The sequence below is a fragment of the Streptomyces sp. NPDC037401 genome, from assembly GCF_055602345.1.
On record NZ_JBVJWO010000020.1, the window covers coordinates 55919 to 141937 of the forward strand.

The window sequence follows — 86019 nt, forward strand, 5'->3', positions numbered from 1 at the left end:
GGCTGGAGGCGGCCGTCGCCGGGATGAAGAGCTGGACCGCGCAGACGGACAACACGCTCTACACGGAGTGGTTCGGAGAGTACGACGCCGCCCGCTACAAGAAGGTGCTGGACCGCTTCACCGGGACGCTGGCCTATATGCGGGGGCAGACCACCTACGACCTGAGCCCGTCGTCGAAGTGCGGGGTCAACACCAACGCGTACACGCACCTCGGATCGGACACCGTCCACATCTGCCCGAACTTCTTCATGCTTTCGGTGACCGGAACCGACGCGCGGTTCGGCACCATCGTCCACGAGTGGAGCCACGCCGCACCGACAGTCGACACCGACGACATCGTGTACGGCCTGCCCGCATCGCGCGAACTCGCGGTCAGCAACCCGGACGCGGCGGCGAAGAACGCCGACAACTACAGCTCCTTCGTGGAGACGCTCAGCCTGCGCATGCTGACCGCGCCCCTCTGTCTGCCCAACGGCAAGGCGTACTTCTTCGCGGGCGGCGAGTACTACCGCATGGACATCGGCACCCGGCGGGTGGATCCCGGCTTTCCCCAGCCCATCGGCCCGCACTGGACCGGCCTGTGGAGCGACCGGATCGACGCGGCCGTGATGTGGAACAACGGCAAGGCCTACTTCTTCCGCGACGGCCAGTACATGCGGTACGACATCGACTCCGCCAGGGTGGACGACGGTTACCCGCTGCCCATCAGCGCGCACTGGCGCGGTCTGTGGGGCGACCGGATCGACGCGGCCGCCCTGTGGGACAACGGCAAGGCGTACTTCTTCCGCGACGAGGAGTACGTGCAGTACGACGTCGCTTCCGACAAGGTGGACCCCGGCTACCCGAAGCCCATCGTCCCGAACTGGCCCGGCGTGGGCAACGGCGCGATCCAGGGCGCTGCGATGTGGAGCGACGGCAAGGCGTACCTGCTGCGCGGCTGGCAGTACATCGGCTACGACGTTGAGACGCACCGGGCCGACCCCGCCTTCCCGCGGCCGGTCGGGGCGAACTGGCCCGGCCTGTGGAGCGACGGCGGCATCGACGTGGCGCTCATGTACAACAACGGCAACGCCTACTTCATGCGCGGGACGCAGTACAGGGCGTACGACATCGCGCAGAGACGGGTGATCCACCCCGACTACGAGCTGACCATCGCCGGCAACTGGCCCGGCCTGTGGGGGGACGAGATCGACGCGGCCCTGCCGCTGCCGGGCGGGAAGGTGTACTTCTTCCGCGGCAACGAGTACATGCGCTGGGACATCGCGGCCTACCGGGTGGATCCCGGTTTCCCGAGGCCGATCGCCGACGACTGGCCGGGGCTGTGGGCCGACGGGATCGACGCGGCCGTCCTGTGGCCCACCGGGAAGGCCTACTTCCTCCGCGGCGGCGAGTACATGCGGTACGACATCACCGAGGGTCGCGTGGACCCCGGGTACCCGCTGCCCATCGAGCCGTTCTGGCCCGGCCTGTGGCGCGACGGGGTCGACGCCGGCGTCGTGTGGAACAACGGCGAGGCGTACTTCTTCAAGGGCGACCGGTACATGCGGTACGACATCACCGCCGACCGCGTCGAGGACGGCTACCCGCTGCCCATCGGCCCGAACTGGCCCGGCCTGCCGGGCCGCACCGGCTAGCGCTGCGCTCGTGCTGGTTTGCCGCTCCGGCGAACGGAAAATGCAGCCGCGGCCAGGTCACGGGGACTACCGGCGGTCGTGTTCGGCGCCGACGTGGGTGCCGATCATCTCGGCGATGCGGTCCGGGGCCACCGCGCGCGAGTACAGCCAGCCCTGGCCGGTGTCGCAGCCCACCCGCCGCAGCCGGGCCGCCTGCCCGGCCGTCTCCACGCACTCCGCGGTGACGGTCAGCCCCAGCCGGTGGGCGAGCTGGACGAGGGCCTCGACGATGGTCTCGTCGGCGGGATTGGGGTGCGTCCCCTCCTCGTAGCGGAACCCGCGCACGAAGGAGCCGTCCAGTTTGAGGACGGAGACCGGCAGCCGGCTCAGGTAGGCGAGGTTCGAGTAGCCGGTGCCGAAGTCGTCGATGGCGATGCGCACGCCCATGTCGCTCAGCTCCTGCAGGGCCTGGAGCGGCCGTCCGGCCGAGCCCATCACCGCCGACTCCGTCAGCTCCAGCTGGAGCAGCTGCGGATCGAGACCGGTCTCGGCCAGGATCTCCGCGACGTCGCCCACCAGGTCGGAGTCCCAGACCTGCCGCACGGCGACGTTGACGCTCACGAACACCGGGGTGTCCGTGGACTGGGCGAGGTCGAGCTGCCAGCGGCGGGCCTGCCGGCAGGCGGTCCGCAGCACCCACTGGCCCAGCTGGACGATGGATCCGTCCTCTTCCGCAATTCCGATGAACCGATTCGGCGCCAGGGTGCCGAACTGCGGGTGGTTCCACCGTACGAGCGCCTCGACGCCCCGTACCGCCCCGCTCTCCAGGTCCACCAGCGGCTGGTACTCCAGCGCGAACTCGCCCCGCTCCACGGCCGGCCGCAGCGTCGAAGAGAGCGCCTGGCGGGTCATCCGGTGGGCGTTGCGCTCCGGGTCGAAGAGGGTCCAGCGGGCCTTCCCGTCGGCCTTCGCCCAGTACAGCGTGGTGTCCGCCATCTGCATCAGGCCGGTGGCCGAGGTGCCGTCCGTCGCCCGCTCGACCACGCCGATCGACGCCGAGACCGACAGTCGCTGACCCGCCAGCTCGAACGGCTCCTGCACCGCGCTCAGCACGGACCGGGCCAGGTCGGCGAGCTGCTCGGTGCCGGTGGAGTCCTCGACCAGCAGGGCGAACTCGTCGCCGCCGAGCCGGGCCACCAGATGTCCGCCGCCGCGCCGGTAGCCCGACTGGTCGGCCTCCTCCGCGCAGTGGGTCAGCCGTGCGGCCACGGCCGTCAGGAGCCGGTCCCCGACCCGGTGCCCCAGGGTGTCGTTGACCGCCTTGAAGCCGTCGAGGTCGAGGTAGCACAGGCCGATCCGCCCGGTGCCGCCGTGCTCGTACGACGACGCCTCCAGGGCGGCCGAGAGCCGCTCGAAGAACAGCGCGCGGTTCGGCAGCCGGGTCACCGGGTCGTGCATCTGGAGGTGCCGCAGCCGGGCCTGGAGGTCGCGGCGGTCGCTGATGTCGGCCACCGACAGCAGCACGTCCCGGGTGCCCGGGACCGGGCCCACGGTCACCTCGGTCCACAGCGAGTGCCCGTCGGGGTGCTTGAGCCGCCGGGTGCAGCGCAGCCGGGCCTGCCGCCCGCGCAGCACCTCGAGGTACGCCTGCCAGGTACGGGCCTCCGCCGCGAGGTCGACGAGGTCGGCGGCGGACTGCTCGACCAGGGAGTGCGGCTCGGCGCCCAGCAGCTGGGCCAGGGCGTGGTTGGCGGAGACCACGAGCCCGTCGCGGTCGACGACGGCCATGGCGAGGTGCGCCGCGTTGAAGGCGGCCCGGTAGTCACGCAGTTCGGCGGCTGACCGGCCGGTGAAATAACGCTCCGTAGTCGCCGGTCGGATGCTGTCAGCCGCTGAACCGGGTCCTTCCGTTGTTCCGCTCACCGCTCGCTCCCGGTGTCCGCGCAGGAAAGTGTGCCGATCATAGAGGCTGCCGGGAGCGGCTATCCAGCCGCGTCGCCGCAGCCTTCGGCAACAGTCCGACCATGGTTGATCGTTTCTGCGCGGCCCTGTGCAGCGATGAACGTGCAGGTCCACCCCTGATCGGATGTGACGTTCCGTGATGCCTGGGTGGTCAGCGGCGCGTACGGCGGCTCACTCGTGTGGGGCACCGGAACAGGACAATCTAGTACGTATCGGCACAAGGTGGGTGGGATGTTCCGAACCCCCACCGGAGGTCCACGTGCCGCGACAGCTGACACCCGGGGGAGTGGAGCGCTACCGCATCCGCAGCACGGCAGCGGCGCTCACCTCCCTGACGGCGCTTGCTGCCATGTCCCTCGTCGCGGGGCCGGCGGTGGCCGAGCCGGGTGCCGGACCCTGCGAGCTGACCCGGACCGCGGCGCACCACTCCCTCGGCCTCGACACCTGGAACGCCGCCTACCCCAAGCCGGCCCGCCGCCTCGACGCCGTGATGGTCTTCCTGTCCTTCCCCGACGCCCGCCCGCAGTACGGCCCCGAGGAACTGGCCGCCGACTACTTCCCGGCGACCAGCCGCTTCTTCGAGCAGGCTTCGTACGGCAGGTTCCGGCTCGTCCCGCATCCCGGCCGGGAGTGGATCGCGATGCCCAAGGCGTCCACCGCCTACGGGATAAGGCGGGACTGGGCGCCCGATGACCGGGCGTCCTATCTGCGGGACGCGGTGGCCGCCGCCGATCGGAAGGTGGACTTCAGCCGGTACGACGTCGTCTACTTCGTCGCCGACCCGGACGCCCCGGGCGTGGACTCCGACGCCACCAAGGTCGTCAACTTCGACCGTCCGATCCGCGCCGACGGCGCCGAGCTGCGCCGGATCGTCACCGTCTTCGAGAGCCGCCCGCCGGACCGCAACGTCCTCGCGCACGAGACCGGCCACGTCTTCGACCTCCCGGACCTGTACCACCGCCCCACGGACGGCAAGGGCGACTGGGACACCTACGTCGGCGACTGGGACGTCATGGGCAGCCAGTTCGGGATGGCGCCGGACCTGTTCGCCTGGCACAAGTGGAAGCTCGGCTGGCTGGCCCCCGGCCAGGTGGACTGCGTACAGGGCGGGTCCTCGCTGCACACGCTCCAGTCGCTGGGCGCCCCGGGCGTGACCGGCGGCCGCGGCGGCACCCGGCTCGCGGTGGTCCGTACCGGGGAGAACAGCGTCATCGCCGTGGAGGCGCGCGGCGCGGTCGGCAACGACTCCGGGACGTGCACCGAGGGCGTGCTGATCTACCGGGTGCGCAACGAGGCCGCGTCCGGCGGCGGGCCCGTCGAGGTGCTGGACACCCACCCGGACACCGAGGCCTGCTGGGACCAGTCGGTCTACCCGGCGCTCGCGGACGCGCCGCTGGCGGTCGGGGAGTCGTACAAGGTGCCCGGCGAGAGCATCCGGATCGAGGTGGCCGACCGTACCCGGTCGGGAGACTGGACCGTGAAGATCACCACCTGAGCCGGGCCGCCGGACCCGTCCGGAACACGAAGAAGCCCCTCGCATCGCTGCGAGGGGCTTCTTCCGTCTGTGCGCCGCCAGGGACTCGAACCCCGGACCCGCTGATTAAGAGTCAGCTGCTCTAACCAACTGAGCTAGCGGCGCCTGCTGACGTCGTAGACATTAGCATCCGGATCCGCCGAAGGAAAAATCGATACCCGCACCGTCGCAGCTGAGGCGGTACGCGCGGCCCGGACGCAGGCCCACAGGAAGACCTCGGGGCCCGGCAGCCAGGGCTGGCGGCTGTCGGGGGCGACGAGCCAGCGCGACGGCTGCGGCGCGCCGTCCGGCGGCGCTGCGAGGGCCGGTACGGCGATGGCGTCCCCGCGGCCGTGGCAGAGCAGGGCCGGGATCGCCGAACCCCACTCCTCCCAGTCCAGCAGTGCAGGCAGCCGGTGGGCCGTGCCCGGCGCGGCGAACAGCAGCATCCGTCCGCGGTGCACGGCCACCGGGCCCGAGCCCGGCCCGTCCTCCCAGAGCCTGTCCAGCATCCGCCGCCCGAACGTCGCGGGTACGTTCACGACGTCGAAGGCCGAACCGCAGGGCAGCACCGCGGGCGCGGTGGGGCGCGCTTCCCAGAGGGAGAGGGTGCTGCGGGGGTGGGGGGAGGCCGAGGCGAGCCACGCGGCGCCCGGCGGGGTCACATGGGCGGCCGGATGCCGGCCGAGCCCCTCCGCCTCGAGCAGCCCGAACAGGCCGGCCTCGTCGGCGTCGCCCACGGCGGCCTGACACCCGCCGGCCGGCTTGTCTCGCGTCTCGTCCCGCAGCCAAGAGCTCATGCGCCCTACATTTACCGGGCGTGTCTGTTCCGTTTCAAAGAGTTGCGGGAAACCGGGACAGGGAGGGGCGGGGTGGGGTATCTTCCGCCCCGGCATATGCCAGTGGCTCTTGGTCGGTCATCAGTTCTACGCCCGGACCGCCCCGGAGCGCCCTGGTCGGGCGGCTGTTCGCCGCCCGTTCAGGAGGCCGGGTCGGAGTCGCCGTTCAGGAGTCCGCGGCCGAACTCGATCATCTTCTCGGCGTAGTCCTCGGTCCACTCCGCCTGCTCCGCAATGGCCGCGGCGGGCAGCCGGTCGAACCGGCGCGGGTCCGCGAGCTGCGCCGCGGCCACCGCCTGGAACTCCATCGCGCGGTCCTGTGCGGCCCGGAAGGCGAGCGTCAGCTCGGTGGCGCGGGCGAGCAGCTCGCGGGGGTCCTCGATGGACTCCAGGTCGAAGAAGTGCTCGGGGTCCGCGACGGCCTCCGAGGGCTCGAAGAGCAGCGGTGCGGGCCGCAGCCTCCGCTCGGTCCGCTCGGGCTCTGCCATGCGTGTCCTCCGGCTGTGATCGTGGGCGTACGGCCGTCCGTGCGGGCCGCGTACGGACGTGCGCGCGGCGCGGCGAGGGCCGCCGCGCCGGTCTGACCCCCACCTGGTGCTTCCGCGCGGGCCACCCTCCATTGTCCAACCCCGCGCAAGACCGCCGCCCGGGGCCGCGGACGGGGCGGGGGAGGCCTCAGCGCTCCAGGTGGCCCGTGTCGTTCCAGCGCTCCAGCGCCGGCGCCCCGTACGCCCAGCCCAGTACCGACAGGGAGGTCGGGTCGAGCTTGATCCGGGCGCCGAAGGACGCGTCCATGCCGAGCCAGCGCGCGGCCAGCGTGCGCAGGATGTGGCCGTGCGCGAAGACCAGGACGTCGCGCTCCGACGAGCGGGCCCAGGCGACCACCTCGTCCGCGCGCGCCGAGACGTCGGCGACCGATTCACCGCCCGCGGCGCCGTTGCGCCAGATCAGCCAGCCCGGCCGGATCGCGTGGATCTCGGCCGGAGTCAGGCCCTCGTAGTCGCCGTAGTCCCACTCCATCAGCATGTCCCACGGCTCCGCCCGCGCCCCGAAGCCCGCCAGGTCGCAGGTCTCGCTCGCCCGGACCAGCGGGCTCGTGCGCACCTCCAGCCCCGGCAGCCCCGCCCACGGCTCCTGGGCCAGCCGGTCCCCGAGCAGCTTCGCCCCGCGGCGGCCCTCCTCCAGGAGCGGGACGTCCGTACGTCCGGTGTGCTGGCCGGACAGCGACCACTCGGTCTGGCCGTGGCGTGCCAGCAGGATGCGGGGTGCCATGCGTTCTCTCCCGGTACGAGGCGATTCACGAGGTAATACGGCAACCCGACCATCATCCCGCACGTGAACAACATGCGGCTTCCGAAGCAACCTCCGGCTTTCCGCAAGCGTCTTACGCCGTATGTCAGAACGCGTACACCGCCCGCGCTGGTGGGTCGAACTCCTGCTCATCGGCGTCGTGTACGCCGCATACTCCGGCGGGCGCCTCCTCGCCCGCGGCGACGTGACGACCGCCGTCGACCACGGCCTCGCGATACTCCACTACGAAAAGCTCCTGTACCTCAACGCCGAACACCCGCTCAACCGGCTGTTCACGGAGGAACCCTGGCTCGGCATACCCGCCGACTTCGTCTACGCCTCGCTGCACTACCTCGTCACGCCGGCCGTCCTCATATGGCTGTACCTGCGCCGCCCCGCCGCCTACGTCACGGCCCGCACGTGGCTGATGCTCTCCACCCTCCTCGGCCTCGTCGGCTTCACGCTGATGCCCACCTGCCCGCCCCGGCTGCTCGACGCCGTGCACGGCTTCACCGACACCATGGCCCAGTACAGCTCGTACGGCTGGTGGGGCGCCGAGGCCAGCGCCCCGCGCGGGCTCGGATCGTTCACGAACCAGTACGCCGCCATGCCGAGCCTGCACGTCGGCTGGGCCCTGTGGTGCGGGATCCTGCTCTGGCAGTACGGCCGCACCCCGCTGATGCGCGTCGCGGGCGTCGTCTACCCCGCCCTCACCGTGATCGTCGTGCTCGGCACCGCGAACCACTACCTGCTGGACGCCGTCGCCGGCGCCGCGGTCATGGGCGTGGGCTTCCTGCTGACCCCGTACGCCCGGCGGACCGCGGAACGCCTCGCCCCGCGATTTCGGCGGAAGTCCGCGATTGTCAGTGCCGGATGGGACACTTCCGCGGGTGAGCGCCTACCCGCCCAGCGGACCCCCGCAGACGACGACACTCCGGCAGCGGCTCGCTGAGCTGCGCGGCCCCGCCGTGCCCCCGCGTCCCCTGGACGCGCGGGCCCTCGCGGCGCTGGCAGCCAACCCCGGATGCCGCAGACGCGCGCTGCTGGACGGCGCCGGCGTGGACAAGACCGCCCTCGCCTCGGCGCTCGGCTCGCCCGCTTCGTACGGCCAGTCGCAGTTCGCGATGGTCCGCGGCAACTCCTTCGAGGCCAAGGTCAAGGGCGACGGCGGCACGGAGCTCCTCCGCCTGGTGCACGAGCGGCTCGGCGGCGGCGCCGAGCCGCCCCGCGCGGCCCACGTCCCTGACCTCACCGCCGCCGGGCCCGAGGGCCGCGCCGCCCGCACCTCCCTCGCGCTGCGGGAGGCCACCTCCTCCGGGACCTGGACCCTCCTCGACCACCCGATGCTCGCGCTGGAGGTGGCGGGCTCCCCGGCCTACCTGGAACCGGACGCCGTCGTGGTCCACCCCGACGGCCGGTGGACGGTCGTCGAGATCAAGTCCTTCCCGATGGTCGACGGGAGCGCCGACCCGGCCAAGGTCGGGGCCGCCGCCCGCCAGGCCGCCGTCTACGTCCTCGCCCTCGAGCGGATCGCAGCCGTGCTCGACGGCGCCCGGGTCGGCCACGCGGTCCTGCTGGTGTGCCCCAAGGACTTCTCGAACCTCCCGACGGCCGCAGCCGTCGACGTCCGCAAGCAGCGCGCGGTCACCAGCCGCCAGCTCGACCGGCTCACCCGCGTCGAGGACCTCGCGGCCGCGCTGCCCGCCGGGACCACGTTCGACCTCGCCCTGCCGCGCGCCGAGCTGACCGAGGCCGTCGAATCCGTCTCCGCCGCCTACGCCCCCGACTGCCTGGCCGCCTGCGAACTGGCCTTCCACTGCCGCGACCGGGCCCGCTCCGCCGGATCCGTCACCACCCTCGGCCGCGGCCTCCGCGGCGAACTGGGCACGCTGACGACGGTCGAGGCGGCCCTCGCCGCCGCCGGCGGCTGCCCGGCCGGCCCGGCAGCGGGCGCGGGAGCCGCCGCGGGCGACCCCGTCGCGGAGGCCCTCCACCGCGCCGCCCGGCTGCGCGCCGAGGCCCTGGAGGCGGCCGGATGTCCCTCCTGACCACCCTCGCCCGGCTCGAAGCCGTCCGTGCCGGCCGCGCCCGGCCCCTCGCGACCGTCCGCCACCGCCACCTCGGCGAGCGCCCCCTCGTCTTCGTACCGCTGACCACCGCCGGTGAGGCGGGCGCCCCGCTCGGCGCGCTCGTCGGCACCGACCGGGACGCCCCGCGGCTCCTCGTCGTCCCGCAGCCCCGCGACCGCGACCTGCGCTGGGCCTTCCTCGCGGACCTCGCCGAGGAGGTGCTGCCGTACCTCGACTCGTACGCCGACACCGTCGAGCCCGCCGAGCGCACCGAGACCGACCCGGAGACCGGCAAGCGGGTCAAGGTCCCCACCGAACTCTGCCTGGACGCCCCCCAGCTGGTCGTGCCGAGCGCCGCCGGCATCGAGTACGTACGCCTCCTCGGCCGGTCCATGCGCTTCCGGCGCACTGCCGAGCAGGACCCCGACACCCCGTACCCGGCACCCGCCCGCGTCCCCCTCCTCGGGCGGTGGCTCACCCACCTCGCCGAGCGCTCCCGGATGCCCGGCTCCGCGCTGCTGCTCTCCGCGACCGGCCTGCTCTCCCGCCACTGGGCCACCGGCCAGAGCAGCCTGGAGGACCAGCACCTCGGCGCGCTCCTGGCCTGGATAGCGCCCGACCCCGACGCCGCGGGCACCGGAGCGGATCAGGCCCTGCGCGCCGAGCTGGACCGCACCGCCGACGGGCAGCTCGTGGTGCCCCCCGCGGGCCCCGCCACCGACCCGGCGTTCGACAACCGGCTCCTCGCCCCCGCCATGGCCCGCTACGACGCCGCCCGGTCGGCCCACCCCGCCGACCCGGCAGCCGTCGCCGCGGCCGCCCGGGCCGTGCGCGACCTGGTCGAGGCCCAGCTGATGCCCACCTGGCGGGCGGTCTGGCAGGCCCTGGACCTCGTACGCACCCTGCCCCCGGGCCACCACACCGAGCAGCGCTGGACCGGCGACCGCTGGTCGTACACCGGCCACCGCGACCGGGTCCGGGCCGGGGAGCCGCCGCAGCCGCGCCAGGACGACGCCGTCACCGCCGCGCAGAAACTCGGCCGGCGCGAGACCGAACAGGCCCGGCTGGACGCCCAGGAGGCCCTGGACGACCCGCTGGCCATGGCCGCGCGGCGACTGGCCGGCGAGGCCTTCGCGGGCGAGGTCACCGAGGTCGTCATGGAGTGGACGGAGTCGAAGCGGCCCAGCCCGCGGCCGCTGGTCACCGTCCGCACCGACGACCGGCCGCCGCTCGACGGGCCGGTCAAGGTCTACCGCTCGCTCGACGGCCGCACCCAGACCGCGGAGTTCGTCCGGCAGGAGGAGGGCGCCGCGCTGGTGCTGCGCCTGCTCGACAAGATGGGCCGCGGCCGGGACCCGGAGCCGGGCTCCGTGCCGGAGAAGGGCGACCGGGTCTGCTGGACCCTCTTCGAGCACGAGCCGCGCACCGGACCGAAGCTGCCCGACCCGGAGGACACCCCCTGGACGCACGGCGGCCCGCCCGGAGCCGCGGTTGCCGAACGCACCGACCCCGTGACCGACGAGGACCTCCTGTGACGCTGCGCGCTCCCGAAGCCGCCGGCACCTTCGACCCGGGCGCGGCCGCGGCCAGGGCCACGGCCGCCATCCTGCACGACACGCTGCACGGCACCGCCCGCGGCGTGGTCGTGGACTCCCCGCCCGGCGCGGGGAAGTCCACGCTCGTCGTGCGCGCGGCCCGCGAACTGGCCGGGGCCGGCCGCCGCCTCATGATCGTCGCGCAGACCAACGCCCAGGTGGACGACCTGGTGCTGCGGCTCGCGGACAAGGACCCCGAGCTGCGGGTCGGCCGCCTGCACAGCAGCGACGCCGACGCCTACGACAAGGCGCTGCTGGGCCGGCCCTCGGTCGTGCTCTCCGCGAAGCCGGCGGACCTGGCCGAACTGCCCGTGGTCGTCTCCACGGCTGCGAAATGGGGCCACACCCAGGGCGTCGGGCCGTGGGAACACGCCATCGTCGACGAGGCGTACCAGATGCGCTCGGACGCGCTCCTCGCCGTGGCCGGGCTCTTCGAACGGGCCCTGTTCGTGGGCGACCCCGGGCAGCTCGACCCGTTCAGCGTCGTCGGCGCGGACCAGTGGGCGGGACTGTCGTACGACCCCTCCGCCTCCGCTGTCTCCACCCTGCTCGCGCACAATCCGGACCTGCCCCAGCACCGGCTGCCCGTGTCCTGGCGGCTGCCGGCCTCGGCCGCGCCGCTGGTCTCGGGCGCGTTCTACCCGTACACGCCCTTCCGCAGCGGTACGCGCCACGGCGACCGGCGGCTGTCGTACGGCGTGGCCGGCGACGGGTCGGGCCCGGACCGTGTCCTCGACGAGGCCGCGGAGTCCGGCTGGGGCCTGCTCGAACTCCCCGCCCGCCACACGCCGCGCACCGACCCGGAGGCGGTCCGGGCGGTGGCGCTGGTGGTACGCCGCGCCCTGGACCGGGGCGCGGTCGCGGTCTCCGAGCAGTCCCCCGACGCGGTACCGCTGACCGCGGACCGGATCGCGGTGGGCACCGCCCACCGCGACCAGGCGGCGGCGGTCCGCGCGGCCCTCGCCGAGCTGGGCGTCACGGGCGTCACGGTCGACACCGCGAACCGCCTCCAGGGCCGCGAGTACGACCTGACGGTCGTCCTGCACCCGCTGTCCGGCCGCCCGGACGCCACGGCCTTCCACCTGGAGACGGGCCGGCTGTGCGTGCTGACTTCCCGTCACCGCCACGCCTGCGTGGTCGTGGCCCGCGCGGGCATAGCGGACCTGCTGGACGAGCACCCCTCGACGGACCCGGTCCAGCTCGGCGTGACGGTGAAGTTCCCGGACGGCTGGGAGGCCAACCACTCGGTGCTGTCGCACCTGGCGGAGCACCGGGTGGCCTGGCGGCCGTAGCGGTGGCGCCACCGGGACGGTCGTACGGGAGCGGCTCAGGTCGCCCGCAGCGCCGGCAGCTGCTCGCGGCGGGAGAGGAACTCCGCCACGTGCGCCGTGCGCTGGTGGGGGATCAGGGCCCGCGCGGTCGAGGTGAGCATGGCCTCGACACGGGACGACTGGACCTGGGGGAGCAGGTCCAGGACCCGCCCGCCGGCCGCAGCGGCCTCCTCGGGGGCGCCCGCCCTCGCCAGGTCGTCCGCGAGCTGGGCGGTGTAGAGCGCGACGTTCCGCGCGAAGTGCGCGTCCTGGAGGTGCGAGGCCCGGGCGGCGTGGCGGGCGGCCCGGGTGTACTCCCCGAGGGCCGACCAGCACTGCGCCTCCAGGGCCTCCAGCTCGGCTTCGCCGAAGAAGCTCATCCACTCGGGGTCGGCCGCCGAGGGCCCGCGCCCGAAGAGCGTGTGGGCCCGTCCGAGGGCCTCCTCGCAGCCTGACCGGTCACCCAGGCCCGCCCAGCCGCCCGCCTCCCGCAGGGTCAGCAGGCAGGAAAGCCGCGCCGAGCCCACCGAGCGGGCCGCCCGCCCGCCCGCCTGGGCGGCCCGTACGGCCTCGCGCGGGCGGCCCGAGTCGCGGGCCAGGAAGGCGGTGTTGCAGAAGGCGTGCGCCTCCAGGGCCGGATCCCCGGAGACGCGGGCCGTGGCCAGGGCCTCGGCGTAGTGGGACCGGGCGTCGGAGAAGCGGCCGGAGTCGTGGGCCAGCCAGCCGACCGAGAGGGCCAGTTCGCCGGCTCCCGCGTGCAGCCGGTCGGCCGTCGACTGCCGGGTCGCCCCGGCGTCGAGCAGGGCGTACGCCGTCCGCAGCGGCTCGGCGGCCCGCCGGTACAGGCCGTCCGCGCCGTGCCGGTCGTCCAGCAGCCGGATCCGGCGCACGGCGGCCTCCACGGCGTCGGCCTCGGCCTCGCCCGCCCGGTGTGGCAGTTCGGACCAGCGGGGCAGCGTGAAGCCCAGGGTGGCGGCCGCCACGGTGGCGGATCCGCCGGAAATGAATGCGCGACGCAGCACGTCGCTCTCCTCAGACGAAGGGGAAGAGGGAGGGAAACGGTTCGGCCCGCGCCCGCGCACGGATTCGCGCGCTGAGAACCCCAGGTCCGCGAGTGTGCGTCCGGGGAACATGTGCAGGAACACCCGTTCGTACGCGTAGTTGGGGCAGCGGATCTCGCCCGCCTCCACCCGCCCGATGTACCGGGCGTCGCACGCGACCGTCTCCCCGATCTCCCGGGCTGCCCGCCGCACCATCGCCGCGAACTCGCCGGGTGAACGCTGCCCGCGCAGCTGCCGGAAGGTTTCGTTAGGTGACGCCGCCATCGGACGTGCCCTCTCTGGCCAAGGTGCCGCCGGTGCCTGGGAAACCGGCGCGCAAGAACGTACCTCCAGTGAAGGACCTCCCGACCAACGTTTGGCTACAAAACGGATATCTCACCCGCGATCCGCCATGAACTGCCATCCTTTGCGGCGGCCGGTCGCCGCACCTGTTGACGTCCCCGCGCGTTGAACCATGCGGAGTGGGAGGCGGTTCCCAGATCGTATGAGGAGGCCGGCATGGAGATGAGTACGGAGACCAGCGGCGCGAGCGCGGAGCAGAGTGCGGCCCCCGACCTGGTGACCGTCCCCACCCGGCAGGGGCTGGAGGCGGTGGACATCATCCGCCGGACCGCGGACGCGACCGCCGGCGGGGTGGGGCCGGTCCTCCACGACTGCTCCGGGGACACCCTCGGCTTCCTGGTCCCGCCCGGCACCGCCGACGCCTGGGACCTGCCGGGGAGCGCGTGTACGCACACGTCGGGGCGCGGGATGCGCTTCGACGTGACCCCCGCGAGCGACGGCACGGGCTGGCTGCTGCCGCCCGAGGCGGCGGACCCGGTCACCGACCCCGAGGTGCTGCGCGCGGCCCTCGGGGAGGCCGCCCGCCTGATCGAGGCGGCCGACAACTGCACCTGAGCGGTCTGCGGCGATAATGGAGCCGTGGCGAAGGGCAAGCGGCGCGGACGCGGTACCCCCGAGGCCGTCGTCGCGCAGGTGGACGGCGGTCTGGCAGAGCTGGACCCGGACCGGGAGCGGGCGAACGCCTGGACCCTGCTGATCGACGGTGCCCCGCAGTCGCACGTGGACCTGGACGACCCCTCCCACCTCGGATTCGCCTACCAGCGGCGGATCGGGCACCTGATCGACCTGGCCGCGCCCGCCCGGCAGCCCCTGAACGTCGTCCACCTCGGCGGCGGGGCCTTCACCCTGGCCCGCTACACCGCGTCCACCCGCCCGCGCTCGTCCCAGCAGATCGTGGAGATCGACGCCGGCCTGGTGGCGTTCGTACGGGAGCACCTGCCGCTGGATCCGCAGGCGCGGGTCCGGGTGCGGGCCGTGGACGCGCGGGCCGGGCTCGGCAAGGTCCCGGACGGCTGGGCGGACCTCGTGATCGCGGACGTGTTCAGCGGCGCCCGCACCCCGGCCCACCTGACGAGTGCGGAGTTCCTGGACGACGTACGCCGGGCGATGTCGCCCACCGGGTGGTACGTGGCCAACCTGGCCGACGGGCCGCCGCTCGCCCACCTGCGGGGGCAGGTCGCGACGGCCGCCTCGCGGTTCGCGGAGCTCGCGCTGGCCGCCGATCCCGTGGTCTTCCGGGGGAAACGATTCGGCAATGCGGTGCTGGTGGCCTCCGACCGGGAGCTGCCGGTCGCGGAGTTCACCCGGCGGGTGGCGAGCGACCCGCACCCCGGCCGCGTCGAACACGGCCGGTCCCTGGCCGACTTCACCGGCGGCGCGGCCGCGGTCACGGACGCCTCGGCCGCCGCCTCCCCGGCGCCGCCGCCCTCCGTCTTCCGCTAGGCGGGGCGCTCCGCCGTCTCGACCATCGGCGGGTGGTCGTGCCAGGTGCAGAAGACGTCGATCTCGCGGCCGTCGCCCGTGAACGTCACCCGGATCCACTTCGGTTGCTTCCACACCTGCATCCGCCAGCCCGCGGCCGGAGTCGCGGAGACCAGCTCGGCCGAGGACGCACCGAGGTCGAAGACCACCCGGCCGCCGTCGACCGGATAGCTGCGGACGCTCCCGCCGCCGGCCTCCCCCTGCTTCAACGGGCGCTGCCGGCCCGCCGGTTCCTCGCCGGAGGACGGCGGGCGCGGGGAGGGCTGCCCGGAAGCGGGCGGTGCGGTCGGCGAGGCGGGCGCAGAGAGGGACGGCGTGGCTGAGGGGGACGACCCGGACGGCGGGGGCGGGGGCGGCGGCACGGACCCGTGCGTCGAGGAGGACAGCGGCTGACCGGACAGCGGCAGCGCCTGCGGCGGGTCGTAGGCGGTACCGGACATCACCGTGTGCACACCCCACCAGGACAGCGTCACCGCGGCGCCCGTCGCCAGGGTCCAGGCCGCCGCGTGTACAAGTCCTCGTCTCATCGGGGGACATACTGCACCACGCCCCCCAGAGGTGTCCCGGCGCCTCCACCGCTCCCCCGGATGGCGTACGGTGCCGCCCATGGCAAGTGTGCTCGTGGTCGAGGACGACCAGTTCGTACGATCCGCCCTCATCCGGCACCTGACCGAGGCCGCCCACACGGTCCGCAGCGTCGGTACGGCCCTGGAAGCCCTGCGCGAAGTCGCCCACCACCGCTTCGACCTGGTCATACTCGACCTCGGGCTGCCCGACCTGGACGGGGCGGAGGCGCTGAAGATGCTCCGCGGCATCACCGACGTACCCGTCATCATCGCGACGGCCAGGGACGACGAGGCCGAGATCGTCCGGCTGCTCAACGACGGCGCGGACGACTACCTGACCAAGCCGTTCTCCGTGGAGCACCTCGCGGCCAGGATGGCCGCGGTGCTGCGCCGGGCGCGCTCCGCCGCCGGGGCCGAACCGCCCTCGCGGGTCCTGCGCGTGGGCGGGCTGTCCATCGATCCGCTGCGCCGGTCCGCGGAGCTGGACGGGACCGTACTGGACCTGACCCGGCGCGAGTTCGACCTGCTGACCTTCCTCGCCGGCCGGCCCGGTGTGGTCGTGGCCCGCAAGGAACTGCTCGCGGAGGTCTGGCAGCAGTCCTACGGCGACGACCAGACCATCGACGTGCACCTGTCCTGGCTCCGCCGCAAGCTCGGCGAGACGGCCGCCCGGCCGCGCTACCTGCACACCCTGCGGGGTGTGGGGGTGAAGCTGGAGCCCCCGCTGTGAGCCGCAGGAGCCGGAGCGTGAGCCGCCCGTGAGGTGGGCCCTGGTCAAGGTGTGCCTCGCCGTCACCGTGATGGTGGTGGTGGCCTTCGCCGTGCCGCTGGGACTGGTGGTCCAGGAGATGGCCCGCGACCGGGCGATCTCCAACGCCGAACGGCAGGCCGCGGCGATCGGGCCCACCCTGTCCATCACCACCGACCGCCGGCAGCTGGCACGGGCCGTGGCCTCCACGCAGATGGGCGCGGCCGGACGGATGGCCGTCCACGTCCCGGCGGTCAAGGCCGACCCGGACGCCGGGGTGCCCGGCAGCGGGCCCGTCGACATCGGCGAGGGCTGGGCGGGCGAGCGGGCCGTCGCCGACACCCGGCGGCTGGGCCGCGCCACCAGCATGCGGGTGTCCGGCGGCGGATCGGTACTGCTCCAGCCCACCGCGATCGGGTCCGGCGGAATCGCCGTCGTGGAGATCCACATCCCCGAGGGCGAGGTCAGCAACGGCGTCGCCACCGCCTGGCTGGTCCTCGCCGGAGTCGGTATCGCCCTGGTCATCGGCTCGGTTGCGGTCGCCGACCGGCTCGGCGTACGGCTCATCCAGCCCGCGCGCCGGCTCGCGCACGCGGCGCAGGAACTCGGCCAGGGGCGCCTCGGCACGCGGGTGCCGGAAGAGGGCCCCAAGGAACTGCGGTCGGCAGCGGTCGCCTTCAACTCGATGGCCGACCAGGTCGTCGAACTGCTCGCGAACGAACGCGAGCTGGCCGCCGACCTCTCCCACCGACTGCGCACGCCGCTCACCGTGCTGCGGCTCAACGCCGCCTCCCTCGGCGACGGCCCGGCGGCCGAGCAGACCCGCACGGCGGTCGAGCAGCTGGAGCGCGAGGTCGACACCATCATCCGCACGGCGCGCGAACAGCGCGCCCAGAACCCCGGCCAGCCCGGCCCCGGCGCGGGCTGCGACGCCTCGGAGGTCATCCGGGAGCGGATGGACTTCTGGTCCGCGCTGGCGGAGGACGAGGGCCGCGAGGTGCGGCTCGCGGGGGTCGACCGTACGGTACGCATCCCCGTGGCCCGGCCCGAACTGGCCGCCGCGCTCGACGCGATGCTCGGCAACGTCTTCCGGCACACGCCCGAGGGCACGCCCTTCGCCGTCGACGTGCACGACGCGGGGGACGCGGTGATCGTCCTGGTCTCCGACGCGGGACCGGGCATCGCGGACCCCGACGCGGCCATGCGGCGCGGCAACGACGGCGGCCGGGACGGCTCCACGGGCCTGGGCCTGGACATCGTCCGCCGGGTGGCGGAGTCCACGGGCGGCGACGTGCGGATCGGGCGCTCGGTGCTGGGCGGTACCGAGGTGCGGGTCTGGATCGGGCTGGACGGGCGGGAGCGCCCGCCGGTGCAGGGGAGGCGCGGCCACCGCGGCACGGTACGCCGCCGCAGGCGGTCCCCGGCGTAACGCGGGCCGCGTTCCCGCCGGCGCACCGACCGGGCGCGCCTCGTGCGGCCTTTGTCCGTGCATGGGTACCGTCCGGGCTCATGGACACCCTTATCTTCGGCGGCATCCTCGCCACGCTGCTGGCCATGTACCGGCAGTCGTCCAGGATGATCGTGCTGGGAGCCTGGTTCGTCATGCTGATCGCCGTGATCCTGCTGATGGCGCATCACATCACGAGCAGCCTCGCCCTGAACCTGAGCTACTGACCCATGGCCGCGATGAACAGCATCCTCCCGTCCGCCGCGCCCCTGGAGGGCGGCCCGCTGGGACGGGTCCAGTACTGGTTCGCGTGCTTCTTCGCCGTCGGCTGGACGGGTGTCGTCTGCGGAGGTCTGTACTACCAGTTCGTGGAGTGGGAGTACCCCTGCCCGCTGTGCATCGTGCAGCGGATGTTCATGCTGCTGGCCGCCATCGGGGCGGCGTACATCGTCCGCAGGGGCATGAGCGGCAGCCTCTCGGGGCGCGACTACATGATGGGCTGGGGGCTGGCCCTGGTGGCCGTGATGTGCGGGGGCTTCGCCTCCTGGCGCCAGACCATGCTGCACATCCTCCCCGGTGACAGGGGGTACGGCAGCGAGGTCTTCGGACTGCACCTCTACGTATGGGCCTGGATCCTCTTCATGGCCTCGGTGGTCGCCGTCGGGACCGTGCTGGCCTTCGCCCACGCGACCGCGGACCGCACCGTCCCGACGACGTCCTCCTACCGGCTGCTCGGCCACGCCGTGCTCGGCTTCCTGGCGCTCGTCATCGCCGTGAACGTCGTCGCCGTCTTCTTCGAGGAGGGCTTCCACTGGTTCCTGCCGGACGACCCGAACCGCTACGAGCTCCCGCACGACCTGGGCATCCTCGACTGAGCCGGATGGCCGCCGACGGGTTGCCGCACCCCGCGGCTCCCTTGACCGTGAGCTGTGACGAGAGGAGTCACACATGCGAGTCATGATCCGTGCCCACCTGGACACGCAGGCGGGCAACGAAGCCCTCAAGAGCGGCCGGCTTCCCCAGGTGATGGAAGAGCTGATGGGCAGGCTCAAGCCCGAGGCGGCCTACTTCGGGCTGCACGAAGGGGTGCGGTCCTGCTGGATCGTCTGCGACGTGCAGGACAGCTTCAGTCTCCCGGCCCTGCTCGAGCCCCTCTTCTTCGAGTTCAACGCGGAGATCGAGGTCCAGCCGGTGATGGACAAGGCGGATCTGGCGAAGGGGCTCGCGGGGATGCAGCACTCGAAGAGCGGCTGAACCCGCGGCCGGGGCCGTCCTACGCGCCCCGCACCGCGCCCCAGGCCCCGGCCAGCTTCAGCCCGTCGACCGCGGCCGGAGTCAGGGGCACGCCGTCCGACAGGTCGGGCAGCGGGACCCAGGCCGCCGCGTCGGCGGAGCCGTCCTCCTCCGTCACCGCGGGCAGGCCCTCGCCCAGCTCCACGGCGTAGAACAGCGCCACCAGGTGCCAGTCGACCCCGAGCCGGCGGGTCCGGTACGAGCGGGCGTCGAGGAGCCGGGCCCCGCGCACGGCGAGCCCGGTCTCCTCCCGCACCTCCCGGACCAGCGCCTCGGCGGGCTGTTCGCCCGGGTCGATCCCGCCGCCCGGCAGGTGCCACGACCCGGGCCGGAAGACGGGTGAGGCGTCGGTGAGCCGGGTGAGCAGCACCCGGCCCTCCCGTACGGCCACGGCGTATGCCGATACACGTGATCGTGTCTCCACGCTCGGGTCACCTCGGTGGGAGTACCCCCGAACGGGCCAGCTGGGCGTACCAGCGGGCGCTGGAGCGGGGGGTGCGGGTCTGGGTCTCGTAGTCGATGTGGACGATACCGAAGCGCTTGCCGTAGCCGTACGACCATTCGAAGTTGTCCATCAAGGACCACAGGAAGTACCCCCCGACCGGGGCTCCGTCGCTGCGGGCCCGGTGCACGGCCGACAAGTGGCCGTGCAGATAGGCGATCCGGGCCGGGTCGTGCAGTTCGGGTCCGTACGCGGCGCCGTTCTCCGTGACCAGCAGCGGCAGGCCCGGGGCCTCGCGGGTGAAGCGCATCAGCAGGTCGTACAGGCCGGTCGGGTCGATCGGCCAGTTCATGTCGGTGACCTCGCCCGGAGGCTGGTGGAAGGACACGGAGTCCGCGCCCGGCCAGGGGGAGTGCGGCGAACTGCCGTGGCCGTCGGCGCGGGACGCGCGGCCGCCGGACGCGGCGGAGACCAGCGCCGGGGTGTAGTAGTTCACCCCCAGGAACGACAGCGGACGGTGGATCAGCGCCTCGTCGCCCGGCCGGACGAAGGACCAGTCCGTCACCGCGGCGGTGTCGGACAGCAGGTCCTGCGGGTACGCCCCGTGCAGCAGCGGACCGGTGAAGATCCGGTTGGCCAGGGCGTCGATGCGGCGCTGCGCGTCCGCGTCGGCCTCGGACCCGGACAGCGGCCGGACCGCGCTCGTGTTGAGCGCGATCCCGACCGAGGCCGCCGCGGGCAGGGCGGCGGCCGCCAGCCCGTGCGCCAGGTTGAGGTGGTGGGCCGCCCGCAGCGAGTCGGCGGGGGAGGTGCGGCCCGGGGCGTGCACCCCGGAGGCGTACCCCAGGAAGGCGCTGCACCAGGGCTCGTTGAGGGTGGTCCACCGGCTCACCCGGTCGCCGAGCGCCTCGCCCACCTGCGCGGCGTACTCGGCGAAGGCGTACGCCGTCTCCCGCTGCGGCCAGCCGCCGGCGTCCTCGAGCTCCTGCGGCAGGTCCCAGTGGTACAGCGTCGGACAGGGCTCGATGCCCTGTCCGAGCAGCTCGTCCACCAGCCGGTCGTAGAAGCCGATCCCGCCGGAGCGCACCCGCGGCCAGGAGACCGAGAAGCGGTACGCGTTGAGGGCGAGCCCGGACATCAGCCGGACGTCCTCGCGCCAGCGGCGGACGTGGTCCGCGGCCACGTCGCCGGTGTCGCCGGCGGCCACCTTGCCGGGGGTGCGGCAGAACGTGTCCCAGATGGAGGGGCCGCGGGAGTCGGCCGCGCCCTCGATCTGGAAGGCCGCGGTCGCCGCACCCCACAGGAAGTCCGCGGGGAACCGTGTCCCGGTCTCGCGTGCCGTCGTCGTGTTCAGCGTCATCCCTTGATGGCTCCCTGCATGATGCCGCCGACGATCCGACGGCCGAAGAGGACGAAGACGAGGAGGAGCGGCAGGGTGCCCAGCAGGGCGCCCGCCATGATGACCGACTGGTCGGGGATGTAGCCGCGGCCCAGGCCCGTGAGCGCCACCTGCACCGTCGGACTGCCGTTCTGGGTCAGCGCGATCACCGGCCAGAAGAAGTCGTTCCAGGCCATGACGAACGTCAGCATCCCCAGCACCGCCATCGCCGGCCGGGCCGCCGGGAAGACCACGTGCCAGACCAGCCGCAGCGAGTTCGCGCCGTCCACGCGGGCGGCCTCGACCAGCTCCGCGGGCAGCGCCTGGACCAGGTACTGCCGCATGAAGAAGACGCCGAACGCCGAGACCAGGGCGGGCAGGACCACCGCATGGAGCCGGTCGGTCCACGACAGCTCGGCGATCAGCATGTACAGGGGCACCACGCTCAGCTGCGGCGGGATCAGCATCGTGCCGACCACCAGCATCAGCAGCGGGCCGCTGCCGCGGAAGCGCAGCCGGGCGAAGGCGAAGCCCGCCAGGGTGGAGAAGACGACGGTCCCGGCCGCGACGGTGCCCGCGACCAGCGTCGTGTTGACCAGCGCGGTGCCCATGTTCGCGTCCGTCCAGGCGACGGACAGGTTGCGCCACAGGTTGCCGCCGAACCAGAACGGCGGCGGGGTCTGCGCGAGCCGCGTGCTGGTGCGCGAGGCCGCGATCGCCGTCCACACCAGGGGGAAGAGCGAGCCCAGGGTGAAGAGCCCCAGGACCAGGTACGTGAGCCGGCCGGCCCGGAAGGTCCTCATCGGGCCTCACCCCTCCCGCGCAGCAGCCGGGCCGCCCCGCCGATCAGCAGCAGGATCAGGAACATCGCCCACGCGATCGCCGACGCCCGGCCGAGGTGCAGGTTCACCCAGCCCTGCTCGTACAGGTAGAGCCCGAGGGTCTGGAACTGGTGGTCCGCGCCGCCCGTGGCCCCCGCGCCGCCGTTGAACAGCAGCGGCTCGCCGAACAGCTGCGTCGCCCCGATCGTCGAGACCACGATCGTGAACAGGATCGTCGGGCGCAGCGAAGGCACGGTGACGTGCAGGAACTGCCGCCAGCGCGAGGCCCCGTCCAGCTCCGCCGACTCGTACAGCTCGTGCGGCACGGCCTGCATCGCGGCCAGGTAGATCAGCGCGTTGTAGCCCGTCCACCGCCAGATCACGATCGTGGAGACCGCCAGCTGGCCGGCGAAGGTGTCGTTCTGCCAGTCCACCGGTCCGGCGCCGATCAGCCCCAGCGCCCAGTTGACCATTCCGTAGTCGCGCCCGAAGAGCAGCACGAAGACCAGGGTGGCGGCGGCCACCGAGGTGGCGTACGGCGTGAGCACCGCGACCCGGAAGAACGTGGAGCCGCGGAGCCGGTAGTTGAGCAGATGGGCCAGCCCGAGGGCGATGAGCAGCTGCGGGACGGTCGACAGCAGCCCGATGGTGAACGTGTTCCGCAGCGCGTTCCAGAAGAACTCGTCGCTCAGGAGCCGGGTGAAGTTCCGCGCGCCCACCCAGGTCATGGCGTCCGGGTCGGTCAGCTCCACCTGATGCAGGGCCGCCCAGCCCGTGTACAGCAGCGGGAAGAGCCCGAAGGCGGCGAAGAAGAGGAAGAAGGGGGCCACGAAGGCGTACGGACTCCAGCGCAGGTCCCAGCGGTACAGGCGGGAGCGCCGCCGCTGGGCCCTGCTCCCCTCCCGTACCGCGGGGGAGGGGAGGACGGCCGTACCGGCGCCGTCACCGGCCGCGGGAGCCCCGGCGGGGGCCGTCCCGGCCGGGGACGCCCCGCTCGCGGGCGCCTCGGCCGCGGTCGCCTTGGCGAGGGATGCATCGGTCATCGGGTGCTCACTGGTCCAGTGCGTTGTCGATCGCCTTGACCGCCGCCTGCCAGCCCTGCTCGGGCGTACGGCCCTTCTGGTCCACCTGGAGCATGCCGATGTCGGCGAGGTTCTGCGCGATCACCAGGTCCTTCGGGCCGACGGTCTGGACGGGCACGCCCGCCGCGGCCTTCGCGAAGATCTCCCCGATCGGCGCGTTGCCGAAGTACGCGTGCTTCGCCCCGGACACCGTCGGCAGGCCGTACGCCGCCTGGGCGCTCGGGAAGCTGCCGCGCTCCTCGAACAGCTTGGCCTGCTGCGCGGGCGCGGTCAGCCACGCGGCCAGCTTCGCCGCCTCCGCGCTGTGCTTGCCGGCCTTCGGCACGACCAGGAAGGAGCCGCCCCAGTTGCTGGGCCGCGGGGCCTGCGCGACGTCCCACTTGTCCTTCCCGGCCGGGCCCGCCTTGTCCTGGATGTAGCCGAGCATCCAGGCGGGGCAGGAGACCGTGGCGAACGATCCGTTGGAGAAGCCCTGGTCCCAGCCCGGCGTGAACTGCTGGAGCTTGGCGCTCAGCCCCTCGGTCGCGAAGGACGCGGCCAGGTCGAAGGCCCCGCGGACGGCCGGGTTGGTCTTGTAGACGACCTTGCCGCCCGCGTCGTAGAAGCGCTCGGCGCTGCTGCCGGTGACCGCGGCCATCACGCCGGAGGCCGAGTCGACGAATGCCTTCCCCTGGCCGGCCTTGGCCTTGTACTGCTTGCCCGCCGCCAGGTACTTGCTCCAGTCGCCCGCCCACAGCGCGCCCACCGCGGCCCGGTCCGTGGGCAGCCCGGCCGCCGCGAACAGGTCCTTGCGGTAGCAGATGCCCTGCGGGCCGATGTCGGTGCCGAGGCCGACCGTGCGGCCGTCCTTCGTGCTGCCCTGGGCCCACTTCCACGGCAGGAAGGCCGACCGGTCCACGCCGGCGGCCGTGCCGAGGTCGACCAGCTTGTCGGCCTGGGTGGCGGTGATCTCCGCGATGTTGTTGACCTCGACGGCCTGGATGTCGGCGAGCCCGCTGCCGGTGCCGAGGTGGGTGAGCAGCTGCGGGTAGTAGTTCTCGTTCCGCTCGATCGAGGTCTGCTTGATCACGACACCGGGGTTCGCGGCCATGTACGCGTCGTACAGGCCGGCCTCCTTCAGGCCGAAGGCCCCGAAGACCCCGACCGTGAGCGTGGTCTTCCCCTTTCCGCCGGCCGCGCTGCGGTCCTGCGGCCCGGCCGGATCCGAGGCGCATCCGGAGAGGAGCAGTGCGGTTCCCGTGACGGCTGCGAGAGCTGTTCTGACGCGCATGGGCATCTCCCTGAAGGGCTGACGTGCCGGGTGTCGTGTGACACAGTGTGGGAGCGCTCCCACGCGCGTCAAGAGGTAGATTCCCTGGGGGAGGAAGCCATGAATGGTCGTGGGCGCAGCGGGGGACGGCCGACCCTCGAGGAAGTGGCGGTGCGGGCCGGCGTGGGACGCGGCACCGTGTCCCGGGTGATCAACGGCTCGGCGAAGGTCAGCGACGGCACCCGGGCGGCCGTCGAGGCCGCCGTCGCCGAGCTCGGCTACGTCCCCAACCGCGCGGCGCGGGCGCTCGCAGCCAACCGCACCGACGCCATCGCCCTCGTCGTCCCCGAGCCCGAGGCGCGGTTCTTCGCCGAGCCGTACTTCTCGGACGTGCTGCGGGGTGTCGGGGCCGCGCTCGCCGACACCGACATGCAGCTGCTGCTCACCCTGGCCGGCAGCGACCGCGAGCGCCGCCGGCTGGCCCAGTACCTGGCCGCGCACCGGGTGGACGGGGTGCTGCTGGTCTCCGTACACGCCGACGACCCGCTCCCCGACCTGCTGGAGGAGCTCGGCATCCCGGCCGTGATCAGCGGCCGCCGGTCCGCGGACGAGCCGCTCGCCTGTGTGGACTCCGACAACCTGGAAGGCGCGCGCGCCGCCGTGCGGCACCTGCTGGGCCGCGGGCGGCGGGCCATAGCGACGATCACCGGCCCCCTGGACGTCTACGGCTCGCAGTGCCGCCTCGACGGCTACCGGCAGGCTCTGGCGGCGGCCGGAGGCACCCCCGACGAGGACCTGATAGCGGTCGGGGACTTCACCGAGGAGGGCGGCAGCCGCGCCATGGCGGAGCTGCTGGAGCGCCGGCCCGGACTCGACGCGGTCTTCGCGGCCTCCGACGTGATGGCCGCGGGCGCCCGGCAGGTGCTGCGGGCGGCGGGCCGCCGGATACCGCAGGACGTGGCGCTGGTCGGCTTCGACGACTCGGCGGTGGCCCGGCACCTGGACCCGCCGCTCACCAGCGTCCGCCAGCCGATCGAGGAGATGGGCAAGACCATGGCCCGGGTGCTGCTGGAGCAGATCGCGCGGGGCCCGCGGGTGTCGGCCGAGCGGCCGCGGATCGTGCTCCCCACGGAGCTGGTCGTACGGGCGTCGAGCTGAAGGAACGCAGAAGGCCCCGGTCCGCTTCCGCGAACCGGGGCCCTCGTACAGGGTGAGTGACGGGACTTGAACCCGCGGCCACCTGGACCACAACCAGGTGCTCTACCAGCTGAGCTACACCCACCATGTCCGGTCGGAATTCCGACCGGCCGAGGAAAAGAGTACAGGGTCCGAGCGGGTGCTCGCTCCCCCGTCAACGCTCCCCTTGCTCCCCGGGCCTGCCGAAAGGGTCACCCGCAGGCTATTCGGCGGGCAGGACGTACTTCGCGGCGATGGCCTTGGCCGTCTCCGAGTCGGGTCCCGGCTGCGGCACGAAAACCGCCTCGCGGTAGTAGCGGAGTTCTGCGATGGACTCCCTGATGTCCGCCAGGGCGCGGTGGTTGCCGTTCTTCGGCGGGCTGTTGAAGTAGGCGCGCGGGAACCACCGGCGGGCCAGCTCCTTGACCGAGGACACGTCCACGATCCGGTAGTGGAGGTGGCTCTCCAGCGTGGGCATGTCGCGCAGCAGGAATCCGCGGTCGGTACCGACCGAGTTTCCGCACAGCGGTGCCTTGCCCGAGTCCTTGACGTGCTGGCGTACGTACGCCAGGACCTGTGCTTCGGCGTCCTCCAGGGTGGTGCCGCCGGCCAGCTCGTCCAGCAGCCCGGAGGCCGTGTGCATCTGGCGGACCACGTCGGGCATCTGCTCCAGTGCGCCGTCCGGCGGGCGGATCACGATGTCCACGCCGTCGCCGAGCACGTTGAGCTCCGAGTCGGTGACCAGTGCGGCCACCTCGATAAGTGCGTCGTCCGTCAACGAGAGCCCGGTCATCTCGCAGTCGATCCACACCATGCGATCGTTCATGCGTCCCACCCTATGGGAGGTCCCGCGGATCGTACGTCGACAGATCCGCGGGACCTCGGCTCACCCGGGCGGCGGGCAGACCGCTACGCGTGCTCCCGCTGACCCTGCAGCAGCGCCCGGCCGGGCGCGTACAGCTCGGTCACCGAGGGGCCGCTCGCGGCCAGGGCCGCTGCCGCCCGCTGGGGCTGCGGCGTGCGCTGGTGCGGCACCGGGCCCTCGGCGAGCGTGGTCACCGGGGCTTCGGCCTGCGGCCGGCGGGCCCGGTAGGCGGACCGGTACGCGGCCGGGGAGGACCCCAGCTGCCGCCGGAAGTGCCCGCGCAGTGCCACCGGAGAACGGAACCCGCAGCGTCCGGCGACCTCGTCGACCGAGTAGTCGGAGGTCTCCAGCAGCCGCTGTGCCTGGAGCACCCGCTGGGTGATCAGCCACTGGAGCGGCGCGCTGCCGGTCAGGGACCGGAACCGCCGGTCGAACGTGCGCCTGCTCATGTAGGCGCGTGCCGCCAGCGTCTCCACGTCGAACTGCTCGTGGAGGTGTTCCAGGGCCCAGGCGACGACCTCGGCCAGCGGGTCGGCGCCGATCTCCTCCGGCAGCGACCGGTCGAGGTAGCGCTCCTGGCCGCCGGTGCGGCGGGGCGGTACGACGAGCCTGCGGGCCAGTGCCCCGGCCGCCTCGCTGCCGTGATCCGTGCGCACGATGTGGAGGCACAGATCGATTCCGGCCGCGGTGCCCGCCGACGTCAGGACGTCGCCGTCGTCCACGAACAGCTCGCGCGGATCGACATGGACGGACGGATACCGCTTGGCCAGCGTCGGCGCGTACATCCAGTGCGTCGTCGCGGGCCGGCCGTCGAGCAGGCCGGCGGCCGCGAGCACGAAGGCACCCGTGCACAGTCCGACGATCCGGGCCCCCTCCTCGTGCGCCAGACGCAGTGCGTCCAGGGCCTCCGGAGGTGGTGGTGATGTGATCGACCGCCAGGCCGGAACGACGACCGTGCCTGCCCGGGCGATCGCCTCCAGCCCGTACGGCGCGGTGAGTTCGAGACCGCCGGTGGTCCGCAGCGGTCCTTCCTCGCCTGCGCATACGAGCAGTCGATAGCGTGGAACTCCCGCGTCCTGCCGGTCAATGCCGAACACGGAGAGTGGAATGGAACTCTCGAAAATAGGACCGCCGCTGAACAGCAGCACCGCGACGATTTCCCGGCGGCGGCGCCCCGCGAGCTTCCGCCCCGCGTCAGCGATGACGGCGGTGGAGTCCTGGCTCATGGCGCTAAGCCCCCCTTGGGTGTCGCGACTCCTTGGTCTGGTCGCACCTGCACGTTTCCCCTCGGCCTTGCACGTGATCCCCCGCCGTAAAAACATGATCGAATCTACTGCGTCGCGTGGTGTCGGCGTGACAAGTTCAGCACGCAGCGCTATGTCGACTTGGCAACTTGGCGTAAAGCATTCGATCAGGAAGCGTTCCACTCCGCGACCTTGGTGGGAAGCGCGCCGATGGCCGGTGGCCTGTACGCATAGGGTCCGATGGCCCCTGTTGCGCTGTCGTCCCTGGTGGTAGGGGGGTTGGGTGGGCATTCCGCCAAGGGTTGTACGCCGATGTGAAGTTGGCTGAAAACGTACGGAGTGCGGGTGTGCGAACCAGTCAGCCCTGAGGGGGCCGGGAATGGCGCCCCCGGTGAGCGGCCGGCGGCGGGGCCGCGAGCGCCCGCGCGGCGGTGCGCTCCGTCCTCTCGGCCTTCTGGGAGTGCTGCAGCATCACCCGGCAGGCCGCGGTGACGGCGACCAGCCCCAGTGCGGCCACTGCGGCCCCGCCGAAGGAGGTGCCGTAGACCATCAGCACCACGGGTACGAGTACACAGCTGAACGCAGCCCACCGTACGACGTCACCGGCCGGATCCCCGGAAGGGTGAACGGGCTGTGCCGGAGGCGGGGGCTGGACGGGGTGAACCGGATGACCGGGCACGGAGTGCTCCCTGCGGGCTCTTCCTGGACGGTCTGACGCATGTCCAACGCACCTCGGGGGCCTCGGTCACTGTCCGCACGGGTGGCTCGTCACTGGCTGTAGGCGTGAGACGGCATTGCCAAGGAGCCCCGGCTCCGGCATGCTCCGGGGGACGCTCTCCCAAGGGCGGCGGGCCCTGTGCAGGATAGGAGTGTCGCCGTACCCTTGTGGGTATGGGCTTGGGAAGATGATTCCCGGGCATAGCCCACACAGTGCCGTCACCCTCTGTTGCCTCCCAAGGACCTTCTTCGCCGAGACACCCATGGCCGGTCACGAATATCCCGAACCCGCGGACCGCAAGCGCAAGCAGGTCGCCGACTCCGCGTCGGACCTCCGAGCGGTCGAAGAGGCACGCCAGCCGTGCGACCCCGCCTTCCGGCACGGAGTCGTCGTCGGATTCGACGGTTCCACTTCCAGTGAGCGGGCGCTCGCGTACGCGATCGGCATGGCCCGCCGCTCCGGATCCGGTCTGATCATCGTCCATGTGGCGAACCGGCTTCCGACGACCGTCTGGGCCGGCTGCGAGCCGCCCGTCTTCGTCGACGTACCGGACCACCGCACCGAGGTGCTGGGGCTGGAACTGGCCTGTGCGGACTACCTGGCCGAGGTTCCGTGGATCCTCGTCGAGCGCGGCGGGGACATCTGCCACGAGCTCGAGGAGGTCGGCCGCGAGTACTCCGCCGACGCCATCGTGGTCGGCTCCACGCACGGCATCGTCGGCCGGATCTTCGGCTCCGTGGCGGGCCGTCTGGCCAAACGCGCACAGCGACCGGTCGTTGTCATCCCGTGACCGAATCACTGCCAGTTGGCCGGTTGTGGCGTGTTGTGAAGGGTACATAAAGCTCGCTGGGTAGCAGCACGACAACTGCAGATCGAAGGGAGCCCGCCGTGGACAACGAAGTCTCCGCGGGAAGCACTGCCTCCTCCTCGACCCTGGGCCACATCGCCCTCGGTCTCACCCTCCTCGCCATCGGTCTCGGCCAGACCGGGGTCGTCGACGGCGTGGGCGCCGCGGACGCGGCCTCTCTCGCGACGTACGTGGGCGGCATAGCCCTGTTCGTCCTCGGCCTCCTCGAATTCCGGGGCGGCAACGGCTTCAACGGCACGGCCTTCGCCGGCACCGGCGCGTTCCTGTTCACCTGGGCGGCAGGCGACGGAAACGCTTCTGCACACGCCGCAGGCCTGTTCTACATCCTGTTCGCGCTCCTGGCGCTGACCCTCACGATGGCGGCGTCGAGCGGACTGTTCGGACAGGGCGTGTACGCCCTGCTCTTCCTGTCCCTCCTGCTCACGGGCATCGGGGCCTTCGCGGACATGAGCGGTCTCGGGAAGGCGGGCGGCTGGGTCGCCGCGGTCGCCGGTCTCCTCGCCTGGTACGGCGCCACGGCGGCGCTGGCCCACTGGCCCACGGCGCTCGGCAAGGCTTCCGGCCGCGGGGCGGTGGCCGCCGGCTGAGCGCAGTGACGCGAACGGCCCCCCGTGCAGGACGCACGGGGGGCCGTTCGCGTGGCTCGACGGGTCGGCGAGTGACTACTCGACGGTGACGGACTTGGCCAGGTTGCGCGGCTTGTCGATGTCCCGGCCGAGGGCCAGGGCGGTGTGGTACGCGAGCAGCTGGAGCGGGATGCCCATGAGGATGGGGTCGAGCTCGTCCTCGTTCTTCGGGACCAGGATGGTGTGGTCCGCCTTCTCCTGCTCGCGGTGCGCGACGGCAAGGATCCGGCCACTGCGGGCCTTGATCTCCTCCAGCGCGGCGCGGTTCTTCTCCAGCAGGGAGTCGTCCGGCACGATCGCGACGGTCGGCATGGCGGGCTCGATGAGGGCGAGCGGGCCGTGCTTGAGCTCGGAGGCCGGGTAGGCCTCGGCGTGGATGTAGGAGATCTCCTTGAGCTTCAGGGAGGCCTCCAGCGCGACCGGGTAGCCGCGGACGCGGCCGATGAACATCATCGACTTGGCCTCGGCGTACTCGGCGGCCAGCTTCTTGATCTCCTCTTCGCCCTCGAGGATCTCCTGGATCTGCGCGGGCAGCTTGCGCAGGCCCTCGATGATCCGCTTGCCGTCGGCGACCGAGAGGTCGCGGATGCGGCCGAGGTGCAGGGCCAGCAGGGCGAAGGCGGTCACGGTGTTCGTGAAGCACTTCGTGGACACGACGCAGACCTCGGGGCCGGCGTGCACGTACACGCCGCCGTCCGCCTCGCGGGCGATCGCGGAGCCGACGACGTTGACCACGCCGAGGACGCGGGCGCCCTTGCGCTTGAGCTCCTGCACCGCGGCGAGCACGTCGTACGTCTCACCGGACTGGGAGACGGCGATGTACAGGGTGTCGGGGTCCACGACCGGGTTGCGGTAGCGGAACTCCGAGGCCGGCTCGGCGTCGGCGGGGATGCGGGCCAGGCCCTCGATGAGGGAGGCGCCGATCATGCCCGCGTGGTACGAGGTGCCGCAGCCGAGGATCTTCACGCGGCGGATGCCGCGGGCCTCGCGGGCGTCGAGGTTCAGGCCGCCCAGGTGCACGGTGGAGAACTTCTCGTCGATGCGGCCGCGCAGGACGCGGTCGACCGCGTCGGGCTGCTCGGAGATCTCCTTGTGCATGTACGTGTCGTGGCCGCCCATGTCGTAGGAGGCGGCCTCCCACTCCACGGTCTCCGGGGTGGCGGTGGTCGAGGTCCCGCTGGTGGTGAAGGTGCGGAAGTCGTCGGCCTTCAGGGTGGCCATCTCGCCGTCGTTCAGGGTGACGACCTGGCGGGTGTGGGCGATCAGCGCGGCGACGTCGGAGGCGACGAGCATCTCCTTCTCGCCGATGCCGAGGATCACCGGGGAGCCGTTGCGGGCGACGACGATGCGGTCGGCGAAGTCGGCGTGCATGACGGCGATGCCGTAGGTGCCCTCGATGACCTTGACGGCCTCGCGGACCTTCTCCTCCAGGGAGTCGGCCGCGGAACGGGCGATCAGGTGGGTGATCACCTCGGTGTCCGTCTCGGAGACGAAGACGACGCCGTCGGCCTCGAGCTTGGCGCGCAGCTCGGACGCGTTGTCCACGATGCCGTTGTGGACGACCGCGACCTTGTTCTCGGGGTCCAGGTGCGGGTGCGAGTTGATGTCGCTCGGGGCGCCGTGGGTGGCCCAGCGGGTGTGCGCGATGCCGGTGGTGCCGGCGAAGCGCTTGGGGACGCGGGACTCCAGCTCGCGGACGCGGCCCTTGGCCTTGACGACCTTCAGCGCCGGGGACTTGGGGGTGTTGACGACGATGCCTGCGGAGTCGTAGCCCCGGTACTCGAGACGCTGCAGGCCTTCCAGCAGCAGCGGTGCCACGTCACGCTTACCGATGTAGCCAACGATTCCGCACATAAGGTCTTACCCCTCCTGAGGTTACGTGTGAGTGCTCGGCGGCCCACCGGGCCGGGCCCGGTCAGCCGTAGACGATCCTGCGCAGCTGCCGGAGTGACAGCTCCGGCGGTGCGACGGCGCGGTGCGGCAGTTCCGCAGCGATCCGTTCGAAGATCTCGGCGTTCACCGCTCCGCCGGACTGAAGCTCGCGGTGGCGGCGGCGGACGAACTCCTCGGTCGTCTCGTCGAAGTACGCCAGCACGTCGAGCACCACCCGGGCGGCTTCCCCGCGCTGGAGCGCGGTGCTGCGCACCAGGTGGTCGACGAGGTCGTCATGCGACGGGCGGCGTTCGAGCACCCGTAGATACTGTGCGTTCATCGGGATGGATTGCAAGAATCCTGCCCGATTTCGGGCAGGATCTCAATGGTACGGACCAGCGGAACCGAAGAATCCGGTCAGATCGCCCGCCGAACGGCTCAGAACCGGCGCAGAACAGCCTGCTTCGCCGCGCCGAACTCGGTACTCCGCGCCCCCGCCCCCCTGCGGCCGGGCTCGTACGGGATCCCCGCCGGCGCTTCGACGGTCACCGCCGGCTCGCCGAGGGTCCGCCGCAGCAGCGACACGCTCCTGTCCCGCCCCGGGACGATCCTCACCAGGTCCCCGTCGAAGGCCCAAGTGCCGTCCTTCTGGATGATTTCCGCCATCTTCGGATTCCTGCATCGCCCGCGACCCGCGGACTGGCCTATACCTGAGGACATGAGACTCCTGCGTACCCTCGGCACCCTGATGGTCTGCGGAGCCCTCGCGGTCTCCTGCAGCGAGGCACAGAGCGCGAACAAGGTGGTGGAGCCGGAGGCGGCCCTGTCGCCGTACGAGAAGATCATCCCCGCGCCGGCGAGCACCGCGCCCGGCGGCCCCGGGTACACCCTCGGTCCGCAGACGGCGATCCGCACCACGGTGGGGTCCGCCGCCGCCCAGGCCGTCGGGGAACAGCTCGCCACGGCCTGGCGCTCCGCCACCGGCTTCCGGCTGGCCGTGACCGCGACCGACACCGGCGAGGGCACCAGCGGGATCAGGCTGCGGCTGGACCCCGACGCCGGAGCCTTCGGCCGGGAGGGCTACCGGCTGTCGACCGACGAATCCGGGGCGGTGCTCACCGCCCATCAGCCCGCCGGGCTGTTCCGCGGGATCCAGACGCTGCGCCAGCTGCTCCCCGTGCACGTCCCGACGGGCGCGCCGTGGACCCTCGCGGGCGGCACCGTCACCGACACCCCCCGCTTCGCCTACCGCGGCGCGATGCTCGACATCGCCCGGCACTTCTTCACCGTGGACCAGGTCAAGCGGTACGTCGACCAGCTCGCCCTCTACAAGATCAACACCCTGCACCTGCACCTCACCGACGACCAGGGCTGGCGGATCGCCGTGGACTCCTGGCCGCGGCTGGCCACTTACGGCGGCGGCACGCAGGTCGGCGGCGGCCCCGGCGGCTACTGGACCAAGGCGCAGTACAAGGACCTGATCCGCTACGCCGCCGCGCGCTACATCGACGTGGTCCCCGAGATCGACATGCCCGGCCACACGAACGCCGCCCTGGCTTCGTACGCCGAACTGAACTGCAACGGCCGGGCGCCCGCCCGCTACACCGGCACCAAGGTCGGCTTCAGCTCGCTGTGCGTGCCCAAGGCCGTCACGTACGAGTTCATCGACGACGTCCTGCGCGAGGTGGCCGGGATGACGCCCGGCCGCCTGCTCCACATCGGCGGGGACGAAGCCCACTCGACGCCCCACGCCGACTACGTCTCCTTCATGGACCGGGCCCAGAAGACGGTCGCCGACCACGGCAAGACGGTCATGGCCTGGCACCAGCTCACCGGGGCCACGCCGGCGCCCGGAGCCGTGGTGCAGTACTGGGGCCACGACAAGACGAGCGCCGCGGAGAAGGCGAAGGTCGCCGCCGCGGTGCGGGCCGGCACGAAGGTGGTCCTGTCACCCGCGGACCGGATCTACCTGGACATGAAGTACGACCCGCTGAGCCCGATCGGCCTGAGCTGGGCCGGGTACGTGCCGGTCAAGCGGTCGTACGAGTGGAATCCGGGCACGTACCTGCCGGGCGTGCCGGAGTCCTCGGTGCTCGGCGTCGAGGCCCCGCTGTGGACCGAGACGGTCGTGACCCGCCGGAACCTGGAGTACCTGGCCTTCCCGCGGGTGATCGGGGCCGCGGAGCTGGGCTGGTCGAAGGCCTCGGCCCTGAACTGGACGGCGTACCGGCTGCGGCTCGCCGCGCAGGGGCCGCGGCTGGCCGCCATGGGCGTCGGCTTCCACCGTGCTCCGGACGTGCCCTGGGAGCAGTGAGGACGGGCACGAAAAGGAGGGCGGGCGCGCGCATCCGAGGGACCGTATTCGGATGCGCGCGCCCGCCCCGGCTCAGCGCCGCGCGAAGGGCGCGACGGGGTTGTCGAGGTTGCCGATCAGCTGGAGCGCGGCCGACGGGTCGGACAGGTCGACCATCTGCTTGTTGTTGCGCAGCTGGAGCCGGTTCAGGCAGGACAGCTGGAACTCCGCGGCGAAGAGGTCGTACCGCTCGAAGCGCTCGGCGAGCTGCGGCATCGAGTCCTGGTAGTCGTGCCCGCAGTCGGCGACCGCGCGCCAGAAGACCTGCTCCTCGCAGATGCCCTCCGACGCCAGCAGGGAGCCGAGGAAGCGGAAGAAGCAGTCGAAGACGTCGGTGAAGATCGACAGGAGCTTCATGTCCTCCGGGATGTCCGCCCGGATCCGCTCGACCGCGGGCGGCAGGACCGCGTCCGGGTCCATGACCACGATCTCCTCGGCGATGTCCTTGAAGATCGCCCGCTTCACCACGCCGCCCTCGATGACGAGGATGGTGTTCTCGCCGTGCGGCATGTACGCGAGGTCGTACTGGTAGAAGCAGTGCAGCAGCGGCACGAGGTAGGCGCGCAGGTAGTGGCGCAGCCACTCCTGCGGGCTCAGGCCCGACTCCTCGATCAGCGCGCCGACGAACGACCGGCCGTCCGCGTCCACGTGCAGCAGCGAGGCCATCGTGGCCAGCCGCTCGTCGCCCTGGAGCGAGGACACCGGCGACTCGCGCCACAGTGCGGCCAGCATCTTGCGGTAGGGCGAGTAGCGGTCGGTGGCCCGCTCGTACTGGCGGTGGTGGTAGCCGATCGCCGCGCGCTCGCGGATGATCGAGAAATCCACGCCCCGGAGGACCTCGTCGTTCTCGATGAGCTGGTGCAGCCAGTCGTTGATGGCCGGGGTGGCCTCCATGTACGCGGCCGACAGGCCCCGCATGAAGCCCATGTTGAGCACCGAGATCGCCGTTTTGACGTAGTGCTTCTGCGGCGCACTGGTGTTGAAGAAGGTACGGATCGACTGCTGCGCCAGGTAGTCGTCCTCGCCCTCGCCCAGCAGGACCAGGCGACGGTTGGCGATCTCCGCGGCGAAGGTGACCGAGGTCTTGTTCCACCACTGCCAGGGGTGCACGGGCAGCAGGTGGTAGTCCGCGAGGTCCAGGCCCAGCGCGGCCAGCTGCGCGGAGAACCGGTCGACGGTCGCCCCGCCCAGCTCCTCGCGCAGGAAGGAGTCGTGGTCCAGGCCCGCACCGGCGGTGAAGGTGGACACGTCGCGGCGGGCGGCCACCCAGACCAGGCGGACGGGGCTCGCGGCCTCGGGGGCGTAAGAGAGGTACTCGTGGACGCCGAAGCCGAGGCGGCCGTTGTTGGCCACGAAGCAGGGGTGGCCCTCGGTCATCCCCGTCTCGACGTCCTGGAAGGAGCCCTTGGCCAGGACCGCGGCCGGGACCTGGTCCTTCGTGTACTTGAAGGCGGTGCCGGCCAGCGTGGAGGAGATCTCCTCCAGGTAGACGGGCAGCACCTCGGCGCTCAGCCCCAGGGCCTCGCGCAGCTCGATGTGGAAGTCGAGGGCGTCGAGGGGGAGCTCGGCGCCGTCGCGGTGCCGGGTGATCGAGGACTCCTCGACCGCCCAGTGGTCCAGGGCGTGCCGGGCGGCGGTGAAGCGGTACTCCACGGTGCCGTCATCGCTGCGGACGGCGTACCGGCCCTCGCCCAGCTCGGCCGGGTTCAGCAGCCGCTCGTGGGAGAACTCGGCGAGGCCCTTGCGGACCAGGGCGCGGTTGGCGCGGGCCCACAGCTCGGGGGAGAGGTGTGCGACGGCGTCGGTGAGGCTCATATGGAAACTCCGGTGGTGCGCAGCCCGGTGGCCGCTTCGAACTGCTCACGGGTGCAGAAGCTGAGGAGCGCGGGCTTCTCGGGCTTGACGATCTCCCGCTCGGGGACGAAGCCGACGGCCTCGTTGAGGGCGTGGACGGCCTTGTTCGACACGTCGGGCTCCACGACGACCCGGCGGGCCGCAGGGTCGGCGAACAGCGCGGCCATGACGGTCGTGATCACGGCGCGGGTGAAGCCGTGCAGGGGGGTGTCGGTCGGCGCGACGAGGAAGTGCATGCCGACGTCGCCGGGCTCGGGGTCGTACAGGCCGACGAGCTCCAGGTGACGCGGGTCGTAGCTCTCCATCAGGAACGCCGGGCGGCCGTCGTGCAGGCCGATGAACGCGTCGTGGTGCTCGTGCGCCGTGATGCGCATGTACTCGCGCTCCACGTCCGGCAGGGAGGCGTCCTGCATCATCCAGAACGCGGCCTTCGGGTCGGTCACCCAGCCGTGCAGCAGCTCCGCGTCGGAGAACGGGTCGAGCGGGCGGACGGCGAACTCGCCGAGCTCCGCGTCGGTGCGGGAGAACAGGACGTCGGTGGTGCCGGTCATGCGAGGTGGCCTTCCGGGGCTGCGAACTGCTGGAACGCGATGGACTTCTCGACCTTGTAGTACTCGCGGCCGAGGAGCTCACCCACGATGTACGCGTTGCGGTACGCGGCCATGCCCAGGTCGGGCGAGGTGATGGAGTGGTTGTGCACCGTGCCGTTCTGCAGGAAGACGCCGCGGCCGGTCTTGTCGATGCTGTAGTTGCGGGCCGCGTCGGGGCGGCCGTGGCCGTCGAAGTTGAGGCGGTCGCGGACCGGGTTCAGGAACTCCGGGACGGTGTACTTGTACCCGGTGGCGAGGACCAGGCCCTCGGTGGAGACGGAGAAGTCGCGGCCCTGCTCCTCCTGGCGCAGCCCGAGCGTGTACGTGCCCGTGGTGGTGTCGTACGCGGCGCTGTTCAGGGAGGTGTTGGTCAGCAGCGTCGTGGGGACGGGGACGCCCTTGGCCTCGACGTTCTTCTGGTACAGCAGGTCGAAGATCGCGTCGATCAGCTCGCCGTCGATGCCCTTGAAGAGGTTCTTCTGCTGGACCTCGAGGCGGTAGCGGGTCTCCTCGGGGAGCGCGTGGAAGTAGTCCACGTACTCGGGGGAGGTCATCTCCAGCGTGAGCTTGGTGTACTCCAGCGGGAAGAACCGCGGGGAGCGGGTGATCCAGTTGAGCTTGTAGCCGTGGACGTCGATCTCCGAGAGGAGGTCGTAGTAGATCTCGGCCGCGCTCTGGCCGGAGCCGACGAGGGTGATCGACTTCTTCTTCTGGAGCTCGGCCTTGTTCGGCAGGTAGGCGGAGTTGTGGGTGAAGTCGCCGCCCAGGTCCGCGCAGGCCTCGGGGACGAACGGCGGGGTGCCGGTGCCGAGGACCAGGCGGCGGGCGCGGTGGGTGACGCCCTTGTCGGTGTGGACCTCGTACAGGCCGGCCTGCTCGTCGTACGTGACCTCGGTGACCGTGGTCGAGTACAGGACGTTGTCGAGGCGGTCGGCGGCCCAGCGGCAGTAGTCGTTGTACTCGGCCCGCAGCGGGTAGAAGTTCTCCCGGATGTAGAAGGAGTACAGCCGGTCCCGGTCCTTGAGGTAGTTCAGGAAGGAGAAGGGCGACGTCGGGTCGGCCAGCGTGACCAGGTCCGACATGAACGGCGTCTGCAGGTGCGCGCCCTCCAGGAACATCCCGGCGTGCCACTCGAAGTGCGGCTTCGACTCGATGAAGAGGCCGTCGAGCTCGTCGATCGGCGCGGTCAGGCAGGCGAGCCCCAGGTTGAAGGGGCCGAGGCCGATGGCGATGAAGTCACGGGGCTCACGAGTGGACTGCAAGGGATTCTCCCAGGAACTGCTCGGCGTGTGCGGCGAGAAGGTCGAGGACGGCGGTGATGTCGGCCGTCGTGGTCTGCGGGTTGAGGAGGGTGAACTTCAGGTACTGGGCTCCGTCGACCTTGGTGCCCGCGACCACGGCCTCGCCCGAGGCGAACAGGGCCTTGCGGGCGTGCAGGTTGGCCTCGTCGACCAGGTCGGCGCGCACGTCGGCCCCGGGGAGGTAGCGGAAGACCAGGGTGGACAGCTGCGGCCGTACCACGACCTCGAAGCGCGGGTCGGCGTCGATGAGCTTCCAGCCCTCGGAGGCCAGCGTGACGACCTCGTCGAAGAGTCCGCCGACGCCGTCGGCACCCATGACGCGCAGGGTCATCCAGAGCTTGAGCGCGTCGAAGCGGCGCGTGGTCTGGATGGACTTGTCGACCTGGTTGGGGATCCGCTCTTCCGCCATCCGGCGCGGGTTGAGGTAGTCCGCGTAGTACGTGGCGTGCTTGAGGGTGTCCCGGTCGCGGACCAGCATGGCGCTGGAGCTGACCGGCTGGAAGAACGACTTGTGGTAGTCGACCGTGACCGAGTCGGCCAGCTCGATGCCGTCGAGGAGGTGCCGGCGGGTGGGGGAGACCAGCAGTCCGCAGCCGTACGCGGCGTCCACGTGCATCCACGCGGAGTGCTCGTCGGCCAGGCGGGCGATCTCGGGGAGCGGGTCGATGGACCCGAAGTCGGTGGTTCCGGCGGTGGCGACGACGGCCATCGGGAAGAGGCCCTCGCGCTCGCACTCCTCCAGCTCCAGGGCGAGCGCGGCGGTGTTCATGCGCCGGTTCGCGTCGCAGGGGACGGAGACGACGGCCTCGTAGCCGAGTCCGAGCATGGCGGCCGACTTCTTGACGCTGAAGTGGCTGCACTCGGAGGTGAAGATGCGCAGGAGGGGCAGGATCTCCGACGTGGGGCGCGTCTCCCCCCGGTCCGCGAGGCGCTTGGCGACCAGGCGGCAGGCCTCGTCGCGGGCGAGCAGCAGCGCGTGGAAGTTGGACTGGCTGCCCCCGGAGGTGAACACGCCGTCGGCGCCGGGGCCGAAGCCTATGCGGCCGGCGGTCCAGTCGATCAGGCGCCGCTCGATCAGCGTGCCGCCGATCGACTGGTCCCAGGTGTCCAGGGAGGAGTTGACGGCGGAGAGGACGGCCTCGCCGAGCACGGCCGGGATGACGACCGGGCAGTTGAGGTGGCCGAGGTAGCGCGGGTGGTGGAAGTACACCGCGTCGCGCAGGTACACGTCCTCCAGCTCGTCGAGCGCGGCGGAGGCGTCCGCCAGGGGGCGGTCGAGGTCGATGTCCGCGATGACCGGGGACAGTTCGTCGACCGCGATGCCGGTGTGGGGCTTGCGGGTGGTGGCGAGTTTCGCGGCCACGCGCTCCACGCCCTCGATGACGGAACGCCGGTACGTCTCCGCGGTCGTGTCATTGAGCAGATGCGAACGCATCAGGGATCCTCCGGGCAGGGAAGCGGTGGGTGCGAGGCTTAGGTTAGCCTAACCTAAACTTTCAGCCAAACGAAGAAGGGCCCCGGCTGAAAACCGGAGCCCTTCTCGTGAACTGCGTTACTAGAGCGCGGAGTCGGGGTCCTCGCTGGGAGCCTTGCCCGAGTGCGCCTCGGCGAGGAGCTCCTCCTCGCTGGCGCCGAGCCGCCAGTAGCCGGTGAACTTCACGGCGCGGCGGTCGATGTGACGTTCCTGCACGAAGTGCCTGCGGACCGCGCGCACGGTGCCCGCCTCACCTGCGATCCAGCCGTACGCCGTCCCCTCGGGGGCGGGTGCGCAGGCCTCGGCGCGCATCGCGGCCAGTGCCTGCTCGGCGCGGCCGGCGGTGCTGCCCTCGCGGACGATCCACACCACCTCGGCCCCCGCGGGGACGTCGACGGCACTCCGGTCGTCCTCGTGCGGGACCTGGAACCAGGCCTTGGCCTTCCGGCCTTCGGGCAGCCGGTCCAGGATGGCCGCGGCGGCCGGAAGGGCCGTCTCGTCCGCGTACATGAAGAGGGTGTCGGTCTCCGCGGGTGGCTGGAAACGAACGGATTTGTTCTCGGCCACCGCGGGGCCGATCGCCATGATCCGGCTGCCGGGCCGCGCGCGCCCCGCCCAGCGGGAGGCCGGGGACGCGTCGCCGTGGAGCACGAAGTCGATGTCCACCTCGTCCGCGCCGTCCGCCGTGCGGCGCTGCTCGCGCACGGTGTACGAGCGCATCACCGGCCGCTCCTCCTCGGGCACGGCACGCCACGCGCCGAACCAGGTGTCCTCGTCCGTGGACGGGAGCACGGTGTGCTCCTGGTGGGCGAGCGGGAGGAAGAGGGACAGGCTCTGGTCGTACCCGCCGGAGCGGAACTCCCGGAGGGACTCCCCGCCGAACGTGACGCGCAGGAAGGAGTGCCCCAGGCGCTGGGTGCGCAGCACTTCGAACTCGAAGAAGCGGAAGTGCGCGGCGGCCGGGGCGTCGTTCGTGCCGGCAGGATCGGCCGTGCCGGTCGAGTCGTTCGTGTCGGTCATGCGGAGAATCCCCCCTCAGGGAACGGCGGTCAGCCGACCTTCTTGGCGTTCTCGACGGCCTTGGCCAGCTCCTCGAGGACCGGCGCGCACTTGTCGTACGAGAAGATCGGCTCGGTCACGCGCGGGATGACCTGGCCGGCCTTGACCGCCGGCAGCTGGGCCCAGGTGGGCTTGGCCGCGAGGTCCTTCGGCTGGAGGGTGCCGGTGCGGTTGTCGAGCATGATGATGTCGGCCTTGTAGGTGCCGGCGTTCTCCCAGGAGAGCGACTCGAAGAAGCCCTCCTTGTCGGGCTTGGGCTCGACGAAGCTCAGGCCCAGCTCCTGGAAGTAGCGGGTGTCCGCGGAGGTCTTGGCGACCGAGACGTAGAAGAGGTCGGCGCTGCCGGAGCCGATGAGGATCTTCAGGCCGGGCTTGGCCTTGGCGGCCTTGCGCAGGCGCTCGGCGGCGGCCTCGAAGCGGGCCTTGGCGTCGGTGACCTTCTTGGCGTTCAGGTCGGCGCCCAGGGACTTGGCCAGCTCGGCGTGGCGGGCGATGGCGTTCGGGATGGTGGTGTCGCCGCCGGCCCACAGGGCGACGCTCGGCGCGCCGACCTTCATGATCTTGTCCTTGGACTCGGCCGGGACGTACCACAGGTCGTCCTTGACCCACATGTTGGTGACGAGGAGTTCGGGGCGCAGGGCCGCGTACTTCTCGACGTTGAACTCGCCCCACACGTTGCCGAGGATCTCCAGCTTGGAGATGTCCATCGAGCCGGCCTGGACGTCGGGCTTGCCGTTGGCGAGCTTGGTCGGGCCGAAGACGCCCTTGACCTCGACGCCGAAGTCGTGGAGGGCGGCGGCGGTGCCGACGAAGGCCACGATGTTCTTCGGGGTGGACTTGGCGGTCGCGGCGGTGCCGCGGTCGTCCTTGAACGTCCAGGGGCCCTTGTTCGCGCCGGCGGCGTCCGTGGCCTTGCCGCTCTTGTCGCCCTTGTCCGTCTTGCTGGAGTCACCGCAGGCGGCGAGCACCGCGCCGAGGCCGAGGGCGCCGCCCGCGGCCAGCAGGCCGCGACGGGACAGGGTGGAAGTGCGGGCGTTGGCCATGTCGGTGTCTGCTTTCGGGTGCGTGCGGTTTCAGCCGCCAGGGCGAGAGTGCGATGGATAGGTTAGCCTAACCTCACGCCCTGTCCAGTGGTGGGTGGCCGATGCCACACGCACCCGCGCGGAGTGCCTCAGATATCAGGCGCCGAAGCCCAGTTCACGGGCGATCAGCATGCGCTGGACCTCGCTCGTGCCCTCGCCGATCTCGAGGATCTTCGAATCGCGCCACATGCGGGCGACCGGGTACTCGTTCATGAAGCCGTAGCCGCCGTGGATCTGGGTGGCCTCGCGGGCGTTGTCGACGGCGACCGTGGAGGAGTACAGCTTCGCGATCGCCGCCTCCTTCTTGAAGGGCTCGCCGGCGACCAGGCGGGAGGCCGCGTCGCGCCAGCCGATGCGGGCCATGTGGGCGCGCATCTCCATGTCGGCCAGCTTGAACTGGATGGCCTGGTTGTCGCCGATGGCCTTGCCGAAGGCGTGCCGTTCCTTCGCGTACTTCACCGACTCGTCCACGCAGCCCTGCGCCAGACCGGTGGCGAGCGCCGAGATCGCGATCCGGCCCTCGTCGAGGATCCGCAGGAACTGGGCGTAGCCGCGGCCCTCCTGGCCGACCAGGTTGGCGACCGGCACGCGGACGTCGTCGAACGACAGCTCGCGGGTGTCGGAGGAGTTCCAGCCGACCTTGGAGTACGGCGCGGCCACGGTGAAGCCGGGGGTACCGGACGGCACGATGATGGAGGAGATCTCCGGGCGCCCGTCGGCCTTGCGGCCCGTGACGGCCGTGACGGTGACCAGGCCGGTGATGTCCGTGCCGGAGTTGGTGATGAAGCACTTGGAGCCGTTGATCACCCACTCGTCGCCCTCGCGCACGGCGGTGGTGCGGGTGCCGCCGGCGTCACTGCCCGCGCCGGGCTCGGTCAGGCCGAAGGCGCCCAGGATCTCGCCGGAGCACATCTTCGGCAGCCACTGCTGCTTCTGCTCCTCGGTGCCGAAGAGGTAGAGGGGCATGGCGCCGAGGGAGACGCCCGCCTCCAGGGTGATGGCGACGGAGGAGTCGACCCGGGCCAGCTCCTCGAGGGCGATGCCGAGGGCGAGGTAGTCGCCGCCCATGCCGCCGTATTCCTCGGGGAAGGGCAGGCCGAACAGGCCCATGCGGCCCATCTCGGCGACGATCTCGTAGGGGAACTCGTGCCGCTCGTACAGGTCGCCGATCTTCGGTGCGATGACGTCGTGCGCGAACGCCTCGACTGTACGGCGGAGTTCCTCGTGCTCGGGGGTGAGCCGGTGGTCGAGGGACATGAGTCTCTTACTCCTTGTGGGAGAGGGCGCGGACGGTACGGGAGGGGCTGGGACGGCCCAGCCGTTCGGCCATCCACACGCTCGTGGCGGTGAGGGCGGCCAGGTCGACCCCGGTTTCGATGCCGAGGCCGTCGAGCATCCACACCAGGTCCTCGGTGGCGAGGTTGCCGGTGGCGCTCTTGGCGTAGGGGCAGCCGCCGAGGCCGCCCGCGGAGGCGTCGACGGTGGTCACCCCGTGCTGCAGTGCGGCCAGGGTGTTGGACAGGGCCTGGCCGTACGTGTCGTGGAAGTGCACCCCGATGCGGTCGGTGCCCACCCCCGCCTCGCCGAGACCGGCGAGCAGGGCCTGTACGTGACCCGGGGTGGCGACGCCGATGGTGTCGCCGAGGCTCAGCTCGTCGCAGCCGAGGTCGAGCAGCGCCCTGGCGACGCGGACCACCTGGGCCACCGGGACGGGGCCTTCCCAGGGGTCGCCGAAGCACATGGACAGGTAGCCGCGGACGTGCATCCCGGCGTCCTTGCCGCGGGCGACGACCGGCTCGAACATGGCCAGCGACTCGTCGACCGTACGGTTCAGGTTGCGGGCCGCGAACGTCTCCGAGGCGGAGCCGAACACGGCGATCCGGCTCGCGCCCAGGGCGAGGGCGCGCTCCAGGCCGCGTTCGTTGGGGACGAGCACGGGCAGGTCCGCCGCGACGCCGCCGAGGAGCGGGAAGAGCTCCTCGGCGTCCGCGAGCTGCGGGACCCACTTGGGGTGGACGAAGCTGGTGGCCTCGATGGTGGTGAGCCCGGCGCCGGCCAGCCGGCGGATGAACTCGGCCTTGACCTCGGTGGGCACGGCCGTCTGCTCGTTCTGCAGCCCGTCGCGGGCGCCGACCTCGTGGATGCGGACCCGGGCCGGAAGTCCGGCCGCGGGTACGGTCATGGGCAGTCCGGGGGCGCTCACTTGCCGGCCTCCCCGGCGTCGGCCCCGGCCTCGGCGTCGTCGGGCTCGTCGGGGGTCACCACGGCGAGCACCTGGTCCATGGCGACGGTGGTGCCGGGGGCGACGTCGAGCTCGGTGACCGTGCCGGCGTGCGGGGCGGAGATGACGTGCTCCATCTTCATGGCCTCGACGACCAGCAGGCTCTGACCGGCCGTGACCCTGTCCCCGACGGCCACCTTCACGACGGTGACGGTGCCGGGCATGGGCGCGGCCAGGGTGTCGGCTCCGCCGTGGCGGGCGCCGCCGAGGCTCGCCGCGACCGGGTCGTGGTCGAGCACGTGCCAGGTGTCCCCGTCGCGGCCGAGCCAGACGCCCTCCGGGGAGGGGACGTACGAGAAGGTGTGCACGATGCCGTCGACCGTGACCGACACCCGTCCGCCGCCGACCCGGTGGCGGGCCCGGTCCACGGGCTCGTGCCGGACCGGCTCGTGGCCGGGCACCCGGAACCAGTGGGCGAGCGGCGCCGGGGTGCCGCCGAGCCGCCAGCCGCTGGGCACGGAGAAAGGATCCGTCCAGCCGCCGTCCCGTACCGCAGGGGTCAGCGCTGCTTCCCGTACGGCCGCGGCGGCCTCGAGGACCTCCGCCGGAAGCCCTTCCGGGAGCAGCCCGTCGAGCTCGCGCTCGACCAGCCCGGTGTCGAGGTCGCCGGTGACCACGTCGGGGTGCGCGAGCAGGCGGCGCAGGAAGCCGGTGTTGGTCGGCACGCCCAGGATGACGTTCTCCGCGAGGGCCGCGCGCAGCGTCCGCAGGGCGGAGGCGCGGTCGGGGCCCCAGGCGATGACCTTGGAGAGCATCGGGTCGTACGTGCTCCCGACCTCGGCGCCCTCGGTCAGGCCCGAGTCCGTGCGGACCGCCGCGCCGGCGGGCTCCGAGAGGGAGAGGACCGTACCGCCGGAGGGGAGGAAGCCGCGGGAGGGGTCCTCGGCGCAGATCCGGGCCTCCACCGCGTGCCCGTTGAGGACCACCTCGGACTGGGTCACCGGCAGCCGCTCCCCGGCGGCCACCCGCAGCTGGAGCTCGACCAGGTCCAGCCCGGTCACGAGCTCGGTGACGGGGTGCTCGACCTGGAGGCGGGTGTTCATCTCCATGAAGTAGTACGAGGACGGGTCGCCGCCGGGGACGATGAACTCCACCGTGCCCGCGCCGACGTAGCCGCAGGCGCGGGCCGCCTGGACGGCCGCCTCGCCCATCGACTCCCGGATCTCCGGGGTCAGCAGGACGCTGGGCGCCTCTTCGATGATCTTCTGGTGGCGGCGCTGGAGCGAGCACTCGCGCTCGCCCAGGTGCAGGACGTTGCCGTGGCCGTCCGCCAGCACCTGGATCTCGATGTGCCGCGGCCGGTCGATCCAGCGCTCGACGAGCAGGGTGTCGTCGCCGAAGGAGGACCGGGCCTCGCGGCGGGCCGCCGCGATCTCCTCGGCCAGCGCGCGCTCGTCGCGCACGAGCCGCATGCCCTTGCCGCCGCCGCCCGCGGAGGGCTTGAGCAGGACCGGCATGCCGATCGCGCGGGCCGCCTCGGTCAGTTCGGCGTCGGTGAGGCCGCTGCCCGAGGATCCGGGGACCACCGGGACGCCGGCGGCCTTCACGGTCTCCTTGGCGCGGATCTTGTCGCCCATGAGCGAGATGGCGGAGGCGGGCGGGCCGATGAAGGCCAGGCCGGCCTTCTCGCAGGCGGCCGCGAAGGCGGCGTTCTCCGCGAGGAAGCCGTATCCCGGGTGGACCGCCTGCGCTCCCGTACGGGCCGCCGCGTCGAGCAGGTTCTCCACGGACAGATAGCTCTGCGCGGCGGCCGCGGGGCCGATCCGGACGGCGGTGTCCGCCTCGCGTACGTGCCGGGCGTCGGCGTCCGCGTCGCTGAACACGGCCACCGAGCGCACGCCCAGCTCGCGCAGCGTGCGGATCACGCGGACCGCGATCTCGCCGCGGTTCGCCACCAGGACGGTGCTGAACATCGAAGACATGAAATGGGTCCTCACATGCGGAAGATGCCGAAGGCGGGGTCGCCCAGCGGGGCGTTGCCGCAGGCGGTCAGAGCCAGGCCCAGCACCTGCCGGGTCTCCATCGGGTCGATGACGCCGTCGTCCCACAGCCGTGCCGTGGCGTAGTAGGCGCTGCCCTGGTGCTCGTACTGGGAGCGGACCGGGTCCTTGAAGGCCTCCTCGTCGTCCTGCGACCAGTACTCCCCGCGGGCCTCCAGCTGGTCCCGCTTGACCGTGGCCAGGACCGAGGCCGCCTGCTCGCCGCCCATCACGGAGATCTTGGCGTTCGGCCACATCCACAGGAAGCGCGGGGAATAGGCCCGTCCGCACATGGAGTAGTTGCCCGCGCCGTACGAACCGCCCACGACCACCGTCAGCTTGGGGACCCGGGTGCAGGCCACCGCCGTCACCATCTTGGCGCCGTGCTTGGCGATGCCGCCGGCCTCGTAGTCCCGGCCGACCATGAAGCCGGAGATGTTCTGGAGGAACACCAGGGGGATGCCGCGCTGGTCGCACAACTCGATGAAGTGGGCGCCCTTCTGGGCGGATTCGGAGAACAGGATGCCGTTGTTCGCGACGATGCCGACGGGGTGGCCGTGGATCCGCGCGAAGCCGGTGACCAGCGTCTGGCCGTACTCGGCCTTGAACTCCTGGAAGCGGGAGCCGTCCACGACGCGGGCGATGATCTCGCGGGCGTCGTAGGGGGTGCGGGAGTCCACCGGGACCGCCCCGTACAGCCCGGCCGGGTCGACCTTCGGCTCCTCGGGCGCCTCCACGGTCCAGGGCAGCGGGCCGCGCTCCGGGAGGGTGGCCACGATGTTCCGTACGATCCGCAGCGCGTGGGCGTCGTCCTCCGCGAGGTGGTCGGTGACGCCGGAGGTCCGGGAGTGCACCTCGCCGCCGCCGAGCTCCTCGGCGGTGACGACCTCGCCGGTCGCGGCCTTCACCAGCGGCGGTCCGCCGAGGAAGATCGTGCCCTGGTTGCGGACGATCACGGCCTCGTCGCTCATCGCCGGTACGTACGCGCCGCCCGCGGTGCAGGAGCCGAGCACGGCCGCGATCTGCGGGATGCCGGCCCCCGACATGCGGGCCTGGTTGTAGAAGATCCGGCCGAAGTGCTCGCGGTCCGGGAAGACCTCGTCCTGCATGGGCAGGAAGGCGCCTCCGGAGTCGACCAGGTACAGGCAGGGGAGACGGTTCTCCAGAGCCACTTCCTGGGCGCGCAGGTGCTTCTTGACGGTCATCGGGTAGTACGTGCCGCCCTTGACGGTGGCGTCGTTCGCCACGATCACGCACTCGCGGCCGCTGACCCGGCCGATGCCCGCGATCACCCCGGCGGCCGGGGCCGCGCCGCCGTACATCCCGTCGGCGGCCAGCGGGGCCAGCTCCAGGAAGGGCGAGCCGGGGTCGAGGAGCGTGTCCACGCGGTCGCGGGGCAGGAGCTTGCCGCGCGCCGTGTGCCGGGCACGGGCCTTCTCGCCGCCGCCTTCGCGGGCGGCCGCGAGGCGTTCGCGCAGCCCTTCGGAGAGCTCCTGATGGGCGGCCTCGTTGGTCCGCCAGGCCGCGGAGGCCGGATCGGCGGCGCTCGCCAGCACTGGTGCCTGCTGCATCCCCAGAGCTCCCTTGCTCGGTTCATGCGGTTAATGAGCGTTAACGCTTGTGCGCACCAGGTTAACGAGCGCTAACAGCCCTGTCTAGAATGAATTCCCATGAGCACCAGAGCCGCCGCGCCGACCCGTCGCGAGCAGATCCTCAAGGAGGCTGCCCGCCTCTTCGCCGAGCGCGGATTCCACGGCGTCGGCGTGGACGAGATAGGGGCGGCGGTCGGCATCAGCGGCCCCGGCCTCTACCGGCACTTCGCCGGCAAGGACGCCATGCTGGCCGAGCTGCTCGTCGGCATCAGCGAGCGGCTGCTGACCGGCGGCCGCTACCGCGTGGCCGAGGCAGCGGGCGACCCGGCCTCCGTCCTGGCCTCCCTCATCGACGGGCACATCGACTTCGCCCTCGACGACCGCCCCCTGATCACACTGCACGACCGCGAACTGGACCGGCTGCGGGACGAGGACCGCAAGCTGGTGCGCCAGCTCCAGCGGCAGTACGTGGAGCTGTGGGTCGAGGTCGTACGGCAGCTCCACCCGGGCGTGCCCGAGGCCGAGGCGCGGGCCGCCGTGCACGCCGTCTTCGGACTGCTGAACTCCACCCCGCACCTCGGGTCCCCGCACGGGACCGGACTGCCGGGACGGGACGCCACCGAGGCGCTGCTGCGCCGCCTCGCCCACGGGGCGTTCGGCGCGCTCTCCGGCTGACCCCGCGGCCGGTCCGGCCCGCCCGCCGCCCCGGAACGTCCGGCTGGCGGAACGGACCGCACGCCTCCGCCCGGACGGCGGCAGAATGGCACCCATGCCGATACCCAGCCGCGCCGCCCTGATCGAGCACCTCATCCGTACGCGCATCGCCGGCGATGTCGCCACACCGCGGGAGAACAACCTCTCCCACTACCGCAGGCTCGCCAACGGCGACCGCCACTACTGGCTGGGCCTGGAGCTGGGCGACCGCTGGGCCGACGAGCAGGACGTGCTCGCCGTCATGGCCGAGCGCTGCGGAGTGATCGACGACCCCGAGCACCGGCACGGCCAGGACACCATCGACCCCCAGCTGACCGTCGACGCGCTGGACCGGATGGCGGCCCGGCTGCGCAAGGCGGCTGTCGACCGCCAGTCCGTCCTGCTGGCCACCGGGCACCCGGGCGGTCTGCTGGACGTCCACCGCGCCACCGCCGCCGCGCTGCGCGCCGCGGGCTGCGAGATCGTGGTCATCCCGCAGGACCTCACCGCCGACGAGGCCCAGGTCTGGCAGTTCGCCGACGTGGCAGTGCTGGAGCGCGGGGCGACCCTGTGGCACACGCATTCGCCGCAGCCGATGGCGGCGATCCTCGACGGCCTCGCCGCGGCGGGCCGCCCGCAGCCGGACCTGGTCGTCGCGGACCACGGCTGGGCGGGCTGCGCCGCCCAGCGGGGCCTGGACGCCGTCGCGTACGCGGACTGCAACGACCCGGCGCTCTTCCTCGGCGAGGCGGAGGGCACGGTCGAGGTCGTGGTCCCCCTGGACGACCACGTCCGCGACCCGCGCTACTACGACCCGATGACGGCGTACCTCCTGGAAGCGGCGGGTCTCGGGGAGGGGTAGCCCGTACGGGTGATGGGTCCTGACCTGTCCCGGGCAACGGCCATACGCTTCATGTGGAGACACCCACCTGATCGGCACATCGGCAATCGTGCGCGTCCTTGAAGACAAGAAGGTCCAGTCCCGCTGGGTCGACCATCTGGTCACGGGAGTCGTCGGCGTGTGCTCACGGTCCAACGGACGCTGACGGACAAGGGCCGGCACCGCAGCGCGGGGCCGGTCGACCTCCTCCCGGCTGCCCCGCGGAGTCGAACGGCCTCGTCGTCCTGCACTGCGACGCCGACTTCGAGACCGTGGCCCGGGCCACCGGCCGGCCCACCGCCTGGGTGGCGCCGCCGGGCACGCTCTAACGCGGGACGCGCACGACACCCTCCTGGATCACCGTGATCGCCAGCTGCCCGTCCTGGGTGTAGATGCGGGCCTGGCCCAGCCCCCGGCCGCCGTGTGCGGACGGCGACTCCTGGTCGTACAGCAGCCATTCGTCGGCGCGGAACGGCCGGTGGAACCACATGGCGTGGTCGAGCGAGGCGCCCACGACGTCGCCGACGGCCCAGCCGCCCCGACCGTGCGCGAGCAGCACCGAGTCGAGCAGGGTCATGTCGGACACGTAGGTGGCCAGGCAGGTGTGCAGCAGGGGATCGTCCGCGAGCTTGCCCTGCGTGCGGAACCAGACCTGGGAGCGGGGCTCGACCGGCTCGCCGATGCTGCCCCACGGCGGGGTCGTCGCGTACCGCAGGTCCACCGCGGCGCGGGCGGCGGCCAGCCGCTCGACGGTGCCGGGGTCGCGGAAGAGCTCCCGGTAGCGCGGGAGGGACTCGGCCGCTGTGGGGAGGGACTCGGGATCCGGTGCCGCGGGCATCGGCGTCTGGTGGTCCAGCCCCTCCTCGTACGTCTGGAAGGACGCGGAGAGGTGGAAGATCGGCTGTCCGTGCTGCACGGCCACCACCCGGCGGGTGGTGAAGGAGCGCCCGTCGCGGATCCGGTCGACGGAGTACACGATGGGGGCGCCCGCGTCCCCGGTCCGCAGGAAGTAGGAGTGCAGCGAGTGCGGGGTCCGGTCCGCGGGCACGGTCCGGCCGGCCGCGACGAGGGCCTGCGCCGCGACCTGTCCGCCGAAGACGCGCGGCACGAGCGAGGTCCGGCTCGTGCCGCGGAAGATGTTCTCCTCGATCTGCTCCAGGTCGAGCAGATCGAGGAGATCGGCGAGCGCCGCGTTCATGTCGAGCTCGGCCAAGGGGACTTACAGGCCCATCGACTTGGCGATGATCGACTTCATGATCTCGCTGGTGCCGCCGTAGATGCGGTTGACGCGGTTGTCGGCGTACAGGCGGGCGATCGGGTACTCGTTCATGTAGCCGTAGCCGCCGTGCAGCTGGAGGCAGCGGTCGATGACGCGGTGGGCGACCTCGGTGCAGAACAGCTTGGCGGAGGCGGCCTCGGCCGGGGTCAGCTCGCCCGCGTCCAGGGCCTCCAGGGCGCGGTCGGCGACGGCCTGGGCCGCGTCCACCTCGGCCTGGCAGGCGGCCAGCTCGAACTTGGTGTTCTGGAAGTGCGCGACCGGCTTGCCGAAGACCGTGCGGTCCGTGACGTACTGCTGGGCGAAGCGGACGGCGGCGGCGGCCTGGGCGTAGGCGCCGAAGGCGATGCCCCAGCGCTCGGAGGCCAGGTTGTGGCCGAGGTAGTAGAAGCCCTTGCCCTCCTCGCCGAGCAGGTCCTCGACCGGCACCTTCACGTCGACGAACGCCAGCTCGGCGGTGTCGGACGTGCGCAGGCCGAGCTTGTCGAGCTTGCGGCCGATGGAGTAGCCCTCGGACTTGGTGTCCACGGCGAAGAGGGAGATGCCGAAGCGGCGGTCGTCCTCGCGCGGGGCGGAGGTGCGGGCGCAGACGATCACGCGGTCGGCGTGGACGCCACCGGTGATGAAGGTCTTGGAGCCGTTGAGGACGTAGTGCGTGCCGTCCTCGGAGAGCTTGGCGGTGGTCTTCATGCCCGCGACGTCGGAGCCGGTGCCCGGCTCGGTCATCGCCAGTGCCCACATCTCCTCGCCGGAGACGAACTTCGGGAGGTAGTTCTTCTTCTGCTCGTCGGTGGCGAGCATCTTGATGTAGGGCAGGGCCAGCAGCACGTGGACGCCGGAGCCGCCGAAGTTCACGCCCGCGCGCGAGGTCTCCTCGTAGAGGACGGCCTCGAACTTGTGCGTGTCCAGGCCCGCGCCGCCGAACTCCTCGGGGACGTTGATCCCGAAGACGCCCAGCTCGCCGAGCTTGTAGTAGAAGTCGCGCGGCGCCTGGCCCGCGGCGAACCACTCGTCGTAGACCGGCACGACCTCGGCCTCGATGAAGGCCCGGATGGTCTCCCGGAACGCCTCGTGGTCCTCGTTGAATACGGTACGGCGCACGAGCCGCCTCCTTCGGGGCTGTCCTGTTCTAAGCGCTTGCTCATATTAAGTTACCGGGGAGTCACTCGGCCTGTCCAGAGTCGTGCGTCACGTCCGGGAGCCAGCGCAGGGCGAACCACAGCTCCATCCGGGTGTCCGGATCGTCCAGGTCCCGTCCGAGCAGGGCGGCGGACCGGGCGATGCGCTGGCGGACGGTGTTGCGGTGCACGCCGAGGGCCGCCGCGGTCCGGTCCCAACTGCCGTGCTGGCCCAGCCACGCGCGCAGCGTCTCGCCCTGGGCCGGGGAGAGGGCCGCGAGCAGCGCGCGGGCGTGCGCCCGGGCCTCGCCGGGGGTGACGAGCGCGTCCAGACCGGCCTCGGTGTGGCGCGCCAGCGGCCTGCGGGCACCGCGCGCACGGCGCAGGGCCCGGGCGGCCTGCGCGTCGGCGGCCGGCAGCAGGTCGGCGGGTACGGGCGCGGAGGCGCCCAGGGTCCAGCCCGGCTGCGCGGCGGGCTCGCCGCGGGCGATCAGGCGGACGAGGTCCCCCTCGGCGGCGGCCAGGGTGGTGCCGAGCGCCGCGGCGAGGGCCGCAGGGTCGCCGGGGCCCGGGTTCGCCCGGGCGTGTACGACGTGCCACGGCCCGGGACCGAGGAGGGCGACGGCCTCGGCGGGGGAGCCGTCGAGCAGCAGCCGGGCGAGGGCCGCCGGCTCCGCGCCGGTCCCGGTGGGGCGGGTGGTGGTGAGCAGGGTGAGCAGGACGGCGGCGACCCCGGCGATGGTGTGGTCGCCGGGGGCCCGGCCGGGCGTCGCGACGGCGAGGACGGCCCCGGGCGCCGCCGGTCCCGGGCCGTGCGCGCGGGTGAGGGCGTAGGCGGCCAGGTGCCACCCGGCGGCCGAGTCGCTGGCCGTCACCGGCCCGCCCCCGCCCACCCGGGCGCACAGCGCGTCCAGCGCCTCGCGCACGCCCTGCGGCGGCGCCGCACGGCCGCCCCGGACCCCGCTGCTCCCCGGCGTCGCGGCCGGCGCCGTCCACAGTTCCGCGTGGCCCGAGACCGCCGCCGCCAGCCGGGACAGCACCGCGGGCACCGGGTCCGGGCGGGACGCCGCCGCGGCCAGGGACCGCTGGGCCTCCGTCACCCGGCGCAGCTCCCGGGTCCGGGCCTCCGCCATCAGCCGCCACACCGTCCGCGCCACGGCCGTGAACGGCGTCCGCTGCGGCACCTCCAGCAGCGCCAGCCCGTACCGCTCGCACGCCGCGGCCAGACCCGGCGGCGCCTCCTCGTGCACCGGGGCCACCCCGAAGCCGAGCCCCGCCGCCCCCGCCTCCACCAGCCGCGCCACGTACGCCTCCGGGTCCCCGCCCGCCGCCGCTCCGGCGGTCAGCAGCAGCTCGCCGCCCAGCAGGTACGGCGACGGGTCGGCCATCTCCGAGGCGTGCACCCCGTGCACCACCGCGTCCGCCGGCCCCGCGAGCCTGCGCAGGCCCAGCTCCGGCACACCGAGCAGGGCGGCCAGGGGGACGGGATCCGAGGGAGGCAGGTCCGGCATGGATGCTCCGTACATTCGAGTGGCTTTCTATGGTGAAAACGTACACTTCGCGGCCGGGCAGGCAGCCGCCTACGCTCGAAGGACCGCACACACAGCCGAGAAGGGCACCCCTCATGAGCACCGAGCAGCAGCCGCGCGGACCCGTCGACTCCTCCCGCATCCCGCGGTACGCGGGCCCGGCGACCTTCGCCCGCCTGCCCCGCCTGGACGAGGTCGGCTCCGCCGACGTCGCCGTGGTCGGTGTCCCCTTCGACTCCGGCGTCTCCTACCGCCCCGGCGCCCGCTTCGGCGGCAACGCCATCCGCGAGGCCTCCCGCCTGCTGCGCCCCTACAACCCGGCCCAGGACGCGTCCCCCTTCGCCCTGGCCCAGGTCGCGGACGCCGGCGACATCGCGGTGAACCCCTTCAACATCAACGAGGCCGTCGAGACGGTCGAGGCCGCCGCCGACGAGCTGCTCGGCGCCGGCTCCCGCCTGATGACCCTCGGCGGCGACCACACCATCGCCCTGCCGCTGCTCCGCTCGGTCGCCAAGAAGCACGGCCCGGTCGCGCTGCTGCACTTCGACGCCCACCTCGACACCTGGGACACGTACTTCGGCGCCGAGTACACCCACGGCACGCCGTTCCGCCGCGCCGTCGAGGAGGGCATCCTCGACACCGAGGCGCTCTCCCACGTCGGCACCCGCGGCCCGCTGTACGGCAAGCAGGACCTCGACGACGACGCCAAGATGGGCTTCGGCATCGTCACCTCCGCCGACGTCTACCGCCGCGGCGCCGACGAGGTCGCCGACCAGCTGCGCCAGCGCATCGGCGACCGCCCGCTGTACATCTCCATCGACATCGACGTGCTCGACCCGGCCCACGCGCCCGGCACCGGCACCCCCGAGGCGGGCGGCATGACCTCCCGCGAGCTGCTGGAGATCATCCGCGGCCTGTCCTCCTGCAACCTCGTCTCCGCGGACGTGGTCGAGGTCGCCCCGGCGTACGATCACGCCGAGATCACCTCGGTCGCGGCCTCGCACACCGCGTACGAGCTCACCACGATCATGAGCCGGCAGATCGCCGCGGCGAAGGCGAACCCGAAGGGCTGACACACGCGTGACGCACGACCACGACCTGGTACTCCGTCCCACCGAGGCCCAGAAGGCGGCGGCCCTCGCGCCCCCGCCCGGCCGGACGGGCGGAGACCTGGTCGTGGAAACGCTCCAGGGGCTCGGGGCCACCACGGTCTTCGGGCTCCCGGGGCAGCACGCGCTCGGCGTCTTCGACGCCGTCCGCCGCTCCGACCTGCGCCTGATCGGGCTGCGGGTCGAGAACAACGCCGGATTCGCCGCCGACGCGTACGGCCGCATCACCGGCGAGGCGGCCCCCCTGCTGGTCTCCACCGGCCCCGGGGCACTGACCTCCCTCGCCGCGCTCCAGGAGGCGGCCGCCGCCTCCGCGCCCGTCGTCGCGATCTCCTCCCAGGTGCCCAGCGCCGGCCTCGGCGGCGGCCGCCGCGGCTACCTGCACGAGCTGCGCGACCAGCAGGCCTCCGTCCGCGACATCGTGAAGTCCGTCCACCTCGTCCGGACCCCCTCGCAGATCCCGTCCGCCATCGCGGCGGCCTGGGAATCCGCCCTCACCGCCCCGCACGGGCCGGTCTGGGTGGAGATCCCCGAGGACGTCATCCGCGCCGAGACCGTGATCCCCCAGGTCACGGGGGTGGACGCGACCCCGCACGAACTCGCCCCGCGGCCCGAGCTGACCGCCCTCGCCGCGCACTGGCTGGAGAACGCGGCCCGCCCGGTGATCATCGCGGGCGGCGGCGTCGTACGCTCCGACGCCGCCAAGAAGCTCCGGCAGCTCGCCGAGCGCCTCAACGCCCCCGTCGTCACCACCTTCGGCGGCAAGGGCGCCTTCCCCTGGACCCACCCGCTCTCCCTCCAGTCCTGGCTGGAGGACCGCCACACGACCGACTTCCTCGAGGACGCGGACGTCCTCCTGGTCGTGGGCTCCGGGCTCGGCGAGCTGTCGTCGAACTACCACACCTTCCTGCCCGCCGGCCGGATCGTGCAGATCGACGCCGACCTCGGCAAGCTGGAGTCCAACCACCCCGCCCTCGGCATCCACGCCGACGCCCGCCTCGCCCTCCAGGCCCTGCTGGAGACCGTCGCCGAGCGCCCCGACCCGGACGCGCCCGAGCGCGTCCGCGCCGTCCTCGCCGAGATCCGGGACCGGATCGCCGGACAGGGCCTGGAGCTGGAACAGCAGGTCCTGGCGTCCGTACGCGCCGCCCTCCCGGCCCGCTCGCCGTCCTTCTGGGACATGACGATCCTCGGCTACTGGGCCTGGTCGGCCTTCGACGCCCGCCACCCCAACACCATGCACTCGGCGCAGGGTGCGGGCGGCCTGGGCTACGCCTTCCCCGCCGCGCTCGGCGCGGCCGTCGCCGAGCCCGGCACCCCCGTGCTCGCCGTCTCCGGCGACGGCGGCGCGATGTACTCGATCGCCGAGCTGGCCACCGCGCGCCAGCACGACCTCGACGTCACCTGGCTGATCGTGGACGACGGCGGCTACGGCATCCTGCGCGAGTACATGACCGACGCCTTCGGCAGCGCCGCCGGCACCGAGCTGACCCGCCCCGACTTCGTCGCCCTCGCGGAGTCCTTCGGGGTCCCCGCCGTCCGCAGCACGCCGGAATCCCTCGCCGACGACCTCACGAAGTCCCTCGCCGCCCCCGGTCCCTCGGTCGTCGTGCTGCCGGCCGTCCTGCGGATGTTCGCCCCCACCCACCTGTAGCGCTCCCGGACGTCCGCCGTCCGGCCGCCGGACCTGCCCGAGTCGGGCCGACCGACCCCGCGGATTGTTGCAGCGGGATGAAATCGGCAGCTCGGGGCGTTGGGGCTTCCGGCGGGAAACGGACAAACGGCGGACAACAGGGGAGGCCCACGTGGCGGCGGCAGAGAAAGCCGGAGATCCGAAACGCGACGGCTGGGCCAGGAGGCTGGCCGGGTACACCTGGCGCTACCGGCGCAACGTGCTGCTCGCCCTCGGGTCCTCACTGGCCGGAATGGCCGTCATGGCCCTCGTCCCGCTGGTCACCAAGGTGATCATCGACGACGTCATCGGGGACCAGAGCAAGCCCATGGGACCGTGGGCCGGCCTGCTCATAGGCGCCGCGGTCGTCGTGTACGCGATGACGTACATACGCCGGTACTACGGCGGCCGGCTCGCCCTCGACGTCCAGCACGACCTGCGCGCCGAGATGTACGCCACCATCGCCCGCCTCGACGGCCGGCGCCAGGACGAGCTGTCCACCGGCCAGGTCGTCGGCCGGGCCACCAGCGACCTCCAGCTGATCCAGGGCCTGCTCTTCATGCTCCCGATGACCATCGGGAACTTCCTCCTCTTCGGCATATCCCTGGCCGTCATGCTGTGGCTCTCGCCGCTGCTGACCCTCGTCGCCCTCGCCATGGCCCCCGCGCTCTGGTTCATCGCCAAGCGCAGCCGCATCAAGCTCTTCCCCGCCACCTGGTACGCCCAGGGCCAGGCCGCAGCCGTCGCGACCGTCGTCGACGGCGCCGTCACCGGCGTCCGCGTCGTCAAGGGCTTCGGCCAGGAGAGCCAGGAGAGCGGAAAGCTCCGCGAAGCCGGCCGCCGGCTCTTCGCGGGACGCCTGCGCACCATCCGGCTGAACTCCCGCTACACCCCCGCCCTCCAGGCCGTACCCGCCCTCGCCCAGGTCGCGATGCTGGCCCTCGGCGGCTGGATGGCCACCCGCGGCCAGGTCACCCTCGGCACCTTCGTGGCCTTCTCCACCTACCTCGCCCAGCTCGTCGGACCCGTGCGCATGCTGGCCATGGTGCTCACCGTCGGCCAGCAGGCCAGGGCCGGCGTCGAGCGCGTGCTGGAGCTCGTCGACACCGAGCCGACGCTCACGGACGGCACCGTCGACCTGCCCGCCGACGCCCCCGCCACCGTCGAATTCGACCGGGTCTCCTTCGCGTACGAAGACTCCCGCCCGGTGCTCGACGGCCTCTCCCTGACCATCGCCCCCGGCGAGACCGTCGCCGTCGTCGGCACCTCCGGCAGCGGCAAGTCCACCCTCTCGCTGCTCCTGCCCCGCTTCTACGACGTCACCGGCGGCGCCGTCCGTGTCGGCGGCCACGACGTCCGCGAGCTGACCCAGGACTCGCTGCGCGCCGCCATCGGCCTGGTCCCCGAGGACAGCTTCCTCTTCTCCGACACCGTCCGCGGCAACATCGCGTACGGGCACCCGGAAGCGAGCGAGGAGGAGATCCGCGCCGCCGCCCGCGCAGCCCAGGCGGACGGCTTCATCGAAGCCCTGCCCGACGGGTACGACACCACGGTCGGCGAGCACGGCCTCACCCTCTCCGGCGGCCAGCGCCAGCGCATCGCCCTGGCCCGCGCCATCCTCACCGACCCCCGGCTGCTCCTCCTCGACGACGCCACGTCCGCCGTCGACGCCCGGATCGAGCACGAGATCCACGAGGCGCTGCGCACCGTCATGGAGGGCCGCACCACCCTGCTGATCGCCCACCGCCGCTCCACCCTCGCGCTGGCCGACCGGATCGCCGTACTCGACCGGGGGCGGCTCTCCGACATCGGCACGCACGAGGAACTGCAGCGGCGGTCCCCGCTCTACCGGCGGCTGCTGACCGACCCCGAGGTCCTGGGCGCCGGGTCCCCGCGGCTGCCGGAGTCCGAGGCCAGGGTCATCGCCGACCTGGAACGCGACCTCGAGGACCTGGAGATCGAGGCCGAGATCGACGCCGAACCGGTCAACGCCAAGCGACGGGTCGCCGACGGCGTGACCCCGGAGCTGTGGCGGCGCGCGGAGGACGCCCGGGACGCCGGGTCCGGCGGCCCCGCCGCCCCCGGGGCCACGGCCGGCGCCGCCGGCGGCCCGCCCTCCATGGCCGGCGCCGTCGCGGGCATGCCCGCCACCCCCGAACTGCTCGCCCAGGTCGCGGCCCTGCCGCCGGCCGACGACGTCCCCGCGGTCGACGAGGAGCGGGCCGCGGCCGCCGAGGGCAGCTACGGCCTGCGCCGCCTGCTCCAGGGGTTCTGGGCCCCGCTCGCGGTCAGCCTGGCCCTGGTCGCGCTGGACGCGGGCGCCGGCCTCCTGCTGCCCGTACTGATCCGGCACGGCATCGACGAGGGCGTGGAGCGCATGGCCCTCGGCGCCGTCTGGGCCGCTGCGGGGCTCGCCCTCGTCGTCGTGCTCGGCCAGTGGGCCGCGCAGTTCGCCGAGACCCGGATGACCGGGCGGACCGGCGAGCGGGTGCTGTACACCCTGCGCGTCAAGATCTTCGCGCAGCTCCAGCGGCTCGGCCTCGACTACTACGAGCGCGAGCTGACCGGCCGGATCATGACCCGGATGACCACCGACGTGGACGCGCTCAGCACGTTCCTGCAGACCGGCCTGGTCACCGCCGTCGTCTCCGTCTTCACCTTCTTCGGCATCCTGGTCGCGCTGCTCGTCATCGACGTACAGCTCGCACTGATCGTCTTCGCCACCCTGCCCGTGCTGGTGCTCGGCACCATCGTGTTCCGCCGCAAGTCGGTCAGGGCCTACGAACTGGCCCGCGACCGGGTCTCCGTGGTCAACTCCGACCTCCAGGAGTCCGTGGCCGGGCTGCGGATCGTGCAGGCCTTCCGCCGCGAGCGGGCCGGCGCCGCCCGGTTCGCCGCACGCAGCGACGAGTACCGCGAGGCGCGGGTACGCGGCCAGTGGCTGATATCCGTCTACTTCCCCTTCGTCCAGCTGCTGGCCTCCGTCGCGGCCGCCGCCGTCCTCATCGTCGGCGCCGGCCGGGTCGAGGCCGGGACGCTGACCACCGGCGCCCTGGTCGCGTACCTCCTCTACATCGACCTGTTCTTCGCCCCCGTCCAGCAGCTGTCCCAGGTGTTCGACGGCTACCAGCAGGCCACCGTCTCGCTGGGCCGCATGCAGGAGCTGCTGCGCGAGCCGACCACCACTCCCGCGCCCGAGCGGCCCCGCGAGGTCACCGCGCTGCGCGGCGAGATCGCCTTCGAGGACGTCCACTTCGCCTACGGCACCGCCGAGCAGCGCGGCGAGAAGGGCGACGCCCTCTCGGGCATCGACCTGCGGATACCGGCCGGACAGACGGTCGCCTTCGTCGGCGAGACCGGCGCCGGGAAGTCCACCCTGGTCAAGCTGGTCGCCCGGTTCTATGACCCGACCGGCGGCCGGGTCACCGCGGACGGCACCGACCTGCGCGAGCTCGACCTGACCGGCTACCGGCACCGGCTCGGCGTGGTCCCCCAGGAGTCGTACCTCTTCCAGGGCACCGTCCGGGACGCCATCGCGTACGGACGCCCGGACGCGAGCGACGCCGAGGTGGAGGCCGCGGCCCGTGCGGTCGGCGCCCACGAGATGATCGCGACGCTCGACGGCGGCTACCTGCACACCGTGGCAGAACGCGGCCGGAACCTCTCCGCCGGCCAGCGCCAGCTGATCGCGCTGGCCCGCGCCGAGCTCGTCGACCCCGACGTCCTCCTGCTCGACGAGGCCACCGCGGCCCTGGACCTGGCCACCGAGGCCCTGGTCAACCAGGCCACCGACCGGCTCGCCGGCAAGCGCACCACCCTCGTCGTCGCCCACCGGCTGACCACGGCCGCGCGCGCCGACCGGGTCGTGGTGATGGACCGCGGCCGGGTGGTCGAGGACGGCACCCACGCGCAGCTCCTCGCGCTCGGCGGGCGGTACGCGCAGCTGTGGCGGGCCTTCGTCGGCGAGGACGAGCCGGCCGCGGCGGCCTGACGCAGGACCACCCGCCCGCCCGGGTCCCTGCCCCGGTCCGGGGCGGGGTGCAACCATCCGCGGCCCTGGTGCGTCGTAGATGCGTACACACGGCGGAGGGGAACAAACGTGTTCGACGCGTGGGGCAGGCAGGGGCAGGGGCGGCCGCGGATACCCGGCCGCGCGGGCCGGGTCGCGGGGACGCTCGCCGTCGGCCTGGCGCTTTCGCTGGGCGTGCTCCCGGCGTCCGGGGCGCAGGCGGCGTCCGGCTGCCCCGGGCGGCACGTCAAGACGCTGCCGTTCAGTACCGGTGAGGTGCGCGTGTACAAGTCCCGCACCCACGCCTGCGCGGTGACCCTGCCCCGGCGGGTGGGCGGACGGCAGCAGATGATGGTCAGCGTGCAGCCGCGCGGCGGGGTGCCGGTCCGCGACAGCGGGCGGTTCGCGCGGCTCGCCGGACCCGTCAGCGTGTACGCATTGAGCCGTTGTGTGTATGTTCGCGGCCAGGTTGGATCGGGTTCTGTCGCTTCCGGATGGATTCTTTGCTGACCCGGTCGTAGGCGCTTTTCTGGGACGCATGTGACGGACCGGCCCAACCGGGTCTGTTCACAGGCGTGTTGCCCCCGCTAGGTTTCACGGCGTTCCGCAGTGAATTCAAGGGGAGGGTGAATGAGCAAGGCGCTCAGATGGCTGCTGTCGCTCGTGGTGCTCATCGGCACCGTGGGCGTGGCCGGCACGACGGCCGGAGCGGCCACCGCCGCCGGGTCCGCCGGCGGCCCGGACATCAAGGACCAGATCCTCGCGGTCCCGGGGATGAGCCTCATCGAGGAGAAGCCGTACCCCGGTTACCGCTTCTTCGTACTGAACTACACGCAGCCGGTCGACCACCGGAAGCCGAAGGGTGCCACCTTCCAGCAGCGGCTGACCCTGCTGCACAAGGACACCACACGCCCCACCGTCTTCTTCACCTCCGGCTACCACGTCAACACCGCGCCGCGCCGCAGCGAGCCGACGACCATCGTCGACGGCAACCAGGTGTCGCTGGAGTATCGATTCTTCACGCCGTCGCGCCCCGAGCCCGCCAACTGGTCCAAGCTGGACATCTGGCAGGCCGCGAGCGACCAGCACCGCCTGTTCGCCCAGCTGAAGAAGATCTACTCGAAGAAGTGGCTCTCCACCGGCGGCAGCAAGGGCGGCATGACCGCCACGTACTACGAGCGCTTCTACCCGCGTGACATGGACGGCGTCGTCGCGTACGTCGCGCCCAACGACGTGGTGAACAAGGAAGACTCGGCGTACGACCGCTTCTTCGCGAAGGTCGGCACCAAGGAGTGCCGCGACCGGCTGAACGCCGTCCAGCGCGAGGCCCTCGTGCGCCGCGCGCCGCTGGAGGCCAAGTACGCCGCCTACGCAGCCGAGAACGGCTACACCTTCACCACCGTCGGCAGCCTCGACAAGGCCTTCGAGGCCGTCGTCCTCGACTACGTCTGGGCCTTCTGGCAGTACAGCCTGCTCTCCGACTGCGCGACGATCCCGGACGCCAAGACCGCGACCGACGAGCAGATCTGGAACACCGTCGACACCATCTCGGGCTTCTCGTTCTACACCGACCAGGGCCTGGAGCCGTACACCCCGTACTACTACCAGGCGGGTACCCAGCTCGGCTCCCCGGACATCAAGCTCCCGCACCTCAAGGGCCTGACCCGGTACGGCTACCAGGCGCCGCGCAACTTCGTGCCGGCCTCCATCCCCATGAAGTTCCAGCCGCAGGTCATGCGCGACGTGGACCTGTGGGTGCGCAACAACGCCCGCCGGATGCTCTTCGTCTACGGGCAGAACGACCCGTGGGGTGCGGAGCCCTTCCACCTCGGATACGGCTCGCGTGACAGCTACGTGATGACCGCCCCCGGCGCCAACCACGGCGCCCGGGTGTCCCAGCTGACCGAGGACCAGCGGACGCTGGCCACCGCGAAGATCCTCCAGTGGGCGGGAGTGGCCCCGGCCGCCGTCCTGAAGGGCGAGCTCAAGGCCCGCCCGCTCGCCAAGGCGGACGCCAGGCTGGACAAGCGCGACCTGGAGCGCGAGCCGCAGCTGCGGCCGTGACCCCGGCGCACTGAATCCACCGGCCCCCGGGACCACCTGGTCCCGGGGGCCGGTGCGTTCACCAGGTCAGCCCGTGGCCCAGCGGGAAGCGGCCGGGCACCGGAACCGGCAGCCGGCCGGCGGGCGCGGCACGGCCCGCGAGGACGCGGGCGGCCGCCCGCAGCTCCACGTCCGTCCAGGCGTACGTGGCCAGGGCGGCCGCGGTGGCCGGCAGCCGGGCCGCGTCGTACGGGTTGCGGACGGCGAGCGCGACCACCGGCACGCCCGTCTCCACCAGCCGCCGGACCAGCAGGTGCTGCGGGGTCTCGCCGCCCTGCGCGCCCGCTTCGGCGACGTTGTACGTGAGCACCAGGACCGCGTCGCGGCCGCGGGCGGCCGTCACTGCCTCCGTGACGGCCTGCGCGGTGGGGGAGAGCCCCGTGGGCACCGCGGCGGCCGAGAAGCCCAGAGAGGTCAGCTCACGGGCCAGGACGGCGGTGGGCGGGCCCGTGGTGCCGCTGGGGGAGACCGGATCGGCCCCGGTGACCAGCAGGCGCGGCCGGGTCGCCGGGGACAGCGGCAGCAGCCCGTCCGGGTTCGTCAGCAGCGTTGTCGTGGCCGCGGCGATCGTGTCGGCCGCCGCGCGGTGGTCCGGGGCTCCGACCACGGCGTCCACCCGCCCGGCCGAGGTGAAGGGGGTGCCGAACAGCCCCCGGCGCGCCTTCAGTTCCAGGATCCGCAGGACCGATTCCTCGATCCGCGCCTCGGACAGTTCGCCCGCGCGCACGGCGGCCAGCACCGCGCCGATCGCGAGGCGCAGGTCCGGCGGGTTCAGCAGCTGGTCGCAGCCCGCCTTCAGGGCCAGCACCGGCACCCGGTCGTCCCCGTACTCCTGCCGGACGCCCGCCATGTCGAGGGCATCGGTCACCACGACGCCCCGGAACCCGAGGCGTTCGCGCAGCAGCCCGGTGACGACGGGCCGCGACAGGGTGGCCGGGTCCCCGGAGGGGTCCAGGGCGGGGAAGACGATGTGCGCCGTCATCACCGCGTCCACCCCGGCGGCGACGGCCGCCCGGAACGGCGGCTCGTCGAGCTCCTCCCACTGCGCCCGGGTGTGCTGCATCACGGGCAGACCGACGTGGCTGTCCGTCTCGGTGTCGCCGTGGCCGGGGAAGTGCTTGGCGGTGGCGGCGACCGAGGCGCGCTGGTAGCCGCGCACCTGCGCCGCGACGAGCCGGGCCACGGCGAGCGGGTCCGACCCGAAGGACCGTACGCCGATCACCGGGTTGGCCGGGTTGACGTTCACGTCGGCGACCGGGGCGTAGTCCTGGCGGATGCCGAGCGCGGCCAGTTCGGTCCCCGCGATCCGCGCCGCCCGCTCGGCGTCGGCGGCGGAGCCCCCGGCGCCCAGCGCCATCGCGCCGGGGAAGAGCGTCGCGGGCGCGCCGACCCGGGCGACGGCGCCGTGCTCCTGGTCGGTCGAGATCAGCAGCGGGACGGGCAGCCGTCCCGCGAACGCCGCCCGCTGGATGCCGTTCGACAGCTCCGCGATCTGGTGCGGGTCACGGGTGTTGTGCGCCCAGGAGAAGTAGATGATCCCGCCGACGTGGTACGCGGCGACCAGCTCGGCGGCGCTGCGCACCCCGAAACGGCTGAGGTTCGCCTCGGCGTCGGCGGGGTCGGGAGCGGTGGCGGAGTGCCCGTACACCCGGGTGACGAACAGCTGGCCGACCTTCTCCGCCAGGGTCATCCGCCCCACCAGGCGGCGCAGCCAGCCGGTCGGCGCGGCGGCCTGGTGCGGGCCCGCGGCGGAGGCGGCCCCGGCGCCCGTGACGGCGGCCAGTGCGGCCGCGGCGAGCAGGGTCCGGCGGGACGCGTGGTACGGCATCCGGGCACGCTACTGCCGGGCCGTGGCCGGTGTCCGGGAGACACGCCCGCGCCGGACGGGGGCGCCGCACCGGCCCCGGCGGCGCCGGAGGTCAGCGGGCCGGGGGCGGCCAGTGCTCCTGGAGGGTGCGCACGGCCTCGGTGATCGCGGGCCGGCGGGCGGCCCCGGTCCGCCACAGGGCGTACAGCCGGCGTACGGGGGCGGGCTCCAGGCGTACGGCCACCGCTCCGGGCGGCAGCGCGCCTGTGCCCAGCCGGGGCACGACCGCGACGCCGAGCCCCGCGGCGACCAGCGCGACGATGGTGTGGTTCTCCTCCGCCGTGTGGGCGATGTCCGGTTCCGTGCCCTCGGCCCGCAGCGTGCGCACCAGCCAGTCGTGGCAGACCCGTCCCGGGGGCTGGCACACCCAGCGCTGGCCGCCCAGCTCCGACCGGCGCACCACCGCGCGCCCGGTGAAGGGATGGCCCCGCGGCACCAGCAGGTCGCACCGGTCGTCGCCGATCAGCACCTGCTCCACCCCCTCGGGCGCGGGCAGCGGGGCGATGTCCCAGTCGTGGGCGACGGCCAGATCGGTCACCCCGCGGGCGACCAGGTCCACCGACAGGTGGGGGTCGACCTCCGTCAGGCGTACGTCCAGCGCGGGATGACGCTCCGCCAGCGAGGCGAGCACCCCCGGCAGCAGCCCCCGCGCGGCGGAGGCGAACGCCGCCACGGTCAGCAGCCCGCCCGGCCGGCCCCGGCGCTCCTCGATCGTGGTCTCGGCCCGCTCGACGATCGCCAGCAACTCCTGCGCCGTCGCGGCCAGGTGCCGGGCCTCCTCGGTGAGCGCGATGCCGCGTCCGCGGCGCTCCAGGAGGGTGGTGCGGGTCTCCCGCTCCAGCTTGGCGATCTGCTGGGAGACGGCGGAGGGGGTGTAGCCGAGGGCGGCCGCCGCGCCCGCGATCGAGCCGTGGACGGAGACGGCGTGCAGGGCGCGCAGCCGGGCGAGGTCGAGCATGGGGAAATCGTAAGCGTTGCTTCATTCGACGCGGAAGGAATTCGCGCTGGTCCTACACGGTCGCTGGGCCGATGCTCGGACCATGCGTCCCGTACACACCGCACTCGCCGTGCTCGTCGCCGCCGTCTGGGGCTTCAACTTCGTCGTCATCGAGATCGGACTCGACCACTTCCCGCCGCTGCTGCTGTCCGCCCTGCGCTTCCTGGTGGCGGCCGTGCCGGCCGTCTTCCTGGTGGGCCCGCCCAAGGTCGCCTGGAAGTGGGTGATCGGGGTCGGACTGGTACTCGGCGTGGCGAAGTTCGGGCTGCTCTTCACGGGCATGGACGCCGGGATGCCGGCCGGGCTGTCCTCGCTGGTGCTGCAGATCCAGGCCGTGTTCACCGCCGTGTTCGCGGCCGTGGCGCTGGGCGAGCGGCCCGGCCGGGTCCGGGTGACCGGCATGGCCGTGGCCCTCGCCGGCATCGCCGTCGCGGCCGCGGACGGGGGCACCTCCGGACCGGTGCTGGGCTTCACCCTCGTGGTGACGGCCGCCGCCTGCTGGGGGGTGTCGAACGTCCTCACCCGCAAGGCGTCCCCGCCCGACGCCCTGAACTTCATGGTCTGGGTGTGCACGGTCCCGGTGCTGCCGCTGCTGGCCCTGTCCCTGCTGCTGGAGGGGCCGGAGCGGGACCTGCGGGCGCTGCGCGCACTGGACTGGGCGGGACTGGGCGTGATCGGCTACGTGGCCTGGGTCTCCACGGTGTTCGGTTTCGGCGCGTGGGGCTACCTGCTGCGCCGCTACCCGGCCTCCTCCGTGGCGCCGTTCTCGCTGCTCGTACCGGTCTTCGGGATGTCCTCGGCGGCCCTGGTGCTGGGGGAGCAGGTCGGCGGGCCGCGCTGGACGGCCGCGGCCCTGCTCGTGGGAGGCGTGGCCCTGACCGTGTTCGGACCGTCGCGACCCTCGCGGCCGGCGCGTCCGTCGAGGCCGGGGTGCCCGTCGTCCTCGACGGACACCGGGCGGTCCTCGTCGCTTCCGGCGGCGGACGGCGCGGAGGTCAGTGCGGGGCGTCCTGCTGCAGGTGCAGCCGCCAGTCCTGACCGGTGAGGTCCACGCCGAACGACCGGTGCGGCTTCTCCGCGACCAGGGTGAACCCCGCCCGCTCGTAGAGGACGCGGGCGGAGGTCAGGACGTCGTTGGTCCACAGGACCAGCTCGCGGTAGCCGACCTCGCGGGCGAAGGCGACGGCGGCGTCGACGAGACGGGCGCCGATGCCCAGGCCGCGCCCGGCGGGGTCGACCAGGAGCAGGCGCAGCCGGGCGGTGCCGGGGGCGTCGTCCCGTACGCACATCACGGAGCCGACCGGGGCGCCGTCGAGTTCGGCGATCCAGACCCGTTCGAGGTGCGGGTCGTGGTCCTCGGCGAAGTCGGCGACGATACGGGCGACGAGGCCCTCGAATTCGGCGTTCCAGCCGAACTCCGCGGCGTACAGCGCGCCGTGCCGCTGCACGATCCAGCCAAGGTCACCCGGCTCGGGGTCGCGCAGTCTGACCGTGTCCACGGGGTGAGGATAGCGCGGCGGCCCCCTCCGGTCCGGCCCCCGGGCGCGACCGCCCGGAGGGCGTCCGGTCCGGCACGTCCGGCTAGTTCGGCGGTCCGGTTTCTTCCCGCCGCCGAGGATCTGGCCCAGCAGGTCGCCGAGCCCGCCGCCGAGCAGCCCGCCCCTCCAGGGTGACCACGCCCTGGAGGGGCGGCTCGGCCGCCCCGGCGAAGGCCTGGCGGGACTTCGGCGCCGTCCTCGTCGTCCGCCCCGGCGTTCTCCCGAAGGCCCCCCGTGAGGGTGCCGACGGTCGTCTGGATCATGTCGCGGGCGCCGTCGTCGTCGGTGCCGAGCAGCCCGGCGATCTCGCCGAGGCGGTCCTCGTCGAGCTCGTCGAGCACGGCGTTCTCAAAGGAATCTTCGGTCATGCCGGAAACGCTACGTCTGTCATGTTTTGGCGGCACCTTGGGTCAAGAAAAAATAAAACCGGAATCCGTGTGCAACCGTTTGGCCCGGTCGTGGGTCGTACATGGCGTCGGCACTTCCGGGAGGGATCCGGGGGGATCGGGAAGTCCGACGGGGGAGGGGTAACCGCGAGGGGGTTCCGGCCGCGAGGCCGGAACCCCCTCGATGTTTTCCACAGGCCGGGGCTGACTGTCCGTGCCCGGCGGTAACGTCGAGCCATGTCGAATCTGGCGGTGGTCGAGGGGGTACTCGAGCGGATCACCTACGCCAACGAGGAGAACGGCTACACCGTCGCCCGGGTGGACACCGGGCGCGGGGCCGGGGACCTCCTCACGGTCGTGGGGTCACTGCTCGGGGCGCAGCCCGGTGAATCGCTGCGGATGGAGGGCCGCTGGGGCTCCCACCCGCAGTACGGCAAGCAGTTCACCGTGGAGAACTACCAAACCGTCCTGCCCGCGACCATCCAGGGCATCCGCCGCTACCTCGGCTCCGGCCTGATCAAGGGCATCGGCCCGAAGATCGCCGACCGGATCGTGGAGCACTTCGGCACCGACACCCTCGACGTCATCGAGACCGAGCCGAAGCGGCTCGTCGAAGTGCCCGGCCTCGGGCCCAAGCGGACGAAGCTCATCGGCGCCGCCTGGGAGGAGCAGAAGGCCATCAAGGAGGTCATGGTCTTCCTCCAGGGCGTCGGCGTCTCGACCTCCATCGCGGTGCGCATCTACAAGAAGTACGGCGACGCCTCCATCTCGGTGGTGCGCAACCACCCCTACCGGCTCGCCGCCGACGTCTGGGGCATCGGCTTCCTGACCGCCGACCGGATCGCCCAGGCCGTGGGCATCCCCCACGACAGCCCCGAGCGGGTCAAGGCCGGGCTCCAGTACGCCCTGTCCCAGTCCACCGACCAGGGGCACTGCTTCCTGCCCGAGGACCGGCTCATCTCCGACGGGGTCAAGCTCCTCCAGGTGGACACCGGCCTGGTCATCGAGTGCCTCGCCGAACTGGCCGCCGACGACGAGGGCGTCGTGCGGGAGTCCGTGCCCGACCCCGCGGGCGGGCCGCCGCTCACCGCCGTCTACCTGGTCCCCTTCCACCGGGCCGAGCTGTCGCTGACCGCCCAGGTGCGGCGGCTGCTGGGCGCCGCGGAGGACCGGATGGCCGGCTTCCAGGACGTCGACTGGGACAAGGCCCTGGCCTGGCTGGCCCGCCGGACGGGTGCTGAACTGGCCCCCGAGCAGCGGGACGCGGTCAGGCTCGCGCTGACGTGCAAGGTCGCGGTCCTGACCGGCGGTCCGGGCTGCGGCAAGTCCTTCACCGTGCGCTCGATCGTGGAGCTGGCACGGGCCAGGAAGGCCAAGGTGGTGCTCGCCGCGCCGACCGGGCGGGCCGCCAAGCGGCTGGCGGAGCTGACCGGCGCCGAGGCCTCCACCGTGCACCGCCTGCTCGAACTGAAACCGGGCGGCGACGCCGCGTACGACCGGGACCGCCCTCTTGACGCGGACCTGGTGGTGGTCGACGAGGCCTCCATGCTCGACCTGCTGCTCGCCAACAAGCTCGTCAAGGCCGTGGCCCCCGGTGCCCACCTGCTGCTCGTCGGGGACGTGGACCAGCTGCCCTCGGTCGGCGCGGGCGAGGTGCTGCGGGACCTGCTCGCGGACGGCGGGCCGGTGCCCGCGGTCCGCCTGACCAGGATCTTCCGCCAGGCCCAGCAGTCGGGCGTGGTCACCAACGCCCACCGGATCAACACCGGCCTGCCGCCGCTGACCGACGGGGTCCCCGACTTCTTCCTGTTCGCCGAGGAGGACACCGAGGCGGCCGGCCTGCTGGCCGTGGACGTGGCCGCCCGTCGAATTCCGGCCAAGTTCGGGCTGGATCCGCGCCGCGACGTCCAGGTGCTCGCCCCCATGCACCGCGGACCGGCGGGCGCCGGAAACCTGAACGGCCTGCTCCAGCAGGCCGTCACCCCGGCCCGGCCCGACCTGCCCGAGAAGCGCTTGGGCGGCCGGGTCTTCCGGGTCGGCGACAAGGTCACCCAGATCCGAAACAACTACGAAAAGGGGGCCAACGGCGTCTTCAACGGCACGGTCGGCGTGGTGACCGCCCTCAGCCTGGACGACCAGCGGTTGACGGTGCGCACGGACGAGGACGAGGAGGTCACGTACGAGTTCGACGAGCTGGACGAACTGGCGCACGCTTATGCGGTGACGATTCACCGCTCCCAGGGGAGTGAATACCCTGCGGTGGTGATCCCGGTCACCACCGGAGCTTGGATGATGCTCCAGCGGAACCTCCTCTACACGGCAGTCACCCGAGCGAAGAAACTGGTCGTACTGGTGGGTTCCCGCAAGGCTCTGGGGCAGGCGGTGCGTACCGTTTCCGCAGGCAGGAGGTACACGGCGGTGGCGCCTAGGCTGTCCGGCCGTATACCGGTGGGAATCATCACCTAGGGTTTCCCCTTCCGGGCCGGAGGGGGCAGGATGTGCAGGTTGGCGGCACTCAGTGCCGCCGCAGGGCCCAAAGGCCGACCCCGAGTGCACTCTCCTGCGCCAAATGGGGGAAGGTAGAGGCAGTCAGGGCACCTCGAAGAAGAGGCACTACGTCGGTGAGGGATGACGTGAGCGACAACTCTGTAGTACTGCGGTACGCGGACGGTGAATACACCTACCCGGTGGTCGACAGCACCGTCGGTGACAAGGGCTTCGACATCGCGAAGCTCCGAGCCCAGACCGGTCTGGTCACCCTGGACAGCGGCTACGGCAACACCGCTGCCTATAAATCCGCGATCACCTACCTCGACGGTGAGAAGGGCATCCTGCGCTACCGCGGGTACCCGATCGAGCAGCTGGCCGAGCGGTCGACCTTCATCGAGGTCGCGTACCTGCTGATCAACGGCGAGCTGCCGACCGTCGACCAGCTCGCGTCGTTCCGCAACGAGATCACCCAGCACACGCTGCTGCACGAGGACGTCAAGCGCTTCTACGACGGCTTCCCGCGCGACGCGCACCCGATGGCCATGCTGTCCTCCGTGGTCAGCGCGCTGTCGACGTTCTACCAGGACAGCCACAACCCGTTCGACGACAAGCAGCGCCACCTCTCGACGATCCGGCTGCTGGCCAAGCTCCCGACGATCGCGGCGTACGCGTACAAGAAGTCGGTCGGCCACCCGGTGGTCTACCCGCGCAACGACCTCGGCTACGTCGAGAACTTCCTGCGCATGACCTTCTCCGTGCCGGCCCAGGAGTACGAGCTCGACCCGGTCGTGGTCTCGGCGCTCGACAAGCTGCTGATCCTGCACGCGGACCACGAGCAGAACTGCTCGACCTCCACGGTCCGCCTGGTGGGCTCCTCGCAGGCGAACATGTTCGCCTCGATCTCCGCCGGCATCAGCGCCCTGTGGGGCCCGCTGCACGGTGGCGCCAACCAGTCGGTGCTGGAGATGCTCGAGGGCATCCAGCGCAACGGCGGCGACGTCGACACCTTCATTCGCAAGGTGAAGAACAAGGAAGACGGCGTCCGCCTGATGGGCTTCGGGCACCGCGTCTACAAGAGCTTCGACCCCCGGGCGAAGATCATCAAGGCCGCGGCCCACGACGTCCTCTCCGCCCTCGGCAAGAGCGACGAGCTGCTCGACATCGCGCTCAAGCTCGAAGAGCACGCGCTGGCCGACGACTACTTCGTCGAGCGCAACCTCTACCCGAACGTCGACTTCTACACGGGTCTGATCTACCGGGCCATGGGCTTCCCGACCGAGATGTTCACCGTGCTCTTCGCGCTCGGCCGCCTTCCCGGCTGGATCGCCCAGTGGCACGAGATGATCAAGGAGCCGGGTTCCCGCATCGGCCGCCCGCGCCAGATCTACACCGGCGAGGTCCTGCGCGACTTCGTCCCGGTCGAGGCCCGCTGACCCGAGCCTCACGGGCTGCGGCACCGGCCGCCGGCCGGCCCGCCGCACCAGGCATGAGAAAAGCGCCCCGCCGTCGATCCCCCCACGGGTCGACGGACGGGGCGCTTTCCATTTCCCCGGTACGGATTCCCCCCACGGGACCCGAGCCGGGTGTCGGCGAGGAGCCGTGGCTGTGGCTCCAAGGGGTTGGTCTGCCGGGACCCGCACGTGCGGGAGGGCCGCTCAAAGCTCCCCGCGAGGCACGCGCCCCGGCCGGCAGACGCCCGGACGTCCCCCAAGACATCCGCCGAACGTCCCCCAAGACGTTCCTGGCGTCGCCTCATTAGACTCGCCACACACCCGGATGGTTACGCTGGTGTCCCTGTGATTTGTGTCTCTTGTGAAGGAACCGTGGCGGATGTGCGAAGGCCGCCCCCCTCGGGAGGCGGCCGGATGTCGCAGTGTCAGCGGAAGGACCGCAGCCGGAGGCTGTTGCTCACAACGAACAGCGAGGAGAAGGCCATTGCGGCCCCCGCGATCATCGGGTTGAGCAGTCCGGCGGCGGCGAGCGGCAGCGCGGCGACGTTGTAGCCGAAGGCCCAGAACAGGTTTCCCTTGATGGTGGCCAGCGTCCGGCGCGAGAGCCGGATCGCGTCCGCCGCGACCCTCAAGTCCCCTCGTACGAGCGTGAGATCGCCGGCCTCGATGGCTGCGTCCGTGCCCGTGCCCATCGCGAGCCCCAGGTCCGCCTGCGCGAGCGCTGCGGCGTCGTTGACCCCGTCGCCGACCATGGCGACCGTACGGCCCTGTGCCTGAAGCCGCTTGACGACCGCGACCTTGTCCTGCGGCAGCACCTCGGCGATCACCTCGTCGATGCCCACCTCGCGGGCCACCGTCTCGGCGACGGCGGTGTTGTCGCCGGTGAGCAGCACCGGAGTCAGTCCGAGGGCGCGCAGCCGGGACACCGCCTCCGCGCTGGTCTCCTTGACCGCGTCGGCGACGCTCAGCACGCCGCGTGCGGCGCCGTCCCAGGCCACCGCGACCGCCGTCCGGCCCGCCGCCTCGGCGGCGGCCTTGGCCTCGGCCAGCGGGGCCGGGAGGGTGATCGACCAGTCGGCCAGGAGCTGTTCGCGGCCCACCAGGACGGCGTGTCCGTCGACCACGCCCTGGACGCCGAGCCCGGCGACGTTCTCGAAGTTCTCCGGCACCGGCAGTGCCCCGGCCCGCTCGACCGCGCCCGCCGCGACGGCGCGGGCCACCGGGTGCTCGGAGGCGTGTTCCAAGGCGCCCGCGAGGCGGAGCAGTTCGCGCTCGTCGACGCCGTCGGCGGTGACCACCTCGTGCAGGGCCATCCGTCCCGTGGTGACCGTGCCGGTCTTGTCGAGGACGACGGTGTCCACGCGGCGGGTGGACTCCAGTACCTCCGGCCCCTTGATCAGGATGCCGAGCTGGGCGCCGCGCCCGGTGCCGACCATCAGCGCGGTCGGGGTGGCCAGGCCCAGGGCGCAGGGGCAGGCGATGATCAGGACGGCCACGGCCGCGGTGAAGGCGGCGGTGGGGTCGTCGGTGGCGAGGAGCCAGCCGGTCCAGGTGGCCAGGGCCAGCAGCAGGACGACGGGGACGAACACCCCGGAGATCCGGTCGGCGAGGCGCTGCACCGCCGCCTTGCCGTTCTGTGCGTCCTCGACGAGCCGCGCCATCCGGGCCAGTTGGGTGTCCGCGCCGATCCGGGTGGCCTCGACGACGAGCCTGCCGGAGGCGTTGACGGTGGCGCCGGTGACCGGGTCGCCCACCGTGACGTCCACGGGCACCGATTCGCCCGTGAGCATGGAGGCGTCCACGGCGGAACTGCCCTCGACGATCCTGCCGTCCGTGGCGATCTTCTCGCCGGGGCGGACGAGGAAGCGGTCGCCGACCGCGAGCCGGGCGACCGGGATGCGGATCTCGGTGCCGCCGCGCAGCACGGTGACGTCCTTGGCGCCGAGCTCCATCAGGGCACGGAGGGCCGCGCCGGCCTTCCGCTTGGAGCGGGCCTCCAGGTGGCGTCCGAGCAGGATGAGCGTGACGACCCCGGCCGCGACCTCCAGGTAGATGGTGGACGAGCCGTCGGTGCGCGTGACGGTGAAGTCGAAGCCGTGCCGCATGCCGGGCATTCCGGCGTGGCCGAAGAACAGGGCCCACAGGGACCAGCCGAACGCGGCCAGGGTGCCGACCGAGACCAGGGTGTCCATGGTGGCCGCGCCGTGCCGGGCGTTGGCCCAGGCCGCACGGTGGAAGGGGAGCCCGCCCCAGACCACGACGGGTGCGGCGAGGGTCAGGGAGAGCCACTGCCAGTTGTCGAACTGGAGGGCCGGGACCATGGCGAGCAGCACGACGGGGGCGGAGAGCAGGGCGGAGACGGTCAGGCGCAGGCGCGATGCGGCGAGCCCGGGGTCGGGCGCGGCGGCCCGGTCCGGCCCGGAGCCTACGGCCGCGCGGCCGTCCTCGGACCCGTCTTCGGACCCGTCTCCGGGCCGGGTGAGCTCGGCGGGCGCGGGCGGCGGCGGCGGGGCTTCGGCCGTGTAGCCGGTCCTGACCACGGTCGCGATCAGGTCGGCGACCTCCGTCCCCGCGGGGTAGGAGACCTTCGCCTTCTCGGTGGCGTAGTTCACCGTGGCGGTGACGCCGTCCATGCGGTTGAGTTTCTTCTCGATGCGGGCCGCGCAGGAGGCACAGGTCATCCCGCCGATGGAGAGTTCGATCTCGGAGGCGGGGCCGGGGGCCGTGGCCGTCGGTTCTTCGTGCACGGTGCTGCTGCTCATGTCCGAGCTCCAGGGGGAGGGCCGGACCGTACGGGACCGGTATCAGCCGGCCGGCACGGTCCGGCGGGAAACGCTGGGCGGACCCGCCGCGGGGCGAACCCGGGAAGCGGGCAGGATCAGGCCCGGCCGGTGAGCTCGTAGCCCGCCTCGTCGACCGCCGCGCGGACGGCCTCGCCGTCGAGCGGGGCGGCCGAGGTGACGGTGACCTCGCCGGTCGAGGCGACGGCCTTGACGGCGGTGACGCCCGGCAGGGCGGACAGCTCCGCGGTCACGGCGCCCTCGCAGTGCCCGCAGGTCATGCCGGAGACCCGGTAGACCGTGGTGACGGCGCCCACCTGGACCGTGGTCGCGCCGTCGTGACAGGAGCCGGTGCTGGAGCAGCAGGATGCGGCCGGCTGCTGGGTTTCCGTCTCGGCGGTCATTTCGTTCTCCTCGTGCAGGCGTTTGGGGCGTACGAAGTACGAAGTCAGTCGGCGGGAGGCGTCGGTCGGTTCCAGCGTCTTCCCGTTGATGACAACACTATACCCCTAGGGGGTATTCCTCGACATGGCTGCGCCCCTTCTGGATGGGCAACCACCTCGGACCGGATGTAAATGGGGCGTATGGCTGATCTCCCTGGCCGGGGACGAGATCCAGGCCGATCATCGCCATGGCGCTGCTGCTCGGCGGGCGCAGCCCGGGGGAGTCCACCATGCTGCTCGCGGTGTTCGGGCTGCTCGCGGCAGTCGCGGTGGGGCTCGGGGCCTTCGCCGCCGGGATGGTCGCGCGGCCGGTGCCGTACGGGGCCGCGCCGGAGAGCGGTGAGGTCGTGCTGCCGAAGATCGAGGCCGTGGGCTTCGGCTTCCTGGTGCCGCTGGTCGTCGCGATCACCATGCTCGGGGTCGAGGACGGCACGCTCGATCCCGGCGAGGCGGCGGCGCTGGTCGGCGCCGGCGTGGTGCCCGTCCTGGTCTTCCCGCTGCCGGCGCTCAAGTGCCGGGCGGGGGCCGGGGCGGCGGGCCGGCGGGGAGCCCCCGGGTCAGCGGGTCGGAGACGTGGTGACCAGCGGTTCCAGGTAGCGCAGCAGGACGGCCTTCAGCTCGGCCGTGTAGGCCTCCCGCTCGGCACCCTCGTGGGCCAGGATCAGGTCCAGGCCCGCCTTGAAGATGCCCAGGATCATGATCGAGACGCGGGTGAGCTGCGCGGGCGGGATGTCCGGGTCGAGCGTGTGCAGGACCCCCTCGACGCGTGTGACGAGGCCGGTGTGCAGTTCCTCGTGCTCCTGGGTGATGCCGGGGATCCCTGAGCCGTGCATGAGGGCCCAGAAGGCCGGGTTCTCGCAGTTGAAGGCGATGACCGGGTCGAGTACGGAGTCCAGCAGGGCGGGGAGCGGGAGCCGGAGGTTCTCGGGGAGGAAGGCCTGGCCGTGCATCTCGTGCGCGCGCTGGAGCAGCTGGCCGCCCAGCTCGATCGCGATGGCCTCTTTGTTCGGGAAGAACTGATACAGCGTGCCCGGCGAGACGCCCGCCTCGCGCGCGATGGCGTTCGTGCTGGCGGCGGCGTAGCCGTTGCGGCAGAACACGCCCGCCGCGGCCTCCAGGAGCTGGCTGATCCGGCGCTCCCCGCGCGCCTGGCGGCGGCGCGGCTTGGGGCTCTCCGGGGATGCGGCCTCCGGCACGGCGATTCCTTACTTCCCAGGGGTGATTGACAAACGCGAGCGGTCGCTCGCATTCTTGGAAAACGCGAGCGATGTCTCGTGTTTGCCATTCTATGGCAATGGACGACCCGCGCCCACGGGTCACGGTGAAGGGGACACCGAGGCATGTCCGAAGTCAAGAACGCCGTTCCGGGGGGTGGCTGGACCCGGTTCGTCACCGCACGGCCGAGGCTGTCGCTCCTGATCGCCCTGGTCGTCACCGCCCTCGCCGTGTTCGCCGGCGGCGGGGTCGCGGACCGGATGGGCAGCGGAGGCTGGCAGGACCCCGGCGCGCAGTCCACGTACGCCACCCAGGCCCTGGAGCGGGAGTTCCCCGCGTCCCAGCCCAATCTGCTGCTGCTCGTGGACGCCGGACCACCGGGCGCCGACGACCCCGGGGTGGCGGCCGAGGCCCGGCGGATCGCCGGCCGGCTCGCCGCCGAGCCGGGCGTCACCGGCGTCGGCTCCTACTGGCAGACCGGCTCGCCCGCCCTCCGCTCCGCCGACGGCCGGCAGGCCCTGATAGCCGCCCGCGTCTCGGGAGACGAGCGGACCGCCTCCGAGACGCTGGCCCGCATCGCCCCCGCCTACCGCGGCGCGCACGGCCCGGTGAAGGTCTCCCTCGGCGGACCGGTCGCCGTCCAGCGCGAGATGACCACCACCGTCCAGGAGGACCTGGTGCGGGCCGAGCTGATCGCCCTGCCGGTGACGCTCCTCCTGCTCGTCCTCGTCTTCGGCAGCGCCGTCGCAGCCCTGCTGCCGCTGCTCGTCGGCATCGTCGCGATCCTCGGCACCAACGCCGTCCTGCGCGGGCTCACCGAGCTGACCGACGTGTCGGTTTTCGCGATGAACCTCACCACGGCCCTCGGTCTCGGACTGGCCATCGACTACGCCCTGTTCATCGTGCGCCGCTTCCGGGAGGAGCTCGAAGCCGGGCGGGACCCGCGGGCCGCCGTCGGGGCCACGCTGCGCACCGCCGGGCGCACCGTCCTGTTCTCCGCCCTGACGGTCGCGGTCGCGCTCTCCGCGATGCTGCTCTTCCCGCAGTACTTCCTGCGCTCCTTCGCCTACGCCGGAGTCGCCGTGGTGCTGCTGGCCGCGGCCGCCGCCCTGATCGTGCTGCCGGCCGCCCTGGTGCTGCTCGGCGAGCGGGTGAACTCCTGGGACCTGCGGAGGCTGTGGCGGCGCGGGCGACCCGGGCGCTCCGGGGCCGCCGCCGACGGGGGAGCGGGCTGGGCCAGGACCGCGTCCCTGGTGATGCGCCGGGCCCCGCTCTTCGCCGTCGCCACGACCGCCGGACTGCTGCTGCTCGGACTGCCCTTCCTGGGCGTCCGGTTCGGCACCCCGGACGACCGCCAGCTGCCCTCCGGCGCCGAGTCCCACGTGGTGCAGCAGCACATCCGCGACGGCTTCCCCGGCAGCCCCGACGGCGAGCTGCGCGTCCTCGCCGAGGGGCCCGCCACCGCCGCCGCGTACGACGAGTACCGCGGGCGGGTGGCCGCGCTGCCCGGCGTGGCGCGCGTCGAGGGACCCGTGCGCTCGGGGGAGTACGCCTACTTCTCCGTCCTGGCCGAGGGCGAGGCGGTGGGCCAGGACGCCCAGCGGCTGGTCGGGGAGGTCCGGGCCGTCGAGGCGCCGTTCGACACGGCCGTCACCGGGCGGGCTGCCGTGCTGGTCGACTCGCGCGACGCCATCGGGGACAAGCTGCCCTGGGCCGCCGCGCTGATCGCGGGCGCCACCCTGCTGCTGGTCTTCCTGCTCACCGGCAGCCTGCTCATACCGGTCCAGGCCGTGCTGCTCAACGCCCTCAGCCTGACGGCCATGTTCGGAGCCGTGGTCTGGGTGTTCCAGGACGGCAACCTGTCCGGCCTGCTGGGCTTCACCGCGACCGGAGACATCGAGACCACCCTGCCGGTGCTGATGTTCTGCATCGCCTTCGGCCTGTCCATGGACTACGGCGTCTTCCTCATATCCCGCATCAAGGAGGAGTACGACCGCACCGGGGACCACGAGGGGGCCGTGCGCTCCGGGCTGAGCCGGACCGGTGGCCTGATCACCGCCGCGGCCGTGATCCTCGCGGTGGTGATGGTGGCCATCGGCACCTCGCGGGTGACCAACACCAAGATGCTGGGCCTGGGGATCGCCCTGGCCGTCCTGATGGACGCCATGGTGGTGCGCAGTCTGCTGGTGCCTGCGGTGATGAAGCTGACCGGCCGGGCCACCTGGTGGGCGCCCGGCCCGCTGCGCCGGCTGCACGACCGCTTCGGGATCAGCGAGGGCGGGCCGGCCGGGTCCGGGGTGCCGGAGTCGGCCGTGGAGACCGGGCCCGTTCCCGAGCGCGTCGGCTGACCCGGGGTCCGGCGCGGGGCCCTCCGCTGTGGCGGGTCCCGCCCGGCTCCTACTCCGGCTGGCGGCCCCGGTTGCCGGGGCGGCGGGCCACCCAGGCCCGGATGGTCTCGGCGTGCCAGTAGGGCTTGCCGCCCTCGACGTGGTCCGGCGGGGGGAGCAGTCCGTGCTTGCGGTACGAGCGCACGGTGTCCGGCTGGACCCGGATGTGGGCGGCGATCTCCTTGTACGACCACAGCTTTCGGTCGGTCATCTGCGGCACCTCCTTGTCCACGCCGCAGGGGCGGCCGGGAGGCCGTCGGGGGACCCGGGGCGCGGACGCTGACGATCACTCAGCCTGTGCCCGGAGAACGACAGACGGTGATACCTGGGGTGGGGCTGTCGACCGGCTGTGACGGAAGACCCGCGTAATGCGGATATGCGTGACACAACGCCGACCTCTGTGACACAGGTGGCACAGGGGTCGGACGAGGGTGGATGCGAAGGAAGGGGGAGGTATGTGGCGATCAGCGGTAGAGCGCGGGCTTCGCGGCCAGATCGACGGGTGTCCGCGCACCCGTGCGCAGGGCGTTCACCCCCGCCTCGCTGACGGCGGCCGCCGCGTACCCGTCCCAGGCGTCGGGGCCCTCGACCACGCCCCGCCGGGTGGCCTGCACCCAGCGCCGCAGCTGCCGGTCGTACGCGTCGGCGAAGCGGACCGTGTAGTCCTGGGCGATCTCACCGCCCCAGCGGCCCCCCGACTGGACGACCATCGCCGCGCCGTCGCCGATGCGCGCACTGCCGGACTCGCAGACCGCCTCGCACTGCACCTGGTAGCCGAAGCCGCAGTTGACGAAGATCTCGACGTCGACGATCACACCGCCGGTGGTCTCCAGCAGGACCAGCTGAGGATCCCGGAGCCCCTCGGGCGCCGCCGCGGAGGAGGCCGGGGAGAACACCGACACCGCCGCGATCTCCTGCCCCAGCAGCCAGCGGGCGACGTCCACCTCGTGCACCACCGAGTCGGTGACGAGCATCTCGGAGGTGAAGAAGGACGGCGAGGACGCGTTGCGGTGCCGGCAGTGCAGGAACAGCGGCCGGCCCAGGTCCCCGGTGCCGAGCAGGGCCTTCAGCTGCTCGTACTCCGCGTCGTGCCGGCGCATGAAGCCGACCTGCACCCGCCGCCTGCCCAGCCGCTGTTCCGCCTCCATCACCCGCAGAGCGCCCGCCGCGTCCGGCGTCAGCGGCTTCTCGCACAGCACCGGCAGGTCCCGCCCGAAGCACTGGAGCAGCGCTTCCTCGTGGGCCGGACCCGGCGAGGCGATCAGTACCGCGTCGACCCCGGGCGCCGCCAGCGCCGCGGCCGGATCGGTGTGCACGGAGCAGCCCTCCAGCCCCGCCCCGATCTCCTTGACCCGGTCGCCGTCCGGGTCGGCCACGGCCGCCACCCGTGCGCCGCTGATCATCCGGTCGATGCGCCGCACATGGTCCGCGCCCATCTTCCCGGTGCCGATCACGGCGATGCCCAGCATGCCTCCCACGCTTCCCCCTCCTCGGTCTTTTCGGTGGCTTCGGTGACCTTGCCGACTGCGGGTTCCCGTCCCCCGCCGCCGCTCAACGCAGGCCGCAGGAGCGCAGATAGGCGCGCGTGCGGCGGGCGATCGGAAGCGGCTGCTCCGGCGGGCAGGGGTACATGTCCTGCTCCACGATCGCGAAGAGATCGGTGCCCAGCTTCTCGGCAGCCGCGAGGACCGGCCCGAGCTCCGGCACCCCGGCGGGCGGCTCGCACATCACCCCGCGGGCCACCGCGGGGCCGAACGGCACGCCCTCCGCGATCACTTCGGCCAGGATCCGCGGGTCGACCTGCTTGAGGTGCAGGTAGCCGATCCGCTCCCCGAAGGTCTCGATCAGCTCGACGCTGTCGCCCCCGCAGTAGGCGTAGTGCCCGGTGTCGAGGCAGAGGGAGACCAGCCCGGGGTCGGTGGCGTCCAGGAAGCGCGTCACGTTCTGCGGGGTGTCGATGTGGGTGTCCGCGTGCGGGTGCACCACGATCCGCAGCCCGTACCGCTCCTGCACCTCCCGGCCCAGGCGCTCGGTCTGACCGGCCAGGTCCCGCCACTGGTCCGCGGTCAGCGTGCGGTCCTCGAGCACCGCGCCGGTCTTGTCGTCACGCCAGAAGGACGGGATCACCACGAGATGGCCCGCGCCCGTGGCCCGGGTCAGCTCCGCGATCCGCGACACGTGCGCCCAGGTCTGCTCCCAGACCGCCGGCCCGTGATGGAGTCCGGTGAAGACCGTCCCCGCCGACACCTTCAGCCCGCGCTTTGCGGTCTCGTCGGCGAGTCGTGCGGGATCGGTGGGCAGGTAGCCGTACGGGCCGAGTTCGATCCACTCGTACCCGGCTTCGGCGACCTCGTCGAGGAAGCGCTCCCAGCCGGTCTGCCGGGGGTCCTCGGGGAACCACACCCCCCAGGAGTCCGGAGCCGAACCGAGCCGAATGCGGGTCAACGCGGGCGGGGAGGAGGTCATACGGCCACCTTAGGCAGGAAGACGGACGGAAAGAGGGAGGACTGCTGTGACCACCGATCGGTTCGAGCTGATCACGATGGGCAGGATCGGGGTGGATCTCTACCCGCTCAAGACGGGGGTGCCGCTCGCCCAGGCCGATACGTTCGGGAAGTTCCTCGGAGGTTCACCGACGAACGTCGCCGTGGCCGCCGCCCGGCTCGGCCGCCGCACCGCCGTCATCACCCGCACCGGCGCGGACCCCTTCGGCGGGTATCTCCGGTCCGAGCTGCGGGGGTTCGGCGTCGACGACCGCTGGGTGACGGAGGTGCCCGCGTACCCCACGCCCGTCACCTTCTGCGAGATCTTCCCGCCGGACCGCTTCCCGCTCTACTTCTACCGCTTCCCCAAGGCCCCCGACCTGGAGATCCGCGAGGAAGAACTGCCCTTCGACGCCCTGCGCGCCGCCCGGGTCTTCTGGATGACCGGCACCGGACTGAGCGCCGAGCCGAGCCGCGGCGCGACCCTGGCCGCGCTGGAGGCCCGGGGCCGGGCCGCGGTCACGGTCTTCGACCTGGACTGGCGGCCGATGCTGTGGGACGGCGACCCGCACGAGCCCTACGCGCGCGCCCTCGCCCTGGCCACGGTCGCCGTGGGCAACACCGACGAGTGCGAGATCGCCACCGGCGAGCGGGACCCGGACGCGGCCGCCCGGGCGCTGCTGGCGGCCGGCGTCGAACTGGCCGTGGTCAAACGCGGCCCCGAGGGCGTGCTCGCCGTCCACCGCGACGGCACCCGCGCGGAACTGCCGCCCGTGGCGGTCGAGGTGGTCAACGGCCTCGGCGCGGGAGACGCGTTCGGCGGTGCGCTGTGCCACGGACTGCTGGCAGGCTGGCCCCTGGAACGGACCCTGCGGTACGCGAACGCCGCCGGGGCGATCGTGGCCTCGCGGCTCGCGTGCTCCACCGCGATGCCGGTCCCTTCGGAGATCGAGGAGGTGCTGTCGTGCCGGTGACCTCGGAACACGGCCTGGAACGGACCCGGCTGCGGATCCTGGACCTCGCGGCGGGCGAGACGTACGACTGGGCCACCGGGGACTGCGAGTGGATCGTCCTCCCGCTGTCCGGCGCCTGCACGGTCCGCTGCACCCGGGACACCCCCCACGACCCCCACGACCGCGAGGGCAGCGACGACAGCGGCGCCCCGGCGGAGTTCGCCCTGCGCGGGCGCGCCGGGGTGTTCGGCGGTGTCACGGACTTCGCGTACGTGCCGCGCGACGCGCAGGCCGGGATCGCGTCCCCCGACGGCGGCCGGTTCGCACTCGCCGGAGCCCGGTGCGAACGGGCCCTCGCCCCCCGGTACGGGCCCGCCGCCCGCGTGCCCGTCGAGCTCCGGGGCACCGGAAGCTGCTCCCGGCAGGTCAACAACTTCGCCGCGGCCGACGTGTTCGCCTGCGACCGGCTCATCGCCGTCGAGGTCCTCACCCCCGGCGGGAACTGGTCCTCGTACCCCCCGCACAAACACGACGAACACCACCCCGGCGAGGAATCCGAGCTGGAGGAGATCTACTACTACGAAGTCGCCCCGCACGGCACCACGCCCGGCGTCGGCTACCAGCGCGTCACGCCCTCCCCTCGCGGCAAGACCGACGTCCTCGCCGAGGTCCGCACCGGCGACGCCGTCCTGATCCCCGACGGCTGGCACGGGCCGTCCATCGCCGCGCCCGGACACGACATGTACTACCTGAACGTCATGGCGGGCCCGGGGGAGACCCGCGAGTGGCTCATCCGCGACCACCCCGACCACGGCTGGATCCGCGCCACCTGGCCGGGACAGCCGGTCGACCCCAGGCTGCCCTTCTACCGAGCGGAGGACGCACGGTGACCGCACCCCGCACCCGGCGGCTCACCACCGCCCAGGCCCTCGTCGCCTTCCTCGCCCGCCAGTACACCGAGCGCGACGGCCACCGGCACCGGCTCATCGCCGCGACCTGGGGGATCTTCGGGCACGGCAACGTCGCCGGGATCGGCCAGGCCCTGCTGGAGACGGGCCCGGAGGCCATGCCCTTCCTTCAGGGGCGCAACGAGCAGGCCATGGTCCACGCCGCCGTGGGCTACGCCCGCCAGTGCGGCAGGCTCTCCGCCCACGCCGTCACCACCTCCATCGGACCCGGCGCCACCAATCTCGTCACCGGAGCCGCCCTGGCCACGGTCAACCGGCTGCCGGTGCTGCTGCTGCCCGGAGACGTGTTCGCGACCCGGCCGGCCGACCCCGTCCTCCAGCAGCTGGAACACCCCGCCGCGGGAGACCTCTCGGTCAACGACACCCTGCGGCCCGTCTCCCGCTACTTCGACCGGATCACCCGCCCCGAGGCACTGGTGCCCGCCGCCCTCCAGGCCGTGCGCGTGCTCACCGACCCCGTGCAGACCGGCGCGGTCACCCTCGCGCTCCCCCAGGACGTGCAGGCGGAGGCGTACGACTGGCCCGAGGAGTTCTTCGCCGAGCGGGTCTGGACCGTCCGCAGGCCCCGGCCCGACCGCGCCGAGCTCGACGCGGCCACCCGCGCGGTACGCTCCGCCGCCCGCCCCCTGGTCATCGCGGGCGGCGGCATCCACCACAGCGCCGCCGAGCCCGCCCTGCGGGCCTTCGCCGAAGCCACCGGCATCCCCGTCGCCGTCACCCAGGCGGGCAAGGGCTCGCTGCGCCACGACCACCCCGCCGAGGTCGGCGGCGTCGGCCACACCGGCACGGCCACCGCCGACGACCTGGCCCGCGAGGCCGACCTGGTGATCGCCGCCGGCACCCGGCTGACGGACTTCACCACCGCCTCCGCCACCCTGTTCCAGGACCCCGGCGTCCGCTTCCTCGGCCTCAACCTGGACCCGTTCGACGCCCACAAGCAAGCCGCCCTGCCCCTGGTCGGCGACGCCCGCGAGAGCCTGGACGCGCTCCGCGAGGCGCTGGCCGGGTACCGCGTCCCGGACGCGTACGAACAGACGTACCGGCGGGCCAAGGCCGCCTGGGAGGCGCTGGTCGACCAGGCCTTCCACGCCCCGGACCCGCAGGCGCGGCCCACCCAGGCCCAGGTTCTCGGCGCCCTGGACGCCCTCGTCACCGACGAGGACATCGTGGTCAACGCCGCCGGATCGCTCCCCGGCGACCTCCACAAGCTGTGGCGGGCCCGCTCGCCGCAGCAGTACCACGTCGAGTACGGGTACTCCTGCATGGGCTACGAGATCCCGGCCGCCCTCGGAGTGGCCCTCGCAGCCCCCGGCCGGCCCGTGTGGGCCCTGGTCGGCGACGGGTCGTACCTGATGAACCCGACGGAGATCGTCACGGCGGTGCAGGAACGGATCCCGCTCAAAGTGGTGATACTGGACAACCACGGGTACGCCTCCATCGGAGGGCTTTCCGAGGCGGTGGGCGGCGAGCGCCTCGGCACCGACTTCCACTACCCCGGCCGCCCGCCGGGCGCCCCGAACGTGGACCTCGCGGCCAACGCCGCCTCCCTCGGGATGGCCGTGATCAGGGTCCGTACCGTCCGTGACCTGCGAGAAGCCCTCGCCGCGGCACGGGCGGCGGACCGGCCCACATGTGTCTACGCGGAGACGGAAACGCCCGACACAGTGTCGGGCCCGCCCCCCGCACAGGCGTGGTGGGATGTGCCTGTGGCCGAGACCGCGACCCGCATTCCGGCGGTCAAGGCCCGCGAAGAGTACGACCGGCAAGCCGCAGCGCGACGTCGCCATCTGTGAAGGAGTAGTCATGAAGACCGTCAACCACTGGATCGGTGGCAAGACCGTCGAGGGCGCGTCGGGCAACTACGGCCCGGTCACCGACCCGGCCACGGGCCAGGTCACGACGCAGGTCGCGCTCGCCTCGGCCGCCGAGGTCGACGCCGCGGTACAGGTCGCCCGCGAGGCCTTCACGACCTGGGGCCAGTCCTCGCTGGCCGCCCGCACCAAGGTCCTCTTCGCCTACCGCGCCCTGCTGGACGCCAACCGCGACGCGATCGCCGAACTGATCACCGCCGAGCACGGCAAGGTCCACTCCGACGCCCTGGGCGAGGTCGCCCGCGGCCTGGAGATCGTCGAGCTGGCCTGCGGCATCACCACCCAGCTCAAGGGCGAGTTGTCCACCTCGGTCTCCAGCCGGGTCGACGTGGCCGCCATCCGCCAGCCGCTGGGCGTCGTCGCGGGCATCACGCCGTTCAACTTCCCCGCGATGGTCCCGATGTGGATGTTCCCGCTGGCCGTCGCCTGCGGCAACACCTTCATCCTCAAGCCGAGCGAGAAGGACCCGTCGGCCGCCAACAAGCTCGCCGAGCTGGCCTCCGAGGCGGGCCTGCCCGACGGCGTGCTGAACGTCGTGCACGGCGACAAGGTGGCCGTCGACGCCCTGCTCGCCCACCCGGACATCGCCGCCGTCTCCTTCGTCGGCTCCACCCCGATCGCCCGCCACATCCACACCACCGCCTCCGCCAACGGCAAGCGCGTGCAGGCCCTGGGCGGTGCCAAGAACCACATGCTGGTCCTGCCCGACGCCGACCTCGACGCCGCCGCCGACGCCGCGGTCTCCGCGGCGTACGGCTCGGCCGGCGAGCGCTGCATGGCCATCTCCGCGGTCGTCGCCGTCGGCTCCATCGGCGACGAGCTCGTCCAGAAGATCCGCGAGCGCGCCGAGAAGATCAAGATCGGCCCCGGCAACGACCCCACGTCCGAGATGGGCCCGCTGATCACCAAGGCGCACCGCGACAAGGTCGCCTCGTACGTCTACGGCGCGGCGGCCCAGGGTGCCGACGTCGTGCTCGACGGTTCGAACTACACCGTCGAGGGCTTCGAGGACGGCCACTGGATCGGCCTCTCGCTCCTGGACAACGTGAAGACCGACTCGGACGCCTACCGCGACGAGATCTTCGGCCCGGTCCTGTGCGTCCTGCGCGCCGAGACCTACGAGGAGGGCGTGGCCCTCATCAACGCCTCGCCGTTCGGCAACGGCACCGCGATCTTCACCCGCGACGGCGGCGCCGCCCGCCGCTTCCAGCTGGAGATCGAGGCCGGCATGGTCGGCGTCAACGTCCCGATCCCGGTGCCGGTGGGCTACCACTCCTTCGGTGGCTGGAAGGACTCGCTCTTCGGCGACCACCACATCTACGGCAACGACGGCATCCACTTCTACACCCGCGGCAAGGTCGTCACGACCCGTTGGCCCGACCCGTCCGAGGCCCCGGCCGGCGTCGACCTCGGCTTCCCGCGCAACCACTGATCCCGGACCGTCCCGCACGCCCGGGGACCCCGTGACCGGACTGCTCGCCCCCGCAACCCTCACCGCGGGGGCGAGCCCCGTTTCCGGCCCGGCTCAGGGCGTGTGCGCCAGGTCCCGTCCGGGTGCGGCCCCCGCGGCCGCGGCCGCGTCCGCGCGCCGGTGACGGCTGCGTACGGCGCGGGCGGCGACGGCGCCGCCGCCCAGTACCAGCAGCACGCCCAGGGCTAGCCACGGCACCGCGAGGAACTCCGCCGCGCCCGTCTCGCCGAGGTCCGGGTAGGCCGGGTCGGTCGCGGTGACCTTCACCTTCACCCAGTCGAACTGCGGTGAGGCGGACCAGGGTTCGGTGAGCTCGATGCGCTGTCCGGGCAACAGCACCAGCCGCGGGTCCTTCGCCTTCCGGTCCAGCACCGTGCGCCCGAACAGGCCCTGCGCGCGTACGGAGACCTTCGGTGCGACGACGACGTTGCCGTGGTTGACCAGGGTGTACGAGACGGTGGCCCGCGCGTCCTTCGTCCAGGGCAGCAGCGGGGCGCCCCGGGTGACGCGGACGTTCTCCACACCGACGGCCGGGGTGAGCGGGCCGGGCACGCGGAAGTAGAGGCGCGAGCCGACCGAGCGCCGGACGCCGACCTGGACCTTGCCGTCCTTCCTGATGCCCTCGACCCGGGTGTTGAGCGCGACGATGCCGCCGACGTGGTCGCCGGGGCCCGCGTCCTCGGGGACCTGCACCGTGAAGGGGATGTCCTTGCGGCCCTTGGCCGGGACGGTGACGTCCCTGCCGGTCACGTCGGGCGGCAGTGTGACCCAGGTGCCCAGGTCACGGGGTTTCTGCTCGACGGGCAGCAGCGCGAAGGCGCCGCCCACCGGGGTGTTGACGGCGTCCGTGGCGAAGACCCGGAAGGTGATGTCCTCGGCGGACGAGTTGGTGATCGTCACGCTGTCGGAGACGGTCGCACCCGCCTCGCCCTGGTGGAAGAAGTAGGCGCGGTCGGTCATCGCCTTGCCCGCGGCGGGGGTGGGGAACACGCCCCACGTGCCGTTCCCGGCGGCCGCCGCACCGGTGGGCGCCGCCAGGCCGGCGGCGGACAGGAGCACGCCGAGGAGCAGGCCGTACAGAGGGGTGCGGGTGCGCATGGGCTCGTTCCTCGTTCTCCAGACGGGGCCGGGCGGGCCGACGGGGCCGGGCGGGCCGACGGGGCCGGGCGGGCCGGTGTGCCGTGCGGGCCGGACACGGGGCCGGGGGGGGGGGGGGGGGGGGGGGGGGGGGGGGGGGGGGGGGGGGGGGGGGGGGGGGGGGGGGGGGGGGGGGGGGGGGGGGGGGGGGGGGGGG

The 86019-nt window shown here is 72.5% G+C and carries 72 protein-coding genes, 2 tRNA genes and 2 pseudogenes (1 of these 76 running past the window's edge); 33 read left to right on the forward strand and 43 right to left on the reverse strand.

Annotated features, from left to right (window positions below):
- Window positions 1-1634, forward strand: the 3' portion of a protein-coding gene (locus ACZ7H1_RS22285; RefSeq protein WP_470788963.1) for a hemopexin repeat-containing protein. It extends 622 nt beyond the left edge of the window; the window shows 1634 of its 2256 coding nt (coding positions 623-2256); the start codon falls outside the window, past its left edge; it ends in the stop codon at window positions 1632-1634.
- 66 nt (window positions 1635-1700) lie between these two features.
- Here the strand turns inward: ACZ7H1_RS22285 and ACZ7H1_RS22290 are convergent, their stop codons facing one another.
- Window positions 1701-3536 (reverse strand): putative bifunctional diguanylate cyclase/phosphodiesterase, encoded by a 1836-nt coding sequence (locus ACZ7H1_RS22290; RefSeq protein WP_470788965.1) that lies wholly within the window; start codon window positions 3534-3536, stop codon window positions 1701-1703.
- A gap of 298 nt (window positions 3537-3834) precedes the next feature.
- Here ACZ7H1_RS22290 and ACZ7H1_RS22295 point away from each other — a divergent pair, with 298 nt between their 5' ends.
- Window positions 3835-5070, forward strand: coding sequence for a M6 family metalloprotease domain-containing protein (locus tag ACZ7H1_RS22295; protein WP_470788967.1), 1236 nt, complete (start codon window positions 3835-3837; stop codon window positions 5068-5070).
- A 70-nt stretch (window positions 5071-5140) separates the two neighbouring features.
- Here the strand turns inward: ACZ7H1_RS22295 and ACZ7H1_RS22300 are convergent.
- From ACZ7H1_RS22300 to ACZ7H1_RS22315, 4 genes are all read right to left on the reverse strand, one after another.
- Window positions 5141-5214 (reverse strand) — tRNA-Lys (locus ACZ7H1_RS22300).
- Window positions 5205-5888, reverse strand: coding sequence for a bifunctional DNA primase/polymerase (locus ACZ7H1_RS22305; protein ID WP_470788969.1), 684 nt, complete (start codon window positions 5886-5888; stop codon window positions 5205-5207). The genes ACZ7H1_RS22300 and ACZ7H1_RS22305 overlap by 10 nt, the downstream gene beginning before the upstream one ends.
- A 179-nt stretch (window positions 5889-6067) precedes the next feature.
- Window positions 6068-6415 carry a hypothetical protein gene (locus tag ACZ7H1_RS22310; protein ID WP_470788970.1) on the reverse strand — a complete coding sequence of 116 codons (348 nt, stop codon included), beginning with the start codon at window positions 6413-6415 and terminating at the stop codon, window positions 6068-6070.
- A gap of 187 nt (window positions 6416-6602) precedes the next feature.
- Window positions 6603-7199 (reverse strand): histidine phosphatase family protein, encoded by a 597-nt coding sequence (locus tag ACZ7H1_RS22315; RefSeq protein WP_470788971.1) that lies wholly within the window; start codon window positions 7197-7199, stop codon window positions 6603-6605.
- 121 nt (window positions 7200-7320) lie between these two features.
- Between ACZ7H1_RS22315 and ACZ7H1_RS22320 the strand changes: the two genes are divergently transcribed.
- Genes ACZ7H1_RS22320 through ACZ7H1_RS22335 form a run of 4 tightly spaced genes read left to right on the forward strand, consistent with a single transcriptional unit; the run spans window position 7321 to window position 12173 of the window.
- On the forward strand, window positions 7321-8169 hold the full coding sequence (locus ACZ7H1_RS22320) for a phosphatase PAP2 family protein (RefSeq protein ID WP_470788973.1): 849 nt from the start codon (window positions 7321-7323) through the stop codon (window positions 8167-8169).
- Window positions 8108-9265 carry a hypothetical protein gene (locus tag ACZ7H1_RS22325; protein ID WP_470788974.1) on the forward strand — a complete coding sequence of 386 codons (1158 nt, stop codon included), beginning with the start codon at window positions 8108-8110 and terminating at the stop codon, window positions 9263-9265. The genes ACZ7H1_RS22320 and ACZ7H1_RS22325 overlap by 62 nt, the downstream gene beginning before the upstream one ends.
- Entirely contained in the window at window positions 9253-10821 is a 1569-nt protein-coding gene (locus ACZ7H1_RS22330) for a hypothetical protein (RefSeq protein ID WP_470788975.1), read from the forward strand. Before ACZ7H1_RS22325 ends, ACZ7H1_RS22330 begins: the two co-directional genes overlap by 13 nt.
- A complete protein-coding gene (locus ACZ7H1_RS22335) occupies window positions 10818-12173 on the forward strand; it encodes an AAA domain-containing protein (RefSeq protein ID WP_470788977.1) in 1356 nt (451 codons plus the stop codon). Before ACZ7H1_RS22330 ends, ACZ7H1_RS22335 begins: the two co-directional genes overlap by 4 nt.
- Before the next feature lie 35 nt (window positions 12174-12208).
- Here the strand turns inward: ACZ7H1_RS22335 and ACZ7H1_RS22340 are convergent, their stop codons facing one another.
- Window positions 12209-13516, reverse strand: a complete 1308-nt coding sequence (locus ACZ7H1_RS22340) for a tetratricopeptide repeat protein (protein ID WP_470788978.1) — start codon at window positions 13514-13516, stop codon at window positions 12209-12211.
- Between the two features lie 234 nt (window positions 13517-13750).
- Between ACZ7H1_RS22340 and ACZ7H1_RS22345 the strand changes: the two genes are divergently transcribed.
- Window positions 13751-14149, forward strand: coding sequence for a hypothetical protein (locus tag ACZ7H1_RS22345; protein WP_470788980.1), 399 nt, complete (start codon window positions 13751-13753; stop codon window positions 14147-14149).
- A gap of 24 nt (window positions 14150-14173) precedes the next feature.
- Window positions 14174-15037, forward strand: coding sequence for a spermidine synthase (locus tag ACZ7H1_RS22350; protein WP_470788981.1), 864 nt, complete (start codon window positions 14174-14176; stop codon window positions 15035-15037).
- Here the strand turns inward: ACZ7H1_RS22350 and ACZ7H1_RS22355 are convergent.
- Window positions 15034-15603 (reverse strand): hypothetical protein, encoded by a 570-nt coding sequence (locus ACZ7H1_RS22355; RefSeq protein ID WP_470788983.1) that lies wholly within the window; start codon window positions 15601-15603, stop codon window positions 15034-15036. The genes ACZ7H1_RS22350 and ACZ7H1_RS22355 overlap by 4 nt on opposite strands.
- Window positions 15604-15682: 79 nt before the next feature.
- On the opposite strand from ACZ7H1_RS22355, the gene ACZ7H1_RS22360 reads away from it, so the two are divergent.
- From ACZ7H1_RS22360 to ACZ7H1_RS22380, 5 genes are all read left to right on the forward strand, one after another.
- Window positions 15683-16372 (forward strand): response regulator transcription factor, encoded by a 690-nt coding sequence (locus tag ACZ7H1_RS22360; protein ID WP_470788985.1) that lies wholly within the window; start codon window positions 15683-15685, stop codon window positions 16370-16372.
- 28 nt (window positions 16373-16400) lie between these two features.
- Window positions 16401-17819, forward strand: a complete 1419-nt coding sequence (locus ACZ7H1_RS22365; protein ID WP_470788986.1) for a HAMP domain-containing sensor histidine kinase — start codon at window positions 16401-16403, stop codon at window positions 17817-17819.
- Window positions 17820-17899: 80 nt separating this feature from the next.
- The gene (locus tag ACZ7H1_RS22370; RefSeq protein ID WP_470788988.1) at window positions 17900-18064 is read left to right on the forward strand and encodes a DUF5993 family protein; all 165 of its coding nucleotides are present in this window, start codon (window positions 17900-17902) and stop codon (window positions 18062-18064) included.
- 12 nt (window positions 18065-18076) lie between these two features.
- Window positions 18077-18712: a disulfide bond formation protein B gene (locus ACZ7H1_RS22375; RefSeq protein ID WP_470788990.1), complete on the forward strand. Its 636-nt coding sequence runs from the start codon at window positions 18077-18079 to the stop codon at window positions 18710-18712.
- Window positions 18713-18785: 73 nt separating this feature from the next.
- Window positions 18786-19091 (forward strand): hypothetical protein, encoded by a 306-nt coding sequence (locus ACZ7H1_RS22380; protein ID WP_470788991.1) that lies wholly within the window; start codon window positions 18786-18788, stop codon window positions 19089-19091.
- 19 nt (window positions 19092-19110) lie between these two features.
- Here the strand turns inward: ACZ7H1_RS22380 and ACZ7H1_RS22385 are convergent, their stop codons facing one another.
- Genes ACZ7H1_RS22385 through ACZ7H1_RS22405 form a run of 5 tightly spaced genes read right to left on the reverse strand, consistent with a single transcriptional unit; the run spans window position 19111 to window position 24129 of the window.
- A complete protein-coding gene (locus ACZ7H1_RS22385) occupies window positions 19111-19554 on the reverse strand; it encodes an NUDIX hydrolase (RefSeq protein WP_470788993.1) in 444 nt (147 codons plus the stop codon).
- 7 nt (window positions 19555-19561) lie between these two features.
- Window positions 19562-20932 carry a GH1 family beta-glucosidase gene (locus tag ACZ7H1_RS22390; protein WP_470788995.1) on the reverse strand — a complete coding sequence of 457 codons (1371 nt, stop codon included), beginning with the start codon at window positions 20930-20932 and terminating at the stop codon, window positions 19562-19564.
- Complete coding sequence (locus tag ACZ7H1_RS22395; protein WP_470788996.1) at window positions 20929-21753, reverse strand: carbohydrate ABC transporter permease; 825 nt, start codon at window positions 21751-21753, stop codon at window positions 20929-20931. The genes ACZ7H1_RS22390 and ACZ7H1_RS22395 overlap by 4 nt, the downstream gene beginning before the upstream one ends.
- Window positions 21750-22814: a carbohydrate ABC transporter permease gene (locus tag ACZ7H1_RS22400; RefSeq protein WP_470788998.1), complete on the reverse strand. Its 1065-nt coding sequence runs from the start codon at window positions 22812-22814 to the stop codon at window positions 21750-21752. Before ACZ7H1_RS22400 ends, ACZ7H1_RS22395 begins: the two co-directional genes overlap by 4 nt.
- Before the next feature lie 7 nt (window positions 22815-22821).
- Entirely contained in the window at window positions 22822-24129 is a 1308-nt protein-coding gene (locus ACZ7H1_RS22405) for an ABC transporter substrate-binding protein (RefSeq protein ID WP_470789000.1), read from the reverse strand.
- 93 nt (window positions 24130-24222) lie between these two features.
- Here ACZ7H1_RS22405 and ACZ7H1_RS22410 point away from each other — a divergent pair, with 93 nt between their 5' ends.
- Window positions 24223-25260, forward strand: a complete 1038-nt coding sequence (locus ACZ7H1_RS22410) for a LacI family DNA-binding transcriptional regulator (protein WP_470789001.1) — start codon at window positions 24223-24225, stop codon at window positions 25258-25260.
- 51 nt (window positions 25261-25311) lie between these two features.
- On the opposite strand, the gene ACZ7H1_RS22415 is transcribed toward ACZ7H1_RS22410, so the two are convergent.
- From ACZ7H1_RS22415 to ACZ7H1_RS22430, 4 genes are all read right to left on the reverse strand, one after another.
- A tRNA-His gene (locus ACZ7H1_RS22415) sits at window positions 25312-25384 on the reverse strand.
- 117 nt (window positions 25385-25501) lie between these two features.
- Entirely contained in the window at window positions 25502-26104 is a 603-nt protein-coding gene (gene orn / locus ACZ7H1_RS22420; RefSeq protein WP_470789003.1) for an oligoribonuclease, read from the reverse strand.
- Between the two features lie 83 nt (window positions 26105-26187).
- The gene (locus ACZ7H1_RS22425; protein ID WP_470789004.1) at window positions 26188-27369 is read right to left on the reverse strand and encodes a helix-turn-helix domain-containing protein; all 1182 of its coding nucleotides are present in this window, start codon (window positions 27367-27369) and stop codon (window positions 26188-26190) included.
- 376 nt (window positions 27370-27745) lie between these two features.
- Window positions 27746-27946, reverse strand: a complete 201-nt coding sequence (locus tag ACZ7H1_RS22430; RefSeq protein WP_470789005.1) for a hypothetical protein — start codon at window positions 27944-27946, stop codon at window positions 27746-27748.
- 421 nt (window positions 27947-28367) lie between these two features.
- Here ACZ7H1_RS22430 and ACZ7H1_RS22435 point away from each other — a divergent pair, with 421 nt between their 5' ends.
- Window positions 28368-28895: a universal stress protein gene (locus tag ACZ7H1_RS22435; RefSeq protein WP_470789006.1), complete on the forward strand. Its 528-nt coding sequence runs from the start codon at window positions 28368-28370 to the stop codon at window positions 28893-28895.
- Window positions 28896-28993: 98 nt separating this feature from the next.
- On the forward strand, window positions 28994-29560 hold the full coding sequence (locus tag ACZ7H1_RS22440; RefSeq protein ID WP_470789008.1) for a GPR1/FUN34/YaaH family transporter: 567 nt from the start codon (window positions 28994-28996) through the stop codon (window positions 29558-29560).
- 75 nt (window positions 29561-29635) lie between these two features.
- Here ACZ7H1_RS22440 and glmS read toward each other — a convergent pair whose 3' ends face one another.
- From glmS to ACZ7H1_RS22455, 3 genes are all read right to left on the reverse strand, one after another.
- Window positions 29636-31453: a glutamine--fructose-6-phosphate transaminase (isomerizing) gene (gene glmS, locus ACZ7H1_RS22445; protein ID WP_470789010.1), complete on the reverse strand. Its 1818-nt coding sequence runs from the start codon at window positions 31451-31453 to the stop codon at window positions 29636-29638.
- A 61-nt stretch (window positions 31454-31514) separates the two neighbouring features.
- Entirely contained in the window at window positions 31515-31790 is a 276-nt protein-coding gene (locus ACZ7H1_RS22450) for a hypothetical protein (RefSeq protein ID WP_024758123.1), read from the reverse strand.
- Between the two features lie 119 nt (window positions 31791-31909).
- Window positions 31910-32137, reverse strand: coding sequence for a DUF4429 domain-containing protein (locus tag ACZ7H1_RS22455; protein WP_470789011.1), 228 nt, complete (start codon window positions 32135-32137; stop codon window positions 31910-31912).
- Between the two features lie 52 nt (window positions 32138-32189).
- On the opposite strand from ACZ7H1_RS22455, the gene ACZ7H1_RS22460 reads away from it, so the two are divergent.
- The gene (locus ACZ7H1_RS22460) at window positions 32190-33785 is read left to right on the forward strand and encodes a beta-N-acetylhexosaminidase (protein ID WP_470789013.1); all 1596 of its coding nucleotides are present in this window, start codon (window positions 32190-32192) and stop codon (window positions 33783-33785) included.
- Window positions 33786-33857: 72 nt separating this feature from the next.
- On the opposite strand, the gene ACZ7H1_RS22465 is transcribed toward ACZ7H1_RS22460, so the two are convergent.
- The 10 genes from ACZ7H1_RS22465 to ACZ7H1_RS22510 all read right to left on the reverse strand — a co-directional run bounded on the left by ACZ7H1_RS22465 (window position 33858) and on the right by ACZ7H1_RS22510 (window position 47015).
- On the reverse strand, window positions 33858-35639 hold the full coding sequence (locus ACZ7H1_RS22465; RefSeq protein ID WP_470789014.1) for an IucA/IucC family protein: 1782 nt from the start codon (window positions 35637-35639) through the stop codon (window positions 33858-33860).
- Window positions 35636-36229 carry a GNAT family N-acetyltransferase gene (locus tag ACZ7H1_RS22470; protein WP_470789015.1) on the reverse strand — a complete coding sequence of 198 codons (594 nt, stop codon included), beginning with the start codon at window positions 36227-36229 and terminating at the stop codon, window positions 35636-35638. The genes ACZ7H1_RS22465 and ACZ7H1_RS22470 overlap by 4 nt, the downstream gene beginning before the upstream one ends.
- Window positions 36226-37530 (reverse strand): lysine N(6)-hydroxylase/L-ornithine N(5)-oxygenase family protein, encoded by a 1305-nt coding sequence (locus ACZ7H1_RS22475; protein WP_470789016.1) that lies wholly within the window; start codon window positions 37528-37530, stop codon window positions 36226-36228. Before ACZ7H1_RS22475 ends, ACZ7H1_RS22470 begins: the two co-directional genes overlap by 4 nt.
- Window positions 37514-39004, reverse strand: coding sequence for a pyridoxal phosphate-dependent decarboxylase family protein (locus ACZ7H1_RS22480; protein ID WP_470789018.1), 1491 nt, complete (start codon window positions 39002-39004; stop codon window positions 37514-37516). The genes ACZ7H1_RS22475 and ACZ7H1_RS22480 overlap by 17 nt, the downstream gene beginning before the upstream one ends.
- Window positions 39005-39124: 120 nt before the next feature.
- Window positions 39125-40063, reverse strand: coding sequence for a siderophore-interacting protein (locus ACZ7H1_RS22485; protein WP_470789019.1), 939 nt, complete (start codon window positions 40061-40063; stop codon window positions 39125-39127).
- Window positions 40064-40092: 29 nt separating this feature from the next.
- On the reverse strand, window positions 40093-41145 hold the full coding sequence (locus ACZ7H1_RS22490; protein ID WP_470789020.1) for an ABC transporter substrate-binding protein: 1053 nt from the start codon (window positions 41143-41145) through the stop codon (window positions 40093-40095).
- A gap of 135 nt (window positions 41146-41280) precedes the next feature.
- Window positions 41281-42441, reverse strand: coding sequence for an acyl-CoA dehydrogenase family protein (locus ACZ7H1_RS22495; protein WP_470789022.1), 1161 nt, complete (start codon window positions 42439-42441; stop codon window positions 41281-41283).
- A 7-nt stretch (window positions 42442-42448) separates the two neighbouring features.
- The gene (locus ACZ7H1_RS22500) at window positions 42449-43366 is read right to left on the reverse strand and encodes a hydroxymethylglutaryl-CoA lyase (RefSeq protein WP_470789065.1); all 918 of its coding nucleotides are present in this window, start codon (window positions 43364-43366) and stop codon (window positions 42449-42451) included.
- A gap of 17 nt (window positions 43367-43383) precedes the next feature.
- On the reverse strand, window positions 43384-45378 hold the full coding sequence (locus ACZ7H1_RS22505; protein ID WP_470789066.1) for an acetyl/propionyl/methylcrotonyl-CoA carboxylase subunit alpha: 1995 nt from the start codon (window positions 45376-45378) through the stop codon (window positions 43384-43386).
- A 20-nt stretch (window positions 45379-45398) separates the two neighbouring features.
- Window positions 45399-47015 (reverse strand): carboxyl transferase domain-containing protein, encoded by a 1617-nt coding sequence (locus ACZ7H1_RS22510; RefSeq protein WP_470789023.1) that lies wholly within the window; start codon window positions 47013-47015, stop codon window positions 45399-45401.
- Window positions 47016-47114: 99 nt separating this feature from the next.
- Here ACZ7H1_RS22510 and ACZ7H1_RS22515 point away from each other — a divergent pair, with 99 nt between their 5' ends.
- From ACZ7H1_RS22515 to ACZ7H1_RS22525, 3 genes and pseudogenes are all read left to right on the forward strand, one after another.
- On the forward strand, window positions 47115-47711 hold the full coding sequence (locus tag ACZ7H1_RS22515) for an SACE_7040 family transcriptional regulator (RefSeq protein ID WP_470789025.1): 597 nt from the start codon (window positions 47115-47117) through the stop codon (window positions 47709-47711).
- Window positions 47712-47805: 94 nt separating this feature from the next.
- Window positions 47806-48591, forward strand: a complete 786-nt coding sequence (locus ACZ7H1_RS22520; RefSeq protein WP_470789026.1) for a phosphatase — start codon at window positions 47806-47808, stop codon at window positions 48589-48591.
- Window positions 48592-48735: 144 nt separating this feature from the next.
- Window positions 48736-48938, forward strand: a pseudogene (locus tag ACZ7H1_RS22525) (PIN domain-containing protein); the annotation flags it as partial.
- Here the strand turns inward: ACZ7H1_RS22525 and tesB are convergent.
- The 3 genes from tesB to ACZ7H1_RS22540 all read right to left on the reverse strand — a co-directional run bounded on the left by tesB (window position 48935) and on the right by ACZ7H1_RS22540 (window position 52514).
- Window positions 48935-49807, reverse strand: a complete 873-nt coding sequence (gene tesB, locus ACZ7H1_RS22530) for an acyl-CoA thioesterase II (protein ID WP_470789068.1) — start codon at window positions 49805-49807, stop codon at window positions 48935-48937. The pseudogene ACZ7H1_RS22525 and the gene tesB overlap by 4 nt on opposite strands.
- Before the next feature lie 21 nt (window positions 49808-49828).
- Window positions 49829-50986 carry an acyl-CoA dehydrogenase family protein gene (locus ACZ7H1_RS22535; protein WP_470789028.1) on the reverse strand — a complete coding sequence of 386 codons (1158 nt, stop codon included), beginning with the start codon at window positions 50984-50986 and terminating at the stop codon, window positions 49829-49831.
- A 61-nt stretch (window positions 50987-51047) separates the two neighbouring features.
- Window positions 51048-52514: a helix-turn-helix domain-containing protein gene (locus ACZ7H1_RS22540; RefSeq protein WP_470789029.1), complete on the reverse strand. Its 1467-nt coding sequence runs from the start codon at window positions 52512-52514 to the stop codon at window positions 51048-51050.
- Window positions 52515-52627: 113 nt separating this feature from the next.
- Here ACZ7H1_RS22540 and speB point away from each other — a divergent pair, with 113 nt between their 5' ends.
- From speB to ACZ7H1_RS22565, 5 genes are all read left to right on the forward strand, one after another.
- Window positions 52628-53605 carry an agmatinase gene (gene speB, locus ACZ7H1_RS22545; protein WP_470789030.1) on the forward strand — a complete coding sequence of 326 codons (978 nt, stop codon included), beginning with the start codon at window positions 52628-52630 and terminating at the stop codon, window positions 53603-53605.
- Window positions 53606-53612: 7 nt separating this feature from the next.
- Window positions 53613-55295 carry a thiamine pyrophosphate-binding protein gene (locus ACZ7H1_RS22550; protein ID WP_470789031.1) on the forward strand — a complete coding sequence of 561 codons (1683 nt, stop codon included), beginning with the start codon at window positions 53613-53615 and terminating at the stop codon, window positions 55293-55295.
- Between the two features lie 151 nt (window positions 55296-55446).
- Window positions 55447-59304 carry an ABC transporter ATP-binding protein gene (locus ACZ7H1_RS22555; protein WP_470789033.1) on the forward strand — a complete coding sequence of 1286 codons (3858 nt, stop codon included), beginning with the start codon at window positions 55447-55449 and terminating at the stop codon, window positions 59302-59304.
- Between the two features lie 108 nt (window positions 59305-59412).
- Entirely contained in the window at window positions 59413-59832 is a 420-nt protein-coding gene (locus tag ACZ7H1_RS22560) for a hypothetical protein (RefSeq protein ID WP_470789034.1), read from the forward strand.
- Between the two features lie 120 nt (window positions 59833-59952).
- A complete protein-coding gene (locus ACZ7H1_RS22565; protein ID WP_470789036.1) occupies window positions 59953-61386 on the forward strand; it encodes a S28 family serine protease in 1434 nt (477 codons plus the stop codon).
- 58 nt (window positions 61387-61444) lie between these two features.
- On the opposite strand, the gene ACZ7H1_RS22570 is transcribed toward ACZ7H1_RS22565, so the two are convergent.
- Entirely contained in the window at window positions 61445-63253 is a 1809-nt protein-coding gene (locus ACZ7H1_RS22570) for a glycoside hydrolase family 3 protein (RefSeq protein WP_470789038.1), read from the reverse strand.
- A 91-nt stretch (window positions 63254-63344) separates the two neighbouring features.
- The gene (locus ACZ7H1_RS22575) at window positions 63345-64250 is read right to left on the reverse strand and encodes a LysR family transcriptional regulator (protein WP_470789040.1); all 906 of its coding nucleotides are present in this window, start codon (window positions 64248-64250) and stop codon (window positions 63345-63347) included.
- Window positions 64251-64332: 82 nt separating this feature from the next.
- Between ACZ7H1_RS22575 and ACZ7H1_RS22580 the strand changes: the two genes are divergently transcribed.
- Entirely contained in the window at window positions 64333-65334 is a 1002-nt protein-coding gene (locus tag ACZ7H1_RS22580) for an EamA family transporter (RefSeq protein ID WP_470789042.1), read from the forward strand.
- On the opposite strand, the pseudogene ACZ7H1_RS22585 reads toward ACZ7H1_RS22580, so the two are convergent.
- Window positions 65285-65779: pseudogene (locus ACZ7H1_RS22585) on the reverse strand (GNAT family N-acetyltransferase); the annotation flags it as partial. The gene ACZ7H1_RS22580 and the pseudogene ACZ7H1_RS22585 sit on opposite strands and share 50 nt — an antisense overlap.
- A gap of 671 nt (window positions 65780-66450) precedes the next feature.
- Between ACZ7H1_RS22585 and recD2 the strand changes: the two are divergent.
- Together recD2 and ACZ7H1_RS22595 are read left to right on the forward strand one after the other, a co-directional pair.
- Window positions 66451-68679, forward strand: a complete 2229-nt coding sequence (gene recD2 / locus ACZ7H1_RS22590; protein ID WP_470789044.1) for an SF1B family DNA helicase RecD2 — start codon at window positions 66451-66453, stop codon at window positions 68677-68679.
- A 167-nt stretch (window positions 68680-68846) separates the two neighbouring features.
- On the forward strand, window positions 68847-70136 hold the full coding sequence (locus ACZ7H1_RS22595) for a citrate synthase (RefSeq protein WP_470789045.1): 1290 nt from the start codon (window positions 68847-68849) through the stop codon (window positions 70134-70136).
- A 443-nt stretch (window positions 70137-70579) separates the two neighbouring features.
- Here the strand turns inward: ACZ7H1_RS22595 and ACZ7H1_RS22600 are convergent, their stop codons facing one another.
- From ACZ7H1_RS22600 to ACZ7H1_RS22615, 4 genes are all read right to left on the reverse strand, one after another.
- The gene (locus ACZ7H1_RS22600; RefSeq protein WP_470789047.1) at window positions 70580-72916 is read right to left on the reverse strand and encodes a heavy metal translocating P-type ATPase; all 2337 of its coding nucleotides are present in this window, start codon (window positions 72914-72916) and stop codon (window positions 70580-70582) included.
- A gap of 116 nt (window positions 72917-73032) precedes the next feature.
- Window positions 73033-73338 (reverse strand): heavy-metal-associated domain-containing protein, encoded by a 306-nt coding sequence (locus tag ACZ7H1_RS22605; RefSeq protein ID WP_470789048.1) that lies wholly within the window; start codon window positions 73336-73338, stop codon window positions 73033-73035.
- Between the two features lie 97 nt (window positions 73339-73435).
- Entirely contained in the window at window positions 73436-73888 is a 453-nt protein-coding gene (locus tag ACZ7H1_RS22610; RefSeq protein ID WP_470789050.1) for a hypothetical protein, read from the reverse strand.
- A gap of 46 nt (window positions 73889-73934) precedes the next feature.
- Entirely contained in the window at window positions 73935-74573 is a 639-nt protein-coding gene (locus ACZ7H1_RS22615; protein WP_470789051.1) for a TetR/AcrR family transcriptional regulator, read from the reverse strand.
- Between the two features lie 144 nt (window positions 74574-74717).
- On the opposite strand from ACZ7H1_RS22615, the gene ACZ7H1_RS22620 reads away from it, so the two are divergent.
- A complete protein-coding gene (locus tag ACZ7H1_RS22620) occupies window positions 74718-76940 on the forward strand; it encodes an MMPL family transporter (protein WP_470789052.1) in 2223 nt (740 codons plus the stop codon).
- A gap of 49 nt (window positions 76941-76989) precedes the next feature.
- On the opposite strand, the gene ACZ7H1_RS22625 is transcribed toward ACZ7H1_RS22620, so the two are convergent.
- The 3 genes from ACZ7H1_RS22625 to ACZ7H1_RS22635 all read right to left on the reverse strand — a co-directional run bounded on the left by ACZ7H1_RS22625 (window position 76990) and on the right by ACZ7H1_RS22635 (window position 79445).
- Complete coding sequence (locus ACZ7H1_RS22625; protein ID WP_470789054.1) at window positions 76990-77190, reverse strand: helix-turn-helix transcriptional regulator; 201 nt, start codon at window positions 77188-77190, stop codon at window positions 76990-76992.
- Between the two features lie 253 nt (window positions 77191-77443).
- The gene (locus tag ACZ7H1_RS22630; RefSeq protein WP_470789069.1) at window positions 77444-78448 is read right to left on the reverse strand and encodes a Gfo/Idh/MocA family protein; all 1005 of its coding nucleotides are present in this window, start codon (window positions 78446-78448) and stop codon (window positions 77444-77446) included.
- 82 nt (window positions 78449-78530) lie between these two features.
- A complete protein-coding gene (locus ACZ7H1_RS22635) occupies window positions 78531-79445 on the reverse strand; it encodes a sugar phosphate isomerase/epimerase family protein (RefSeq protein WP_470789056.1) in 915 nt (304 codons plus the stop codon).
- Between the two features lie 76 nt (window positions 79446-79521).
- Here ACZ7H1_RS22635 and iolC point away from each other — a divergent pair, with 76 nt between their 5' ends.
- The 4 genes from iolC to ACZ7H1_RS22655 are packed head-to-tail and all read left to right on the forward strand — an operon-like array spanning window position 79522 to window position 84686.
- On the forward strand, window positions 79522-80436 hold the full coding sequence (gene iolC / locus ACZ7H1_RS22640) for a 5-dehydro-2-deoxygluconokinase (RefSeq protein WP_470789071.1): 915 nt from the start codon (window positions 79522-79524) through the stop codon (window positions 80434-80436).
- On the forward strand, window positions 80427-81305 hold the full coding sequence (iolB, locus tag ACZ7H1_RS22645) for a 5-deoxy-glucuronate isomerase (protein WP_470789057.1): 879 nt from the start codon (window positions 80427-80429) through the stop codon (window positions 81303-81305). The genes iolC and iolB overlap by 10 nt, the downstream gene beginning before the upstream one ends.
- Window positions 81302-83176 (forward strand): 3D-(3,5/4)-trihydroxycyclohexane-1,2-dione acylhydrolase (decyclizing), encoded by a 1875-nt coding sequence (gene iolD / locus ACZ7H1_RS22650; RefSeq protein ID WP_470789059.1) that lies wholly within the window; start codon window positions 81302-81304, stop codon window positions 83174-83176. Before iolB ends, iolD begins: the two co-directional genes overlap by 4 nt.
- Window positions 83177-83186: 10 nt before the next feature.
- Complete coding sequence (locus ACZ7H1_RS22655; RefSeq protein WP_470789060.1) at window positions 83187-84686, forward strand: CoA-acylating methylmalonate-semialdehyde dehydrogenase; 1500 nt, start codon at window positions 83187-83189, stop codon at window positions 84684-84686.
- Window positions 84687-84779: 93 nt separating this feature from the next.
- Here the strand turns inward: ACZ7H1_RS22655 and ACZ7H1_RS22660 are convergent, their stop codons facing one another.
- Window positions 84780-85823: a WxL protein peptidoglycan domain-containing protein gene (locus tag ACZ7H1_RS22660; protein ID WP_470789062.1), complete on the reverse strand. Its 1044-nt coding sequence runs from the start codon at window positions 85821-85823 to the stop codon at window positions 84780-84782.
- Between the last annotated feature and the right edge of the window lie 196 nt (window positions 85824-86019).

Coding starts and splice junctions, on each gene's coding strand:
- ACZ7H1_RS22305 (WP_470788969.1), bottom strand. CDS start 5,888: ATGAGCTCTTGGCTGCGGGACGAGACGCGAGACAAGCCGGCCGGCGGG.
- ACZ7H1_RS22310 (WP_470788970.1), bottom strand. CDS start 6,415: ATGGCAGAGCCCGAGCGGACCGAGCGGAGGCTGCGGCCCGCACCGCTG.
- ACZ7H1_RS22315 (WP_470788971.1), bottom strand. CDS start 7,199: ATGGCACCCCGCATCCTGCTGGCACGCCACGGCCAGACCGAGTGGTCG.
- ACZ7H1_RS22320 (WP_470788973.1), top strand. CDS start 7,321: ATGTCAGAACGCGTACACCGCCCGCGCTGGTGGGTCGAACTCCTGCTC.
- ACZ7H1_RS22330 (WP_470788975.1), top strand. CDS start 9,253: ATGTCCCTCCTGACCACCCTCGCCCGGCTCGAAGCCGTCCGTGCCGGC.
- ACZ7H1_RS22340 (WP_470788978.1), bottom strand. CDS start 13,516: ATGGCGGCGTCACCTAACGAAACCTTCCGGCAGCTGCGCGGGCAGCGT.
- ACZ7H1_RS22345 (WP_470788980.1), top strand. CDS start 13,751: ATGGAGATGAGTACGGAGACCAGCGGCGCGAGCGCGGAGCAGAGTGCG.
- ACZ7H1_RS22355 (WP_470788983.1), bottom strand. CDS start 15,603: ATGAGACGAGGACTTGTACACGCGGCGGCCTGGACCCTGGCGACGGGC.
- ACZ7H1_RS22360 (WP_470788985.1), top strand. CDS start 15,683: ATGGCAAGTGTGCTCGTGGTCGAGGACGACCAGTTCGTACGATCCGCC.
- ACZ7H1_RS22370 (WP_470788988.1), top strand. CDS start 17,900: ATGGACACCCTTATCTTCGGCGGCATCCTCGCCACGCTGCTGGCCATG.
- ACZ7H1_RS22375 (WP_470788990.1), top strand. CDS start 18,077: ATGAACAGCATCCTCCCGTCCGCCGCGCCCCTGGAGGGCGGCCCGCTG.
- ACZ7H1_RS22380 (WP_470788991.1), top strand. CDS start 18,786: ATGCGAGTCATGATCCGTGCCCACCTGGACACGCAGGCGGGCAACGAA.
- ACZ7H1_RS22390 (WP_470788995.1), bottom strand. CDS start 20,932: ATGACGCTGAACACGACGACGGCACGCGAGACCGGGACACGGTTCCCC.
- ACZ7H1_RS22395 (WP_470788996.1), bottom strand. CDS start 21,753: ATGAGGACCTTCCGGGCCGGCCGGCTCACGTACCTGGTCCTGGGGCTC.
- ACZ7H1_RS22400 (WP_470788998.1), bottom strand. CDS start 22,814: ATGACCGATGCATCCCTCGCCAAGGCGACCGCGGCCGAGGCGCCCGCG.
- ACZ7H1_RS22405 (WP_470789000.1), bottom strand. CDS start 24,129: ATGCCCATGCGCGTCAGAACAGCTCTCGCAGCCGTCACGGGAACCGCA.
- ACZ7H1_RS22410 (WP_470789001.1), top strand. CDS start 24,223: ATGAATGGTCGTGGGCGCAGCGGGGGACGGCCGACCCTCGAGGAAGTG.
- orn (WP_470789003.1), bottom strand. CDS start 26,104: ATGAACGATCGCATGGTGTGGATCGACTGCGAGATGACCGGGCTCTCG.
- ACZ7H1_RS22425 (WP_470789004.1), bottom strand. CDS start 27,369: ATGAGCCAGGACTCCACCGCCGTCATCGCTGACGCGGGGCGGAAGCTC.
- ACZ7H1_RS22435 (WP_470789006.1), top strand. CDS start 28,368: ATGGCCGGTCACGAATATCCCGAACCCGCGGACCGCAAGCGCAAGCAG.
- glmS (WP_470789010.1), bottom strand. CDS start 31,453: ATGTGCGGAATCGTTGGCTACATCGGTAAGCGTGACGTGGCACCGCTG.
- ACZ7H1_RS22455 (WP_470789011.1), bottom strand. CDS start 32,137: ATGGCGGAAATCATCCAGAAGGACGGCACTTGGGCCTTCGACGGGGAC.
- ACZ7H1_RS22460 (WP_470789013.1), top strand. CDS start 32,190: ATGAGACTCCTGCGTACCCTCGGCACCCTGATGGTCTGCGGAGCCCTC.
- ACZ7H1_RS22465 (WP_470789014.1), bottom strand. CDS start 35,639: ATGAGCCTCACCGACGCCGTCGCACACCTCTCCCCCGAGCTGTGGGCC.
- ACZ7H1_RS22470 (WP_470789015.1), bottom strand. CDS start 36,229: ATGACCGGCACCACCGACGTCCTGTTCTCCCGCACCGACGCGGAGCTC.
- ACZ7H1_RS22480 (WP_470789018.1), bottom strand. CDS start 39,004: ATGCGTTCGCATCTGCTCAATGACACGACCGCGGAGACGTACCGGCGT.
- ACZ7H1_RS22485 (WP_470789019.1), bottom strand. CDS start 40,063: ATGACCGACACGAACGACTCGACCGGCACGGCCGATCCTGCCGGCACG.
- ACZ7H1_RS22490 (WP_470789020.1), bottom strand. CDS start 41,145: ATGGCCAACGCCCGCACTTCCACCCTGTCCCGTCGCGGCCTGCTGGCC.
- ACZ7H1_RS22495 (WP_470789022.1), bottom strand. CDS start 42,441: ATGTCCCTCGACCACCGGCTCACCCCCGAGCACGAGGAACTCCGCCGT.
- ACZ7H1_RS22500 (WP_470789065.1), bottom strand. CDS start 43,366: ATGACCGTACCCGCGGCCGGACTTCCGGCCCGGGTCCGCATCCACGAG.
- ACZ7H1_RS22505 (WP_470789066.1), bottom strand. CDS start 45,378: ATGTTCAGCACCGTCCTGGTGGCGAACCGCGGCGAGATCGCGGTCCGC.
- ACZ7H1_RS22510 (WP_470789023.1), bottom strand. CDS start 47,015: ATGCAGCAGGCACCAGTGCTGGCGAGCGCCGCCGATCCGGCCTCCGCG.
- ACZ7H1_RS22515 (WP_470789025.1), top strand. CDS start 47,115: ATGAGCACCAGAGCCGCCGCGCCGACCCGTCGCGAGCAGATCCTCAAG.
- ACZ7H1_RS22520 (WP_470789026.1), top strand. CDS start 47,806: ATGCCGATACCCAGCCGCGCCGCCCTGATCGAGCACCTCATCCGTACG.
- tesB (WP_470789068.1), bottom strand. CDS start 49,807: ATGAACGCGGCGCTCGCCGATCTCCTCGATCTGCTCGACCTGGAGCAG.
- ACZ7H1_RS22540 (WP_470789029.1), bottom strand. CDS start 52,514: ATGCCGGACCTGCCTCCCTCGGATCCCGTCCCCCTGGCCGCCCTGCTC.
- speB (WP_470789030.1), top strand. CDS start 52,628: ATGAGCACCGAGCAGCAGCCGCGCGGACCCGTCGACTCCTCCCGCATC.
- ACZ7H1_RS22565 (WP_470789036.1), top strand. CDS start 59,953: ATGAGCAAGGCGCTCAGATGGCTGCTGTCGCTCGTGGTGCTCATCGGC.
- ACZ7H1_RS22570 (WP_470789038.1), bottom strand. CDS start 63,253: ATGCCGTACCACGCGTCCCGCCGGACCCTGCTCGCCGCGGCCGCACTG.
- ACZ7H1_RS22575 (WP_470789040.1), bottom strand. CDS start 64,250: ATGCTCGACCTCGCCCGGCTGCGCGCCCTGCACGCCGTCTCCGTCCAC.
- ACZ7H1_RS22580 (WP_470789042.1), top strand. CDS start 64,333: ATGCGTCCCGTACACACCGCACTCGCCGTGCTCGTCGCCGCCGTCTGG.
- recD2 (WP_470789044.1), top strand. CDS start 66,451: ATGTCGAATCTGGCGGTGGTCGAGGGGGTACTCGAGCGGATCACCTAC.
- ACZ7H1_RS22600 (WP_470789047.1), bottom strand. CDS start 72,916: ATGAGCAGCAGCACCGTGCACGAAGAACCGACGGCCACGGCCCCCGGC.
- ACZ7H1_RS22605 (WP_470789048.1), bottom strand. CDS start 73,338: ATGACCGCCGAGACGGAAACCCAGCAGCCGGCCGCATCCTGCTGCTCC.
- ACZ7H1_RS22620 (WP_470789052.1), top strand. CDS start 74,718: ATGTCCGAAGTCAAGAACGCCGTTCCGGGGGGTGGCTGGACCCGGTTC.
- ACZ7H1_RS22625 (WP_470789054.1), bottom strand. CDS start 77,190: ATGACCGACCGAAAGCTGTGGTCGTACAAGGAGATCGCCGCCCACATC.
- ACZ7H1_RS22630 (WP_470789069.1), bottom strand. CDS start 78,448: ATGCTGGGCATCGCCGTGATCGGCACCGGGAAGATGGGCGCGGACCAT.
- ACZ7H1_RS22635 (WP_470789056.1), bottom strand. CDS start 79,445: ATGACCTCCTCCCCGCCCGCGTTGACCCGCATTCGGCTCGGTTCGGCT.
- iolC (WP_470789071.1), top strand. CDS start 79,522: ATGGGCAGGATCGGGGTGGATCTCTACCCGCTCAAGACGGGGGTGCCG.
- ACZ7H1_RS22655 (WP_470789060.1), top strand. CDS start 83,187: ATGAAGACCGTCAACCACTGGATCGGTGGCAAGACCGTCGAGGGCGCG.
- ACZ7H1_RS22660 (WP_470789062.1), bottom strand. CDS start 85,823: ATGCGCACCCGCACCCCTCTGTACGGCCTGCTCCTCGGCGTGCTCCTG.